Origin of the sequence: Halalkalibacter krulwichiae (assembly GCF_002109385.1) — a bacterium.
In the GTDB taxonomy this organism is placed as follows: Bacteria; Bacillota; Bacilli; order Bacillales; family Bacillaceae_D; genus Halalkalibacter; species Halalkalibacter krulwichiae.
Map to the genome: position 1 here is coordinate 2,310,243 of NZ_CP020814.1, position 113,908 is coordinate 2,424,150.

Annotated in this window: 130 protein-coding genes, 8 pseudogenes and 2 riboswitches (2 of these 140 only partly in view); of the genes and pseudogenes, 33 read left to right on the forward strand and 105 right to left on the reverse strand. The window is 36.0% G+C overall.

The genetic code is table 11. From position 1 onward, the window contains the following. Nucleotides 1–83, reverse strand: the beginning of a protein-coding gene (locus tag BkAM31D_RS24860; protein WP_371807203.1) for a M20 metallopeptidase family protein. It extends 520 nt beyond the left edge of the window; 83 of the gene's 603 nt are visible here — the first part of the coding sequence; its start codon is at nt 81–83; its stop codon lies beyond the left edge, outside the window. Then, nucleotides 65–697, reverse strand: coding sequence for a M20 metallopeptidase family protein (locus BkAM31D_RS24865; RefSeq protein ID WP_371807159.1), 633 nt, complete (start codon nt 695–697; stop codon nt 65–67). The genes BkAM31D_RS24860 and BkAM31D_RS24865 overlap by 19 nt, the downstream gene beginning before the upstream one ends. Before the next feature lie 162 nt (nt 698–859). On the opposite strand from BkAM31D_RS24865, the gene BkAM31D_RS11565 reads away from it, so the two are divergent. Beyond that, nucleotides 860–2,686 carry a helix-turn-helix domain-containing protein gene (locus BkAM31D_RS11565; RefSeq protein WP_066149238.1) on the forward strand — a complete coding sequence of 609 codons (1,827 nt, stop codon included), beginning with the start codon at nt 860–862 and terminating at the stop codon, nt 2,684–2,686. Nucleotides 2,687–2,761: 75 nt separating this feature from the next. Here the strand turns inward: BkAM31D_RS11565 and BkAM31D_RS11570 are convergent, their stop codons facing one another. Continuing rightward, nucleotides 2,762–3,490: an ATP-dependent DNA ligase gene (locus tag BkAM31D_RS11570; RefSeq protein WP_066149240.1), complete on the reverse strand. Its 729-nt coding sequence runs from the start codon at nt 3,488–3,490 to the stop codon at nt 2,762–2,764. Nucleotides 3,491–3,656: 166 nt separating this feature from the next. Here BkAM31D_RS11570 and BkAM31D_RS11575 point away from each other — a divergent pair, with 166 nt between their 5' ends. The 4 genes and pseudogenes from BkAM31D_RS11575 to BkAM31D_RS24955 all read left to right on the forward strand — a co-directional run bounded on the left by BkAM31D_RS11575 (nt 3,657) and on the right by BkAM31D_RS24955 (nt 5,924). Then, complete coding sequence (locus BkAM31D_RS11575; RefSeq protein WP_066149242.1) at nt 3,657–3,920, forward strand: DUF6154 family protein; 264 nt, start codon at nt 3,657–3,659, stop codon at nt 3,918–3,920. Between the two features lie 156 nt (nt 3,921–4,076). Further along, complete coding sequence (locus BkAM31D_RS11580) at nt 4,077–5,231, forward strand: glycoside hydrolase domain-containing protein (protein ID WP_066149244.1); 1,155 nt, start codon at nt 4,077–4,079, stop codon at nt 5,229–5,231. Between the two features lie 274 nt (nt 5,232–5,505). After that, nucleotides 5,506–5,739: pseudogene (locus BkAM31D_RS24950) on the forward strand (ferrochelatase); the annotation flags it as partial. Between the two features lie 11 nt (nt 5,740–5,750). Continuing rightward, nucleotides 5,751–5,924, forward strand: a complete 174-nt coding sequence (locus BkAM31D_RS24955) for a ferrochelatase (RefSeq protein ID WP_439951158.1) — start codon at nt 5,751–5,753, stop codon at nt 5,922–5,924. A 242-nt stretch (nt 5,925–6,166) separates the two neighbouring features. Here BkAM31D_RS24955 and BkAM31D_RS11590 read toward each other — a convergent pair whose 3' ends face one another. From BkAM31D_RS11590 to BkAM31D_RS11620, 7 genes are all read right to left on the reverse strand, one after another. Then, entirely contained in the window at nt 6,167–7,264 is a 1,098-nt protein-coding gene (locus BkAM31D_RS11590) for a PRK06851 family protein (protein ID WP_066149248.1), read from the reverse strand. 163 nt (nt 7,265–7,427) lie between these two features. Beyond that, nucleotides 7,428–7,670 carry a hypothetical protein gene (locus BkAM31D_RS11595; RefSeq protein ID WP_066149250.1) on the reverse strand — a complete coding sequence of 81 codons (243 nt, stop codon included), beginning with the start codon at nt 7,668–7,670 and terminating at the stop codon, nt 7,428–7,430. 79 nt (nt 7,671–7,749) lie between these two features. After that, complete coding sequence (locus BkAM31D_RS11600) at nt 7,750–9,090, reverse strand: flavin monoamine oxidase family protein (RefSeq protein ID WP_066149251.1); 1,341 nt, start codon at nt 9,088–9,090, stop codon at nt 7,750–7,752. Between the two features lie 124 nt (nt 9,091–9,214). Next, nucleotides 9,215–10,144: a manganese-dependent inorganic pyrophosphatase gene (locus BkAM31D_RS11605; protein WP_066149253.1), complete on the reverse strand. Its 930-nt coding sequence runs from the start codon at nt 10,142–10,144 to the stop codon at nt 9,215–9,217. A gap of 107 nt (nt 10,145–10,251) precedes the next feature. Beyond that, nucleotides 10,252–11,541, reverse strand: coding sequence for a DUF2254 domain-containing protein (locus tag BkAM31D_RS11610; RefSeq protein WP_169801069.1), 1,290 nt, complete (start codon nt 11,539–11,541; stop codon nt 10,252–10,254). Nucleotides 11,542–11,621: 80 nt separating this feature from the next. Beyond that, entirely contained in the window at nt 11,622–12,182 is a 561-nt protein-coding gene (locus tag BkAM31D_RS11615) for a polysaccharide deacetylase family protein (RefSeq protein ID WP_235820235.1), read from the reverse strand. A gap of 96 nt (nt 12,183–12,278) precedes the next feature. Next, a complete protein-coding gene (locus tag BkAM31D_RS11620) occupies nt 12,279–12,539 on the reverse strand; it encodes a metal-sensitive transcriptional regulator (protein ID WP_066149260.1) in 261 nt (86 codons plus the stop codon). A gap of 161 nt (nt 12,540–12,700) precedes the next feature. Between BkAM31D_RS11620 and BkAM31D_RS11625 the strand changes: the two genes are divergently transcribed. From BkAM31D_RS11625 to BkAM31D_RS11640, 4 genes are all read left to right on the forward strand, one after another. After that, nucleotides 12,701–13,930 (forward strand): DNA polymerase IV, encoded by a 1,230-nt coding sequence (locus BkAM31D_RS11625; RefSeq protein WP_066149262.1) that lies wholly within the window; start codon nt 12,701–12,703, stop codon nt 13,928–13,930. After that, nucleotides 13,927–14,274, forward strand: coding sequence for a YolD-like family protein (locus BkAM31D_RS11630; protein ID WP_066149266.1), 348 nt, complete (start codon nt 13,927–13,929; stop codon nt 14,272–14,274). The genes BkAM31D_RS11625 and BkAM31D_RS11630 overlap by 4 nt, the downstream gene beginning before the upstream one ends. A 78-nt stretch (nt 14,275–14,352) precedes the next feature. Further along, nucleotides 14,353–14,559 carry an alpha/beta-type small acid-soluble spore protein gene (locus BkAM31D_RS11635; RefSeq protein ID WP_035663207.1) on the forward strand — a complete coding sequence of 69 codons (207 nt, stop codon included), beginning with the start codon at nt 14,353–14,355 and terminating at the stop codon, nt 14,557–14,559. Between the two features lie 100 nt (nt 14,560–14,659). Further along, complete coding sequence (locus BkAM31D_RS11640; protein WP_084371936.1) at nt 14,660–15,376, forward strand: DUF3888 domain-containing protein; 717 nt, start codon at nt 14,660–14,662, stop codon at nt 15,374–15,376. Between the two features lie 115 nt (nt 15,377–15,491). Here BkAM31D_RS11640 and BkAM31D_RS11645 read toward each other — a convergent pair whose 3' ends face one another. Then, nucleotides 15,492–16,859, reverse strand: coding sequence for a sigma 54-interacting transcriptional regulator (locus BkAM31D_RS11645; RefSeq protein WP_066149271.1), 1,368 nt, complete (start codon nt 16,857–16,859; stop codon nt 15,492–15,494). A 62-nt stretch (nt 16,860–16,921) separates the two neighbouring features. Beyond that, on the reverse strand, nt 16,922–17,950 hold the full coding sequence (locus BkAM31D_RS11650) for a CotS family spore coat protein (RefSeq protein WP_066149274.1): 1,029 nt from the start codon (nt 17,948–17,950) through the stop codon (nt 16,922–16,924). A gap of 219 nt (nt 17,951–18,169) precedes the next feature. Between BkAM31D_RS11650 and BkAM31D_RS11655 the strand changes: the two genes are divergently transcribed. Continuing rightward, on the forward strand, nt 18,170–18,580 hold the full coding sequence (locus BkAM31D_RS11655; RefSeq protein WP_066149276.1) for a VWA-like domain-containing protein: 411 nt from the start codon (nt 18,170–18,172) through the stop codon (nt 18,578–18,580). 268 nt (nt 18,581–18,848) lie between these two features. Further along, nucleotides 18,849–19,349 (forward strand): cupin domain-containing protein, encoded by a 501-nt coding sequence (locus BkAM31D_RS11660; protein WP_066149277.1) that lies wholly within the window; start codon nt 18,849–18,851, stop codon nt 19,347–19,349. Between the two features lie 319 nt (nt 19,350–19,668). Here the strand turns inward: BkAM31D_RS11660 and BkAM31D_RS11665 are convergent, their stop codons facing one another. Continuing rightward, nucleotides 19,669–20,475 carry an ABC transporter ATP-binding protein gene (locus BkAM31D_RS11665; protein ID WP_066149279.1) on the reverse strand — a complete coding sequence of 269 codons (807 nt, stop codon included), beginning with the start codon at nt 20,473–20,475 and terminating at the stop codon, nt 19,669–19,671. Between the two features lie 170 nt (nt 20,476–20,645). Here BkAM31D_RS11665 and BkAM31D_RS11670 point away from each other — a divergent pair, with 170 nt between their 5' ends. Continuing rightward, the gene (locus BkAM31D_RS11670) at nt 20,646–21,227 is read left to right on the forward strand and encodes an LOG family protein (protein ID WP_066149281.1); all 582 of its coding nucleotides are present in this window, start codon (nt 20,646–20,648) and stop codon (nt 21,225–21,227) included. A 26-nt stretch (nt 21,228–21,253) separates the two neighbouring features. Here the strand turns inward: BkAM31D_RS11670 and BkAM31D_RS24325 are convergent, their stop codons facing one another. The 7 genes and pseudogenes from BkAM31D_RS24325 to BkAM31D_RS11695 all read right to left on the reverse strand — a co-directional run bounded on the left by BkAM31D_RS24325 (nt 21,254) and on the right by BkAM31D_RS11695 (nt 26,067). Continuing rightward, nucleotides 21,254–22,072, reverse strand: a complete 819-nt coding sequence (locus tag BkAM31D_RS24325) for a penicillin-binding transpeptidase domain-containing protein (protein ID WP_257391563.1) — start codon at nt 22,070–22,072, stop codon at nt 21,254–21,256. Beyond that, nucleotides 22,069–22,422, reverse strand: coding sequence for a penicillin-binding transpeptidase domain-containing protein (locus BkAM31D_RS24330; protein ID WP_503487637.1), 354 nt, complete (start codon nt 22,420–22,422; stop codon nt 22,069–22,071). Before BkAM31D_RS24330 ends, BkAM31D_RS24325 begins: the two co-directional genes overlap by 4 nt. 69 nt (nt 22,423–22,491) lie before the next feature. Beyond that, nucleotides 22,492–23,360 (reverse strand): annotated as a pseudogene (locus BkAM31D_RS24335) (peptidoglycan D,D-transpeptidase FtsI family protein); the annotation flags it as partial. 438 nt (nt 23,361–23,798) lie between these two features. After that, nucleotides 23,799–24,005: a hypothetical protein gene (locus tag BkAM31D_RS11680; RefSeq protein ID WP_085449794.1), complete on the reverse strand. Its 207-nt coding sequence runs from the start codon at nt 24,003–24,005 to the stop codon at nt 23,799–23,801. Between the two features lie 73 nt (nt 24,006–24,078). After that, nucleotides 24,079–24,468, reverse strand: a complete 390-nt coding sequence (locus BkAM31D_RS11685) for a thiol-disulfide oxidoreductase DCC family protein (protein WP_066149283.1) — start codon at nt 24,466–24,468, stop codon at nt 24,079–24,081. A gap of 154 nt (nt 24,469–24,622) precedes the next feature. After that, entirely contained in the window at nt 24,623–25,264 is a 642-nt protein-coding gene (locus tag BkAM31D_RS11690) for an MOSC domain-containing protein (protein ID WP_066149285.1), read from the reverse strand. 47 nt (nt 25,265–25,311) lie between these two features. Further along, a complete protein-coding gene (locus BkAM31D_RS11695; RefSeq protein WP_066149288.1) occupies nt 25,312–26,067 on the reverse strand; it encodes an exodeoxyribonuclease III in 756 nt (251 codons plus the stop codon). A gap of 225 nt (nt 26,068–26,292) precedes the next feature. On the opposite strand from BkAM31D_RS11695, the gene BkAM31D_RS11700 reads away from it, so the two are divergent. The 4 genes and pseudogenes from BkAM31D_RS11700 to BkAM31D_RS11710 all read left to right on the forward strand — a co-directional run bounded on the left by BkAM31D_RS11700 (nt 26,293) and on the right by BkAM31D_RS11710 (nt 28,627). Next, nucleotides 26,293–27,156, forward strand: a complete 864-nt coding sequence (locus tag BkAM31D_RS11700; protein WP_066149290.1) for a dimethylarginine dimethylaminohydrolase family protein — start codon at nt 26,293–26,295, stop codon at nt 27,154–27,156. A gap of 239 nt (nt 27,157–27,395) precedes the next feature. After that, nucleotides 27,396–27,725: pseudogene (locus tag BkAM31D_RS24340) on the forward strand (MBL fold metallo-hydrolase); the annotation flags it as partial. Between the two features lie 74 nt (nt 27,726–27,799). Then, nucleotides 27,800–28,147: an MBL fold metallo-hydrolase gene (locus BkAM31D_RS24970; RefSeq protein WP_503487638.1), complete on the forward strand. Its 348-nt coding sequence runs from the start codon at nt 27,800–27,802 to the stop codon at nt 28,145–28,147. Between the two features lie 300 nt (nt 28,148–28,447). Continuing rightward, nucleotides 28,448–28,627, forward strand: a complete 180-nt coding sequence (locus BkAM31D_RS11710) for a hypothetical protein (protein WP_066149294.1) — start codon at nt 28,448–28,450, stop codon at nt 28,625–28,627. Nucleotides 28,628–28,684: 57 nt separating this feature from the next. On the opposite strand, the gene BkAM31D_RS24350 is transcribed toward BkAM31D_RS11710, so the two are convergent. Together BkAM31D_RS24350 and BkAM31D_RS24355 are read right to left on the reverse strand one after the other, a co-directional pair. Next, complete coding sequence (locus BkAM31D_RS24350; RefSeq protein ID WP_257391564.1) at nt 28,685–29,221, reverse strand: hypothetical protein; 537 nt, start codon at nt 29,219–29,221, stop codon at nt 28,685–28,687. After that, nucleotides 29,185–29,556, reverse strand: coding sequence for a metal-dependent hydrolase (locus tag BkAM31D_RS24355; RefSeq protein WP_257391565.1), 372 nt, complete (start codon nt 29,554–29,556; stop codon nt 29,185–29,187). The genes BkAM31D_RS24350 and BkAM31D_RS24355 overlap by 37 nt, the downstream gene beginning before the upstream one ends. Before the next feature lie 160 nt (nt 29,557–29,716). Here BkAM31D_RS24355 and BkAM31D_RS11720 point away from each other — a divergent pair, with 160 nt between their 5' ends. Further along, a complete protein-coding gene (locus BkAM31D_RS11720; RefSeq protein WP_066149298.1) occupies nt 29,717–31,087 on the forward strand; it encodes an amino acid permease in 1,371 nt (456 codons plus the stop codon). Here the strand turns inward: BkAM31D_RS11720 and BkAM31D_RS11725 are convergent. The 6 genes from BkAM31D_RS11725 to BkAM31D_RS11750 form a co-directional block, all read right to left on the reverse strand. Then, nucleotides 31,074–31,700, reverse strand: coding sequence for a LysE family transporter (locus tag BkAM31D_RS11725; protein WP_066149300.1), 627 nt, complete (start codon nt 31,698–31,700; stop codon nt 31,074–31,076). The two genes, BkAM31D_RS11720 and BkAM31D_RS11725, sit on opposite strands and share 14 nt — an antisense overlap. A 151-nt stretch (nt 31,701–31,851) precedes the next feature. Continuing rightward, nucleotides 31,852–31,959, reverse strand: coding sequence for a YjcZ family sporulation protein (locus tag BkAM31D_RS11730; protein WP_084371945.1), 108 nt, complete (start codon nt 31,957–31,959; stop codon nt 31,852–31,854). A gap of 209 nt (nt 31,960–32,168) precedes the next feature. Next, nucleotides 32,169–32,462 (reverse strand): hypothetical protein, encoded by a 294-nt coding sequence (locus BkAM31D_RS11735; protein ID WP_066149302.1) that lies wholly within the window; start codon nt 32,460–32,462, stop codon nt 32,169–32,171. 205 nt (nt 32,463–32,667) lie between these two features. Continuing rightward, nucleotides 32,668–34,455 (reverse strand): oligoendopeptidase F, encoded by a 1,788-nt coding sequence (pepF, locus tag BkAM31D_RS11740; RefSeq protein ID WP_066149304.1) that lies wholly within the window; start codon nt 34,453–34,455, stop codon nt 32,668–32,670. A gap of 147 nt (nt 34,456–34,602) precedes the next feature. Next, nucleotides 34,603–35,496 (reverse strand): hypothetical protein, encoded by an 894-nt coding sequence (locus BkAM31D_RS11745; protein WP_066149306.1) that lies wholly within the window; start codon nt 35,494–35,496, stop codon nt 34,603–34,605. Then, nucleotides 35,493–36,023, reverse strand: coding sequence for an RNA polymerase sigma factor (locus BkAM31D_RS11750; RefSeq protein WP_066149308.1), 531 nt, complete (start codon nt 36,021–36,023; stop codon nt 35,493–35,495). Before BkAM31D_RS11750 ends, BkAM31D_RS11745 begins: the two co-directional genes overlap by 4 nt. A gap of 523 nt (nt 36,024–36,546) precedes the next feature. On the opposite strand from BkAM31D_RS11750, the gene adh reads away from it, so the two are divergent. Next, nucleotides 36,547–38,064 carry an aldehyde dehydrogenase gene (gene adh / locus BkAM31D_RS11755; protein ID WP_066149310.1) on the forward strand — a complete coding sequence of 506 codons (1,518 nt, stop codon included), beginning with the start codon at nt 36,547–36,549 and terminating at the stop codon, nt 38,062–38,064. Between the two features lie 80 nt (nt 38,065–38,144). After that, nucleotides 38,145–38,513, forward strand: coding sequence for a DUF779 domain-containing protein (locus tag BkAM31D_RS11760; RefSeq protein ID WP_066149312.1), 369 nt, complete (start codon nt 38,145–38,147; stop codon nt 38,511–38,513). Between the two features lie 41 nt (nt 38,514–38,554). On the opposite strand, the gene BkAM31D_RS23560 is transcribed toward BkAM31D_RS11760, so the two are convergent. The 3 genes from BkAM31D_RS23560 to BkAM31D_RS11770 all read right to left on the reverse strand — a co-directional run bounded on the left by BkAM31D_RS23560 (nt 38,555) and on the right by BkAM31D_RS11770 (nt 41,233). Continuing rightward, nucleotides 38,555–38,722, reverse strand: coding sequence for a serine protease (locus tag BkAM31D_RS23560; RefSeq protein ID WP_157076728.1), 168 nt, complete (start codon nt 38,720–38,722; stop codon nt 38,555–38,557). A gap of 24 nt (nt 38,723–38,746) precedes the next feature. After that, nucleotides 38,747–40,528, reverse strand: a complete 1,782-nt coding sequence (gene thiC / locus BkAM31D_RS11765; RefSeq protein WP_066149314.1) for a phosphomethylpyrimidine synthase ThiC — start codon at nt 40,526–40,528, stop codon at nt 38,747–38,749. A 137-nt stretch (nt 40,529–40,665) separates the two neighbouring features. Then, nucleotides 40,666–40,780, reverse strand: a riboswitch (TPP riboswitch). 78 nt (nt 40,781–40,858) lie between these two features. Then, nucleotides 40,859–41,233 (reverse strand): PH domain-containing protein, encoded by a 375-nt coding sequence (locus BkAM31D_RS11770; protein WP_066149316.1) that lies wholly within the window; start codon nt 41,231–41,233, stop codon nt 40,859–40,861. A 133-nt stretch (nt 41,234–41,366) separates the two neighbouring features. Between BkAM31D_RS11770 and BkAM31D_RS11775 the strand changes: the two genes are divergently transcribed. Together BkAM31D_RS11775 and BkAM31D_RS11780 are read left to right on the forward strand one after the other, a co-directional pair. Further along, nucleotides 41,367–42,338: a 2-hydroxyacid dehydrogenase gene (locus BkAM31D_RS11775; protein ID WP_157076729.1), complete on the forward strand. Its 972-nt coding sequence runs from the start codon at nt 41,367–41,369 to the stop codon at nt 42,336–42,338. A gap of 218 nt (nt 42,339–42,556) precedes the next feature. Next, nucleotides 42,557–43,405 carry a DUF4198 domain-containing protein gene (locus BkAM31D_RS11780; RefSeq protein ID WP_066149318.1) on the forward strand — a complete coding sequence of 283 codons (849 nt, stop codon included), beginning with the start codon at nt 42,557–42,559 and terminating at the stop codon, nt 43,403–43,405. A 48-nt stretch (nt 43,406–43,453) separates the two neighbouring features. On the opposite strand, the gene BkAM31D_RS23565 is transcribed toward BkAM31D_RS11780, so the two are convergent. The 33 genes and pseudogenes from BkAM31D_RS23565 to BkAM31D_RS23950 form a co-directional block, all read right to left on the reverse strand. After that, on the reverse strand, nt 43,454–43,597 hold the full coding sequence (locus BkAM31D_RS23565) for a hypothetical protein (RefSeq protein ID WP_157076730.1): 144 nt from the start codon (nt 43,595–43,597) through the stop codon (nt 43,454–43,456). 230 nt (nt 43,598–43,827) lie between these two features. Beyond that, nucleotides 43,828–44,175 (reverse strand): DUF1360 domain-containing protein, encoded by a 348-nt coding sequence (locus tag BkAM31D_RS11785; protein WP_066149320.1) that lies wholly within the window; start codon nt 44,173–44,175, stop codon nt 43,828–43,830. 460 nt (nt 44,176–44,635) lie between these two features. Further along, entirely contained in the window at nt 44,636–44,875 is a 240-nt protein-coding gene (locus tag BkAM31D_RS11790) for a hypothetical protein (RefSeq protein ID WP_066149322.1), read from the reverse strand. Between the two features lie 373 nt (nt 44,876–45,248). Further along, nucleotides 45,249–45,731, reverse strand: coding sequence for an NUDIX hydrolase (locus tag BkAM31D_RS24360; RefSeq protein WP_066151040.1), 483 nt, complete (start codon nt 45,729–45,731; stop codon nt 45,249–45,251). Nucleotides 45,732–45,854: 123 nt separating this feature from the next. Next, nucleotides 45,855–46,016, reverse strand: a pseudogene (locus BkAM31D_RS24365) (NIPSNAP family protein); the annotation flags it as partial. 338 nt (nt 46,017–46,354) lie between these two features. Then, nucleotides 46,355–46,955: pseudogene (locus tag BkAM31D_RS11800) on the reverse strand (SAM-dependent methyltransferase). A 244-nt stretch (nt 46,956–47,199) separates the two neighbouring features. After that, a complete protein-coding gene (locus tag BkAM31D_RS11805) occupies nt 47,200–47,976 on the reverse strand; it encodes a sulfite exporter TauE/SafE family protein (protein ID WP_066149324.1) in 777 nt (258 codons plus the stop codon). A 232-nt stretch (nt 47,977–48,208) separates the two neighbouring features. Next, entirely contained in the window at nt 48,209–48,436 is a 228-nt protein-coding gene (locus BkAM31D_RS11810; RefSeq protein WP_066149326.1) for a sulfurtransferase TusA family protein, read from the reverse strand. A 42-nt stretch (nt 48,437–48,478) separates the two neighbouring features. After that, nucleotides 48,479–49,606 carry an MBL fold metallo-hydrolase gene (locus BkAM31D_RS11815; RefSeq protein WP_066149328.1) on the reverse strand — a complete coding sequence of 376 codons (1,128 nt, stop codon included), beginning with the start codon at nt 49,604–49,606 and terminating at the stop codon, nt 48,479–48,481. A 41-nt stretch (nt 49,607–49,647) separates the two neighbouring features. Then, on the reverse strand, nt 49,648–50,043 hold the full coding sequence (locus BkAM31D_RS11820; protein ID WP_034626688.1) for a DsrE/DsrF/DrsH-like family protein: 396 nt from the start codon (nt 50,041–50,043) through the stop codon (nt 49,648–49,650). A 15-nt stretch (nt 50,044–50,058) separates the two neighbouring features. Then, on the reverse strand, nt 50,059–50,292 hold the full coding sequence (locus BkAM31D_RS11825) for a glutaredoxin family protein (protein ID WP_066149329.1): 234 nt from the start codon (nt 50,290–50,292) through the stop codon (nt 50,059–50,061). A gap of 12 nt (nt 50,293–50,304) precedes the next feature. Continuing rightward, on the reverse strand, nt 50,305–50,880 hold the full coding sequence (locus BkAM31D_RS11830) for a sulfurtransferase TusA family protein (RefSeq protein ID WP_066149332.1): 576 nt from the start codon (nt 50,878–50,880) through the stop codon (nt 50,305–50,307). A 56-nt stretch (nt 50,881–50,936) separates the two neighbouring features. Next, nucleotides 50,937–51,221: a rhodanese-like domain-containing protein gene (locus tag BkAM31D_RS11835; RefSeq protein WP_004427588.1), complete on the reverse strand. Its 285-nt coding sequence runs from the start codon at nt 51,219–51,221 to the stop codon at nt 50,937–50,939. Between the two features lie 19 nt (nt 51,222–51,240). Then, nucleotides 51,241–51,603 (reverse strand): rhodanese-like domain-containing protein, encoded by a 363-nt coding sequence (locus BkAM31D_RS11840; RefSeq protein WP_066149334.1) that lies wholly within the window; start codon nt 51,601–51,603, stop codon nt 51,241–51,243. Nucleotides 51,604–51,628: 25 nt separating this feature from the next. Continuing rightward, nucleotides 51,629–52,108, reverse strand: a complete 480-nt coding sequence (locus BkAM31D_RS11845) for a DsrE/DsrF/DrsH-like family protein (RefSeq protein ID WP_066149335.1) — start codon at nt 52,106–52,108, stop codon at nt 51,629–51,631. Nucleotides 52,109–52,182: 74 nt separating this feature from the next. Further along, a complete protein-coding gene (locus BkAM31D_RS11850) occupies nt 52,183–52,410 on the reverse strand; it encodes a sulfurtransferase TusA family protein (RefSeq protein WP_066149337.1) in 228 nt (75 codons plus the stop codon). A gap of 161 nt (nt 52,411–52,571) precedes the next feature. Then, a complete protein-coding gene (locus BkAM31D_RS11855; RefSeq protein ID WP_066149339.1) occupies nt 52,572–52,832 on the reverse strand; it encodes a metal-sensitive transcriptional regulator in 261 nt (86 codons plus the stop codon). Next, a complete protein-coding gene (locus tag BkAM31D_RS11860; protein ID WP_066149341.1) occupies nt 52,819–53,205 on the reverse strand; it encodes a rhodanese-like domain-containing protein in 387 nt (128 codons plus the stop codon). The genes BkAM31D_RS11855 and BkAM31D_RS11860 overlap by 14 nt, the downstream gene beginning before the upstream one ends. A 16-nt stretch (nt 53,206–53,221) precedes the next feature. Then, nucleotides 53,222–53,518, reverse strand: a pseudogene (locus BkAM31D_RS11865) (rhodanese-like domain-containing protein). 243 nt (nt 53,519–53,761) lie between these two features. Further along, entirely contained in the window at nt 53,762–54,145 is a 384-nt protein-coding gene (locus tag BkAM31D_RS11870) for a DUF302 domain-containing protein (RefSeq protein WP_066149343.1), read from the reverse strand. Between the two features lie 97 nt (nt 54,146–54,242). Continuing rightward, a complete protein-coding gene (locus tag BkAM31D_RS11875) occupies nt 54,243–54,800 on the reverse strand; it encodes a carbonic anhydrase (RefSeq protein WP_066149346.1) in 558 nt (185 codons plus the stop codon). Nucleotides 54,801–54,809: 9 nt separating this feature from the next. Further along, nucleotides 54,810–56,471 carry a SulP family inorganic anion transporter gene (locus BkAM31D_RS11880; RefSeq protein WP_066149348.1) on the reverse strand — a complete coding sequence of 554 codons (1,662 nt, stop codon included), beginning with the start codon at nt 56,469–56,471 and terminating at the stop codon, nt 54,810–54,812. 64 nt (nt 56,472–56,535) lie between these two features. Continuing rightward, nucleotides 56,536–56,763: a sulfurtransferase TusA family protein gene (locus BkAM31D_RS11885; protein ID WP_066149350.1), complete on the reverse strand. Its 228-nt coding sequence runs from the start codon at nt 56,761–56,763 to the stop codon at nt 56,536–56,538. Nucleotides 56,764–56,777: 14 nt separating this feature from the next. Further along, nucleotides 56,778–57,914, reverse strand: coding sequence for an MBL fold metallo-hydrolase (locus BkAM31D_RS11890; RefSeq protein ID WP_066149352.1), 1,137 nt, complete (start codon nt 57,912–57,914; stop codon nt 56,778–56,780). 23 nt (nt 57,915–57,937) lie between these two features. After that, nucleotides 57,938–58,327 (reverse strand): DsrE/DsrF/DrsH-like family protein, encoded by a 390-nt coding sequence (locus tag BkAM31D_RS11895; RefSeq protein WP_066149354.1) that lies wholly within the window; start codon nt 58,325–58,327, stop codon nt 57,938–57,940. Nucleotides 58,328–58,345: 18 nt separating this feature from the next. Beyond that, nucleotides 58,346–58,918 carry a sulfurtransferase TusA family protein gene (locus tag BkAM31D_RS11900; protein WP_066149356.1) on the reverse strand — a complete coding sequence of 191 codons (573 nt, stop codon included), beginning with the start codon at nt 58,916–58,918 and terminating at the stop codon, nt 58,346–58,348. A 23-nt stretch (nt 58,919–58,941) separates the two neighbouring features. Then, nucleotides 58,942–59,208 carry a rhodanese-like domain-containing protein gene (locus tag BkAM31D_RS11905; RefSeq protein WP_084372008.1) on the reverse strand — a complete coding sequence of 89 codons (267 nt, stop codon included), beginning with the start codon at nt 59,206–59,208 and terminating at the stop codon, nt 58,942–58,944. A gap of 438 nt (nt 59,209–59,646) precedes the next feature. Next, entirely contained in the window at nt 59,647–60,702 is a 1,056-nt protein-coding gene (locus BkAM31D_RS11910; protein WP_066149358.1) for a DUF3900 domain-containing protein, read from the reverse strand. 133 nt (nt 60,703–60,835) lie between these two features. Then, the gene (locus tag BkAM31D_RS23570; protein ID WP_157076731.1) at nt 60,836–60,994 is read right to left on the reverse strand and encodes a hypothetical protein; all 159 of its coding nucleotides are present in this window, start codon (nt 60,992–60,994) and stop codon (nt 60,836–60,838) included. Next, nucleotides 60,984–61,124, reverse strand: coding sequence for a hypothetical protein (locus BkAM31D_RS23575; protein WP_157108285.1), 141 nt, complete (start codon nt 61,122–61,124; stop codon nt 60,984–60,986). The genes BkAM31D_RS23570 and BkAM31D_RS23575 overlap by 11 nt, the downstream gene beginning before the upstream one ends. A 111-nt stretch (nt 61,125–61,235) precedes the next feature. After that, entirely contained in the window at nt 61,236–61,931 is a 696-nt protein-coding gene (gene pssA / locus BkAM31D_RS11915) for a CDP-diacylglycerol--serine O-phosphatidyltransferase (protein ID WP_066149360.1), read from the reverse strand. After that, nucleotides 61,931–62,992, reverse strand: coding sequence for an alanyl-tRNA editing protein (locus BkAM31D_RS11920; RefSeq protein ID WP_180319875.1), 1,062 nt, complete (start codon nt 62,990–62,992; stop codon nt 61,931–61,933). The genes pssA and BkAM31D_RS11920 overlap by 1 nt, the downstream gene beginning before the upstream one ends. Beyond that, nucleotides 62,989–63,144, reverse strand: a complete 156-nt coding sequence (locus tag BkAM31D_RS23950; RefSeq protein WP_180319876.1) for a hypothetical protein — start codon at nt 63,142–63,144, stop codon at nt 62,989–62,991. The genes BkAM31D_RS11920 and BkAM31D_RS23950 overlap by 4 nt, the downstream gene beginning before the upstream one ends. A gap of 107 nt (nt 63,145–63,251) precedes the next feature. Here BkAM31D_RS23950 and BkAM31D_RS11925 point away from each other — a divergent pair, with 107 nt between their 5' ends. Next, the gene (locus BkAM31D_RS11925) at nt 63,252–63,680 is read left to right on the forward strand and encodes a CBS domain-containing protein (RefSeq protein ID WP_066149362.1); all 429 of its coding nucleotides are present in this window, start codon (nt 63,252–63,254) and stop codon (nt 63,678–63,680) included. Between the two features lie 120 nt (nt 63,681–63,800). Here the strand turns inward: BkAM31D_RS11925 and BkAM31D_RS11930 are convergent, their stop codons facing one another. Beyond that, nucleotides 63,801–64,004 (reverse strand): alpha/beta-type small acid-soluble spore protein, encoded by a 204-nt coding sequence (locus tag BkAM31D_RS11930; protein ID WP_066149364.1) that lies wholly within the window; start codon nt 64,002–64,004, stop codon nt 63,801–63,803. Between the two features lie 217 nt (nt 64,005–64,221). On the opposite strand from BkAM31D_RS11930, the gene BkAM31D_RS11935 reads away from it, so the two are divergent. Then, nucleotides 64,222–65,457, forward strand: coding sequence for an MFS transporter (locus BkAM31D_RS11935; protein ID WP_066149366.1), 1,236 nt, complete (start codon nt 64,222–64,224; stop codon nt 65,455–65,457). 61 nt (nt 65,458–65,518) lie between these two features. On the opposite strand, the gene BkAM31D_RS11940 is transcribed toward BkAM31D_RS11935, so the two are convergent. From BkAM31D_RS11940 to BkAM31D_RS11950, 3 genes are all read right to left on the reverse strand, one after another. Next, a complete protein-coding gene (locus BkAM31D_RS11940; RefSeq protein WP_066151045.1) occupies nt 65,519–66,370 on the reverse strand; it encodes a 5'-3' exonuclease in 852 nt (283 codons plus the stop codon). Between the two features lie 174 nt (nt 66,371–66,544). Continuing rightward, nucleotides 66,545–68,032: a glucose-6-phosphate dehydrogenase gene (gene zwf, locus BkAM31D_RS11945; protein ID WP_066149369.1), complete on the reverse strand. Its 1,488-nt coding sequence runs from the start codon at nt 68,030–68,032 to the stop codon at nt 66,545–66,547. A gap of 569 nt (nt 68,033–68,601) precedes the next feature. Then, nucleotides 68,602–69,315, reverse strand: coding sequence for a class I SAM-dependent methyltransferase (locus BkAM31D_RS11950; protein ID WP_066149371.1), 714 nt, complete (start codon nt 69,313–69,315; stop codon nt 68,602–68,604). A 163-nt stretch (nt 69,316–69,478) separates the two neighbouring features. Here BkAM31D_RS11950 and BkAM31D_RS11955 point away from each other — a divergent pair, with 163 nt between their 5' ends. Beyond that, on the forward strand, nt 69,479–69,724 hold the full coding sequence (locus BkAM31D_RS11955; RefSeq protein WP_174521893.1) for a hypothetical protein: 246 nt from the start codon (nt 69,479–69,481) through the stop codon (nt 69,722–69,724). Nucleotides 69,725–70,055: 331 nt separating this feature from the next. On the opposite strand, the gene BkAM31D_RS11960 is transcribed toward BkAM31D_RS11955, so the two are convergent. From BkAM31D_RS11960 to helD, 3 genes are all read right to left on the reverse strand, one after another. Further along, nucleotides 70,056–70,751 (reverse strand): MgtC/SapB family protein, encoded by a 696-nt coding sequence (locus BkAM31D_RS11960; RefSeq protein ID WP_066149377.1) that lies wholly within the window; start codon nt 70,749–70,751, stop codon nt 70,056–70,058. Nucleotides 70,752–70,989: 238 nt separating this feature from the next. Next, entirely contained in the window at nt 70,990–71,625 is a 636-nt protein-coding gene (locus tag BkAM31D_RS11965; protein WP_066149380.1) for a CAP domain-containing protein, read from the reverse strand. 207 nt (nt 71,626–71,832) lie between these two features. After that, complete coding sequence (gene helD / locus BkAM31D_RS11970) at nt 71,833–74,145, reverse strand: RNA polymerase recycling motor HelD (RefSeq protein WP_066149383.1); 2,313 nt, start codon at nt 74,143–74,145, stop codon at nt 71,833–71,835. Between the two features lie 212 nt (nt 74,146–74,357). Here helD and BkAM31D_RS11975 point away from each other — a divergent pair, with 212 nt between their 5' ends. Next, nucleotides 74,358–74,618, forward strand: a complete 261-nt coding sequence (locus BkAM31D_RS11975; RefSeq protein ID WP_066149386.1) for a hypothetical protein — start codon at nt 74,358–74,360, stop codon at nt 74,616–74,618. Between the two features lie 75 nt (nt 74,619–74,693). Here BkAM31D_RS11975 and BkAM31D_RS11980 read toward each other — a convergent pair whose 3' ends face one another. The 10 genes and pseudogenes from BkAM31D_RS11980 to BkAM31D_RS12025 all read right to left on the reverse strand — a co-directional run bounded on the left by BkAM31D_RS11980 (nt 74,694) and on the right by BkAM31D_RS12025 (nt 82,802). Next, nucleotides 74,694–75,299: an alpha/beta hydrolase gene (locus tag BkAM31D_RS11980; protein ID WP_066149389.1), complete on the reverse strand. Its 606-nt coding sequence runs from the start codon at nt 75,297–75,299 to the stop codon at nt 74,694–74,696. 7 nt (nt 75,300–75,306) lie between these two features. Then, nucleotides 75,307–76,277 (reverse strand): annotated as a pseudogene (locus BkAM31D_RS11985) (ring-cleaving dioxygenase). Continuing rightward, nucleotides 76,274–76,717 (reverse strand): MarR family winged helix-turn-helix transcriptional regulator, encoded by a 444-nt coding sequence (locus tag BkAM31D_RS11990; protein ID WP_066149395.1) that lies wholly within the window; start codon nt 76,715–76,717, stop codon nt 76,274–76,276. The pseudogene BkAM31D_RS11985 and the gene BkAM31D_RS11990 overlap by 4 nt, the downstream one beginning before the upstream one ends. 150 nt (nt 76,718–76,867) lie before the next feature. Then, on the reverse strand, nt 76,868–77,659 hold the full coding sequence (locus BkAM31D_RS11995; RefSeq protein WP_066149400.1) for an HAD family hydrolase: 792 nt from the start codon (nt 77,657–77,659) through the stop codon (nt 76,868–76,870). A gap of 68 nt (nt 77,660–77,727) precedes the next feature. Continuing rightward, nucleotides 77,728–79,686 (reverse strand): ATP-dependent DNA helicase, encoded by a 1,959-nt coding sequence (locus BkAM31D_RS12000; protein WP_066149403.1) that lies wholly within the window; start codon nt 79,684–79,686, stop codon nt 77,728–77,730. A gap of 133 nt (nt 79,687–79,819) precedes the next feature. Further along, nucleotides 79,820–80,074 (reverse strand): YciI family protein, encoded by a 255-nt coding sequence (locus BkAM31D_RS12005; RefSeq protein WP_066149407.1) that lies wholly within the window; start codon nt 80,072–80,074, stop codon nt 79,820–79,822. 32 nt (nt 80,075–80,106) lie between these two features. Beyond that, nucleotides 80,107–80,520 carry a CBS domain-containing protein gene (locus tag BkAM31D_RS12010; RefSeq protein WP_066149412.1) on the reverse strand — a complete coding sequence of 138 codons (414 nt, stop codon included), beginning with the start codon at nt 80,518–80,520 and terminating at the stop codon, nt 80,107–80,109. A 175-nt stretch (nt 80,521–80,695) separates the two neighbouring features. Beyond that, nucleotides 80,696–80,947, reverse strand: a complete 252-nt coding sequence (locus BkAM31D_RS12015; protein ID WP_066149415.1) for a sporulation protein — start codon at nt 80,945–80,947, stop codon at nt 80,696–80,698. Between the two features lie 119 nt (nt 80,948–81,066). Continuing rightward, a complete protein-coding gene (locus BkAM31D_RS12020; RefSeq protein ID WP_371807204.1) occupies nt 81,067–82,131 on the reverse strand; it encodes a branched-chain amino acid aminotransferase in 1,065 nt (354 codons plus the stop codon). Between the two features lie 179 nt (nt 82,132–82,310). Further along, on the reverse strand, nt 82,311–82,802 hold the full coding sequence (locus tag BkAM31D_RS12025) for a hypothetical protein (RefSeq protein ID WP_066149421.1): 492 nt from the start codon (nt 82,800–82,802) through the stop codon (nt 82,311–82,313). Nucleotides 82,803–83,058: 256 nt separating this feature from the next. Between BkAM31D_RS12025 and BkAM31D_RS12030 the strand changes: the two genes are divergently transcribed. After that, nucleotides 83,059–83,778: a 3-ketoacyl-ACP reductase gene (locus BkAM31D_RS12030; protein ID WP_066149424.1), complete on the forward strand. Its 720-nt coding sequence runs from the start codon at nt 83,059–83,061 to the stop codon at nt 83,776–83,778. Nucleotides 83,779–83,854: 76 nt separating this feature from the next. Here BkAM31D_RS12030 and BkAM31D_RS12035 read toward each other — a convergent pair whose 3' ends face one another. The 11 genes from BkAM31D_RS12035 to BkAM31D_RS12085 form a co-directional block, all read right to left on the reverse strand. Beyond that, on the reverse strand, nt 83,855–85,045 hold the full coding sequence (locus tag BkAM31D_RS12035) for a Ger(x)C family spore germination protein (protein ID WP_066149427.1): 1,191 nt from the start codon (nt 85,043–85,045) through the stop codon (nt 83,855–83,857). Continuing rightward, nucleotides 85,042–86,643 (reverse strand): spore germination protein, encoded by a 1,602-nt coding sequence (locus tag BkAM31D_RS12040; RefSeq protein ID WP_066149430.1) that lies wholly within the window; start codon nt 86,641–86,643, stop codon nt 85,042–85,044. Before BkAM31D_RS12040 ends, BkAM31D_RS12035 begins: the two co-directional genes overlap by 4 nt. Next, nucleotides 86,640–87,767, reverse strand: coding sequence for a GerAB/ArcD/ProY family transporter (locus tag BkAM31D_RS12045; protein ID WP_066149433.1), 1,128 nt, complete (start codon nt 87,765–87,767; stop codon nt 86,640–86,642). The genes BkAM31D_RS12040 and BkAM31D_RS12045 overlap by 4 nt, the downstream gene beginning before the upstream one ends. Before the next feature lie 7 nt (nt 87,768–87,774). Beyond that, a complete protein-coding gene (locus BkAM31D_RS12050; RefSeq protein WP_066149437.1) occupies nt 87,775–88,017 on the reverse strand; it encodes a hypothetical protein in 243 nt (80 codons plus the stop codon). 207 nt (nt 88,018–88,224) lie between these two features. Further along, nucleotides 88,225–89,343, reverse strand: coding sequence for a Ger(x)C family spore germination protein (locus BkAM31D_RS12055; RefSeq protein WP_066149440.1), 1,119 nt, complete (start codon nt 89,341–89,343; stop codon nt 88,225–88,227). Continuing rightward, nucleotides 89,340–90,452 (reverse strand): GerAB/ArcD/ProY family transporter, encoded by a 1,113-nt coding sequence (locus BkAM31D_RS12060; protein WP_066149442.1) that lies wholly within the window; start codon nt 90,450–90,452, stop codon nt 89,340–89,342. The genes BkAM31D_RS12055 and BkAM31D_RS12060 overlap by 4 nt, the downstream gene beginning before the upstream one ends. A gap of 5 nt (nt 90,453–90,457) precedes the next feature. After that, entirely contained in the window at nt 90,458–91,957 is a 1,500-nt protein-coding gene (locus tag BkAM31D_RS12065; RefSeq protein ID WP_084371956.1) for a spore germination protein, read from the reverse strand. Nucleotides 91,958–92,081: 124 nt separating this feature from the next. Then, complete coding sequence (locus BkAM31D_RS12070) at nt 92,082–92,462, reverse strand: gamma-glutamylcyclotransferase family protein (RefSeq protein ID WP_066149446.1); 381 nt, start codon at nt 92,460–92,462, stop codon at nt 92,082–92,084. 33 nt (nt 92,463–92,495) lie between these two features. After that, nucleotides 92,496–93,833 (reverse strand): 5'-deoxyadenosine deaminase, encoded by a 1,338-nt coding sequence (locus BkAM31D_RS12075; RefSeq protein WP_066149448.1) that lies wholly within the window; start codon nt 93,831–93,833, stop codon nt 92,496–92,498. A gap of 45 nt (nt 93,834–93,878) precedes the next feature. Then, nucleotides 93,879–93,979: riboswitch (purine riboswitch) on the reverse strand. Between the two features lie 53 nt (nt 93,980–94,032). After that, nucleotides 94,033–95,172, reverse strand: coding sequence for a DEAD/DEAH box helicase (locus tag BkAM31D_RS12080; protein ID WP_066149450.1), 1,140 nt, complete (start codon nt 95,170–95,172; stop codon nt 94,033–94,035). Between the two features lie 99 nt (nt 95,173–95,271). After that, nucleotides 95,272–96,669, reverse strand: a complete 1,398-nt coding sequence (locus BkAM31D_RS12085) for an MATE family efflux transporter (protein ID WP_066149453.1) — start codon at nt 96,667–96,669, stop codon at nt 95,272–95,274. A gap of 342 nt (nt 96,670–97,011) precedes the next feature. Here BkAM31D_RS12085 and BkAM31D_RS24705 point away from each other — a divergent pair, with 342 nt between their 5' ends. Next, the gene (locus BkAM31D_RS24705; RefSeq protein ID WP_306807386.1) at nt 97,012–97,854 is read left to right on the forward strand and encodes a hypothetical protein; all 843 of its coding nucleotides are present in this window, start codon (nt 97,012–97,014) and stop codon (nt 97,852–97,854) included. Nucleotides 97,855–97,874: 20 nt separating this feature from the next. Beyond that, entirely contained in the window at nt 97,875–98,432 is a 558-nt protein-coding gene (locus BkAM31D_RS24710; RefSeq protein ID WP_306807387.1) for a hypothetical protein, read from the forward strand. A 55-nt stretch (nt 98,433–98,487) separates the two neighbouring features. Here BkAM31D_RS24710 and BkAM31D_RS12095 read toward each other — a convergent pair. The 8 genes and pseudogenes from BkAM31D_RS12095 to BkAM31D_RS12125 form a co-directional block, all read right to left on the reverse strand. Next, nucleotides 98,488–99,773 (reverse strand): annotated as a pseudogene (locus BkAM31D_RS12095) (homocysteine synthase). 126 nt (nt 99,774–99,899) lie between these two features. Continuing rightward, complete coding sequence (locus BkAM31D_RS12100; RefSeq protein ID WP_066151052.1) at nt 99,900–100,103, reverse strand: YwbE family protein; 204 nt, start codon at nt 100,101–100,103, stop codon at nt 99,900–99,902. 56 nt (nt 100,104–100,159) lie between these two features. Further along, nucleotides 100,160–100,300: a hypothetical protein gene (locus tag BkAM31D_RS23580; RefSeq protein ID WP_157076734.1), complete on the reverse strand. Its 141-nt coding sequence runs from the start codon at nt 100,298–100,300 to the stop codon at nt 100,160–100,162. 21 nt (nt 100,301–100,321) lie between these two features. Continuing rightward, nucleotides 100,322–102,733: a heavy metal translocating P-type ATPase gene (locus tag BkAM31D_RS12105; protein ID WP_066149462.1), complete on the reverse strand. Its 2,412-nt coding sequence runs from the start codon at nt 102,731–102,733 to the stop codon at nt 100,322–100,324. 80 nt (nt 102,734–102,813) lie between these two features. Continuing rightward, on the reverse strand, nt 102,814–103,020 hold the full coding sequence (gene copZ, locus BkAM31D_RS12110) for a copper chaperone CopZ (RefSeq protein WP_066149465.1): 207 nt from the start codon (nt 103,018–103,020) through the stop codon (nt 102,814–102,816). 80 nt (nt 103,021–103,100) lie between these two features. Further along, nucleotides 103,101–103,406, reverse strand: a complete 306-nt coding sequence (locus tag BkAM31D_RS12115) for a metal-sensing transcriptional repressor (protein ID WP_066151057.1) — start codon at nt 103,404–103,406, stop codon at nt 103,101–103,103. Nucleotides 103,407–103,452: 46 nt separating this feature from the next. After that, nucleotides 103,453–104,040 (reverse strand): hypothetical protein, encoded by a 588-nt coding sequence (locus tag BkAM31D_RS12120; RefSeq protein WP_066149468.1) that lies wholly within the window; start codon nt 104,038–104,040, stop codon nt 103,453–103,455. A gap of 205 nt (nt 104,041–104,245) precedes the next feature. After that, nucleotides 104,246–105,046, reverse strand: a complete 801-nt coding sequence (locus BkAM31D_RS12125; RefSeq protein ID WP_066149471.1) for a S1 family peptidase — start codon at nt 105,044–105,046, stop codon at nt 104,246–104,248. 166 nt (nt 105,047–105,212) lie between these two features. Between BkAM31D_RS12125 and BkAM31D_RS12130 the strand changes: the two genes are divergently transcribed. The 4 genes from BkAM31D_RS12130 to BkAM31D_RS24870 all read left to right on the forward strand — a co-directional run bounded on the left by BkAM31D_RS12130 (nt 105,213) and on the right by BkAM31D_RS24870 (nt 107,905). Beyond that, nucleotides 105,213–105,560, forward strand: coding sequence for a YojF family protein (locus BkAM31D_RS12130; RefSeq protein ID WP_066149474.1), 348 nt, complete (start codon nt 105,213–105,215; stop codon nt 105,558–105,560). A 15-nt stretch (nt 105,561–105,575) separates the two neighbouring features. Next, entirely contained in the window at nt 105,576–106,244 is a 669-nt protein-coding gene (gene bshB2 / locus BkAM31D_RS12135) for a bacillithiol biosynthesis deacetylase BshB2 (RefSeq protein ID WP_066149477.1), read from the forward strand. A 124-nt stretch (nt 106,245–106,368) separates the two neighbouring features. Continuing rightward, nucleotides 106,369–106,890, forward strand: a complete 522-nt coding sequence (locus BkAM31D_RS12140; protein ID WP_157076735.1) for a GNAT family N-acetyltransferase — start codon at nt 106,369–106,371, stop codon at nt 106,888–106,890. Between the two features lie 544 nt (nt 106,891–107,434). Further along, the gene (locus BkAM31D_RS24870) at nt 107,435–107,905 is read left to right on the forward strand and encodes a CBO0543 family protein (protein ID WP_066149483.1); all 471 of its coding nucleotides are present in this window, start codon (nt 107,435–107,437) and stop codon (nt 107,903–107,905) included. A 189-nt stretch (nt 107,906–108,094) separates the two neighbouring features. Here the strand turns inward: BkAM31D_RS24870 and BkAM31D_RS12150 are convergent, their stop codons facing one another. Together BkAM31D_RS12150 and BkAM31D_RS12155 are read right to left on the reverse strand one after the other, a co-directional pair. After that, nucleotides 108,095–108,574: a divergent PAP2 family protein gene (locus tag BkAM31D_RS12150; RefSeq protein WP_066149486.1), complete on the reverse strand. Its 480-nt coding sequence runs from the start codon at nt 108,572–108,574 to the stop codon at nt 108,095–108,097. A gap of 132 nt (nt 108,575–108,706) precedes the next feature. Beyond that, the gene (locus BkAM31D_RS12155; RefSeq protein WP_066149489.1) at nt 108,707–109,582 is read right to left on the reverse strand and encodes a DUF4349 domain-containing protein; all 876 of its coding nucleotides are present in this window, start codon (nt 109,580–109,582) and stop codon (nt 108,707–108,709) included. 90 nt (nt 109,583–109,672) lie between these two features. On the opposite strand from BkAM31D_RS12155, the gene BkAM31D_RS12160 reads away from it, so the two are divergent. Then, on the forward strand, nt 109,673–111,211 hold the full coding sequence (locus BkAM31D_RS12160; RefSeq protein WP_066149492.1) for a hypothetical protein: 1,539 nt from the start codon (nt 109,673–109,675) through the stop codon (nt 111,209–111,211). A gap of 51 nt (nt 111,212–111,262) precedes the next feature. On the opposite strand, the gene BkAM31D_RS12165 is transcribed toward BkAM31D_RS12160, so the two are convergent. The 3 genes from BkAM31D_RS12165 to recQ all read right to left on the reverse strand — a co-directional run. Beyond that, complete coding sequence (locus BkAM31D_RS12165; protein WP_066149495.1) at nt 111,263–111,595, reverse strand: SCP2 sterol-binding domain-containing protein; 333 nt, start codon at nt 111,593–111,595, stop codon at nt 111,263–111,265. Between the two features lie 310 nt (nt 111,596–111,905). Continuing rightward, nucleotides 111,906–112,754, reverse strand: coding sequence for a DegV family protein (locus tag BkAM31D_RS12170; protein WP_066149498.1), 849 nt, complete (start codon nt 112,752–112,754; stop codon nt 111,906–111,908). Between the two features lie 107 nt (nt 112,755–112,861). Then, nucleotides 112,862–113,908, reverse strand: partial view of a DNA helicase RecQ gene (gene recQ, locus BkAM31D_RS12175; RefSeq protein ID WP_066149501.1) — the end only. 1,074 nt of this gene lie beyond the right edge of the window; 1,047 of the gene's 2,121 nt are visible here — the last part of the coding sequence; its start codon lies off the right edge, out of view — the gene reads right to left on this strand; the stop codon is at nt 112,862–112,864.

The window sequence follows — 113,908 nt, forward strand, 5'->3', positions numbered from 1 at the left end:
GAGGGATCTGTCGCATTTATACGACTAGCAGCGATCTGTTGAATGCCAGTAACAATTTGACTTCCTATAAGTATGGGATCAATCGCAAGGTGCGGTGAAGATCCATGCCCCCCTTTCCTTCGATAACAATTTCAAATTTATCTCCAGCTGCCATCATATAATTTTCTTTAAAACAAACTTGACCTACTGGTACATTTGACAATACATGAGCGCCGTAGATCACATCTACATCATTGAGACAGCCATCTTCAATCATTGCTTTTGCTCCACCAGGAATGACCTCTTCGGCAAATTGATGAATAAACAATACATTGCCATGCAGATTGTCTTTCACTTTACTAAGCGCGCATGCAGTACCTAGTAGTGAGGCAGTATGAATGTCATGCCCACATGCATGCATGACACCGGCTATTTTTGATTTATAAGGAACAGATTTCTCATCTTGAATGGGTAGTGCATCAAAATCAGCACGGAGAGCAACTGTTTTTCCTGGTTTTCCTCCTTTTAGTAAAGCTGTGACTCCCCGTCCTCCCACTTCAGTTTTAACCTCAAGTCCTAGTTCTCTTAAATAGGTAGCAATCATTTCTGGCGTTCTTTGTTCTTCAAATGATAATTCAGGGTACATATGTAAATCACGTCTAATACTAACAAGCTCTTCGAATTTTGCTTCGAGTTCTTTATATGCTACTTTTTCCATACCTATTTCCTCCTCTAACCTTTGTTAACGCTTGCAAATTAAAGAATAGTAATACTTTTCTGTGATTACTAAATATTATATAATTTCAAGTAGAACATCAATATGTAAGTAAACAATGTTAGTGTAGTGAAATTGTTGATATCAACAACAGGCGGTGAAAATGTGGCGGCTAATAAAGAAGTATTTCTTAATCAATTAAGTTTTGAAAACAAAAAGGCACTGGATCATGTAATGAATTTAATGGAAAGTTTTCGAGCAATGAACTCGACTCTCGAATTGGATGAGGTCCTAAAAAAAATCATGCATTACGCATTAAATATCGTCGAGACCGCAGAGGCTGGCTATATTCAAATGTTGGATGAATCCTCAAATAAACTGATCATAAAGGCGAGTGTGGGCTTTAATGATAACATTAGCTTCTTTAAAGTAAATGTCGGTGAGTCTATTACAGGAAAAGTTTTTAGAGATGGTTGTGTGCGGCTAATTTCCTCACGGGAAGAAATTTATAATAGTATGGGTGATTTGAGCAGAGAGAATTTTGACTTGATAGATACGGCCCACTATAACAATCAAAATATAAAGTCTATATTAGCCGTTCCTGTTTCATTCGGAAAAAATCGGATTGGGGTAATGACACTTCATTGCTTTGATATTGAAGACGGAATTAGCGAAATCGATCTCCACCTCTTACAAAGTTTCGCTTCGCAAGCAGCGATCGCCCTTTATAATGCGAAACTCCATACCGAAGTGCAAGAAACATTGAATGAAGCAACCCTTTTATCGCAAAGGCTCAAAGAAACAAATATCCTATTAGAAAAAAGAACAAACATTCATAATCTACTCACAGGATTATCAGTTGAGAATAGAGGGCTTGATGCGATTATTTTAGAAATGAATAAATTAATGAAAAGCAATTGTGTGTATGTCGATTATGTTGAAGGAACATTTTCTCCAAAACACGATAAGTATTTTGCAAGACGTATAGATGACCTCTTCCTTCTTTTCCGAACAAAAACGAAACCTGCTTATGTAACAATCTATGATACTGTGTCCGTACATTGTTTCATTTACCCGATTAGATCAGGTTCCATTTTATTAGGCTGTCTTATTGTTGAAGGAAACGCTCCATTATCACAACTCGACCATTTAATCATAGAGCAAGGAGCACCCATTCTATCTCTTGAAATTATGAAGCGAAGATCGCAAACGGAAATCATGTACAAGAAAACCTATGAATCGTACCAACAATTTTTGAAAATTAAAAATCCGAAGCAGGCTGAGCTTACTGCCGAAGAATTAGGAATTCATCACCATTCTTTTCTTCAAACAGCTTTAATTGAATTAGATGGAAATCTCGACCTACATTCTCTCGAAAACGAAGCACTGCTACTACTATCACACCTGAGAGAGCAAATGCCTTTTAAAGATAGTCTGCTCTTTAGCTATAACAATAAAATTACGGTTTTTTCTGCTGTTCAAAATGCAAATCAGGAAGCATATTGGATAGAAATTATCGAGAACGCCATAAAATGGTGGAACGACCGGTATACCGTAGTAGCCCGAGGGGGAATCAGCACAGGATACTACCCTCCTGGACAAGCCGAAGAAAATCATGTAAAAGCTGAGAAAGCTCTTCTCTACTTAAGGAAGCAAATAGAAAAAGGGATCATTCATTATAAGAAAATTGGAATCAGTAGCTTTTTTTTAGATCGTCCTCCAGCAGAAATAGAGGCATTCATGAAAGAGACATTTTCTCCATTATGGACAACCCATGAAAAACAAGAGGAATTACTCGGGACTCTTTTTACCTATATTCAGAACAACCGGTCTATGGCGGCTACTGCCAAGGAGCTTCATATCCATACAAACACACTCTATCATCGCATCAAGAAAATAGAGCATCTCCTTAGTTTGGATTTTAACTGTTACGAGGATTTTCTAAAGGTACAACTTGGGTTTTATCTTTATAAAAAATTTTTGGAGGATTAATAGATTGATAAGCAATGAAATTATCTTTTTCTTGCTTAGTTGTTAGTGAACGAATGAACGTAAAAAGGATTCTTCTTATTGTGAAGAATCCTTTTTATTACCGGTAATAAATTTACGGTAATATTCATATAAGTTTTTCCGATTCTTTTTTAATTGTATATTTAAAAAGACAACCTTCTTTTTATTATCATTTACTAGCCAAGACTCGAAGTCACTTCTCAAAGTTAGATTATCCTCATAATCTCGATTGAGGATTTTAACCCAGTCACCTGAGCGAACACCACACCGATATTTTGACATAGGTTTTTTCACTACAATTCCTTCTAGTCCATATCTTTTTACGACTTCAAAATAGGTTTGTGAGTTTCCTTCAAACCATTGAGAAGTTACAATCGTAATGGTATCAGTAGGAATGATTTGATCTAGTATCTTCTTGCGTTTTAAAAGTGGGAATTGAGTAATTTTCTCCCCTCGATAATACAATAGATCATACGCTACATATTGCACAGAAAGAGTAGTCTCTTTTTGTTTGATTTTATCCATCAAGAGCCTATAACTTGGTTTATTATTACGATCGGGTACAATTAATTCTCCGTCTAAAATGACTCCTTTTGGTAATTGCACAGAAATGAGCTCAGGAAATAAATGGGTTACATCATGACCTGTGCGAGTATACAAACGAGGATTGTTGTTTAAGTTAGAAAATATTATTCGAATCCCATCTAATTTTAATTCAGTAATGACATTAGCATAATCTTCTGGGGGTGTATCAACCTCTTTTAATAACATCGGAGATAAAAACATGAAATCACCTCTATGTTATCATACAAAAGTTGTTCTCTTTTAGCATTAGTATTTTTCTCCCAGTGCCTTTTTAAACAAATGTTACATTACTTATCAATTTTTTTAATGAATAAGCTTTATTTAATCAACTCATTCTAATATTAATACACTCTAGGAGGAATGAGCATTGAAATTTATTAATAATCTCTATCAATTATACAAAGATCAATTAACTGGCGACGAAGAAGATGCTCTCATTATTATTAATGGGATTTTGCAAAACTTTTCGGATGAAGACATCCATAAATTGATCTCTGACATGAGCAATAGAGAACAATTTGAAATGTTTTCTTTGTATTTATATGAAAAGTTCAGGATTAAAGTGGCAGAGGAAGGACTTGGTCAGATCTTAAATCAAGATGATCAAGATGATTCGAAATTTCTTCATTAGACGCAGTGCTCATAATGAAAGTTGAATAAACTCCGAATTCTTCCCTCTATGATTCTAAAGAAATACTGCTCCTTTTGCTAAATACAACCCATTTCATTCACGAACGATCGTCCTACTACGTATGATAATTCGAGAATGAAATGAGGTGAAAAATGAATGAATCAGAAGAACCGATCTTTTCTTTTACTTGGTGTCGTTTCCCTCCTGTTTATCTTTACTCTTACATTTTTCAGCCAAGTTAACTCACCAGATTCTACACCTGTTTTAGCTGATCAAGAATCTCAAGAAAATGATAGCAACAATAATGAGGCTCATACAGCTTCAAATGGAGATAGTCTAGTAAACAATCAAATTACAAATGAAATATCTGCTAGTGGCGGGGAGATTCATAATAACATCGATAACTCCATTAAAGCTGATGAAGCAGAAGTCGATAATACAATTGATAACAAAATCGTTAGTGGGGAAAATAATATCGTTGATAATAATGTTACTAATCAAATTGATGTCAATATTGGTGTTAATGTCACTAACAGTATTACCAATGATATTACAGCACATAAAACAGACAAAGAATCTGAAACGGAAAACGATGAGAACAATGACGAATCTGAAAACGGTGAGAACGGAAATGGCAGTGATGATGGGAATGGAGAAGATACACCTGATACGGTGTGGGGAGTTGATTCGGCTAGCTTAACCACGGAGGAGATGCTTGCCTGTGTCAGAGATAACTTTGGCGATCCACAAGTATGGGGACGTTACCTTGGGACAAATGAAGGTGTTTCTTACGGCTTAACAGAAGAAGAAATTGAGTTACTTCAATCAAATGACATTCAAATTCTTGTGATTTGGAATCACTTTACAGATGGAACTGGATATGAGAACGGTCAAAATGAAGCAACTGAAGCTGTAGAAACTGCAAGAGACTTAGGAATACCAGAAGGTGTTGCTCTATTTGCTAATGTAGAACCCATTTATCCAATTGATTCTTCTTTTATTCAAGGATGGCATGATGTCGTTTCCGAATCTGAATACAGTTCTGGTATATACGGAATATTTGACCCTAGTGAGGAACTTTATGTTGCTTTTGAAGCAGCTGCTGAAGAAAACTCTAGCATTCTAGATGAAATGTATATTTGGACCGCTGCACCTAATGAGGGAATTACAACAGAAGACAATGCTCCTGACTATAATCCTGAATATCCCGACGGTGGCTTAATTGGGGGCTGGCAGTATGGTATTGATGCTGAAACTTGTAACATAGATACAAATATTTTTGATGGCAATGTACTCGAAGTACTTTGGTAAGCTATTCTTCGGTGAAAGCGGGGATCTCTCTCGCTTTCATTTTTTAAATTAAAACAGATATCTATTTAAAATAATTATAATTAAGTATTGATTTTTCTTTGATAGATGTTATTATTACTTACAGGGTCATACAGTCTTACTGCTATGATATCAATTATTTTATCTCAATATCTATTCTCATTGGCCGGGGTCCATTATCAGTAGTAGATCCCGGATCTATTTATTAAATGATAAAAATGAAGAAAATTATAATTTTATCACTGAGGTGAAAAAAATGAAAAGAAGAAAAGTAGACCTGTTAGTGATGGCTTATGGAACCCCTTATCAGGAATCTGATATTGTTCCCTACTACACACATATACAACATGGCAAAACACCAACTGATGAAATGGTTAAGGATCTTTCCGAGCGTTATCAAGCTATTGGTGGAATTTCCCCTCTTGCCCAAATCACGCTTGAACAAGCTTCTAAACTTGAACAAGCCCTTAATCAACAACAAGAAGAGATTTAACAAAAGATTTGTTTAACAAAGGATTTCGTTCCTTTATTTATGCTCCAGTTGGCTTTGTTTCAGACCATCTTGAAGTTTTATATGATAATGACTACGAATGTAAAGTTGTCACAGAAGAGCTCAATGCAAACTATTATCGTCCACCTATACCTAATACAGATTCTAGATTTATCAAGCCTTAACAAATGTTGTTTTGCAAAAATCAAAAATGGTGACATTCTCATAAAGGAGTAAATATCTATGAATAAAAAAAGTTCTATTTGTCCTTACTGTCAGTCTGAAATGAAGCAACTTAAACATAGTATTATTTGTAAATGTGGTTTCAAATTCAAGACGATAAAAGCGGCATTATTTGCTAGCTGAAATTAACTAGAGGATGTCCGCAAGTGGCTTTGCGACATCCTCTTTTGCTTTTGCTTAATTATTATTTCGCTGCAATGATCTCTTCTATTTCTTGTAGGATCTCTTGTTTCAATTGATCGACTTTACTAAAATCCATGGCTTCAATATAATATGCTTCTAATTGATCACGCAGCTCTTTTGCCTCTGCTAAATAAGATACTCCTTCTTTCATTTTATCTTTATATGGTTTGGTTGTTCTAGCAATGTCATCTGCAAATTTTTCATCCGTTCCTTGTGCTATACACCTTTGATACATATCAACAATTTCATCTGTTTCTCTATTAGGGAAATATTCATGGGGTGCCGTACTATCAAAGATAGCAACACCAAGCTCTCTCAAAATAACCATATCTAAGCTATGAGGATCAAAACCACAATGATACACCTCAACATCATATCCTTTTTCCTCACCTGCGGCAGCAATTTTCTTCAACATTGTTGATTTGCCTGATCCCGCTCTCCCTTTAATAAAATAACGCTTTTCTATATCCTCTGTTAAATTTTGAATAAAATCAACTGCCCCCTTTGGTGTTGCAGCTCCTAAAAAACGATGTTTCACAGTTGATATTTTTTCCTTTGTCTTTTCACCATAAAATTGTTGAATTAACTCTTCTGTTAATTTATTCGCTTCATCAAAATCCATATTGTTTATATAAATTTCTTCTATATCGTCGTGCGCTTTTAATGCTGCTGCAAATGTATGGTAAGCAGTCTGAAACTTTTCAAAAATAGCCTTGTTCAACTCAAAAATTTCGTTCTTATACGGTAATAACTTGGTTCGATCCCATGCAACACTTAAGTTAACATATTCATCAATAATTCCCGGTGCTTTCGGTTCAATGACATGTGGAGCTGTTCCGTCAACGATTCCAATTTTATACTGAGGAATAATGACACCATCAATCGAGTTATTATCGGAAGAGCAATGCAGAAATTCAATATCTAAGCCTTTGTTAACCATTTCCTCCCCAACAGTTTTCATTAAGGAGGATTTTCCTGTGCCAGGGCCACCTTTTAGAATAAATATCCGTTCTAAGTCTTGCAATGCATTATCATATAAACTATAAAATCCCTTTGCGGTATTACCACCTGCATAATAGTTAATAATTTTTCCAGTCATGTAAATCACCCTCTCCCATCCTTTAATTCCAACATATGTAGATATTGTAACAAGGTGATTGCCTATATGACATAAATTATAATTTTTCAACCTAGTCTTAAACATTAGAGCTAAAAAAGAAAAACACTTGTTTTTCCAAGTGTTTTTCTTCCTTTTCTATTATCTATCCTATTTTCTCATTTGTATCGTCATGATTTAGTAGTGAGCGCTTATTTACCGTAAGCTCGTTTTTATTTAATAAATATTTCAGGTGATCAACCGGCATAGCTCCTCTTCCCTTTCCATTTCCAAGTGTAAATTGAACAATGTCTCCACTTTGTCTGACGATTGTTAATGTATCAGCCGAATTAAAAACACCTGGCATCACGTGAGCTATTTTATATTCTGTTCCTAGTTCGAATGTCATAAGAGGACACTCCTTTTTGCAGTTTTGCTAGTAGTATGGCTTATGTCAATATTCTCCATACATACTTTTTCCATTTCGTTCATTTAAGTAGCTCTACCACATCCATTGCCGCCCGTTCGCCGGATTGTATGGCTCCCTCCATGTACATTCTCCATTCTGATGCTAGCTCAGTCCCCGCCCAATGGATGGGTCCAATTGGATTTCTTAAGCTTGGCCCTAATTGACTAATAACACCTATTGGAAAATGTATTCCATACCCTCCTCTAGTCCATTCATCATCTGACCAATCTTTTTCAAATACTTGACATGGCGACATCACTAATTGACCAAAATAACGTCTTAACTGATTTTTGATTTGATTTATTCTGCTTTCAACTGATAATCTACCTAACTTACGGGCAAACTCACCTGTGATAAAGGTCGTTAATACACCCTTACTCATATCGGTTGGGGAGCTATCAAGCGTTAGCTTCACCGGTCCTTGATTAGAATAAACTGTACCATTGTACCCTTGTTCCCTCCAAAATGGTTTTCCGTAGGTAAAGATCAACTTTATCACTGATGGCATACCGGCTCGTTCATTTAATTGAGCTCGATCGGCTAACAAAGGCGGTGAAAATTGAATACGCGTTACAAGATTAGGAGGGACCGCTAGCACAACTTTTTTCGCTCTCCAATTTTGATTATATGTATGTACAAATACTCCATCAGCATCATATTCAATTGATTGTACTTGTTGATTAAACTGGATCTGCCCCTCTAAACTGTCAGCTATTCTTTTTGTTAGTGTACCTGCTCCCTCTTCAATCCAATAATCCTCAGCTGTTAGTAATCGATCTATTGATCCAGCAGCCGCGATACACCATAGCAAATCAAGGGTTGAAACCTCATACAATTTACTGCATAAAACTTCTTCAAGCAATAGTTGAAATAATTGTTTAGCCTTATTCGTAGATCCATGTTCTATAATAAATTGCTCGACTGTTTTTTTATCCAATTCTTGCGCTAATTCTGTTTTCCACGGACAGTCTTTTGAGAGTTGTTTACTCAAGATATTCATTCTCATTTTAAGCTTTAATGCATCAAGCGCTTCTATTAGTGACAGTGGCCAAGAGCCTGTTTTTTTCTCAATGACTCCATTAAAATCATAAATTGTATTACCAGTTCGGTATGTTGGTGTTAGTCGAAGACCGTACTTGGTTACTAGTTGCTTAACGCGCTTATGATAAGGGCTCACCCATTGAGCACCCAAATCTATTGCGATCTGCTCTTCTGTTTTAATTGTATGGATTCTTCCTCCTGATCTATGACGGGCTTCTAACACGATAAATGAACGATTCTGTTCTTTTAATTTTAGAGCTGCGGATAAGCCTGCTAAACCGGCACCAACTATTACTACATCTGTTTCCCCTGATGACACGTATCATTCCCCACTTTCTTTCAATACGTATTCTTGAAGCATTTAATGTTATTGTTGGGCTTTTTTAGCGTTTTATGTGAAAAGAAAAAAAAGCAGCACAGGGCTGCTTCTAAGAAAATAAATATTATTTCGTAAATCCTTCTGTTAATTGCGGAACAACTTGTTTTTTGCGTGATACAACACCTTTTAATAGTGCTGTGTTATTTTCTAATGTTACACCAAAGCCTTTTTCAACGGTTTTTGCTGCTTGTCCTAGTGCCAGCACGATTGAATCGTTGTTTAAAATATCTGTTACAACTAGTACAAATAAATCTAATTCTTTTTCAGCAATTACTTGAGTGATGGCTTCTTCTAGCTCTCCTTGACGCGCTAATACATCGTTTGTATCTACAGCATTTACTTGTGCAATTTCTACCTTACTGTCTGCCATCGTGAACTCTTTCGCATCTAAAGAGATAAGTTGAGCAACTGTTTTGTCGCTTAAATCCGCTCCTGCTTTCAGCATTTCTAGCCCGTATACTGCGCTATCTACTTCAGCGATTTTAGCTAATTCTTCTGCCGCATCAATATCTTCTTGTGTGCAAGTCGGCGACTTAAACAATAATGAATCTGAAATAATTGCTGATAGCATTAATCCAGCAATCTCTTTGCTAACGGCAACATTCTTTTCTTTATATAGCTTTAAAAGAATCGTTGCTGTACACCCAACTGGCTCTGCGCGGAAATACAAAGGATCAGCTGTTTCAAAGTTTGCAATTCTATGATGGTCAATTACTTCTAACACACGTACACTATCGATGTCTTCTACACTTTGTTGACGCTCATTATGGTCTACTAAAATGACGTCATTTACTTCATTAGCAACTGTTTCTACAAGACGCGGTGCTTCTTGATTGAAGTAGTCTAACGCATATTGAGTTTCTCCATTTACTTCTCCTAAACGAACCGGCTCAACATTTTGACCTAATTTGCTTTTCAGATCAGCATAAGCAATAGCAGAACAAATTGTATCTGTGTCTGGGTTTTTATGCCCGAAAATAAGTACTTTTTCCATTTTTGCCACTCCTTGTTATGTATAATTAGATTTTTATTCCTCAAATGCTAATTTTACCATCTACTTGCACACTCAACAATATTTTGTAGCTTTTTTTACTAGATGTTTTACAAAACATTCGCAGTGAGATCTCGTAATTGTCTTTCTTTTAAATGAAAGTAATTTAAATCCTTTTCATGTAATGTCTCTAGGTTGAAATTTTCTTTTATGTACCGGCTAAACTGCCAAACTTGTTGACGGATCGTTTGACCACTCTCTTCAGCAATCATCATACATGCATCGTATATTGCGATTAGAATGGATAGATCATTTTGGCCATAGTGACATATTTGAGAAAAAGTCGTATACAGCAACTCTTCAAATGTTTTCTGTGGTGCAATTACCTTGACTTCCTTTTCAATCTCGTATAGAAGATAACGTCCGTCTTGTTCAGACGCTCTTCCTAATAGTTTTCCTAAATGCAATATGCCGTCAATTGCCGTATTCGGATCATTTATACCTGGTGAAATTGCTCTCAATGTCACTTCTACAATCTTACGAATTCCAAACTCTACGTCCTGCAGAATCGTTCTTTCAACACCAAGTACTACAAATTTCTTAAGCTTGATCTTTGGTAAGTCCTTTTTATAATACACGGTAAATACAGTTTTATTATCAGTAATAAAGGCTCCAATTCTTTGGTTTAGTTCTACAACGAGATCATACTTTTTAGCTAAATCAAATAAATGCTGATATTCAATTAGTTGAATGTAGCCAAATGTTTCACTTTTAAATTCTTTTTTTGAATAATAGTTTTTTGCCAAATTAGGCTTATCGTTAGTAATTCTAACCTTCTCCTCTCCTTTCTTCGTTTTCATTCGTTCTTTAACTGTTTTTAACGTCTGTCTGGTAACCTCACTTATTAATTTATTCACTTGAATAGATGCTGCAACAAAATGAATGAAATAAGCAAAAAAGGAAAGACAGATGATAGAGAAGAATACAGCTATTGTTGCTCCCAGTACTTCATATGTTAAATCCTCTCTCATGAATAATAGTGTGAGAATACTGTACATAAAGCCGCCCATATATATGCCTAGTACTCTCATCGTAATTTTATTAGTAATAAAATCAGTTAACGTTCTTGGGGAAAATTGGGATGAATACGTTGTTAAAACGACCATAATTGTTGAGAATGTAATTGTAATCATCGTTAACAATGCTGCAGCAATGGTTGCAAGAATGGTTTGAGCTAAGTTCACGCTAATTAACAAACTTGCCGGAAAAATATCCTGTACTTTTTCACCGTGTGCTGTATCAATCCAAATAATAAAAATTGCTAATAAAGACGAAACTAAACAATAAACACTTGGTACTAACCAAATGTTCTTTCTTATCTTTAATATCCATTCAATCAAGTCAAACACCCTTCCTCCGAATAGATGTTTGTTAGGGTATCCCAAAATAGACTTCTTTATTTGAGGATACGAAAAGGATGTCACCTCTTCAGACTTGTGAAGTGACATCCTCTTTCTTTTAGACCTTGGATTAATTGTGGCAAAATTTCAAGTGTTTGCTTAAGCTCATGTAGCAAAATAATCGAGCCGTCTTGAACATGCTCCGTTACATTTTTAACTATTTGTGTTGGATCATCCTTCAAGTCCCAATCAAAGGAGGAAATATCCCACATAATCACCTCTAAGTCTAGTTCTGACGCAATTTCGATTGTATCAGAATTATGCTGTCCAAACGGTGGACGAAAGTATCGAACTGGATGATCAATTAGTTGCTCAACAATTCTTTTATTCGTTTTAATTTCTTTCATTTGTTCACTTTTGGTTAGCTTCACTAAGTTTTTATGACTATGTGAATGAAGCCCTATTTCATGACCTTCTCGTAAAACTCTAGACCACGGTCTTTTATGGTGTAGCAGCCTTGATTGCCAAAAAAACAGAGCGGGTACTTTTTCTTCTGCTAAAACATCTAAGAATTGATCTAAATATTTACTCGGCCCATCATCGAAAGTTAATAAAACTTCATTCTTGCCTTCTTTTTTCAAATGAGTGGTTACTCGTTCTTCTGAGGAGTTGTACACAACTTCTTTTGTTACAATTCATGGACTTTTCAACATGGCAATTCCCACTTCGCGTTTGTATTATCGGCTCTTCACTAATAAGTTTACTGCTTCCTGAATCAGTTCTTCAGTATCCTCACCTTTATTAATTTGATCCCTTACACATTGTTCCAAATTAGTACTCACTACTAAACCGATTGTTCGGTCTAGTGCATTTCGCGCAGCTGACATTTGCGCAACTAAATCTTTACAGTCTTTTTCTTCTTCCATCATACGTAATAAAGCCCTAACTTGTCCCTCTACACGCTTTACTCTATTTTTCATTTGATCGTTGTACTTCATCTTCTTATCACTCTCCGGCTATATTCTTACCATAATTTTATACACAGTAGGGTATCTAGTCAACCTTGACTCGTCTTGGGATAAAATGTCTGTTGAATATAGAACATACTTTCGCATATAATAAAAAACAAACATACGTTCTTTTTAAGGGTGTGAATTTCATGAAAACGGTCTTTCTTGTCGATATGCAATCTTTTTATGCCTCAGTCGAAAAAGCGAGATATCCTAACTTACATAATAAGCCACTAGTCGTCTCAGGCGACCCTAAGCGCAGATCGGGTGTTATTTTAGCAGCTTGTCCTTTGGCCAAAAAAAGCGGCATTAAAAATGGAGAACGTTTATGGGAAGCACAACAGAAATGTCTGGACCTAGTTGTCGTACCACCAAAAATGCAAGATTATATTACAATTTCCGTTCAAATTACAGCGATACTAGAAGAATATAGCGATTTAGTCGAACCCTTTTCCATTGATGAACAATTTATTGATGTAACCGGAAGTGAGAGGTTATTTGGTCCTCCTTTAGAAATTGCTCAGAAAATCCAAAAGCAAATATGGGAAGAAACAAAGGTCCGAGCAAGAATTGGAATTGGGGAAAACAAAATTCTTGCCAAGATGGCTTGTGACAATTTCTCAAAAAAGAATAGATCTGGGATATTTTGGCTTAAAAAAGAAGAACTCAGTCAAACATTATGGCCTCTCCCCGTTGAGAAAATGTTTGGCGTTGGGAGTCGGATGGCTAGTCATTTGCGAAATATGGGTGTTCGAACAGTTGGACAACTCGCTAACGTTCCACTCCAACGTTTAAAAAAGCAATGGGGCATTAATGGTCAAATTCTTTGGATGACCGCACATGGAGAGGACTATTCTCCTGTTACAACCGCCTCTCACGATGGCCAAAAAGCAATTGGGCACGGTATGACATTGCCTCGTGATTATATTAGTCTTACAGAGATTCGTGTCGTCTTACTTGAACTTTGTGAAGAAGTTTGTATGAGGGCTCGTAAATCAGGGGTTATGGGGCAAACAGTTACCATTAGCGTCAGTGGCGCTAGTTATGAAGTTCAAACAGGTTTTCATCGACAAACAACTTTATATGAACCAACTAACTATGTAATGGATGTATTTCATACGGTTGAAAAGCTTTTTTTGCAGTTTTGGAACCATAATCCAATTAGACGCCTTGGTGTGAGCTTAACAAAACTTTGTCCTGATGATGAAGTCCAGCTTAGTTTGTTCGATACAGACCGCGATAAAAAAGTCGAACTTGGTTATGTAATGGATGGAATTAAGGATAAATACGGGACAACGTCGCTTATTCGCGCTTCCTCATTAACCAAGGCTGGGCAAGCATTTGAACGTTCAAAAAAGATAGGAGGACATTATAAATGAATCAACAAGAGCATTTACAGCGCGGAAATATTCTTTGGGAAAGTAGCCGAATGTTCTTACCTGAGCATAAGCAAGCTTTATTGCACCGTAAACAAGAAATAAAAAAAGTGGAAAAGCCTGAATTAGATGAGCAAGAATGGCAAGAAATCGGAATCATTGTTTTCGATTCCCTCAAGCATGAACTGGATGTTAAAGTGATTTATTGGAACGACGGATTCTTCCATGAATTAGTTGGCATTATTGATAAAGTCGATCTACATTTAAAGCGAATTAAGATTAGAATAGGTGAAGACATTGATTTTATAGCAATTGATTGTTTAAAAACAATTGTGAGAATGGGATAAATTGCCGTCTGCTTTGTTGCATAGTGCACAGACAAACTCACATACTAGAACCATACTATTTGAAAGAGGTGATACATCATGGCAAGCAACAACAATAGTTCAAATCAATTACTAGTTCCTGGAGTACAACAAGCTTTAGATCAAATGAAGTATGAGATTGCACAAGAATTTGGTGTTCAACTTGGCGCTGATACAACCTCTCGTGCCAACGGTTCAGTTGGTGGCGAAATCACAAAACGTCTTGTTCAAATGGCTGAACAACAATTAGGCGGTTCACAATTCTAATTGAAAAACAATCCTAAGTCCACACATTCGTTTAAATAGCTATGGAATAGCAGTTTGAATCAATTGATTCAAACTGCTTTACTTACATAAAGGTGGCTCAATGATGAAGAAGGCTCTTATCCTATTAATCGTTACAATATGTTTACATACACCCTCGGTACTTGCCAATCACATACAACCTATACAATCACTAAAGTCCGTTTTAACTCCTACGATACAAGAAGCAATCACAAGCTATAAAAACAAAAAAACAACTTACGCCCCGTACTCCTTTACGACCGATTTTCACAACATCCAAATCAAAGACATCGCAAAACTAAATAAGGAAAATTATTATGTCATTCAAGTTCTAGTCTCGACATATGAACATGCTCATAATCCTCCGAATATTACCTTTAACTTGACCGTCTTACTGACCCCAGTTGGCCATAGAGTCATTAATATCAAAAGCAAAGAAGATCAAGAAGCAAGAAAGATCAACGCTTTTTATAAAGAAGCTGTTTCCGATATAGCACAAGCGTTTCAATTAAATCTCCAATCTTATAAAGCTTACAACACTACAAATATTCCAGCGCCACTTCGGCCATTTATTACAAAAATCATTGTAGAACTGAATCCTTACATTTCTCCACCTTATAAAAATGTGATATCTCCAATCACTTTTCTAAAAGGAAACCGAGGGTTTATTGTCTTCAAACTGGCAGATGGGACAAATGTCAAATACGAACTGCGTATGGAGAACCAACAGTGGAAAATCATCAGCAAAGAAAAAAGACCGGGTAAAAAAATGAAAAAGACCCTCATATGGTATATGTAATCAAAGTCCCATTTAACGAAAAACCGCTAAAATCAACTTATTTCGTCACTTCGATACAAAAACGCATCAAAAAACGACAATAAAATTCATTTTTGTATTAAAATTCATTTTTGAATCACTTGATTTTTATGTCATATTTTTGCATTTTCCGAACGACGGTCGCCTGACTAGTTCCTAACTGTTTAGCGATTTGATATGTCGTTTGATACTTTTGTGCAGCTAACATCAAAACTCTTCGTTCCGCATGTTCTACTACATCTTTTAATGGTTCCACTTCTCTAAGTATTTGTTCAGTAGATTGAGGTTCTTCTCGGTACTCACGAGGCAGGTCCGATACAGTAAGCTCATTGCTATCGGTTGTGAGCATAAGACGCTCCAGTAAGTGCGCTAGTTCACGAACATTGCCTGACCAATGATGTTCGTAAAAGAATTTTTTAAGTGATTCATCAAAACTTTTCAATAACTCATACTTACGGTTAATCTGAGTCTGATAATAATGAACTAGTGGAAAAATATCTTCCTTCCGCTCTCTAAGTGGCGGAACCACAACTGGTACGCCACGTAACCAATTGTACAAATCTTCTCTGAACGTTCCGGCTTCCACCATCCTCTTCAAATCTTTTTGCGTTGCAACAAGAACCCGAACATCTATCTTTCTCTCCTCCGATTCCCTGCCCTTTTGAAACTTGTTTTCTCCCAACACTCGAAGAAGTTTCCCTTGTAACTCCAAAGAAAGCTTCTCAACTTTGTCCAAAAATAAAAAACCTTTGTCAGCTAATTCAATCATTCCTGGTGCTCTAGAAGTCATGTCCAATTCAGAACCAAACAACTCCCATTCAAGAAGCTCATTTGGTACTTCCCCGCAATTTACTTTAATTAACTTTCCTGTTTCATATCGATTACTAACACGGTAAAGATGTCTAATTAGCACATCTTTACCAACACCTGGTTCACCTTGCACGAGAACCGGTATATCAATATTCGCTAAACGTTCAACTAAACGAAAAATTCCATCCATTTTTTCACTCTTAACTACAACTTCTGAATCCTTACTCAGCTTAGTTTCTATTTGTTCTAATTGAGTTTTATACAGAGCATTTAAATCTTGGCATTGTCTTAATTTTTCGTTAAGTTCATCGTTCCGTTCATTTAACTCAGACAAATTATAACGATTCATTTCTAATTCCTTTATTTTGTCTAACAAGTCAACATAGTGATCGCCATCCAAAAGAATATGAAGAAAGCGCGCTTGCTTATAGGAGTCCAACTTAGTTGAAACGATTAAATATTTATACCGGTTATAAAAAGCAATATGAAACTCTCCGCTCGGTTGTAAGCGATCAAACAGCCTATTAATGGATTTTCCCTTTTGAATTGGTGGAAACTGAACACCAGTAACATATTGATTAAAATCTATAATTATATTTCTTTCGTCCGTGATCATAATCGGTAACGGAAAAGAAATGGGTAATTCGCCATTCATTTTATCACTCCGAGTTCTTTTACTTGAAATTTGAATTTTCACTCTAACTTTATCCTCTACTATTATAGACCATTGTTCTCGTCAAGATGGTCCTGAAATAACCTTATTATGTGTTCCTTACTAGTTTCCAATTTAATTGTATCGATTAAACGTTGCAAGTGCTTTTCTTCAGACCATTCCTTTGTCTCTTTACCATAGTATTTTGATATTTGCCCGTAAAATAAATGAGGGAAAAGCAAATCAGCAAGTACTACCTCATATTGCTCTTTAGATAAAGGATTAACTTTTTGATAATGCATCATCATTTCAATCATAAGATCTAAATTCCACTCTTCTTGCTTTTTCATTACTTTGTTTAAAATTTTCCTAATGTCTCTTGCCGGTAGATCAATGGTTAATGAATCCATATCAAAAACGTGCAAATTTCCTTCATCGTCAAGCATCAAATTGCCTGCAGCAAAATCTTGATGACACAACATTTTCATCCTCTTTGTTCTTTCATTCCAGTCTACATAATAAGACTCATCCAAAATATCGATGGCCTTTTCACATTGGGTAAGAAAAAAATCGACATGATTTAAGAACTGTTGATCAAACTCATTATGAGAAGAAGCATGGGATCGTTCGACCTTCCAGCTTTTCATTAATTGGTGACGTCGGATGAATTCATCTCTCCAACCTCCTAAAAGAATCGATGGTTCTGAATGAATCGGGATATTAATACCTGTAGAAGCTTTATGAAACGTTGCTAAGCCCAATACGATTTTCTGTAATTGTTTCCTTTTTTGATAGCTTGGTTTCTTCCCTGTAATCGCTTCAAACAAAACAAAGTATTGTTCGTCTAATCTAACATAACTTCTACCCTTTTTCGTTTTTATGACTTGAGGGGTACGAACTCCATTATTCTTCATAAATTGAATCGCATGCGTCATAAATCTTAGTCTACCTTCTCTTATTGGGACTTTTTTCAAAATGAATTTCTTAGAACCAGCAAGAATTAACCAAACTGCTTTTTTACCTTTATCCGATAACAGTGATACTTTTTTGACGTTAAGCGGGTACTCTTTCATAACCAACTTAGCTACATCCATAAAGAAACCTCCTTTTATTAATATGGTATGAAACGATTTAAAAGTTGCTAGCCAATCCTATTGTTCTAACCGCCCTCATCTCGTCCATATTTTTATTATGTAAACTAATAAAAGGCAATTGATTGTTCGTTAACAGCAATAAAAAAATTGAATGAAAAGTTGTTATAACAAATCATGATAAAGGAATAATAATGTCGTTACCAAGGGAGGATGAACTAAATGAATTGGCAAAGGGAACTTTTAAAGATTATGCAGAAGAACAAGGAAAAAAAAGTAGCATTAGCAATTGATACTTCTAACGATCAGACAGATAAGGCGTCGATTAACAATATTCGTCTATTTATTAAAGAGCTTAATCCAGAAGCTACTGTAATACAGGCCGATTTCAAAATTAGAGATATTTCTAACGTGAAAGAAAACAAGCCACTAACATACTATAAGCATGGGAAATCTTCGTATACCGAGGTGCTCGAATGGGCAAACGAAAAAGAAATTGATACGTTATTATATATAACTGATTTAACAGGTTATATATATGAAGAGTTGACGTTGAATTCATTAATATACTGGCTCGTACTCGATAAGTTTAAACCTAAAGCTCCATTTGGAAAGGTATTAAACATTACTTAGTTAATACATACTTGAAATTGACGACTTCAAGGATACATCAAAGCCGCTTAGAAGGAACCTAGGTGGCTTATCGTTATGAAAGATGAATGAACTAAAGACTCTAAAAAACTCAAATCCCTTGTGACAATAGTTATTCAAGAATTCAACCTTAAAGAAGAGTTTCTTTTCTCTTTTTATATTAGACAAAAATAATTGATTGTTGCAGCTTATTCTGATTAACTGTAGAAAGAACGATCACTCATACATAAACTGAAAGGAGATTATTCGATTGAATCAAAACGACGCAAATTATTGGATTTCACACCTAGGGCTAGAACCTCATCCTGAAGGAGGTTTTTTTAAGCGTTCATTTGAATCAACTGAAGAGCTGAATGAACAGTCACGAAAGCTGTATACTAGTATTTACTTTTTACTGCGAGCTGGTGATGTGTCTCATTTTCACCGTTTACAATCCGATGAATTATGGTACTTCCATGCTGGTAGTTCAATGTCTGTCCACATCATTCATCAAGATGGACGATATGAGGAAGCTAAATTAGGTTTGAATATAGATAAAGGTGAGGTTCCGCAAGTATTAGTTCCAAAACATTCTATCTTTGGTTCATCACTTGCTGAGGATAAATCATTCTCATTAGTAGGATGTATGGTCGCACCAGGATTTGTATACGAGGATTTTGAATTATTTACTCAACAACAGCTTCTCGAGGAATATCCACAACACGAAGAAATCATTTCTAAATTGGCTTATAAAACGATACCGAAATTTTAATAATTACTAGCAATATTCTATCTATTATTTAAACATTCTTCACCTTTAGCATAATAGGCATTCATGCAAGGTGAAGAATTGTTTTGTGATCATTCCGTACTTTTATCCATAACTAAAAAGTAAGATTGATAGGATAATTATTCCTATCAATAATAAATAACATAAACAAAGAACGATAACCCAATTATTATTTATAAATGAAAGTAATTTTTTCATCAACAACACCTAATATATAGATATTCATGATAACATTGTTGACTAGTTCATAAATATTTATTCTATATAACCAGTAATTAAAGACATTAGCTATCCTACTTCTTCAACTACAATCCTTTTTAATGGTCACCCACGCTCGCTCATCTTGCCATTTAACTGTAATAGGAAGTCGGAATGTCTTTTCCAAATTTTCTTTGGTTAACGTTTTATGCTTTTCTCCTTGAGCAACGACTTCCCCATCATTAACTAATAGGACGTGAGAAATTGTTGGTATTACTTCCTCAATATGGTGGGTGACATATAAAAGTGTTGGTCCTCCCTCTACCATCGATAAACGTTCAATCGTCTCCAGTAATTGTTCCCTTGAATATAAATCAAGTCCGTTACAAGGTTCGTCTAGTATAAGTAGTTTCGGTTGAGCCATTAATGCGCGAGCTATGACGACTCTTCTCTTTTCACCTTGAGACAGTTTAAGAAATGAATGGTTCGCTAGGTGCTCTATTCGTAATTCTTTTAATAAATGTCTCGCTCTTGTACAATCTTCATCCGTTACTTGTTCGAAAAGACCAATGGAAGCATACTTTCCACTAATCACCACATCTAGAGCACTGTCACTCCCTCTAGCGGTGTAACGTTCATCAACAGAACTACTTACCCAACCTATAGATTTGCGTAATTCTGGAATATTCGTTTGTCCAAACTTTTGTCCTAAAACATGAACCTCCCCTTTTGAACACCATTGATAACCTATAAGTAGATTCAAAATGGATGTCTTTCCTGATCCATTTAAACCTAAAATAACCCAATGTTGACCTTTAATAACTTGCCAATTAATTTGGTTTAAAATCATTCTACCTTCTCGTTTCCATACAACATCTTTTAAAGCAACTACTTCTGACTGTCTAGTCATATTTCTACCTCCTAAGTTGTCTTATTCATAATTTCGACTTAAATCAACTACTCCCTCCTTTTTCATCAAATAACTTCAACCCTCTGAGAGTTCTTTGAAATACAGAATTTACAAATAATAAACTTTCGATTATTGTTAAGATACAATTCAAAACTAGGTGGGATATCGTGATGTTTTCAAATATTTGCGTTTTTTGTGGATCAAGCTTTGGTCGTCATCAAAGCTATATTGATGCTGTGACAAAGTTTGGCCAAGAATTAGCGAAAAACAAAATAAACCTCGTATATGGAGGTGGAAACGCTGGTCTAATGGGGGAATTAGCGAGATACGTCCTCAGTCGTCAAGGTGAAGTAGTTGGCGTAATCCCTAAGAAGATCTATGAAAATGTAGACCATATACAATTAACTGATCTAATCATTGTAGAGGATATGCATCAAAGGAAAGCCAAAATGTATGAATTAGCAGATGGCTTTGTTGCTCTTCCAGGTGGAATTGGTACAATTGAAGAACTTGCTGAAGCACTTACTTGGCAACAAATCGGTTATCACAGTAAACCTATAGGGATATTAAATACAAATCAATATTATAATAAATTACTTTCACTTTTAGAACATATGGTTGACGAAGGGTTCATAAAGCAAGAATTTCTGAATAGTTTAATAATATCTGAAGACCCAGAAGACCTCTTATTAAAAATGAAGCACTACAAACCTAACTATATAAATAAATGGGAACAACAAAATAAGAGCTAAGCCGAATATCTCTCGGCTCAGCTCTATTAATGCGCTGAAGCTGGTTCCTCTGTATAAACAGGGCCAAAACGCTCATTTTTCATGTCAAAATACGTATCTAGTGCCTTTCTTGATATCTTTTGCGCCATTCCTTGTACGCCTCCATGGCGTTCTAAACGAACATTTGGTACTACAACAGCAAATGCAATTTCTGGGTTATGATAAGGCGCATAGCCAACAAGTGTCTGTGTATTACCATCAATACTTCGTCGATTGTCACCTTCGCCAACCGTAACTTTCACCTGAGCTGTTCCCGTCTTACCTGCCGGTTGATAAGAAGCATCTGAAAAGCGTGCTCGGGCTGTTCCTCTTGTCATTACACTACGTAAGCCTTCTTGCACTCTTTTAATATGAGCGTCACTCATTTCAATTCGGTTCAACACTTTTGGCTCGAACTTTTGAATAACAGCTCCGTTCTCTCCAGGATTAATTGATGGCTCACGAATTTCTCTAACAAGGCGCGGTTCCATTCGATACCCATCATTTGCAATTGTTGCAATGTATTGAGCCAACTGCAACGTCGTATAAGTATCATATTGACCAATCATTAAATCAAGCAGGTTTCCCCCTATTGTTGATCCTCCGGCAAGACCTGATGTGTATGAAGGTAAATCAATTCCAGTTTCTGAGCCTAACCCGAACTGATGAAAGCTACTCCGGACTTCTTGGTACGCATGATCAATAGAGTCTAAACTCCAGCCACATCTAGTATTAGGAGCTGTATATGTACAATTAGCCATTCTCATTCCAATTTCGAACATATAAACGTTTGAAGATTGCTCTAAAGCATACCGGTCATCAATCAACCAAACCCTCGAGTATTCCACGATCGCTTCACAGGTGTCCCTGGCAAATAAAGTGGACGATCATTAAAGCGAGTCCCAGGAGCAGCAACTCCAGCTTGAAAACCCGTAAGGACAGAAGCCGCTTTCACCGATGAACCCATCTCAAAGGATTTTGTTACATTTCCAATGTGATCTGCGAAACTTTCTCGTTCCCGATGAGCAGGATCATTATAACCTGCCATAGCCAATACATCACCAGTACGCGGGTCCATTAAGACCGCATAAGCGGAACGATCGAGAATAAAAGAATGCCTCCCAGCAGCTCTCATCTCTTCATCAATAATTTTTTCTAATCGTTGTTGAAGCTCCATATCAAGCGTTAGAATGAGGTCGTTTCCTCTTTGTCCAATTCGCTCATTTACCTCACGATCAACAGTTTGGGTCCCTTGTTTTAATGTAATACTTTCTACCACTGCCTTTTCTCCTCGTAGCACTTCCTCGTATTGAAGTTCAAGAAAGCTCGTACCGACTACATCAGAACGATCGTAACCACGTGATAAATAGTAATCAATCTTCTCACTAGGGATCGCATTGACAGTTCCAAGAAAGCCTTTAAATGAATCCCCATATGGGTATGTTCGACTCGACCCCTCGTAATATCAATTCCAGGTAGTCGGTCTAAATTTTCACTTATTACATGTGCTTCCTTTTCTGTGATTTGTTGTTTAATCGTTTGAGGTGTATTGGCGTATCCTCTAGTCATTTCTCGATAGATTGCTAGAATTTGAAGATGTTGATCGGATAAATCCTCTATTTGTTGATCTGTAATACGCTCAATTTCAAGTTGATACTCGTCTGTACTGCTTTCTAACTTGCTTCTTTCCTCTTTACTTACTAAATCATAACGTTCATCAATAGTCATATTCGCTAAAATATAATCTCGGCGATCGCGCGGTGTAATACGCTCAACCTTATCTTCCATATCAAGTAATGGCTCAAGATCTCTTGCAATTTCTATCATCGTTTCTGCTCTAGTTCCGTAAGAAGGATTCGTATAAGTTACAGATAATTCCAACTGATTGTCCACAACTGAATTACCAAATCTATCAAACATTACACCTCTTGGTGCATCAGATCTTGCTGTTGCTTGACTAATACTTTCAAGCTCATTAACAAATTCATCGCCTTGAACAATTTGAACAAAGCCCAATCGAAAAATCAAGCCAGAAAATAACAAGAATACAATGGAGAATAATACATTTAATCGAAATGATAAATGACTCTTTTTCTTTTGTTTTGTTGTCTGCATTTTCTCCCCCTAATAACTTTACTACCATTTCAATTTACTCAACGGAAATAACCATAACAGAACCAATTCTAACATAAATAACCAAATTAAGAGGAAGAAAGTAACTGAAGAACAGAAAGAGCGTTTCAAGAGTCGATTTGACCTTTGAAACACTCTTTCTTAGAGTCACATTAATAATATAGAAAATATTTTAATTATTTAGTCTTTATCATAGGTGCTCTAAACCTAAACATATACAAACACGTAATAAATAACGATAAATTCACGACCATTAATTTTCTAAATATAAAACTATAGCTTAATGTATACATAGCCAAATAAATAGTTCCAGACCAAAAAAGATTCCAACCATTCTTAAATTGAATTAGACGGTATTTTTTTAATACGAATTCTGTAAGCAGCGAAATGGTAATCCATTTTAGTATATAAATCATTCTACTAGTTAAATAAGTGAAACTTTTTTAATGTACTAACACCCATATTGGATGACTGCATTTCCCACAGCAGCCTCTTTCGAAATAAAAAATAATATAATGAATTAATTAAAATGACATAAATAATACTTGGATAGTACATATGTAACTTTTTAAATGTTCTTTTTTTTACATTTAAATAAAACAATCCAACTGCTATCGCAATATGCATGTTGTACCCTCACAAATATATGATATTTCTTAGGATACACATAATTGAATAAAAAATGTAAGCGAAAGACAGATTAATCAAGAAATCGTTTTTGTTCCTTCAATAAAGTAAGATCACAACTTTCCTTCTTACCAAACCATTTGTATCTATTCTTTGCGATACAATCATAGACAAAATCTCGAATTGACTTAGGAATTATGATAAATACATATAAAACCTTCCACCAGCCATTTAACTGTTTACAAATCCGCAAAGCTGCTGTTGACTTATAGTAAATTTCACTATCTTCAATAAGAACTAAGCTATTTATTTCTTTACACACATTACGTGCCTCAATAAGTTCTTTTCCTTTTGCCCCCTGTAAGGATGCGAAGGAAAACACAGCTTTGTGATCTCGGCGAATAACAAAGTTCACACTCTCATGACAAATATTACAAACCCCATCGAATAAGATAATCTTCAATAGTTGCTCAACCCTTTCCTAGTCGTAGCTAAAAATAACTTGACATATATGTAGGATTTAAGTTTGTTTTTAGTTTTTTTATATGTTACACGGAAATGCAATTCGTACGGTAAGTGAAATTATTTTGTTGCTAACTAACGTAAACAGCAGCAAATTATAAAGAACTTTTCCAAGATGAAGATAATGACTCTAATTGTCGTAATTGCTCCCTTGCCTGTAAATTTCCCTTCTCATGATAAGTTATCTTATTGATATACTTAATGCTAAAATCCGTTAATTGGTCAAGCAATTCGAAAGGGTCCTTCTTTGAAACATACCCTTCCTGCAACACTCTAACATAATAACCAGAATAACCTGTTGTTTGAATTATAAGTGGAAGTTTTTTGATTTGATGTCGTTTGGCTACTTTATAACACGGTCTTCTAGGTTGACTAACTTGAACGACCGCCTCTCCCCATTTAAAAATATCACCAATATGGCAGTTTTCTTCCGTCAATCCAGCTAATGTCACATTTTCTCCAAAAGCCCCATGCGATAATCGGATCTTGAGCTTAGATTGCCAATAAGCATAATGCTCGATTGGATAAATGCAAACCGCTTTATCGCTTCCACCATGGTTAAGTAGATCTGCTTGTTCATCACCATAAATTCCCGACTTACTAAGGAATAGAACACTTTCCTCTACTGAATGTTTATAAATAGCAGATAATACCTCTTTTTCATCAAGTTCAGCAATGTTTTTACTTTTACCAACATTTAAAGATAGAACCTTTCCCTTTCCCTTTCCCTGTTCCATAACTCTCCTCCTTTGTATATAACCTGAATGAAACACACATAAGAAACTCACAAGCTAATCTCAAGCAAAATGGGGCAATGATCACTCCCTAACCTTTCAGAATGAATTTCAGCCTTTAATAATTTATCTTCTAAGAGCTTCGAAACAAGAAAATAATCAATTCTCCAACCAATGTTTCGCTCTCTCACTTTATTCATGTATGACCACCATGTATAGGAAAGCTCCCTAGTTGGGAAAAAATAACGAAAAGTATCAATAAAGCCTGATTGCAATAAATTAGTCATTTTTTCTCTTTCTTCATTAGTGAATCCAGAATTCCCTTTATTAGATTTTGAATTTTTCAAATCCAATTCTTGATGGGCAACATTCATGTCTCCACAAATAACTACCGGCTTTTTGGCATCTAACATTAACAAATAATCACGAAAACGATCTTCCCACTCAAGACGATAGCCCAATCTTGTTAAATCTCTTTTCGCATTAGGTGTATAAACATTGACTAGAATAAAATGTTCAAACTCTAAAGTAATGACCCTTCCTTCATTATCTTCAATAAGTTCACCTAGCCCATACTGAACTGAAATAGGCTTCTGTTTGCAAAAAACTGCTGTGCCCGAATAACCTTTTTTTACAGCATCATTCCAAAATTGAAAGTAGCCATCTACTTTTAGTTGAACCTGTTCTCTTTGGCACTTAGTTTCCTGTATGCAAAAGATATCGGCGTTCACTTCTTCAAAATAATCTAAAAATCCCTTTTTTAAACAAGCTCGAATTCCATTAACATTCCATGATACAAGTTTCATCGTTTACATTCTACTCCTTTACCTTCACAACTCTTCAGCTTCATTATAATGGAATAAGTCCAGAGATGAAATCGAGACATACAAGGTACCAAGGAAAGTATTAAATCCGGATGAATAAACAACTTGCCTTCCATGAGTTTATTTAAGCAAGGGAGATCATTTATATTTCATTTAAAACAGGTAACAATAAAAGACAGTAAAAACAACAATAATGGAGGCGTTACAATGGCTCTTTTTTCTAAAGCACCGACTAAACCTTTTGCTAGAAGTGAATACGATGTACTTCGTCAAGTTATTTTATGTAAACCAGAATATATGACAATTCGTGATGTCATTAACGAAACACAAAAGAAATTCAAAAATGAAGGAATACACATTGAATTAGCAATGGCACAACATAAACAATTTGTCGAAAAACTAAAAGAACATAATGTTGAAGTCATTTTACTTCCTGCATTAAAAATGTTCCCTGAACAAGTTTTCACACGTGATATTGGATTTACAATGGGTCATATACTATTTGTCGCAGAGATGGCAAACAAATTAAGACAAGGAGAAGAAGAAGTTCTAAAAGGTTGGTTAGAACAACAAGATATATCATACTTTAATTTGCGTAGAGACCAAATTGAAGGTGGAGATGTGCTCATTGATGGACAAACAATTTACGTAGGATTGAGTGATCGGACAAACCAACAGGCGATAGACCATCTTCAAAGCATCTTACCACATTATAACGTTGTAACAGTTCCTTTTATTGAGAAGTATTTACACTTAGACTGTGTATTTAATATTATCTCACCAACAGAAGCACTATATTACCCTCATGCTTTTACGCAAAAAGAAATTGATCTATTAGCTTCACGATATGAACTAATAGAAGTTTCTGAAGAAGAACAATTTACGCTAGGAACTAATGTCCTATCCATTGGACATAAAAAAATCTTTAGCTTGCCTGTCAACCAAAAGGTTAATGATCAGTTACGATCACGTGGTTATGAAATTATTGAAGTGGATATTACTGAAATTATTAAATCTGGAGGCTCATTCCGATGTTGTACAATGCCAGTAGTAAGAGATGGGGATAAATAATACTTGAATGATCGAGGAGCTCTTACAGATGCTACCTCGGTCAGTTTTTTACATTATAGGTCCAACTGTTATTGGAAGGAGGAAAAGCAAAAGTGAGAAATCGCTATCGTAACTTAGATAATGTACAAAACCGTCTAAAACCTCTCAAATTAGTTTCATATTTTTACAATCGAAATAAAGGCAAAAATCTTAAAACGACTATCCCAGTCTGTTATCCTAATTTAGCGCATTCTTCTTCTGTGACTTACACTTGGATTGGTCATTCAACTTTTCTTATTCAAATAGGAAAGTTGAATATTCTAACGGACCCTGTTTTTGCAAACCGAATGGGATTAGAAAAGCGGTTAGTGCCAGTCGGCATCCCTGTTGTCGATTTGCCTGAGATCGATCTTGTTTTCATTTCACATGCTCACTATGATCACTTAGATTTTCCATCTATCAAACAAATCAAGGGAAACCCTCACTTTTATGTGCCTGTTGGTGTTAAGAAGCTTTTTCTCCGCCGTGGCTATCAAAACGTTACAGAGGCTAATTGGTGGGAAAGCTTTTCAAAGAAAAAATTAAGAGTACACTTTGTACCCTCACAACATTGGAGTAGAAGATCTGTTTTTGACAAAAATAGAGCTCACTGGGGGGATGGATCATTAGTAGTGAGAAGCAAACTTTTTATTTTGCAGGGGACACGGGCTATTTCAGAGGATTTAAAGAAATCGAGAAACACTTTACTATTGACGTTGCTTTTATTCCGATCGGGGATTATGAACCTGAATGGTTATCTGGCTTATCTCACATAAATCCTGAAAATGCAGTACAGGCCTTTCAAGATCTAAACGCTCAAACGTTCGTTCCAATGCACTATGGAACTTATCGATTATCTATGGATACTGGATTAGAAGCACTGGAACGACTATACAATGAATGGCAGAAAAGAAATCTGCCAATGGAACGTTTAAATGTGTTAAAGATCGGGGAAACAGCTTATATAAAGTAAAAGGACCTAAAGACATTCTTCCTAATCTCTAAATAAAAAAATTTGTAGTTTTTACTCCTATTAAACGACCAATATGACTTTAACTTCGATAAGTTATCACGTTTTTCTCGTGTGTTTAGCTTCTTCTTACTCATTTTCATTGCTTATATAACATGTATGACAGGACATTTTCATTTGTAAAACATTTTATTTTATTCTCCGCTTCTATACAAAGTTCCAATTTTGTTAATTTTACTGAACATATTCTGTCAATTGATGCATAGAATATATAGGTTTAACAAGAAAGGAGCGACCAGCAAGATGGATTTAACAGAAAAGAAGTTTTCACGCTTAAGTAAAAATGCACTCAATAAATTAGAAAAATTGCAACATCAGTATACACAAGAATTCGGCGATTTCATTTCAAAAGAAGAATTAATGGCTATAATCGTTCGATATTCCCAGGAAAGAAATAACAATCGAAACCAAAAAAAAGAGTAAATAAAGGCATTGAAAAAGGGAATTCTTTTTCAATGCCTTTTTTAATGATTTTTTCAATCAATCAAATTCAATATATTCAAAAAGGAAAGACTCGCCATTTCGATAAAAACGTGGATCATAAAGTCCTACTTTGTTATCAGTTTGTATGATAACGACAAATGGAGACCACTGCATCAATACTTTTGCTTTAGGGTTGTTATCAAATAGAAAATCTAAGTCTGCATCCTCTTCTGAGATTAGTGATTTTAATTTGCTTTTCTCTGTCCAGATGCTTGATTGATACAAGTTCACAGTGCTGTCTTTTTTAGTTATAACCGTAAATTGACCTGGAATAAAACTTGCAGATAAAGTGACTTTATCATAATCTTCTGCTGCCTCATTATAAACAACGTAACCTTGTATAGCCTGTAAGGAAATATGAAAAACAATGACTAATAAGGCCATTCTCCATACTTTAAAACGGGGGAAATGCGGCTTTACCCTAGTTACTAATAATCCTACAATCATAATGCCCCAAATGACAACATCCACAATCGGAAGGATCCCAACCGTTACTCTTATTCGTGAAAAAGGTTCAAAAATTCCAGTCCCCAAGCATTTAATGCATCTGTAGCATTATGAATAAAAACATTGATAAGAGCCAAATAAAAGATCAATAAATGACTTCGTTTCCATATTAGATAAGCAATAATATAAATAACAACAGCCCAGATAGGAACTAGAAAGAAAGAATGCGTAATGCCCCTATGCCACATTTGTTCCATGACTCTTCCGGTTTCTGTCAAATTAACAACTACATCAATATCCGGAATTTGACTTCCAACAAGTGAAGAAAATAGCAGTGCTCTTTTGGTTTGTCTATCAAAGTTTTCTTTCTTTATAGCTCCATATGTTGTTAAACCAAAAAGTGTATGAGTAATCGTATCCATAGTAGCCACCCTAAACATATTCTTAGTTCAAGCACTTGCTAAGTCAGGTTAACATATATATCTTACCTCTCTTCCTCTTTTTTTTCCAAATGATATGGTTTCTTTCTTTACATAAACGATTGAATTTGATCGAACAATACTTAATACGAGGTGATATTAGATGAAAACAAATGCCGGGGAGCAAGGTAAAAAAAAGCTAAGATGGTGGGAACTGTCATTATTAGGAATTGCCGGAACAATAGGAACAGGTTTTTTTCTCGGTTCTAGTATAGCCATTGATATGGCTGGTCCATCCGTCCTATTAGCCTTTGCTTTAGCCGCAATTGGAACTTATTTCGTTTTTGAAGCATTAGCCAAAATGACCATTAACGACCCTCAAAAAGGCTCGTTTCGCTCTTATGCAAAAAACGCATATGGAAGATGGGCAGGGTTTAGTAGTGGGTGGGTATATTGGCTGTCAGAAATGCTCATTATGGGTAGCCAAATGACAGCACTATCGATCTTTACCCGTTTTTGGTTTCCAAACATTCCACTCTGGGTATTTGCCTGTATTTATGCAGCACTTGGGATTCTTGTTATTATCGTCGGTACAAAGGGATTTGACAGAGTCGAAAATATTTTAGCGGTATTGAAAGTGGCCGCCATATTAATGTTCATTATTATTGCGATTGCTGCGATATTTGGTTTATTTGGAGAAAATACAGCAACTGTTACTACTCCAAGAACGTATGCGACTATTTTTCCTAATGGGTTAACTGGCTTGTTACCCGCTTTTATTTATGGTTTCTACGGATTTGCAGGAATCGAGATCATGGGTTTATTAGCAATACGATTAAAGGATATGAAGGATGCTCCAAAATCTGGTAAAGTTATGTTAACGATTTTAGCTATCATTTACATAGCTTCAGTAGGTTTAGCGTTATTAATGGTATCTTCTGATGGCTTTTCAACAGAACAAAGTCCGTTTGTCACTGCTTTAAGAGCGTACCAAATACCATACGTAAACCACTTTTTTAATGCCGTTTTTATTATCGCCGGATTCTCAACGATGGTCGCATCATTGTTTGCAGTAATTCGTATTTTAGTTACATTAGCTGAAGACCGAGATGCTCCAGCTATGTTTTCAAAACGAGTTGGAAAAAACATCGCCTTACCTGCAATTGCACTTACTGCAGCTGGTATGCTCGTTTCAATAATTTTGGCAATTGTTATCCCAGGGAGGCTCTATGAATATGTAACGACAGCTGCAGGTATTATGTTACTATATAACTGGCTATTTATTTTAGGTTCGTATGGTCGCTTATTAGACCTTTCAACAAAGGATAAAATTAAAAGAGTTTTTGGATTTATCTTCATAATGTTGGCAGTAGTTGGCACCATTTTCCATACAACAAGCCGTCCGGGTTTTTATATAAGTCTGATTTTCATTGTAATCATTGCCATCGTAACACTTATTATGCGCCATTTTTGGAAAAAGACTGAAGGAGACAAGCCTCCTGAAAACCCGTCTTTATTTACTAAATTAGAATAAGTAGAGCTTGAATTCCGAAATAGACACCAAAGCCAATTAAAGAGAACCCTGAAAAAATTGAAATCATAGTCAACAATCGATTTGTTAAGTACTTACGCATCGTACTTGCTAGTGCAGCCATCGTTATATCCCAAACAGTGATTCCGATAAAGATGGCTGCACTATACATAATGACTTGGCTCGTTCCATAGGTAGTAACTGTTTTTGCTAGGATTGAACCAAATATACCCAGCCAAAAAAGAATTGTTAATGGATTAAATAACGACATAAAAAAACCAGAAAAAAACGACTTCATTTCGGAATCCTTTGTCGTACTTCTACTATCAACTGATATTCGACCAGCTCCAGATATACTTTCAATTCCTGTGTACACTAGTACAAAAAAACCAAAAGCCCATAAAAACGTTTGAATAATAGGAACCTCAATAAATTGTACAACCCCTATAAAAACAAATAACATGTAAATCGCATCTGCTACTGTTGCCCCAAGCCCTACTAACCAAGCATGCAAAAATCCGCTCTTAATGCCTCGATCAAGTTGGGCAGCATTAACAGGTCCTATTGGAGCTGCTAAACTTAACCCTAAAAAAATGTAACCTAAAAATACACTCATACAACCATCCTCCAATGTATGTAATTCGGACAACCTTCCCGCTTGTACATTCTATGAAGGACCATTGGTGCTTACTACCGAAAGATTCAATTCATAACAAAAAATAAGTAGCTGGCCCTAAACAGAGCCAGCTACTTTCCTTTTTTACTTATTAATAACCGTAGCCGCCTGCCCAGCTAGCACCGATAATGATTAATAAGATGAATAGAACTACTAGTAACGCAAAACCGCCACCGTACCCAGTTCCTGCATGTGTCATGAATAATCATCTCCTTTTGTTTTCTGTTGATCTTACAATCTTATCGTATGTTCGTTTTTGAAATTCGTTTGGGCTCTTTCTGAATTTCACTCATTTTTTTTAAACATTTACCTATAACCACTTTAATTTTAGTTTCTTCTTATTCGTATTAAAGGAGAAAGGCCATATTTTAGCACATTCAGGAGCTAAAATATGACCTTAAAAAAATATCACTCTTTTTGCTGTTTCTCTTCTTCTAACTCAACTTTTTTTCCTCCAACTGCTAAATACGAAAATACTTCTAGATCAGGTTTTAACTTTTTTAAACCTTGTAAATAAGGATGAACAAGGTCTTTAAAATCTTCATAAACTCCTTCTTCTTGTAACTGTCCGTAAACATACATTTTTTTCTTTTCTGAATCCATTAAAAAAGCTATGTATCCGACAGGCTTATTTTCGTCTGTCACAATATTTAACACTTGGGCATCTTCTTTCAAGAATTCAGGAGAAAAATAAATTTGCACTTTTGGTACCTCCTAATGATTCAGTTACCTACCTTGTTGATCTTCTCATTAATGCGAATACACTCCTATTTAATAAGATGTGATGAAGGAGAAAAATCATACATTAAACGTGCAAATTAGTGTATTTTACATAAATAAGGATGACACGAAAAACCTTTGGCCATTCGGACACCCTTTTTTATAGTTATCGATCTATAACCTTCTATTATAATTTTGAAAACTCATCGACTAACTCTCCAAAAATCGTTAATGCATTTTGAATTGGTTCAGGCTTTGTTAGGTCGACACCTGTTTCTTTTAATAACTCTAATGGATAATCTGAGCTCCCACTCTTTAAGAATTTCAAATATTTTTCACGAGTTTCTTCTTTGCCTTCAAGTAATTGATCCGCAATATGAATGGCTGAAGCATACCCTGTCGCATACTTGTACACATAAAATGGACGATAAAAATGCGGAATTCTAGACCAACCATATTTCACTTCATCATCAAATACTAACTCATCTCCATTAAATTCTCTGAAGATTTGTTCATACACTTCGTTAAAAACCTCCGCATTTAATGGTTCTCCTTTCTCTGCCTTTTCATGAGTAACCTTTTCAAATTCGGAGAACATTACTTGAGTAAACATCGTACCTCTAAAGCTATCAATAAAGTGGTTTAACAAGTGTTTCTTCTTTTTGTCATCTTCCGTATGAGTTAATAAATACCGAATCAGTAAGATTTCATTAACGGTTGAGGCAACTTCAGCGACAAAGATTGAATAACCAGCTGAAATTTGTGGCTGATGTTTTGATGAGTACCATGAATGCATCGCATGTCCACATTCATGTACGAGTGTAAATAAACTGTCTAAGTCATCTTGATGATTCAATAAGACGAAAGGATGAACTCCGTAAAGGCCTAAATTATAGGCACCTGAGCGCTTACCTGGGGTTTCCCTCACATCAAAATAACGCTTTTGTTTGAAACTACGCAACGTTTCAACATACTCCTCCCCTAAAGGAGCTAAACTTTGTAACATTAAATCATAGGCTTCATCGAATGTTATTTCTTCCTTTACACCTTTCACTAAAGGAACATTTAAATCATACTGCCTTAAGTCAGGTAAACCGAGGATTTCCTTGCGTATCTTTGCATAACGGTGCAGCGGTTCGATATTCGCTTTTGTAGCTGTAATTAGGTTATCATATACCTCTTTCGGAACTAAATCTGAGAACAATGATTTTTCTAATGCAGTTGGATAATGTCGTACTTTTGACAAAGTAACATTGTTTTTAATAGCTGCAGAAAGCGTCGAAGCGATTGTATTATTAAGTTGAACATATGGCTTATAATAAGCTTTGTATGCTTCCCTTCGCACGCTCCGGTCTTCATCTTCTATGAGCTTTGAGTACATCCCTCGTGTTAATTCGACCTTCTCACCATTTTTTTTTGACACTTCACCGAATTTAATATCAGCATTGTTAATCATGCCAAATGTATTGCTAGGTGCTGAGAATGACTCTCCTAATTCCGATAATAACTCTTCTTTTTCTTTTGAAAGTACATGTTTTTTATATCGATAAGCCTCATACAAATCTTCTTCAAAATACTTCAAACCTTCTACATCTTTAATATAGTTCTTTAATGTGCTTTCTTCTAGACTTAACAAGAAAGGAGTAAAGAAGGAAGTGGCAGAACTCAGTTTAACTCCGAGTGTTTGCGCCCGTGCTTGTAATGCTTGTGCCTTTGTGTCCCTTGTATCAATATCAACTTGTAACATAGTATACACATACACTTTCTTATATGTATAACTAGTTTCTTCACTTAACGATAGATAATCGAATAAAGATTTAGCATTATTAATATTGCCGTCAAATTCTTTTAACTTCTTTATTTGACCTTCTAAAGACTGTAAATCCTTCTCCCATTCAGAAACATCTGAATATATATCAGATAAATCCCATTTTTCCTCTAACGGTACATCGTCTCTTGATTTATATGCTGTCATGTCACCAAACTCCCTTCAAACTATGGTAGGTTACACCTTATATGGTATATTTTACTACATTCTGCAATAAGAACAAAAGAAAGAGAGGGAATTCAATGTGATTTCCCTCTCTTGTATAGTCTTTAGTAACAAGACTACGGCTTCTATTCAGTCATTATACAGCCAATTAAATTGTTCAAAGATAATTTGAAGATTCCTCCCAAATCCTTCTGAAAACTCGATATACTCAGACCCTGGAGCAAATGAACTTGTCTTAAAGAAAAAATATCTTTCTCCTTGTTCAATGGACACAACATGTTCGTTTATCCCATCTTTCGCAAACTGAAATTCTTCAATTATTTGTCCCTTAATCATATTGAGATTCGTAAGGTAATTTGATGATGTAACTTCTACATATCCTTGCTCTTCCATCATTTCTTTGTATGCATTTATTTTGTTTGTATAAGTAGTCTCACGTTGGATCTCAAAAATCTCAAAAACAATCGGTGCTATTTTGCCATTATCATTATGAAAATACCATTGTAGTGCTCGACCGTAGTTTGTTGTCATCTCTTCAATTTGTAATCGCTCATCATACCTTGTTGAAAAGCCAAACTGTTGATCCTCTATCTGCTTCACTTGAATCGTTTCTTCAAATCCTTCTTCATTTGTAATGTCAAGTCGCGTGCTCTCTTCCTCCGTGAATACTTTTAGAGATTCATTCAAAGGTTCATCCATATCTTCGGCAGCGATCTCAACTTCTTCCTCATTAACTGTAGCCATTTCGGTTTGATTATTTTCAATCCCTTGCTCTGGACTCGATTCGAGTTGAAGAGCAGAATCACGTTGGCTCAATTGGCTTAGACCAAGTACATATCCAATACCAATCATCAGGACTATTAATGCAGCTACTTGCCATCTTTGATCAAATCTAGCCCATTTGCGCTTTTTCTTTTTCTTTTTAATATTTGCCATTATCGTAGCAGAGGAAGTTTGTGTCGGTATTTGCTCATACGCTCTGTTTAGTTTATTCATTGCATCGTCGAAATTTCTATTATTCATAGTTGTTCACCTACTTTTTCATACTCTGCTTTTAACTTCTGTTTTGCTCTTAAAATTCTTGTTTTTATCGCTCCTTCAGAAACCCCAAGAACTTTAGCAATTTCTTGATAATTTTGTCCATGGAAAAAATGCAAGACTATTGGAATCTTATATTTGTCTTCTAATTGGTGAATCATTTGATGAAGTTCTTGAGCTTCTTCATCAAAATGATCGCTAATAAACGTTTGTTGAGTAGCGTATTTCTGAAATTCCACTGTTTTCCTTTGCATTTGTTTCTCTTTCCGATAAAAATCTCTAATCACATTTAGAGTAATAGAGTATAGCCACGTCGTAAATTTACCACGATTATGCTTATGAATAAATCGATAAACCTTCAAGAAAACTTCTTGAGTGACATCTTCAATGTGGCTTGGCGATACCCCTATTTGAAAAGCAAACTTTTCTACAGTCTTCAGATGCCGTTCGATTAATTGCCCAAAGGCATCATCATCCCCTTTTTTCGCCCGTTCAATTAGTTGTTCTTCCATCGTTGTTAACCTCCGAGTTCAATCTCACTATCTTTGTTTATAAAACGTCATTCATGAAGAAAAGGTTACAAAAAGAGAAAAGAAAAAGAACTTTTATATGAGGCTGGGACATAACGAACGTACTAGAAAAAACGAACCATGAAAACCTTAGCGAAATATATTTCCTGAGCAGCTGCCATGCTATTACGTTCCAATTTTTCATTAATAAAACCTTTTATCCCTGCCTCAACTAAATACACTTTAAACATCTCCACGAGGCATTATGATTGAGAAATATAAACAAATTTACTATTCGTTCGTACTTCCTTATCCTATATAAGACAGAACTCTTCTTTCATTCTCCTTCTAGTAAATCATAACGGCTACCTCTCTATTATACTTAACAACAGTTAATAACAAGATTATTATTCATTTTAATATATTAGGTTATATTCTAGTAACTTCCTTAATAAGATCTCTTGTAAGCGTTCATCATTTCAATTGGGAAGATGATTCTCTTCCCTATCTTTAAGGAGGAAAGTAAATGATTTATAGCCAACCAGGTTCTGAAAATGCAAAGGTGAAGTTTCAAAAGAGATACGAGAACTATATTAATAATGAATGGACTGCGCCTGTAAAAGGTCAGTACTTTGAAAATATAACCCCAGTTTCAGGCGAAGTATTTTGTGAAGTTGCTCGGTCAAGTTCAGAAGATATTGAATTGGCGTTAGATGCGGCTCATAATGCAAAGGAATCATGGGGAAAGACTTCAGCCACTCAACGAGCCAATATTCTAAATAAAATTGCCGATCGTATTGAAGAAAATCTTGAAATGTTAGCAGTCGCTGAAACATGGGATAATGGGAAAGCAATCCGCGAAACATTAAATGCCGATATCCCTTTAGCCGTTGACCATTTTCGCTATTTTGCTGGTGTCATTCGTGCACAAGAAGGTCACTTAAGCCAAATTGATGATGATACAGTAGCCTATCACTTTAATGAGCCACTTGGTGTAGTTGGACAAATCATCCCTTGGAACTTCCCTATATTAATGGCAGTGTGGAAATTAGCTCCAGCATTAGCAGCCGGAAACTGCGTTGTTCTTAAACCAGCTGAACAAACTCCAGCTTCGGTTATGGTACTAATAGAGTTAATTGGAGATCTTCTGCCACCTGGAGTCGTTAATATCGTTAATGGATTTGGAGTTGAAGCAGGAAAACCATTAGCTACTAGCTCTCGTATTGCAAAAGTTGCCTTCACCGGTGAGACAACAACAGGGCGCCTAATTATGCAATACGCTTCACAAAACATTATTCCAGTCACTCTTGAACTTGGAGGGAAGTCACCGAATATCTTCTTCAAAGATGTGATGGAAAGAGATGATGACTTCTTAAATAAAGCAATTGAAGGTTTTGTTCTTTTCGCCTTAAATCAGGGCGAAGTATGTACATGCCCATCCCGGGCGTTAATTCATGAAGAGATTTACGACGAATTCATTGAAAGAGCACTTGAAAGAGTGAAAGAAATAAAAACAGGTAATCCATTAGATGTTTCAACAATGATGGGGGCTCAAGCTTCAAATGAGCAAATGGAAAAAATCTTATCTTATTTAAATATTGGTAAACAAGAAGGTGCTGATTGTTTAATTGGAGGTGCAAGAAATACAATTGAAGGTTTTGAAAACGGGTATTACATTCAACCGACCGTTTTTAAAGGGCATAATAAAATGCGTATTTTCCAAGAGGAAATCTTCGGACCAGTTGTTTCCGTTACAACATTTAAGAATGAGGAGGAAGCATTGTCTATAGCAAACGATACTTTATATGGATTAGGAGCAGGTGTGTGGACGAGAAACATTAATAATGCTTATCGTTTTGGACGTAATATTGAAGCTGGACGTGTTTGGACAAATTGTTACCATGCGTACCCTGCACATGCTGCATTTGGTGGATACAAAGCTTCAGGGATTGGGCGAGAAAATCACAAAATGATGCTTTCTCATTATCAACAAACCAAAAACATACTAGTTAGCTATAGTTCTGATGCTTTAGGATTCTTCTAATCACACCACATCTACTAGTGACAAGTATGCTTGCTACTTCTTTATGCAAGCATACTTATTCTACTATGAGGAGGAATACCATGGTTCAAAAAGTGATTGCAACACAAGCCGCCATAGATTTCATTGAATTTTTAAAAGAAAAACACGGCTCTCTCATGTTTCATCAATCAGGTGGGTGTTGTGATGGTAGTTCCCCAATGTGCTATGTTGAAAACGAAATTTTGATCGGCAACAGCGATACATTGCTCGGTGTAATAGCCGGTTGTAAATTTTATATAAGTTCAGCTCAATACGAATATTGGAAACATACCCAGTTAATAATAGATGTAGTAGCTGGACGCGGAGGTATGTTCTCTTTAGAAGGGCCGGAAGGGAAACGATTTTTAACACGTTCTAGAATTTTCACTGCTGAGGAACGGGCCCAATTAGAAATCCCACGAAAGTTATAGAACTTTTGTGGGATTTACCTTTTTATCACAGTCAAACTAGATTAATAATAGAGTGACTCCGTTTTTTGACACTTCAAACACGTTTTATAATAGTCAACTTTTACGTAATCATGTTGGCAATCATTTTGAACTTCATGTAACAGAGCTTCCCAATAAGTTAAATCTCCTTTTAGACTGTTAATTTTCTCAACGATCTCTCTTATCTGCATCAATTACAGCCTCCCATTTACCGTCTACTGATAAATTGTACCACCTGTTTGCTTAAATTGATCCGCTTTCTCTTTTAGCCCTTTTTCAATTGCTTCATGAGTTTCTAGCTTGTGATCTTTTGCATACTTGCGAATGTCATGAGAGATACGCATACTGCAAAATTTCGGTCCACACATTGAACAAAAGTGAGCAGTTTTCGCTCCTTCTGCCGGTAACGTTTCATCGTGGTATTCAATTGCTCGCTCGGGATCTAAAGCTAAATGAAACTGATCCTTCCAACGAAATTCAAAACGTGCTTTCGACAGTGCATCATCGCGTACTTGCGCTCCAGGATGCCCCTTTGCAAGATCTGCTGCGTGTGCAGCAATTTTATACGTAATTACTCCTTCTCGTACGTCATCACGGTTTGGTAATCCTAAATGCTCTTTCGGAGTCACATAACAGAGCATTGCTGTACCAAACCATCCAATCATCGCAGCCCCTATTGCTGAGGTAATGTGATCATAACCAGGAGCGATATCTGTTGTTAGTGGACCTAGCGTGTAAAATGGAGCTTCTTGACAAACTTCTAATTGCTTATCCATATTTTCCTTTATTAAATGCATTGGTACATGCCCTGGTCCTTCTACCATGACTTGAACATCATGTTCCCATGCCTTTTTTGTTAATTCTCCAAGTGTTTCTAATTCCGCAAATTGGGCTTCGTCGTTTGCATCTGCAATAGAGCCAGGTCTCAAACCGTCACCTAAAGAAAAAGCAATGTCATAGGTTTTCATAATTTCGCATATCTCATTGAAATGAGTATATAAAAAGTTTTCTTCATGATGATACAAGCACCATTGAGCCATGATTGATCCACCCCGTGACACAATCCCAGTCAAACGTTTAGCTGTTAATGGTACGTATCTAAGCAAGACTCCTGCATGAATTGTAAAGTAATCAACCCCTTGTTCGGCCTGTTCAATTAATGTATCACGGTACACTTCCCACGATAAGTCTTCAGCGATTCCATTTACTTTCTCCAGTGCTTGGTATAAAGGAACTGTACCTACCGGGACAGCTGAGTTCCGTATAATCCACTCTCTTGTTGTATGGATATGTTTACCTGTCGACAAATCCATGATCGTATCTGCTCCCCACCGTGTGGCCCAGGTCATTTTTTCGACTTCTTCCTCAATCGAAGATGAAACAGCTGAATTACCTATATTCGCATTTATTTTCACATGAAAATTACGTCCAATGATCATTGGCTCCGTTTCTGGATGATTTATATTGGCAGGAATAATTGCTCTTCCTCTTGCAACTTCTTCCCGTACAAAGTTTGGATCAACATTTTCACGTATTGCAATGAATTCCATTTCTGGTGTAATAACACCTTTCTTTGCATAATGAAGCTGTGTTACATTTTTTCCCTTTTTAGCTCTAAGCGGTTTACGGCTTCCTTGAAAGGTTTGTTTGTTGTCTCGATGATCATTACCCTTTTTTAAACCATTGTCCTCAGGCTTAATTTCCCGCCCTTTATAACTCTCCACATCTTCACGTTCTGTAATCCATTTTTGTCGAAGCGCAGGTAACCCTTTTTTAATATCTACATTATAATTCGAATCTGTATAAGGGCCACTTGTGTCATAAATACGGACAGGTGGATTTTCTTCTTCACCTACTGTACCACTTGTAGGACTTAGTTCAATCTCTCGCATTGGCACTTGAATATCAGACCTAGAACCTTTCACATATACTTTTTTACTACCAGAAAAGCTAGACATAATTGAAATGTTTTTGTCGTTTAAAGATGGGGTTAACATAGCAATCTCTCCTTTTAAATAAAATTTTACAAGGACGAGATCTAGTACGCAGATAGGAAGAAGTAGATGATGAATTACAAAAGCCGGGTACCAACACAAAAGTGGTTGGACCCGGCTAATAAATTGAAGTAGCATCTAAATCAATTCTTAAACTTCCCCACGCTGGTATGAGCCAGATCAGGTCCAAAGGGTCGATAAGCTTTACCGCGCTTATCTCTCAGCCCAACTCATTGGACACCCCTAGTTACATCTATGAAGTTTTCGTTACAATTTAATTATACATAAATAAACAAGAATGTAAATTAATTTTTTAAAAGTCTGATATTGGAATTACAGAACATAATCTGCTAATACACTTTGTACTTCATAAATATTTAAACTTTTATTGAATTGTTTTTGAATTGGTGTAGAACTTCCTGATACCCAAATCTTCAATTCAGCATCAAGATCAAAATTCCCAGCAGTTTCGACACTAAAATGGGTAATGTTCTTATAAGGTATTGAGTGAATTTCAACCTTTTTTCCGGTAACCCCTTGCTTATCAACAAGAATTAATCGCTTGTTCGTAAAAATAAATAAATCACGAATTAATTTATAAGCTTTTTCAATATCTTCATTTGCCGTTAATATCTTTCTAAATTCTTTCTCTACTTCATTGATACTTACTTCAGACGCATTTCCCATTAACCCATCAAATAATCCCATCAAATAACCTCCAGCTAAACATTTTATAAAATTATATCATAAATATCACTTTGTCTTCTTTCTTCTTAGTCTGGTCTATTTATGGTAAGGTTTTACTATATGACTAATTGCTAAAAATAGAGAGGTGTATTTTGTGAAGCCCAAAATAATCGTCTATATGAGAGTCGATGAACGAGTGATCAAAGATTTAGAGAAAGACTTTGATGTAACTATTTTTCAAAACCATGAATATTTGGGAAATCCCCAATTTGATCAAGCGTTAAAAGAAGCTGAAGGGATTATTGGTCTTGCATTAAAGGTGACAAAAGACCTGCTCGATGCAGGTCCTAATCTTAAGATTGTTTGCAATGTCTCTGTAGGTTATGACAATTTAGACATTGGAGAAATGACCAGAAGGAAGATAATGGCAACAAATACTCCAGGTATTCTAGATGATACAACAGCTGACGCAATCTTTGGTCTTCTCATTGCAACAGCAAGAAGGATTCCAGAACTGGACCACTTTGTAAAATCAGGAAGTTGGACCATTTCATTACAACCAGAACAATACGGTGTTGATGTTCATCATAAAACGTTAGGGATCATCGGTATGGGTAATATCGGAAGTTCTATTGCTAAGCGTGCCCACTTTGGCTTTGGAATGGATATCCTTTATCATAATCGCTCCCGAAACTTACAAGCTGAAAAAGACTATCAGGCAACCTATTGCGATATGAATAGCCTATTAGAACAATCAGATTTCGTTTGCTTAATGGTACCCGCAACAAGAGAAACAGCGGATCTAATGGGCAAGGAACAATTTAAGCGGATGAAGAAAACAGCAATATTTATTAATGGTTCTAGAGGGAAAAATGTCGATGAAACGGCACTTTACGAAGCGTTGAAAAATGGAGACATCCATGCTGCTGGTATTGATGTTTATAAAGAAGAACCGACTCCGAGCAACAACCCCCTTTTACAGCTTAAAAACATTGTGACCTTACCACATATTGGCTCCTCCACAACGGAATGTGAATTCAATATGTCGAAATTGGCTGCTGAAAATTTAAAGCGAGGCCTTCGCAAAGAAAAGCCTCTCACCCTTTTAAATGAATGTTTTACGTAATGTTCTCATGCCAACCACTACATAAAAAAGATGACTTAACCGGTCTGACACCGGAATTAAGTCATCTTTTTTTCCCTTATCTTTTTAATCATTTTTTATATTTTCTTTTACTGAATACTCATATTCTATGACGTTATTCAATATGTTGATCAATAGGAGGAAAACAACCTGTACACGGCCAGCGATCGTTCAGCTTAAATCGAAAAGAGGTGAATATTTTGAAAAAAATCTATCTATTTATTATACTACTATTCTTTCCTACTTTATTTTTTGGACAAGATAAAGCCTCGGCTTCTGAGATCTATATCCAAGTAAAGGAAATAATTGCAACGAATGAGTTACAGGTAGACCTGCTGCATGGTCATATTCGTGATTATGTTACAGAAATAGATATTAATGATCTAAAACTATATGTTCTTGATCCTAATGAAGAAATTCAATCATTACCATTAGAGCAAGTCGGCGTTCAAGCACGTGCCTATGTTCCAATCTCTATAGAAGGTAACTATACCTTTTGGGCTATGTATCAACCTAAGCCGCCTTATGCAGAACAGGAGGATAATCCACCAACGACTGCTATCACAAAACAAATCTATCCTGTAGGTACAAAAGCTGACTTTAGTCAACAATCCCTAGAGTTACCATTAGAAGTTATCCCGACTGTATCAATTGAATCCTTTACAGAAGGTAAATTTACTGGAGAAGTCTTGTTCAATGAAACAGCATTAAATGATACAGCCATAATGGCTTTTGGTCCAAATGAAGAAGTATTAGAAGTTACTACTAATGAAAAGGGAGAATTTGAATTTATATTTGATTCTGTTGGTATTTGGTTGTTAAAAACAAATATAGAAGCGGAAGATACAGATGACGAAATAGAAAGTACATTTACCTCAACATTTGTTATAGATACTTCGCTTACACAGCCACCACCTGAACCAGCACCTAATCGAACATGGATTTATGTTACGATCTTTTTGGTAGGCGGGGCTGTTGGAGCATGCGGAGTCATCCTTTTGTTAAAACATAGAGGCAAACAAAGGGTAGAGAAGGATAAACAAAGTTAAGGGGGCCTCTCGCTAAAGCGAGCCCCCTTATTTATTATTTATCTTCTTTTATCTTTCATCACCTTTAGAACGATAATCTGTACAAAACTGTGAATATCCAATTGCTTTTGAATGCATCATAGTAAAATACATGGAATCTTTATTCTCTATATTTTCTTTTAGTGCGGCTAATATTTTTGTGATTACTCTCATGTGCTCGCCTCCTTAGTACAGTTTATTCTGCAGTAAGAAATTGAGCACTTTTTTAAATCAATTGATGCTAAGAATCATTTCTTCCCTTTTACACTTTTGCTTTTCCCACAACCACAGCCTTTTTTCTTAACCGGCTTGCTCACACTACTTCTTTTCCTATTATGTTGATCTCCTTTCTTCCTCATCACTTGACCTCCTCTTCAATAATGTAAGACAAAGCTTTGACCTAGCTACTCTACTAACTGTTGCACAACCGTTTCAATAATTGCAGCTATAGCCGCAATGGATAAAACAACAAGCACTGGTTGTACAAAATTCGGAAAAAAACACCAGCTTCCGTATAAGAAAATCGCTACCCACAACCCTGTACACCAGTAACAACTTATTAATTGGCCGATCCATGCCCGTATACCGGTACCACGAGGCTTAATGAAAACAACCATTTCACCTTCTTGCTCTTCTTCATAATCCTCAATGAACGGTGTGCGCAAAAACTCTGTAATTTTATCATAGACTAGAAGTCTAGTAAGGCGAAAAGTCGCTAATGATAAAAGCATTATTTGCATCAATGTAATCATTTTCCATTCTCCTTGAAGAAGTGCTTTTCCATATCTTATGTGATTAAAAAGGTAGAAGTGAAGGCTTATGCTGAAACGAAAAGCCTTGTTTTTTTAAAACACAACGAAGGTGTAAACCCTTTCCCGCATCCTCTCTAAAAGCTGTCAACTTCAAAAAATACAACACCTAAATCCTGATTGATTCTAATAAGTCATAACTTCTTATCATTTAGCTAAAAGGTGACTAAAGGTAGGTAAACGTTCAACTATCTATAGCACCTCCTCTAAAATGATGGCTTTAAAAACTTCACCAGAGAAACTCCCCTCTCAAACGAAAGAGATGGGCGAAAAAAAAACAAAAATAGCACTCATAATCATTCAAGAGTGCTTACTAATATTGGAGACCCGATATAACATTATTGGCTTTCACTTTAACAATAAATGTTTGAAATCATATTGACCTCAAAGGTTTATTTAAACCTTACTTCTCGTCTTCATCTAGTAAAGACTCGTCCGTTTCAAAAATTGTACCTTGCTGACAATTGATACAGTCATTAAAACATTGGGTAAATTGAAGCGGATATAAGCTTCTGCAAACATTTGTACAAAAATTGCTACAACTGCCCGCAGCCTGTTCATCACCAGGTTGGTAAACTCCTGGTAACGGCAAATTACCGAGAGCTCTTAATATCAATCTCAATTTTTCTTTTTTATCTAACACTATCATTCACCTCCTTAATACTAAGGTATGATTTGTCTCCTTTAGTTGACAGGTCTGATATCCAATAATTAAAAAATCAAACCATATCGAAACAAAAGACCGAGAATTACATTTATTAATACAATCGAACTAAACTAAAGCAAAGAAGACTGGCTTAAGTCCAGTACAATACTGAACTCAAACCAGCCAACCAGCTACATAATTTAAAACCATTACGTAGCGGGGCACCATCAAGAGAGAGATTTTAGTAAAAAACCTAAGTCCGATTTCAAAAACTCCCCCGGATCCGCCTTCTCAAAAGGTTATGCATCCCCAAGTACCAGTCAGATACACTCTCTACCCATCTTCAAAAGTAGGATCGAGATATTATAAGTTAATTTTTTCCTAAAGTACCACCTAGACGTTTTATTAACCTATAAGGTCTGACTTTAAACGCTTCATACGGTATACAACTTCCATTCATAGCATCTAATACTCGTGGAATGAATTTTCCTCGCGTAATATAAGATAATACATTTGATGAATCTAATTTCACAAAACGAACATCTTGGGTTTCGCTCGATTTTTTTAGATTTCCCCCGATACATTTTCCACAGAAAACAATTGAAACAGTTTCTCCATTTGAATATATCCCCGTTACACCTTCTAACTTAACTTCAACACCGGTCTCTTCAAGGACCTCTTTACAAAGGGCGATGTCGAGTGTTTCTCCCTCCTCTATCCCTCCTCCAGGAAGTTCCCATGTATCGGATCTCCAATATGTTTTAACTAACAAAGTTTCATTTTTGTCGTTTGTAATATATCCGCTAACGGCAATATTCTGCTTTTGGGGAACATGTTCTCCTAGAGAAGTCATGAAATCCTGTTCTTTTTCCAAAAAAAGGTTACCTAATTTCAAAAGTTGTTTTTGTGCTATTTCATGCATTTCATCTTTTAACACTCGTTTTTCTATTTTTACGTATTCTTCATAACTATCATACTGCCATAATGCTATAGCTTCATCTTGGGTATCTGTTAACCAACATCCAATTAATTTCGCTCCGTTTTTTATTTGATTCGGTAATAAATATTCGTTAAAAAAGTCATGAAACTTTAAAACCTTTGTTGGCATTATTTTATAAGTTTCTCTCTTATAAAACATCTCGTTCCTCTCTTTACAAAATAGTATAAATAAGTAATTTCATTATACTTATCACACTTCAAAAAGTTACATCTTGATTAGAGTTTTTTCATAGTACCCAAAGAACAATAATATTAAACTTTAAAAAGAGCTTGAAAAAACAACCAAATCTAAACATTCGGGTCATTTTTTTAAGCTCTTATTTTTCTTAGTTATTTGTGTCAGTGATCATTTTCGGCAATTATTACGACGGGATTTGTTTCATGATTGGTTTCTTATGGATGTCATAGAATTGGGTCTTCATCTAATCTATTCATTCATGTAATTATTAAAGATAAAATCATTATTGGCTTTTGAATTCACTCTATTTTTTGCCCGACAAATTGAATAACATGAGACAAGCCATTATGTAAGTCTCCTTCATGTCGGACAACCTCTCCCATAAAAAAGTGAACAATACGCCAATCAGCAAAGACATTTAGAAATTCTTCGGGTTTGTATAAAAGCTCTAAGTTTTGAGGTCCACCACTATTATATGGTATTTGATAATGCGAATAGACTTCCGTAATAAAATAACCACCTGGTTTAACTGACTCTTTCACTCCTTGTAATGTTTTCTTGCGTGTCACTTCTGGAAAGTGCCCAAAAATACAGACGATCTCATCCCATTTGTTTTGTTGCCAAACGGCTTCATTTAGATCAACCAGTTTTGTATCAACCCTTACACCTCTGCTATCTGCCAACTTATTTATTATTGATAAGCCTGATTCAGCGTAATCCCAAGCTGACACATTCATTCCTTGTTCAGCTAAGAAAACGGCATTGCGTCCTTCACCTTCTGCAATGGCAAGAGCATCACCTGATAATGGAAGTTTTCTCTGCATTTCCGCTAAAAACACGTTTGGTTCTGTTCCATATACATAGCTCTCATTCTGAAAAACGCGTGTTCCATGGGTTCATTTTCTATTCTCCTTTTACAAATAGAAACCCTATAGTCAGAATAGACATATAGGGCGAATAAACGATTATCTAATCACGACAAATTGACCTGTACCTAATACATTTTTCGTATAATCTATTTTGACATTATTGAAATAAACCTTATCTTTCTCAGAAATTAAATATTGAATACCATCTTGTTCAATGATTTCATCTTTTCCTCCAAAGTTATAGCTTAATCATATGATTTACAATGGCGCTGTTTTTATAAGATGTCAATCCAAATTTTCACTGCTGTTGCAGCAATCAATACAGCTAATATCACCTGCAAAACCTTTGTATTCATCTTCTTTCCTGCCATTGCACCTAGTGGAGAGGCAATAAGACTCGCCACAATCATAATAAAAGCTGGAAAATAATCAATTTGTCCTGTTGTAATCTTTCCAACGGTTGCTCCAATGGATGAAATGAAGGTTATCGCTAATGAAGAAGCGATTGTCATGCGCGTTGGAACTTTTAATACAACAAGCATGATTGGGACCAGTAAGAACGCCCCAGCAGCGCCCACAATTCCTGCTCCAATTCCAACAATTAATGCAAAGCTAGCTGCTATCCATTTATTAAATGTCACTTGATCAAGTGGAACATTATCAATTCCCTTTTTAGGAATAAACATCATCACTGCGGCAATTAAAGCTAAAATACCGTAAATGAGATTAATTCCACCTTCTGACATGAGTTTTGATCCATAACCGCCAACAAAGCTACCAATTAGAATAGCTGATCCCATATAAATAATTAACGTCTTATTTAAGTATCCACCTTTACGATAAGCCCACACTCCACCAATGGTCGCAAAGAACACTTGAATCGCACTAATACCCGAAACTTCATGAGCACTAAAGGCTGCTAAACCAAACAATGGTGGAATATATAATAGCATGGGATATTTAATAATTGATCCGCCAATTCCTAACATTCCTGAAACATACGAACCTATGAAACCAATTAAAAAGATTGTAATAATAAAAGCAAAATCCATCATAACCTCCTCCTTTTAAAGGAAAAGAATGTTGCTTTAAAAAGGTAAAAACTAACCTTTTTTAAGCCCTGATTGAGTAGCAATGGCTCCACATGTTGCCCGCCTTCTATGAGAAAACCACTCATAGAGAAGGCTTATAAAGCCTGCAACAGCTTCGCACATTGCGTAGAGGACATTAAAAGGTAAAAACTAACCTTTTCAATGTCCTCTACCAAACCGGTTCTCTTTTCTTTTAGCCTTTTTTAATCCAGAACTTTAATACACCATCTTCTTCCGTATCTGATACTAGCTCATGACCACCAGATTTCGCCCAAGCTGCTAGGTCACTTTTTGCCCCTTTATCTGTTGCATGAATTTCAAGCACTTGGCCTGATTCAAGTTCTGTCATAGCTTTCTTTGTTCTAACGATTGGCATTGGACATGCTAATCCTTTTGCGTCTAATACTTTATCTGAATTCATTTATAAAACCTCCAGTTATTAATTTCTATTTTTTATCGTTTGTTATCTAACTGCACAACGGTTTGGCCCAATTTCCATTTCACGTTGCTTCTCTTCATCTGGTGTAATTTTCCCCATATTCATTTCACGAATTTCTTGATATGCGTTCGGTTGTGGTGGTAAGTTTTCTGTCACCATTGATCTAAACTCATTTTCATCCTCAATGTTTAAACCATGATTTGAAGCAAATAATGTGCCTAGTTTTTCTGCAACACTTCCATCTTCATTTAACTCTTCGATGATCATAAAGTGAGCCGGTAAAACAATCAACTCTTCTGATAGTTCTCTATAACGTTTATAAAGCGACTCACGTAAATCTCCTACCCAATCTTCAGCCAGTCCTGCTAGGTCAGGTCTTCCAATTGAATCAATGAAGAGAATGTCTCCGGATAATAGGTATTTTTCATCGATAACAAATGAAGTCGAACCAATTGTATGGCCAGGTGAGTATAGTGCATGAATGTTGATCGTTGAGTTTCCGATTTGTACGTCATTTCCGCCTTCAAGTGCTGCATATTCAAACACTACCTCACCTGCGTCTTTTGGAGGTAACCAGTAGGTTGCACCAGTTGCTTCCGCAATTTTTCTTCCACCTGAGATGTGATCAGCATGTAGATGAGTATCAAATACGTGTGTGATTTTTGCATTGATTTCTTTAGCAAAGTTCACATACACATCTGCCATACGTGTTGCATCGATAATCGCAGCTTCCCCATTTGAAACAACCATATAAGATAGACAGCCTTTACCTAGACGGACAAATTGATATAGCTCACCACCGTCTTTTAGGTTCCCTACTTTAACTGGCTCTAAATATTCACTCCAATTCTTCATTCCGCCTTCAAGATAAGAAACATCTAGTCCTTCATCAGACAACATCTCTGCTACCATCATCGAAGAACCTTCTTTCGCACAAACGACTAAGACTTCTTTATCTGCTGGAATTTTATCCATGATTTCTTCTACGCCATCTAATAGTTCAAAATAAGGAATATTAAAGTAATCAAAGTTCTCTCCTTCAATCTTCCAATCAGCGAAATCCCCTTCATTCCGAACGTCTAGAATAAATAGCTCTTTCTTTTTAATCACTTTTCTTGCTACTTCTTTTGAATTCATCGCTTTAACCGACATCTTTATACCCCAATAGTATATTTTAGTTTAAAAAAATTTAATTAAAAGGTTAACGTTACATCCGCATCCTTGGCGAATTCTAAGAACGTAACGGCTCCACCCACTTCAATTCCATCAACAAATGCATCTTTTTCCAGCTCCATAACATCCATTGTCATTTGACAGCCAATTAGTTTAACACCCATTTCTTGTGCCATTGCCACAAGTTCCGGAATAGCTGGAACATTGGCTTTTTCAAAACCCTTTTGGTAATGCTCTTTCCCCTCAGGCATTGGTAATTGACTGTATGCTTCTTTATGAATTAAGTTTAGACCTTCAAAAGTAAAGAATATTGCTACCTCTTGGTCTGTTGCAGCTGCAGCTGTTGCTACATTGAATACTTTGTACGCATCAAATAACCCACCATTGCTTGCGATAATTGCTAATTTTCTACTCATTTTTTCAACCTCCTATTATTTTCTCAATACTGATATAATGCTATTTGGGTCATAACCGACAACCCAATGGCCATTTACTTCCGTTTGTGGAACCCCTAGTTGACCTGTTTTTTCTACAAGTTGCTGCATAATGGCAGGATTTGTTTCTACATTCACTTCACGATAGGAAATGTTTTGATCTGCTAAAAAGTTCTTTAACATCACACAATAACGACAACGATTAGATGTATAGACAGTAATCTGATTCATAGTTGATTCCTCCTATTTACTGAGACTATCTGTTGGATGAGTCCATTCACTCATTCCAGGTACGACATTAATCACTTTTTTAAATCCTGCTTCGGTTAACTTTTGTGCGGCTAAATCACTACGGCTTCCAGTACGACACACAACATAAATATCTGCATCCTTGCTTAGTTCATTTAAACGATTCTCAAGCTCACCAAGTGGAATGGATTTTGTCCCAGGAATATGATTGAAAGCATATTCAGCTGATTCACGTACATCTAACACTAGAATATCTTCTTTGTTAGTTAACTTTGCTTGAAGTTCCTCGTTGTTTACAACATGTGGGTGTTTCTTCTCTTCTTTCTCTTCCCCAGTCGCCTTACGAAGATAATGTTTTAACACATCGCCCTCTTCAACCGTTCCTAAATATTGATGTCCAGTGCTCTGTGCCCACGCCTTAATATCAGCAGTTGATCCTTTATCTGTTGCTTGAATTTCTAATACTTTTCCTGGTTCGAGCTCATTCATTGCTTTTTTTGTACGAACGATTGGCATTGGACATGCTAATCCTTTTGCATCTACTAGTTGATCAAATTTAATAGTTTCCATTTAAAATTCCTCCTAATAATTAATACCCTTATAGGTATATATAACTTTAAAAAAATTTACTGAACGTTCCCTTCCCAGTTCATCATGCCTCCAACCATATTGGTAGCATGAAACCCGTGACTTGACAGAAACTCAGTGGCTCTTCCACTTCTAGCACCAGAGCGACAAACAATAATATATTCTTTCGTTTTGTCTAGTTCATGTAGACGAAATTCTAGTAATCCAAGCGGAATGTTTACACTCCCAGGTATATGCCCTGCTGCTACCTCATCCGTTTCACGAACATCAATAATATTGGGGTTAACGAGACGTTCTACTTCTTTAGGTGTGATTTCTTTCATAACTGATCTCCTCCTAACGTTAGTTCCAAGCGCTCATACCGCCTTTTACGTTTGTGATTTTTTTAAAGCCCATTTTACTTAATACTTTTGTTGCTTTATTGCTACGCATTCCACTCTGGCAAATAACTACAACTTCTTTCTCTTTTGATAACTGGCTTGCCTTCTGAGAAAGCTCATGAAGAGGAATATTTTTAAATGTGTTAATTTTATTTCTAGAAAACTCACCAGATGTTCTTACATCAATAAATTGAACATCTTTTCTCTTTAACTCTTTTTTAAGCTCACTCGCTGAAATTTGTTTTACACCTTTAACAGGCATGAACTTATTGATTAAAAAGAATGCTACTAAGCCAACAACTATTACATTAATGATTACATCCATATTGTACCCCCTTGGGTAAAATTTCTTAAATAAATAAATTCACATTTCCTTCTTCTGCATCAGCTAAATATGCGGCTACACCAGCATATTCTAAACCATCAATCAACTCTTCTTTTTGTAGTCCTAATAGATCCATTGTCATTGTACAAGCAACTAACTTTACGCCTTGTTCTTGAGCCATTTCAACTAAATCAGGTAGCGGCATCGCATTATGCTTTTTCATGACATGCTTAATCATTTTTTGCCCCATACCTCCGAAGTTCATATTTGAAAGTCCCATGTTATCAGCGCCTCGTGGCATCATTTTTGCAAACATCTTTTCTAAGAATCCTTTTTTCACTGGTACGTGTTCATCTTTTCTAAAAGCGTTTAGTCCCCAAAATGTTGAGAAGATTGTTACTTCATGATCATAGGCTGCAGCACCGTTTGCGATAATAAAAGCTGCCATTGCTTTATCATAATCACCGCTAAATAAAATAATCGTTGTTTTCTTTTTGTCTGTCATGTTGTCCACTCCTTTGTATTTTTATCTTCACATATACCAGTACAGGTATGTAAACTTTCAAAAAAATAGGTAGTCTAGCCTTTTTTAATCCAGAACTTTAGTACACGATCTTCTTCAGTATCTGATAGTAACTCATGCCCACCAGATTTTGCCCAAGCCGATAAGTCATTTTTGGCTCCTTTATCGGTCGCATGAGTCTCTAAAACCTGACCTGATTCCATCTCATTTATTGCCCTCTTCGTTTTTACAATTGGCATCGGACAAGCTAGTCCTTTTGCATCAAGAACTTTATCTGCCTTCATTTAGATAGCCTCCCTTTTCATTTTTAACACATATACCTCTATAGGTATTATAAAAGAATAAAAAAATTTGTCAATAACATTTTGGTTCGTTTCTCAAAGTTCGCTTAAACCTATAGGGGTATTGTAATTGATATCACTCACCCCTGTCAATCATCTTTTTATTATCTGCTTTTTACTAATAAGTTCACAGCTTCTTGAATAAACGCTTCTGTGTCTTCTCCTTTTACAATTTGCTCGCGGACACACTGCTCTAAGTTAGAGCTTACGACTAAACCAATCGTTCGGTCCAACGCATTTCTTGAGGCTGACATCTGAACGACAAGATCCTTACAGTCCTTACCCTCTTCCATCATTCTAAGAATGCCTCTGATTTGTCCTTCTACACGTTTTACTCTGTTTTTCATTTTGTCATTGTATTCCATGGATTTCCCTCCTTTTTCTACAGTTAAACCTAGTTGGTTGCTTTTTTTTCAAATAATACCCTTTAACTTTTGCACCCTTATTCTTCAAGAACCTGGCACTTACATTAACATCAATCATCTCTGAACCAATGATATAAATGCTGTTCCCCTCAAAAAGATCGTAGTTCCTTTTTAAATAGGCTAATGGAATATTAACAGCTCCTGCTACCCGAGATTTATAAACAATAGAAGAATCCCTTACATCAAGAATGATAGTATGATCTTGATCATTTATTTTCTCCAGTTCAACAAAACTTAAACCAAGAACTGGTACATATCTTTTATATAAGAAGCGAGTAAAAATAATTGTTAATACGATTAAGAATGTCGTCATATAAGCACCTATGAAGTTATTTTATAACCTCGCCTTCCCACTTAAGCATTCCGCCTTTTACACTGACTAAATCTTGATACCCAAGATCCTTTAAAGCATTTGCAGCTTGAAGACTTCTGTTCCCACTGCGGCAGATGATGACGATTGTTTGATCTGTAGGAATAAGTTCGGTTTAATCACCTAGTGTACTTAAAGGAATATTCATCATACCATCTATATGCCCTTCATTAAATTCATGAGACTCACGAACGTCTACAAAGAAAACATCTTCATCTGGCTCATTCATTAAATTGGCTAATTGTTCCGTGTTCATTTCATCTATCCCTGCATTAAGCGATAATTTATATCCAAAAAAGCCAATTAATATAGTTATAGCGATTATGATCTGCCAATATTTTTTTATCAATGATCTGCCTCCTCGTTGTTTATACCCTTATAATATACCCTATCGGGTATATAGTCAAGCCTAATTTTTAAATGGATTTAACAAGCAATAAAGAAGTCTCTTAATGAAAAGTGATGACCTTTCACAAGAGACTTAAATTGGTTGTTTCCCTTAAATACTTTTATCTATAGCGGACATCAATCTTTTTTCAATGTCTAAGGCAATCTCATTCAATTTCTCATCATTTACATTTTGAATTAAAGCAGATGGCTTAGGCATTCCAATTTTTGTTTTTCCTTGGTCTGTATAAACAACTATTTTACAAGGGAGAAAGTAACCAACCATTTTATTTTTGTCTAATACTCTTTTCGCTTCATGTGGATTACACACTTCCAAAACTTTATACGGTTCATTGAATTCTAACCCTTTCTCTTGGAGCTTTGCTTGAATGTCAAACTCCCATAAGACACCAAACTTTTCTTCCATAAGAGTTGCTTTCAACTTTTCAATTGTATCTTCCATCGTGTTCGATGTTTCAATTGTGTAATCAAACATGTTATCTCTCCTTTCAGGTCTTTTTATACTACAATGGGTATACAGAAGGGTATGTCGGTCTTGTTGTCAAACATTAAACTCATTTTTTTATATAACTTTATAAAGGATAAACCCTTTCAAGCTCTCCGGACTCTACGTGAAACAAGCAACCAATCATTTGTACACCTTGCCCATATTTTTTATAGATCGGATGCTGTTGTAGATGTTTAACTTGTGATAATACATTTTCTCTAGTTAACTCATCCATCGAAACATCTTTTAACAAGTTGTGATCCGGTAAACTTTTTCTAACCTTGCCAATCCAACCTCGGAGCTCTTCTTCATTATTGCCTGACCAAGCTGCTTTGACTCCCCCACAATCAGTATGGCCTTTGATCACAATTACTTTTACATTTAAATGTCTTAAAGCGTAGGAAAGACTTGCTGAAAAACTCTCATCCTCAATAGAAATTTGATTAGCAATATTTCGATGAACAAACATATGCCCTAAAGGCATTTGTGTGACGACAGAAGGGCTTACTCGTGAATCGCTACAGGACAGCACAAAAAATTCTGGAGCTTGCCCCTTCTTTAATTCATCAAAGAAAGTTGGATCATATTCTTTCATCTCTCTTATAAATTCTTCATTTCGTTTACGTAACTCTAAATTTTGCATAGCTTTCACCTATTTTCCGATTGCTTTTAAAGCTTGGTTAATGGATAAATAGTTAAGATTATCGCCATATTTCTTATCCCAATTTGCCTTCTTCAATAAATCCATCACAGGGCCTTTAATCCCTGCAAATAAAAACTCAATTCCACCTTTACCACACGACTCCATTACTTCTTCTAAAGAATGAATGGCAACAGCGTCAATTGAATTGACACCTGAAAAATCGAGGATAATCCATTTCGTTTCGGTTTTTTCCCCAACTCGCTCACATAATTTATCCTCCAAAAAGGTCATATTGGCAAAATAAAGTGAAGCATCCGTTCTAAAAATCATCACATCGGGATCCACTTTCGCCTCAGGATAACGTTTAATGTTTCTAAAAACATTCTCTTCTGTTAAGAAACCTAACTCGGCAATATGAGGGTATGCACTTCTAGCAAGAAACACAAGCAAGGAAAATGCAATTCCAATCAGAATGCCTACTTTAATTCCCAGCACAAGAGTCGCTGCAAATGTGACCATCCAAGTCCAACCGTCTACTTTTCGAATCCAAAATAACCGTTTTGCTTCCTTTATATCAATTAACTTGTAGACAGCAACCATAATGATCGCTGCTAAAACTGCATTAGGAAGGTAATAAAATAACCCAGTGAAAAAAAGCAAAGTGAGGATAATTAATGCGGCTGTAATCAGAGAAGCTAATGGTGTACGAGCACCAGCTTGATAATTAACAGCTGACCTCGAAAAACCGCCTGTTACTGGATAGGCTGAAAAGAAGGATCCGGCTACATTGGCTAATCCAATTCCGACTAACTCTTGATTCGGTACAATTTTATATTTTTCTTTTGTAGCAATTGCTTTTGAGACTGAGATAGCCTCCATAAAGGCAATAAATGAAATCGTTAAAGCAATCGGTAGTAGTGAGATGATTGAACTAAGCGAAAGAACAGGTAAACTTATTGGAGGAAGCCCTCTTGGTACTTCCCCCACAATCTTTACACCTAAGTGATCGAGCCTTAAGAAAAACACAAGTAAAATGCTTAACGCTACAACAACAAGAGGGGCTGGCACTTTAGGGAGACGTTTTAAACCAATTAATAACAATATACTTATTAAGCCAATTAAAAGGGTAACGACATTTATCTCCACTACTCTTACGATTGCTTCCCAAACAATGGTGAATACATTCTGTTCTGCAACTATATTCACGCCAATTAAGTGCTTTAATTGGCTGAGTCCAATCGTAATAGCGGCAGCTGATGTAAAACCACTTATAACCGCATTCGATAAAAAATTAACTAGGAAGCCAAGTCGGAACAATCCCATTAAAAATAAAATAAGTCCGACCATTAACATCAATAAGAGGGTTAATGAGATAAATTCTGCTGTACCTGGTTCAGCTAAAACAGATACACCCGCTAAAACTAATAGAGAGTCCATTGCCACTGGTCCTACGGCCAATTGACGAGACGTTCCAAATAGTGCATAAACAATAATTGGAATAGTAGACGCGTATAGACCAATGACAGGAGGAAGTCCTGCTAACATAGCATAAGCCATTCCTTGAGGTATTAACATCACTGCTACAATTAAGCCAGCGGACATATCTCCTCTCAGATCTGTTCTCTGATAATTGGGGATCCACTCTAATGCAGGTATAAATTTTTTAAACAAATCTATTGCCTCCTTTCTGTTGTTAACGAATGGTATGTAGAAGGGTGCAGAGCACCCTTCTTAATTAGGATTTCTTAATATAGAATGTAAAGACTCCATTCTCTTCTTTGTCACTTACTAATTCATGCCCTCCTGAATTTGCCCATGCTGTAAGGTCATTTTTTGCACCTTTATCTGTAGCTTGAATCTCTAACACTTCACCTGACTGTAATTCATCCATTGCCTTTTTTGTTCTCACAATAGGCATTGGACACGCAAGACCTTTTGCATCTAAAACTTTCGTCACTTCCATCTTGTCATTCCTCCTTAACGTACTGCACAGCGATTTGGCCCAATCTCCATCTCCCGTTGTTCCTCAAGATCAGGATGGATCTTGCCCATATTCATCTCTCGAATTTCCTGATAAGCGTTCGGTTGTGGCGGTAAATTTTCTGAAACGGTTTTTCTAAATTCATTTTCATCATTAATGTTCAACCCATGATTTTCTTTATACAACTTACCTAATTCTTCTGATACGCTCCCATCTTTGTTCATTTCATTAATTCCCATGTAGTGGGCAGGTAGAACAATCAGATTATCTGCTAATTGTTTGTACCGGTCATAAAGGGTTTGTCTAAGATCTGCCACCCAATCTTCAGCTTTTCCCGCTAAATCAGGGCGGCCAATTGAATCAATAAATAAAATGTCTCCAGTTAAAAGATATTGATCATCAACAATAAAGGACGTACTCCCTATCGTATGTCCCGGCGAATAAATAGCTTTGATTAACACTTTCCCAACCTTGATCTCATTTCCATCTTCGAGCTTCGTATATGAATACGTTACTTCTTCAGCATCCTTTGGTGGTAAGTGATACTCAGCACCTACCTTTTCAGCTAACGTTCGTCCGCCGGAAATATGATCAGCATGAAGGTGCGTATCTAGTAGGTGAGTTAGCTTTAAGTTATGTTCGCTAATAAATTGTTCATATGGTTCAATCATACGTGCTGCATCAATGATAGCTGCTTCTCCGTTTGATTCAACTAAATAGGATAAACACCCTTTACCAATTCGAACAAATTGATAAATAGTACCGCCACCTGTTAAATCACCTATTTTAATGGGCTCTAAATATTCACTCCAAGCTTTCATTCCGCCTTCAATAGAATAAACATGATCATACCCAGCTTCTGCAATTTGTTCAGCGACAAATTCAGACGAACCTCCTTTGGCACAAATAACATAGATCGGCAGACCTTTAGGCAGTTGATCCATAATCGGATCAAGACTGTCAATTAGATCAAAGTAAGGCTTGTTAATAATATGGACGTTTTCCCCTTCAATTTTCCAATCGTCAAAATCACCTGTGTTTCTTACGTCTAAAATAAAAATTTGATCGCCATTAAGAATCTTTTTTGTTAACTCTTGAACATTGATTCCTTTAATCGCCGTTGTTGTCGTCATGGTTCCCCTCCTATAATTCTTTATTAAAATGTCAGGGTCACGTCAGCATCTTTTGCATACGTCAAAAATGTAACGGCACCACCAACATCAATTCCTTCAATAAAATGTTCCTTCTCTAAACTCATAACATCCATTGTCATTTGACAAGCAATCATTTTTACACCCATTTCTGTTGCCATCGAAACAAGTTCATCAACTGGTGGAACATTGTTTTTCTTAAATCCTTCTTGGAAATGTTCTGTACCTGTAGGCATGGGAAGATTTTTATGTGCCTCTTTATGAATTAAATTTAATCCTTCAAAAGTGAAAAATATTTCAACCTCAGCATCTGTAGCAGCGGCTGCTGTTGCAATATTAAAAACTTTGTAAGCATCAAACATTCCACCATTTGCAGCGATAATTGCCATTTTCAATGATACTCTCTCCCTTTTTTAATGAAGTTTATTTGTTGGACCCGTCCATTCTTTCATACCAAGTACCACATTTCTCACTTGATTGAATCCTTTTTCAGCAAGCTTTTGTGCTGCGAAATCACTTCTGCTGCCAGTGCGACATACAACATGGACTTCATCATTTTTATCTAACTCTTCAAAGCGCTCTTCAAGCTCTCCTAACGGAATATGAACAGCTCCCGGAATATGACCAAAAGCATATTCTGCAGATTCTCTTACATCCAAAATGGTGATTTTTTCATCACCTTCTAATTTTCTAAAAAGTTCGTCAAGCGTCACAACATGAGGATGTTTGGTTTCCGTTTTTTCTTCTTCCGAACTTGCTTTTCGAAGGTAATGTTTTAACGTATCTCCCTCTTCAACCGTTCCAAGATATTGATTCCCCGTACTTTCAGCCCATGCTTTTATATCAGCCGTTGAACCTTTATCAGTCGCTTGGATTTCCATCACTTGACCAGGCTCAAGCGTATTCATTTCCTTTTTTGTTTTAACAATTGGCATCGGACATGCTAGCCCTTTTGCATCTAACGTTTTATTTACTGTTACTTCCAATTTCTTCACCTCCCTGACATCTTTTATTTTCTTTCTAAATCACCTTCCCAATCCAACATTCCACCTACCATATTCTTCACCTTATATCCTTTGCCTTTCAGGAATTCAGCAGCTCGTCCACTTCTAGCACTGGATCGACAAACTAAGATATGTTCTTTGCTTTTATCAATTTCACTAAGTCGATCCTCAAGTTCTCCAAGTGGGATATGGTGTATACCAGGAATGGCTCCTTCTGCTATTTCATCATGTTCACGAACGTCGATGATGCTATCCCGCTTGCCTTCATTTATGCGATGTGATACTTCGGTCTGCGTATAAACTCAATTTTTATACAGAAAGTCTAGAAAGCAAAAAAAGGAAGCGAATCATCGCTTCCTTGTCAAAAGTATTTCAAAGAGTCTTATTACAACACCTTATAAACCTTCATGTATCCGTCTAGAATATAAATTTATTAGAAGTAATTATTCATTTTGAATAAAATTCCACCGTTCCATTCAAAACGTTAGATTGACCATAGTTGTTTAACTTTTGCGAGAATGTCAAACAAATTGCTCTTAACCACAATCACATTAATTATAAATGGAAGCCGTATTTTACAGCGTTTGATTATTTGTTTGTATTTTATTTGGACTAACAGTGGTCACTTTTGCGGTCACTAAAATAGTCTAAACGCTTCTATTTTCAAGGTTATGGTACAGTCCATTATCCGATCAATCTCAAATTTACCGCTACCTCCCAATCTTCTTTAGCACCTCATCCAAAGGCTCCGGTTTCAAAAACTCCACTGGCGAAACACCCTTCTCAAACGTAAACGAATCCCCTTCAATCACAATCACATACTTCCCATTCACCTTCGCAATATGGAGACTTACTCCGAAATCAGATAACATCGCCTTCACATCAATATGGTCTAGCTTGAGCTTTAATTCAATTTCCGGCTGATGCTCGATTATTGGTGCAGAGGCCTCTACTACCTGCTCTGGCGTCCACTTTTCCTGCATCTCACGAACTGGTGTATTCGACCATGCTTCAATGTACTCTTCTTCTTGCTGACGCTCAGGACTCTCCTCTTGATACGTTTCTGCAATATGCTGTTGAGCCATCTGAATGACTTGTGTTTTCACAATCTCGGGCATCGATTGATGATACTCAACAAACTTCAAGAAGTCCTCAAAATACCTCGCATGAGACGATTGATGAATTTTCAACTCCCACTCCTCAAGCATGCCCTCTTCCGGCATGTAGGGGTACTGGATTGATTTCATATTTTTCGTTGTTATTGCCCTTTCAACGTGACGAATCATTGTTTTCTCATCAGTAATAGAGGCCACTTTTTGTTCAAAATCACATTTTAAGACAAATACAAAGGGCTCATCAAAATACTTATTAAACTTTGCTCTTAAAACAAGAAGCGCTCCACCTCTTATCGCACTTGTGTCCATATAGGCACGCACTAATTGTTCGCTATTGTCTTTGAAATCTTCTGAAGTCTGTGCTGTTCGAATCCGATTGAACATATTATAATTCGGATTTGTATCAAGATTATAACCTGGTTCAACGATAAATCTTCCAATCTTCGTCGGTACTTGATCTGACTTTGGATTCCTTTCTACTTTACGCTTCGCTACTTTCATTAATTCTCCATCTAAAAAATCCTTGAGTGTACTCTCTTCATAAGAAGCTTGATCGAGTGTTTGATAATGCTTAAACGCTTTATCAGCTTGTTCTCCTTGACCATCAACTTGCAACACAAAAAATGATAAATATTGTATATCAAAATCCATTCTCAAATCACCTATCGCATCATTGTTTGTAATTATAACTTCCGTATTATACCATCGTTTATTTAGGAAAAACATTAAAAAGAGAGACAATCATAACAAGATTGTCTCTCTTTTCATATCTTTCACATTCAGTTCAGCGATTATCAAAATATCTTTCAAGAATTCGTTTAATGTGATCTGTATGTTTTGACTGAATGTTATAGTGGTCTCCCAATAATTCAGTTACAAATTCTTCTTCTCCTTGGGATCGTATAAATCCAGCTACATCATCTATTTGCTCATTAGTCACCATTTACATAAACATCATATGTATCATGTGTTTCGTTGTTTACATTGTTATTCCCGTGAATGAGTCCAAAGAACGGAAGAGAACTACTTCCATTTGTATTGCCCATCACGCGATCGTTAATGTCTTCCATCATCTCACTCCTTTCTTTATTAGTGTTCGTTTCTTTCTCATATATACTCGTTTATTTTCTCAAAAGAGCACCTCTTTTTTAAATACAAAAATGAAAGGTAAGATTATCCATTCATCAATCTACATTCTTTTTATTTTTCCCTTTTACAAATCGATAGGCCAAAAAGGCAATGTAAAGTGGTGTAGCAATATAAATAAGATAAGGAAAAGGTCCATATGAACCTATGTAGATAATATATAATGAACATCCCAGGAAAATCGTTATAATGGTCCCATACTTAGGTAAAGGAATTTCTTTAAGGCTTGGTATGCGTATCTTACTTACCATCAAAAAGCACAAAGCCGTAAAGACAACTGTTGTAATAATATTAGGTACAAGATCCCCAAATAAAGTTAGAATAGCTAATATACCACCTGCTGCTGTAATAGGAACCCCCACGAAATAATGTAGAGATGATTTGTTTGTACTAACATTAAACCTTGCCAATCTAAAAGCACCGAATAACGGAAATAAACCGGCTACCATAATCCCTAATAAATCAAACTGATAAAAATATGTATAGAAAACTAAAAATGATGGGGCAACTCCAAAAGTTACGATGTCAGCTAATGAATCCAATTCCTTACCTAAAGCACTATCCGCTTTTAACATCCTTGCTAACCTACCATCCATACTGTCAAGCATCATCCCAATTAATATTAATATAGCGGCATTTCTATACTGTCCACTTGCAGCATATCCAATCGATAAAAAGCCACAATATAGGTTTCCTAATGTAAACATGTTCGGAATACTTTTCGTAATACGCATTACCTATCCTCACAATCCTCTCTTGCTTGCTGCTTTTTTAGTAGCTCATGAAATAAATTTACTATTTCATCTGTTGTTAAAGTCGTCTCACCACCAGCTTGAACAAAGGTCTCGCTTCCTCCACCTTTCCCATTAATGAGAGGAAGAATTTGCGAAATGATGGCTTTAATATTCATTAAAGAGTTTTTTCCTTTTGTTGCAACGATTTGAATCCGCTTATCATTCAATGAAGCAAAAAATACAGAAGCATCATTCGATTCTCTAACGAGAACTTGGGCAATTATTTTCAATTCATTTATTGAACGATTATTATATATTTTAATAATTGGACTTTGATTATTTTGTAATTCACGAGCTTCCCTAGAAAGCAACTCATTTTCGAGCTGTTTTACTTTTTGTTCAAGTTCTTTTTGATTATCCAGGACCCTCTTTACTGCTTCTGGGATTTGATGTTCAGGACTTGAAAGCATTGTCGTTAACTCCATTAGAGTTGTATGCTTTTGATTCATTTGTTTTAATACACGGTAACCACATACAAACAATAGGCGAACCATTTTTTTATGTCTTTCCCAACCTAAAATCTTTATTGCCATCACTTCCCCTGTAGAAAGAGGATGTGTACCACCACATGGGTTATAATCAATTGAAGGAATCATTACTAAGCGAATATCTTCATTAACAGAAGGTTCTTTACGAAGTTGATATTGCTTTGTTTCAGACATCTTAATCCATTTCGACTTAATTGGATAATTGTTTAAAATGATCTGATTTGCTCGCTTCTCTACCTCATTAATTTCAATATCGGTAAGCTCTTCTACATTTAAATCAATGGTTAAGAGATCTTTTCCGAGATGAAAACTAATGGTTTTATAACCAAAAATATCTTCTAAAACAGCGGATAGTATATGCTGTCCAGCATGTTGTTGCATATGATCGAAACGTCTTTCCCAATTAATGACGCCTTCTATTTGGTTTCCTTCCAATTCATCAACTGGACGATCAAGGAAATGTCTTATCTCTCCATTCACACTTTGTACATCTAACACTGGTATTCCATTCACTTCGCCAATATCATGGGGCTGTCCTCCCCTGTAGGATAGAATGCTGTTTGATCTAAAACAACATAACATTCCTCTTCTGCATGCATTACTTTAGTAATCGTAGCTGTGAATTTGTTTTCATACGCATCTATATAATACAATTTCTTCGTCATATCCATTCTCCATTCTAAAAACAACCTAATTACAATAGTAGCATTAAACTCTCTTCGTATAAATAGTAAGACTTTAGAGATACTTTTTTATGAAGGGAGTGTTTTAAATGACACAAAATATTAGTGAAATTATGTCAAAGGATGTTGTGACCATAAATTTTGATCAATCTATTCAAGAAGCAGCATCATTAATGAAATCTTATGATATTGGTTCGATTCCGGTTGTTAAAAATGGTCAACTTGTTGGAATTATTACAGATCGTGATATTACTCTTCGCTCTACTGCAAGTGGTAAAGATAGCCATATTTCAGTTAAAGAATGCATGTCAACAAATTTAACTGTTGCTTCACCTTCAACAGACCCACATGAAGCTGCAAACATAATGGCGCAACACCAAATTCGTCGCTTACCTGTCGTCGAGAATGGTCAAATTGTCGGAATCGTAGCAATAGGCGATTTAGCAACTGAGAATATCTATGAGAATGAAGCCGGTGAAGCATTATCAGAAATCTCAGAACATCACCATAATCAATAAAGATAAACGTACTGAAAAATCCGAGAGCCTTTTTGAGGGGATTTATCTCACAAAAGGCTCTGCTTGTTTTAGTTAAACAAATAAAAACAGGTTGGAAATGTTCCAACCTGTTAAGCCAAATTATTCATTGATTCCATTAAACTGCTGTTCTGCTTGTTGAACAAGACGTTTTGTTATCTCTCCACCAACAGAACCATTAGCACGAGCAGTCTCGTCAGACCCTAAACGAACCCCAAACTCCTCAGCGATTTCATATTTCATTTGATCTAAAGCTTGCTCAATTCCTGGTACAAGAAGCTTATTGCTACTAGAGTTATTAGCCATTTTCTTCACCTCACTTGATCTGTTGTAGTCCTATCGTTTGTAAAGATCCGTTTTCCTATGTAAGAAGAAGGTTGGTAATATGTTGAATTTTTCATCATGAGGACAAACAGTCTCAATCCTCTTTTTTTTAATTATTTTAATTTTCTAACACTAAAAATAGACCTTCATGATATAATCTCACTAAAGATTATTTCGCCCCTAGAAAGAAGGTATATTGATGGAAGCTAAACAAATTAAGACTGCTTCTACACCATTACAATCAAAAACATCTTATAGAATCTTACTTATTATTGGTTTTGTTCATTTGCTTAATGATGCTATTCAAGCTCTTGTACCTGCAATGTTTCCAATCTTACAGCAATCAATGGGATTAACCTTTACACAGTTAGGTTTAATTGCTTTTGCTTTGAACCTTACCTCTTCACTTATTCAACCCTTTGTTGGCATTTATACAGATAAGAAACCTAGCCCTTACGCACTACCTATTGGATTATGCTTTACTTTAATTGGAGTATTTGGGATTGCTTTAGCACCTTCCTTTTGGTTTGTGATCATTTCTGTCTTATTTATTGGTCTAGGATCAGCTACCTTCCATCCAGAAGGCTCACGGGTCGCTTATATGGCTGCTGGTAACCGACGTGGTTTAGCGCAATCCATTTATCAAGTTGGTGGGAATGCTGGTCAAGCATTAGCCCCGTTGATTACAGCTCTAATACTTGTTCCCCTAGGGCAGTTTGGCTCGATTTGGTTTACAATAATTGCTGCTTTAGCAATAATTATGCTACTTTACATAGCACGTTGGTATAAATTTAAAATGACCGAATTTAATAACAACAAAAAATCTAGTCAAGAAAAGACAAATCATTCGAGTGATTCCAGCAAAAAGGTGATAACGTTCGCAGTTATTTTGCTTATCTTTTTAGTTTTTGCTCGTTCATGGTTTCATGCCGGCATTTCAAACTTTTATGCTTTTTACGTAATTGATCAATTTGGCTCAACGATTGCACAAGCACAAGTTTATTTATTTGTTTTTTTAGCGGCTGGTGCTATCGGAACGTTTGCTGGCGGACCGCTTGCCGATAAATATGGTAAGCGAACCATTTTAATCTTTTCTATGCTTGGCTCAGTACCTTTTACACTCCTTTTGCCTCATATTGGTCCAATCTCTGCTTACTTTGTAATATTTTTAATTGGTTTTATTATTTTATCAAGTTTCTCTGTATCTGTTGTGTATGCGCAAGAGCTTGTACCCGGGCGGATAGGTTTAGTTTCTGGACTCATTGTAGGATTAGCTTTTGGGATGGGAGCGATAGGTTCAGTTGCATTAGGAATCCTTGCTGATCTTATTGGTCTTCAAAAAACTTTTATTATCATTACAAGCCTCCCAATCATTGGTTTATTAACTTTTTTCCTGCCTTCTGATAAATGGATTAAAAATAACAACCAAAAATAAAGAGCTGATTCAAGAGGTAGTACAACCTCTTGAATCAGCTCTTTGATACATCGTAAAAATGTTAAATCAAAGATCCTTGTACGGAAAGAATCTTGTCCAGATTTTTCAATTCTAGTTCATTAAATTTATTCACCATTTTGCCGTGTTCTATATTGAATTTTGCTTCATCTAAGGAACAACATACATCAACTGAACAATTAATTTCTGCTAATTTCCTGCATAGATGCAGCATTTCAAGGTCATTCTCAATTTTTTGTTTTTGTGATTTTGTTAAGCTGTCTAAATTATCAAGGATTCCTTCGATACTTTCATAGGTTTGTAGTAATTTTAGAGCGGTCTTTTCACCAATTCCTTTAACACCAGGATAATTATCACTACTATCTCCCATAAGTGCCTTTAAATCAATCATTTGTCTAGGGTTAATTCCTTTTTCTTCAAGAAATAAAGCCTCGTTATAAACTGCATAATTGCCGTATCCTTTTTTAAGTAAGATAACGGAAATATTCTCTTTTAGAAGCTGTAGAATATCTTGATCGCCTGTGAGAATGTACACTTCTGAATCCTCACTTAATGTTTGAGCTAATGTTCCAATACAATCATCAGCTTCATAACCCACTAATCCGATATTAGGAATATCTAATTCTGTTACGACTTCTTTTACTAAATCAAATTGTGGAACTAATTCAATTGGTGGTTCTCCACGATTTGCCTTATAATCAGAATACAATTCTGTACGATACGTTTTGCTTCCCATATCCCAACAGCATACTACGTGGGAAGGCTTGAACTCATTAACCGCTGTAAACAAGTGTTTAATAAATCCATGTATCGCATTTGTCGGTACTCCATTGCTATTAATCATATAATACCCACTCATAGCAGTAGCAAAAAAAGAGCGAAACAATAAAGCCATCCCATCTACTAATAGTACTTTGTCTTTTTCCACTTTAATAACCTCTCCTTTATAACGGAAAAGACATGTGGGTTACACATGCCTCTTTACGATTCCAACCATTTTATTTACTTATTGTACTATAAATTACTGTTGATATGTCGATTCAATTATTGCCATTATTTTAGGATCAATTTAATTGCGCATATTTGTGATCGGCCACCAATGAAAACCATCTTTCTTTAACAAATCATCTGCTTCCTTCGGTCCCATTGTTCCCGATTCATACGTCGCAAGGTGAACATCTTTACTCTCCCATGCCTTTGAAATGGAGTCGATAAATGTCCATGATAGATCAACCTCATCCCAATGTGCAAAGTTCGTTGCATCCCCTTGAATACAATCATAAATTAAACGTTCGTATGCTTCCGGCGTGTTTGATGTATCCACACAATCATGACAATAGTCTAATTGAACTGGTGTCGTTTCACCTGAAGTACCAATCTTCTTCCCATTTAGATGAAGGGTAAGACCTTCATCAGGTTGAATTGAAATAATTAGTAAATTCGAATACATTTTTGAGTCTTCGTTGTAATATAAGTTCATAGGTCTATCTTTAAATTGAATGACAATTTTAGTTGATTTTTCCTTCAATCTTTTCCCTGTACGAATATAGAATGGCACACCTGCCCAACGGTGATTATCAATTAATAATTTACCAGCTACATATGTTTCAGTAAAAGATTCAGGGTTTACATTTTTTTCTTCTCGATAGCCAATTACATTACCTTCATCAACGTTTCCTGCTTCATATTGTCCCCTAACGAAGTAATTAGGAACTTGCTCAGGAGTTAAGTCTCTCAAAGCACGTAATACTTTAATTTTTTCACTTCTAATTTCATCAGTAGTTAATTTAATTGGTGGTTCCATAGCAAGTAGAGAGACCATCTGAAGCATATGGTTTTGAACCATATCACGAAGAGCTCCTGATGTTTCGTAATAACCGCCACGGTCCTCTACTCCCAATGTTTCACTTGATGTAATTTGAATATTAGATATGTATTGATTATTCCACAATGGTTCAAAAATAGCATTGGCAAATCGAATGACTTCAATATTTTGAACCATATCTTTACCAAGATAGTGGTCAATCCGATAAATTTCGTCTTCTCTAAACGCTTGACGAATTTCATTATTTAGCTTTTCTGCCGATGGTAGATCTCTTCCAAAAGGCTTTTCGATGATTAGTCTAGTCCATCCGCTTGTTTCCGTTACTTTTTCTTCTTTTAAATTTTGAGCGATTGTACCAAAGTACTCAGGAGACATCGCCATATAGAAAATCCGATTTCCAGGTATCCCATAGTCACGCTCTAATTGTTGTAATAACGAATCTAGATCATGATAAGATGCTTTATTTGTCACATCAAATGGCAAATAATAAAAATGAGAACAAAACTTTTTAATTAGTTCTTCACTTTCATTCTTCGGCAAGGAATCAGTTACCTTTTCTCGAAGAACTTCATCTGTCCAATCTCTTCTTGCAACACCAACTACAGCAAACTCCTCTGATAGCTTTCCCGCTTTATATAATTTAAAGATGGACGGGAATAATTTTCTTTTTGCTAAATCCCCCGTTACACCAAAGATCACTAAAGTTGTTTTAGGATTATTCGTATTTGTCATGTTATTCCGGCCTCTCTTTACTTAGTTCCTATAAAAAAAGTAACTCAAATGAACATCAGAAGTCAACTTTTCAGTTCTGATATTACTTTACTGTTAATAATCGATTGTTTCAACTTAAAAAATAAAAAAAATGTCTAACCAGGGAGAAGGCAGCCGGTTACCTATAGGAGGAAAAAGGAAATAATCTTTTTTTATTTATTAATTTGCACCACTCTAGCCATATTATCTTTAAATATTAATTAAAGTTTTTATTCCTCATCATTCTCATTTACAGACAAATACAGCATGAAGGCACTACTGTATTATTACACTTTTGCATTAAAGGTAGTTTCTGTCTCTTTTAGCAACTACCTTTATTGCTTTTATTGTTCTATATTAAACTTCTCTTTGCAATTCTAGTTCATTTACCTTCCGTATTTCATTTTTATAACTCTTTATCTATACGGAACCCTTTAATCAATTTATTATACAAATAAAATGTCGAGATACCTTCTCTTATAGAAAATAAAATAAAAATTTTAAATTAATTGTTCTTACTATTCGTTGCTAATTACCAAACCCACATAAAATTAGTCATTTTTCTTATGGCAACGCAATACCACATTCCCGATTTTCCCTTTAAAATCTGACATTAATTTTTCATGTTCATCTAAAATATCAAAGAGTAGCGGGTCTATACTAGGCTTTAGTTCCAATTCAATTCCTTCATTCTCTTGTGAATCATTAAACATTAGTCTCTCAATTCTAATATAACCATGATTTATAAGAAGATCTACCCAGTCGCTATCCTGATTACATTCTGAAAATTGATAGAAATCTTTTAGTCTAGTTTGTTCTTCTTTACTGATAGATTGAAGCACAATCATTTCATTTAAAATAAGCGTTCCGCCTTTTTTAAGGGTTCGCATACACTCACTTAAAGCCTTCGTGATATCAACAAAGGAAAGTACAGATTCAACCACGATTAAATCGAATGTTTCTTTCTTAAAGGGTAGGTTTTCAACAGATGCCATAAGAATCTTAGCATTTAAATTCTGATTAGCGATACGATCTTTCGCTTTTTTCACCATCGTCGAATGATTATCAACTCCATAAATATTGCATTTATACGTATTGGCTAAATGAACAACTGTCCCACCTAAGCCACAACCAAGATCTAACACTGTCTTTGTTTCATCAAGGTCTTCGTTTTCAAACATTTTATATGAACTCGCTGCACCACCCGGATGTGCATGATTCACTTCAAGTTCAGCTAAGAAATCTAAATAGCTGTATTTTCTCATTACTCACACCATCCTTTATACCTAGACTATGTTCTTTTTCCTCATGTTGTTCATTTGGACAATCGCTCATATTTGTCTATTTATAGGCCTTATTACAAACAAAACTCTATTTTTACTAATAAGATAGAATTGAAACTTTAGTTTTTAGAAAGGAGCGATTGTCATGTCTTACTATGATTTATGTTGTAGATATCACGGGAAAGTTGTAACGATTACTTGCTTAGACGGAAGAAGATACTCTGGTAAAATTACACATGTTACAGATACTCATGTATACCTTCAACCAACAGGAAACTTTGGCGGGTTTGGGTATGGATGGGGCTATTATCGCCCTTGGGGTTGGGGAGTGCCAATTGCATTAGCTGCTATTGGTGGTTTTGCCCTAGGTGCAGCATTATTTTGGGTATAGCTGAATGAAAAGGGTAAGGCTGGGACATAACTAGAGTGTTTTATTGACAAATCTGGTCATAGTAACGTATATTTCCGGTGCGGATGCTAAGTAACGACGTCATTACGGTCGATTTTTCATTAATAAAACCTCTATTGTCCCGGCTTCTTTTTTAATTTTATAAAGATATAGTGTTACAAAGAGGAATTTTAATAGTAATAGCCTATGCCTCTTCTTATTGTTCTGTTTGGGCTTAAATCTAACTATGAAATAAAACTACGGTAAATGAAATTTACAAGCCCACATGAAAAAATCGCATTGAATTCTCGTCCAATACGATTTGTCAGAATGCTTATAATGATTCGATATCGACTCCATCGACATACTCCATTTGTTTTAACGTATAGTAAACATCGGTTGTATAAATCTTTTCATTAACAAGAAGTATGACATCCATTTGTTTTGCTTCACTGTCTTTTAAATCTTTTACTCGTACTTTCTTTGCTTTCATATGATTTTGTTTTAATTCTTTTAAAATGGCCGTTAATTGATTTTCAGAATGTACAATGATTCTTGCCTTTAGTTCCTTCTCTCGCAATGCTCTTGGCCCAATAAATTTAAATAAGAATGGTAAGATTTCAACACTAATTAACAGCAAGACGGTTGCTATTATTGCTTCTAGCCAAAATCCAGCTCCTGAGGCGATTCCTATTCCTCCTGCTCCCCAGATCATAGCTGCTGTTGTTAGTCCTGAGATCATATCATTATTCCGTCTTAAAATGACACCGGCACCAAGAAACCCAATTCCAGAAACGATCTGCGCAGCTAGACGTAATGGATCCATCGGTTTGCTTAATTCTTGTGAATAATGTTCTGCTCCAATAATTGAAACATGTGTGAGTAAGCAACTCATAATTCCAATAACAAGGCATGTTTTTAACCCAAGCGGTTTTCTTTTTAATTCTCTTTCCAATCCAATAACAATACAAAGAATAGTCGCAATCATTAGTTTAAATATAAAGCTATTTGGTTCCATTTCAAAAATCATTTCATTCCCCCAACTTTTTTCTACTACATATTCGGTTAATAGGAGAAGAATTCCTTTTTAATCATCATAATGTTTTCGTTAAACCGACCTGTTAAAACGTCGTTTCTTTTATTAAAGGTGCCCATTTTTAAAAAGAGGGTGTCTTAAATGGTCATCTATAGTCCATTTAAGACACCCTCGAAACAATAGCAAAGCTATTATCATCTTTTAAGCTTTTACTAAAGTTTCTATCTTTCAATTAATTTGTCTGGATAAACATTTGAACCCACGCACCATGATAGAAGCCAACACCGATAGCATTATACTCCGGTTTTAAAATATTTTGTCTATGACCAGGTGAATTCATCCAATCTCTCATGACTTGTTCAGGGGTTGTTTGTCCTTTGGCAATATTTTCACCAGCTGAACGATAACTAATTCCAAACGTTCGAAGCATGTCAAAAGGAGAACCATAGTTAGGACTATTATGCGAAAAATAATTTGCGTTAATTAAGTCCTCTGCCTTCTTATGTGCAACATTTTTCAAATCAGCACGGTGCTGCAATGGTTGTAGACCACGTTGACGTCTTTCTTGATTGACTAAAGACACCACTTGATCCTCAAAAGCACTATGATGCGATGCCTCAGGCTTTAAGCGGATGACTTCGCCCACTTGCATGTTCGTTGGTACAACATCAGGATTTAAGCGCATTAGTTCACGATAATCAAGACCATACCGTTGTGCAATAAACCAGAAGGTGTCACCTCTTGATACTTTATAATGAGAAAAAGGTGGTTCATTAAACATCTTAACTGCTGCGTCTGCTTGAGGTTGAACTGAGAAGATTGACATCATCAGAACAATACCAAGCATAAATACGTTTACTCGTTTCATTTCATACCTCCGCTAAATGTTTTGTTCAATTATATTTTCTCTACCTTGAACAAAACGATGCACAGAAACGGTAAATTTCCAATGTTAATTTTATTAATTTCTTTGAGCAAAAAAATAAGCCAAGTCGAACTAAAGCCCTTTTACCCTATTCTGTCAAGTTGTATAACATTTCTTACCATTCATTCTGTTTCAAGAAATCATACCAAGCTATTCTATTTGCTTTTCAAATGAAGTACTTGGACAGTTCAATAGTAAAGGGCTTACTGTATCATGATAAAGTAATTCCAGAGAGTGCATAGCCCTCGTGCAAATTGTATAAAGTAACTTACTTTCATTTTTATTTGCATAAATTGATGAAGATACATTCGGAATTATTACAGCATCAAACTCTACCCCTTTTGCAAGGTAAGAGGGGATAATCAACACACCAGAATCGAAGCCTGCAGAATCCTTTGTGATTAACCGTACATCTAACTCTTTATGCAATGCATTAAATAATGTTTCACTTTCTGCTTTTGTCTTACAAATAACCGCAACTGTTCCATATGATTCGAGCTTTATCTTAATTCGTCTCGAAAGTGCCAGGATTAAGTCTTTCTTATCTTTCACTTTTATGACTTTAGGCTTTTCACCATTTCGATTAAACGGTTCAATCGATGCTTGCACAATATGTTTAGCAAATTCAATAATCTGACTCGTAGAACGATAGCTCTGTTTCAAATCATATTTAATGATTTCGCTCGACAAAAATAACGTTTCAAGTGTCAGAAAGCTACTCGTGTTGGAATGCGCATAAATCGATTGGTTAAAATCTCCTAACACTGTCCATTTTGCGCGCGGAAACATCTGTCTAATAAAGGCAAATTGAAACGGTGAATAATCTTGAGCTTCATCAATAAAAACATGTTTAATCAGTGTGTTTATTTGGAAACCTTCCAATTTTCCTTTTAAATATAAGTATGGAGTTACATCCTCATAAAGAAAAAACTTTTCTTTAATTTGTTCAACCGTTGTGGAACAAATTTCAGGCCAATGTGTCATGAATTCATTTAATTCCTTTTTGAATAAATTCAAGTAAATAGATGTAACATCTAGAAAGCGAAATTGACTAATGGAATCCCTTACTCTTTTCAGTTTACGCTTTACAACTAACGCTCGTAACAATTCTTGCTCTCGCTCATACTGATAGAATACATCGGATTCTTTTTGTTTCTCTTTTTCAACCTTGTTGTGAACCTTCGTTAAAACTTCTATGTCTAATAACTCTATTTCCCGATCAACCCACTCTTGTTTTTGTTCATTAAGTTCAAAAGCCCTTACTTCTTTTAACAATTGTTCAGAGACTATATGTAGTCTATTTGGGATTGGGATCGTTCGATCAATTCGATAAAAATATTTTTCGATTTTTGCTTTTGAAAATAGAGTATCTTCACGAAAGATAATATCTTTAAAAATCATTCCACTTGAACTTAATGAATCGATTAAATGGTCAATATAATTTATAAATTGAATAGAAGATTTCACTTTAATTCCTTCAATCCGTGCAGCATATTGTGGGTCTTCTTTTCTATGTAGGACATACTCCATTTGATCAAACTGATCTTCTAGACGCCAATTAGAACCTAATCTATGTTGCAAATAAGACTGAAATGTTGTCTGCTGCATATTTTCTTCTCCGAGCTCTGGAAGGACCGTTGAAATATAACTCGTAAATAAAGGATTTGGAGAGAACAGAACAATCTCATCAGCCGAAAGAGTGTCACGGTAACGGTAAAGTAAGTAAGCAACTCTTTGTAAGGCCGCTGATGTTTTTCCACTTCCTGCTACTCCTTGTACAATTAATAGACGGCCTTTTTCATTACGAATAATTTGATTTTGTTCTTTTTGAATAGTAGCAACGATATTCTTCATCTCAGAATTTGATTGATTGCCCAACACTTCCTGAAGCAATTCATCTCCAATTGTAATTCCAGTATGAAACATATGTTGGATCTTACCATTTTTTATAATAAACTGTTTCTTAACTTTAATATCTCCAGCAATCGTTCCCATTGGGGTGTCGTATTGTCCCGCGCCAACTCCATAGTCATAATACAAACTAGATATTGGAGCACGCCAATCATAAACGTAAAATTCCATTCCTGTCTGATCAACAAAAGACGAAGTTCCAATATAAATTGACTCAGAATTGCTCTCACCATTTTCTAAAAAATCGATCCTTCCGAAATAAGGAGAATGTTTTAACTTGTGTAGATTGTTTAATTGTTTAATGTCGTGCTTATGCCTTCTTTCGCTCTCTGACATAAGTTCAGCCTGTTGTTTAATACTTGCAAATGTTTCGGCTGCCTCTTCAGCATTATCTAAATTAACGGTTACATCTTCCCAGAAATTTTTTCGAATATTGATTACATCGGTTTTAACGTCACCGAGTTTTTCTTTTAAGTCATGTTCCCTTACTATCACTTCACTTAATACAAAATCCACACGTTCCTGCTCTTCTTTCCATTCTTTTTTGTTCATTCGCACACTCCATATGAAAGGATTTGGTTACATTAGTGGTATATAACAAATTCAATAAAGATATGTAAACATCCTTCAAAAATTTTAGTGAGTAACCGTTTTCTAAGCTATTTACGAATCGACTTATTAAACTCAATCTTCATTGGATAAAAAAGAACCTTATGAATAATGGTGTTCAACGCGAACAAGCTAATAGAAAAGGAGGCTCACTTATGTCAGACACTTATATTCAAAGCATTCTTAACCAAGTTCAAAAAACAATTGATCAATCTCTTACTGAATTAATGGAGGTTAAAATGATACGTGAAAATGACCCAACTGAATTTTCGTATCTACAACATGAATTAAACGAACTTGAAGAGAAACTAGCCTCTCTATTACAAGATCAAAATTGCAGCTCTTATTACCCAAGTTTACAAGACGCTCATAAACGAATTTGTGAAGTGCAAGATATTATGATTAAAGGGATCTAAACAGCTTAAAAAAGCCGCTGAAAAAGAGAGATGACCTCTTTTTCAGCGACTTTCCTTTCAGCCCGCTCCCTTTCACTAATAGTGCTCATTGAACCATGCTTGCGCTTGTTCTACTTCTTCCCTTACTAATTGATGACCACCCTCTACCCAATACTCTGTTACATTTGCATTAGCCTTTTGCAAGTTATCGATTAACTCTTTTGTTTCATTAAACGGTATGAGCGGATCCCGTTTACCGGCTCCTACAAATACATTGACATTTGATAGATTTGGCAATTGCACTTCGCGTCTTGGTACCATCGCATGGAATAATATTGCTCCATTTAATGCTTTTTCATGATGATACATCATACTCGCCGCAATATTTGCTCCGTTCGAATAGCCAATAGCTACAACCTGATTGCGATCAAATTCGTATTCCTCCGCTTTTTCATTTACAAATTCATTTAATTCATTGGTTCTAAATAGTAAATCTTCCTCATCGAACACTCCTTCGGACAGACGTCTAAAAAAACGAGGCATACCATTTTCTAAAACGTTTCCTCGTACACTTAAGACTGATGCACCTGGTGCGATCATATCGACTAATGGTAATAGGTCATGCTCATTTCCGCCTGTTCCATGTAGTAATAGAAGTGTTGGGCCACCCTTGTTTATTCCCTTTTTAAACAAATGTTTCATCTGCACATTACTCCTTTGTTTGTAATGGTTTTAATTTCGCTTCAATTTCAGTTCTTCGACTTTCAAAATATGGAGGTAGTGACAACTTTTCTCCTAAATGTTCAAACGCTTCATCCGCCTCAAAGCCAGGACCATCCGTTGCAAGTTCAAATAGAATTCCATTAGGTTCTCGAAAATATAGAGATTGAAAATAGTATCGTTCTACAAACCCTGAAGTTGGAATTCGTCTTTTCTTCAAATAGTCAACCCAACCTCTTAATTCTTCTTCAGATTCTACCCTGAAAGCAACATGATGTACGCTCCCTCGTCCTGGTCGCTCGCGTTTGTCCTCTCCATTTTCTTCAAGGAATATTTCTGCCCCCGCTCCACCTTCACCTGTTTCAAATACCCGAAGCTTTCGATCTTGAAATGTGAATGGGTTTTTTTCTTTAAAACCTAATACATCCGTTAGAACGTTCGCGGTTAAGTCAGCTTTGGAAACCGTTAATGTTATTGGTCCTAAACCAATAATTCCATGTTCAACAGGCACAGAGCTTTTATGCCATGGCGTTCCCCTGCTACACCATGATTTGTTTCATCTGATACAAGCTCTAATCTTTGTCCTTCAAAATCAAGAAACGATAATGATTGACGTCCATACTTTGTCACTATTGAGTCCTGTTTAACATTGTATGTTTCAAAACGATTTTTCCAATATGTAATTGATTCATCTGTCGGAACTCGTAATGAAGTTAAAGAAATGCTATTTGTGCCATGATACGTATGTCCAGCGAATGGAAGCTCAAAAAAAGTAAGATCGGTTCCAGGGTTCCCTCTTTCATCTGCATAGAACAAATGATATACCGATGTGTCATCTTGATTTATTGTTTTTTTCACAAGTCTTAAACCAAGTATTTTCGTATAGAAATGATAGTTTTCTTTCGCATTCGCAGTAATTGAAGACACATGATGTTGTCCTAACAAAGGTTTCATAATCATTCTTCCCCCTCCATATTACGTCTAGCTTTCTTTAATAAATATAGTAAATGCTTTTGCTCCTTTTCAGTGAGACCTGAAAATTGTTCTGCTTGATAGGCTTCTTGTTTAGGGACGAGTTCTGCATATACCTTTCTACCTTCAGATGTTAAAGAGATATGCTTCGTTCGCCATTCTTGTTTTTTTTCAACAAGTCCACTTTTCTCCATTTTAGAGAGCATTTGTGTAATATTCCCTTTCGTCACAAGTAGTTTATCCGCTAGATCTTTCTGTGAGATTGGTTGATGGGCTCCAATTTGGACAAGTAGATCAAACTGTGCAATGCTTAATCCCCATTTTTTTAAATGTTGATTAGATCGTCTGTTACTAAGGTGATAACATTGAGCTAAGCGGTACCATAGTAGAACCCCCAGTCTTTTTTGTTTTGAACTTTTAACAGACATTTATGTGCCTCACTCCTTTTCCTTCCATACGTATCAGTTTATAACTAAACTGATACAATGTAAATATATTACTTACTAATATTTAGTTCCCTTATTATTCACCAAAAAGAGTCCCTCAGTATGAAATTGAAGGACTCTTTAAAGTGATCGCTATTTGTTATTTAATTCAGATAGAATTGGAAATAATTGATCTAAGTGTGTAATCTCATAAGTAGGTTGCACTTCATTACGCTCTTTATTATGGCGATTAATCCATACAGACTTCATTCCCACTCTTGATGCACCTAGAATATCTGTCATTAAATTATCCCCTACCATGATTGCTTCGTCTTTTGTCATAGCCATTTTCTCAAGAGCATGGTCAAAGATTGACGGGTCCGGTTTCCCTCTTCCAAATGCTCCAGAAATAATAATATGATCAAAATATGGAACAAGTTCTGGTGTAATTGTTAACTTTGTATTTTGTAAATCTGGAGAACCATTTGTTAAAAGCAATAGTTGGTAATTTCCTTTGAGCTCATCCAAAATTTGAAATGATTCTTCGTAGACAAATGGAAGTTTCCTACGCTCTGCAGGAAACCGTTCAGCCAACTCTTCCCCAAAATCCGGATCTTCGATTCCTAATGCTTTTAATCCTCTTGTCCAAGCCTCTTTACGATAACTAGGTACAATTTCTTTCATTTTACGAAAGTTTTCTTCATCATCTAAGAAATTACCCCATAAACCTTCAAATGGATTAATTCCAATCATTTGCGTAAATTCATAAGTCTCATAGCTAGCATAAAGCTCTCTAGCTTCCTTTCGTACAGCTTCCTCAAGAGCAATTGGATCAACATTGTACTTTTCCTGTGCTACTAGACATGTAGCTTCAAAAGCTTTTTCCACGCTCTTTTGGTCCCAAAGAAGAGTATCATCAAGGTCAAAAAAGATTGCTTTAATCATCGTTTTATTCTCCCCCTGCAACAATTTATCCACTCTATAAGATTACCGCTATAACTGAGAGAAGTAAACTAGATTTGTGAACGATCTGTTATTATCTTGACTCCGACTGGTAAAATTTCTTTAATAATTGATTGAAGAGTCTCATCTTGATGGATCTTCTCATCTAAGATTGAAACAATTCCTTTGTCTTTATGTGTACGAATTAAGCGACCAATTCCTTGTCGTAAACGTAACAACATGTAAGGTAAGTCAACTTCTTCAAACGGATGACTAACAGATTTTCTTTTCGCTTGAAAGACCGGATCGTTTGGCGGGAATGGCAAAGACCAGATGATTACATTAGATAAAGATTCTCCTGGAATATCTAACCCTTCCCATAACCGAACAGCACAAAGAACTGAGTTAATATCCTCTTGAAAATTCGAGATAAGCTGACTTACTTCTTGGTCTCCTTCAAATAGCATGTTCCATTTTGAAAATGTCGGTTCTTTCGTTGCGTATTGTTTAAACATTTGCAATTCTTCTCGAGTTGTAAAAAGCAATAGTGCTTTTCCATTTGTTTCTTCAATTAACCTGGCCGTCATGGCGAGTTTTTCTTGTACAGACGGGTTAAAAGGTGCAAATATCTTCATTTGCTCTTCATAATCGAAGGGAGATTCAACCGTAAACGATTGATATTCTTTAATACCTAAACTATTAGCCATATAAGTAAAGGAGTCATTCGTTGATAGAGTAGCTGAAGTGAAAATAAACGGTATCTTTTTAGAGAATACACTCTCTTCTAAAACTTCTTCTACCATACGTGGCATAATCACAAGTTTTGTTCCAACTTCATCTTCTTCTACCCATGTGATTACATTGTTTTGCTCTACAAAAATAGAAAGCGCATGGCGAATCATATCTAAATGTTCTTCTACAATTTTCAATTGGTATTGATCAATTGTGTACATTTCACTTTCAAAGACAATCTCATCTTCTAAACGTGCAATTAAATGAACCATTTGTCTAGCTTCATCAATTAGAGAAGAAGTGAATGCAAGCTCCCTCCGATTGGATCCCTCAACCGTTTTTGTATGATCACGTAAAACAAACGAAAAATGCATGCTTTGCGAGATTAATTCATCCACTAAGACAGCAAACTCTTCACGTACATCATTTTCTAACAAACGTGTTAACAGTTCCTCGACAATGTCATGACGCAATTGATAGGTCAAAGCCTTTTGTGCTGCAACTTCTAGTAAATGACCTTCATCAAAGATAACTGTGCTAGCTTCAGGCAATAACGGTAATTGGCCTTCACGCTTTCTCGAATCATACGTCCAAACATGCTCCATATAAAAATCATGTGAACAAATAATTAAATCAGAAGACTTTCGATAGTGTTCACGAGAAAGTGTTTGACCACAACGATGACGTTGGTCACATACGAAACAATCCTGAAAAGCGTCCCATCCAATTTCTGACCATTGTTCATCACTTAGCTTAGGGTAATTTTTCCGATCGCCATACGGAAAGAACGACTGCATTGTTTGATTTCCTTTAACGAATGAAGGTAAATCACCATATATATCATCGAAACTTGAATCATATTGATCATTAGACCGTTCTCGATCAAGCTTTTGTAAACATAAATATTGATCTTTTGATTTTGCCAATCTAGCATCTATCTCCAAATTCAAAATCTTTGAAAGCTTATCTATATCTCCGCCTTTTTTTACTAATTGCTCAATTAAAGATTCATCTGCACACGCAATAATCGCTGGCTTTCTCGTATATCTTGCATAACAAATAGCATAAAGTAGATAAACGATTGTTTTCCCTGTACCAACTCCTGCTTCTGCAAACATAATCTTTTTATCAATAAAAGCCTTTTCTAACTGAAAAGCCATGTATATCTGTTCATCACGCAACTCTAATCCTGCCTCTGGTAGGATGTCATAGAAAACATCTCCAATCCATTCATTCAATTGGTCAAAAAATGGTTGGCTTCGATCAAAATTAAAAGGTAATTGCTCGTTTGTAGTCAAAAGGAATGCCCCCGTATCATTTATAAGTCAATTGATAATTATCATTGAAACATTTTAATTTGTCAAAACAAAAAATGTGACTCAAAAAGGTTTTTCCCTTTCAAGTCACAATTTGATTGTTTTGTAGCCTACATTACATTCCCCACTCATGCAACTCTAGTGTTCTAACACCTTGAATTACATAAGGGTCTTTCTCAGCTAACTCTTTAGCTTCTTCAAAAGAACTAGCTTTATAAATGACCATTCCTCCTGCACCATCAACAAACGGTCCTTTAGCAAAGACTTTTCCTTCTTCTTCCAGTTGCTTTAAATAATTTAAATGATCCGGACGATATGTAGCATTTAGTTGTTCATTTTCCATGTGAAGTATTGCAGCGAAATAAGCCATAAGTAAAATCTCCTCTTCATTTGAATGTGTAATTAACTGTTTCCATTATCAATCGATTTAGCATAATATTCAATAATCTCTCGCCTTCTTATAATCCCGATAAAAATACCGTGATCATCAACTACCGGAACAAAGTTTTGAGAAATAGCAAGCTTGAACAGACCCTTCATTTTCGAGTCGATCTTGACGGGCATGTTCTTCACTCTTCTCTTAATATCTTTCAGCTGAATTTGTTCAGCCATTTCAAGAGAGAAGGAATGTGTGTTCTTTATTTGCCAAAGCAAATCGCCTTCGGTCAATGTTCCTATGTATTTACCGTGCCGATCAATGATTGGTACAGCTGAATATTTGTGAAACTCCATTTTCTCAAGTGCTTGTCTCATCGTGGATTCAAGCTCCAAATAAGCGACTTCAGCTTTAGGCAATAAGAAAAATGAGATATTCATAGACGACCTTCCCTTTCACAACAGTTTAGACATCTCAAAATCTATTATACTCGATTATAAGGAAATTTTCCAAAAACTGTTGCTAAGAAATTGCAATTTCATTTTATAATACATATTGAAAGAGGACAACCTTAAAGAGTCATCCTCTGTGGCTAGAACTGTATGAGTTTTTTAATCAAATGAGAAGTTCATAAATTCCGTTTAGTTGCTTCACCCGCTCTTCATCTTGCTCATTTTTAGCATAATCTAATTCATATTGCAAAATTAAATTCAAAATCGTTGCTTCATTGTCTTCAAGATCGCGGACAAACTCATCTTCATTCATATATTGGTTATTTTCGAGTTTATTGTAAATGCGCTGACAAATTTGATGGTTTTCTAGATGATTCGATAATGATTCCCTTAAAAAGGCTAAATTAGTATCCATTTCTGTCACCCCTTCTGAGTTTATGAACTATTTTAGGTTGTGAAAAAAATGAGAAAAAATACATTATTTATAAAGAAAAGAGACTCCCAATAAACTTTGGGAGTCACCATGTAACATTATTATTTTACTTCGACAGTCCAATCATATGGGTCAGCTACTTTGCCTGTTTGAATACCTGTTAGTGTATCGTATAACTTCTGCGATAATTCCCCAATTTGTTTATTGTTAATGATCATTTTTCGACCGTCCCAATTTAATTCACCAACAGGAGAGATGACAGCAGCCGTTCCTGTTCCAAAAGCCTCTTCTACCTGTCCTTTATCATAAGCATCATATAGTTCCTCTAAAGAGATTCTTCTTTCTATAACCGGAACACCCCAATCTTTTAACATTTCTATAATGGACATTCTTGTAATGCCTTCTAATATACTGCCACTTAATTCAGGAGTAATTACCTCTCCATTTATTTTAAAGAATACATTCATACTTCCTACTTCTTCTATGTATTTCTTTTCAACTCCATCAAGCCAAAGCACTTGAGAATATCCTTCTTGTGTTGCCTTTTCCTGTGCTTTATATGCTGCCGCATAATTTCCAGCTGTTTTAGCTGTTCCTGTTCCTCCTCGAACGGCTCTCGTATATTCATCTTCAACGTGAATCCCTACAGGTTGAATTCCCTCTTTATAATAAGACCCTACTGGCGACAAAATAATCATAAATTGATAAGTCTTTGATGGTGCAAGGCTTAAGTTTGGTTCAGTCGAAAATATAAATGGTCTAATGTATAAGGAATTTCCTTCAGCCGTTGGGATCCAATCCTTTTCAATTTCAAGCAATTTTTTCAAACATGACAAAGCAAATTCTTCATCAATCGTCGGAATGCTTATTCTATCACTTGACAGATTTAATCTTCTGAAATTTTTCTCAGGTCTAAATAAAAGGATCCGGTCATCTTCTGTTCGATATGCTTTTAATCCTTCAAATACAGTTTGTCCATAATGAAAAATCATGGCCGCTGGATCTAAAGTAATTGGCTCATAAGGTACAATTCTTGGGTCATACCAACCTTTTTCCTCAGAATAATCAATTACAGCCATATGATCAGAAAAATGTTTTCCAAATGCAATGTTGTCAGCAATTGGTTTAGGTTTTAAACTTTTAGTATACGTAACATCAATATTCATTGTCATAACTTTCACTCCTAAGAAATACGAATATGTAATTATTGTAAATAGAACTTTTAAGGATTACAAGAAATTCCTTCCTCTTAATAGCTTAAGGAAAACATTTGAAATTGATATTTCTTTTTAAAAAAGCGACTTAAAGGTTTGTCCTTAACCTTTAAGTCGCTCTGTAAAATCACTTACTTCTTTGCTCTTTTTTCTAATTCTGCCTTTACCTCTACTTGAAACGCAGCGAATTGACTATGTTCTAATTTCTTCGATTGATTCTCAACTACATCTTCTAATAGTTGTTTATTTTTATAAAACTCATCTTTATCTGCATTATAGTAAAATCTTACTACATCTTCTTCCTTGAGAAACTTTTTTCCTAATTTTAATAAGAAAGTAACTGGAAGTCCGCGGACTGTAACATCATCGTTCCTTGGTACAATGTTTTCCTTCTCTGAAGCCTGCTTCTTCTCTCCTTGATCTCCTTCAACGGTTAATAAGATGTCTTTTACTACCTCTTTTTGACTTAGAGCTTTCTTTAAAGCCTTTTGTCTAATTCTCTTTTTCTTAGACTTAACGTTTACTTTTTCCAATCCGATCGCCATAAATTGCTTCAATTCAATTCCACTATCCTCCATTGCCTTTTTCAACTCATTTTGTCTTTCATATGTACGTTTCAACAATTCAAAAACCCCTTACTTTCTTAAGATGTCATAGTAAACTGAGAGCACTGTTAGATTTTCTCCATTTACTATAGTACCAAAAAACCTACTTCTTTTGTGTGTCAATAAACATTTTAATAAAATGTGTATTTTTTTACAGTATACTTGCTTGTCCGTAAAAAAGCTGTCGTAAATTGTTTGAAGACTAATTTTTTGACTTTATATTTGTTACTATGTAAAATCGAGGCTATCTTACATAACGAAAGGAGTTATGAATATGACACAATCATTAACTGGAAAAGTCGCATATGTGACTGGTGCAGGTAAAGGAATCGGGAGAGCAACAGCCATTGCTTTAGCTCAAGAAGGTGTACAAGTGGGGCTATTGGCTAGAACGGAAGAAGACTTAATTGAAGTAGCCAAACAAATTGAAAGAGCAGGAGGAAAAGCGGCTTACGCTAGCGCTGATGTTTCTTCCTTAGAACAAGTTGAGAATGCTGTACAACACTTGACTTCTGAACTTGGTCCAGCCGATATATTGATTAATAATGCAGGAACAGGTAAGTTTGGCTCTTTTTTGGAGTTAGACCCAACTGAGTGGAAGAAAATGATTGATATAAATCTAATGGGAGTTTACTATGTTACTCGCACTGTACTTCCACAGTTAATCGAAAAGAATGGTGGCGACATTATTAATATTTCTTCAACAGCCGGTCAAAAGGGCGCACCCGTTACAAGTGCATATAGTGCATCTAAATTTGGCTTATTAGGCTTGACGGAATCTCTCGCCCTCGAAGTACGAAAGCATAATATTCGTGTTACTGCTTTAACTCCGAGTACAGTTGCTACTGAATTAGCTTTTAAAGAAAACTTAACTGATGGTAATCCAGAAAAAGTTATGCAACCAGAAGATCTAGCTGAGTACATGGTTGCGCAATTAAAACTACATCCACGAATCTTTGTGAAATCGGCAGGGTTATGGTCTACTAATCCGTAAATTGATTTAGCACCTGCTAATCCTTGTAGCAGGTGCGTTTCCTTTCAATTCCATTCTTATAAGAAACTTTACTTTTCTAGTCTAACTGCTCTATAAAGCTTTTCGTTCTCATTCCATCTCTTCTTAAATAAACACTAGCTTTTACAGAAATATCGGCGCGTTTAAATTCTTCATTCCAATCTTTAATATGTTTCTTAAACTGCTGATAATGCTGCTTTCTTAATTGTTCTCCAAAACCAAAAATATCGATTCCATAGTCTTCTTGAACAACCGCTATTGTAGTTTCTAGCTTTGTTTCGAGATGTTCTTTCATCAACTTTTGATACTTCTCATAAGTTTTTATGTCGTCTAATGAGTCAGGACATTGATTATCATGAATATCGCCTTCTACAACAATCTGAACGTTTATCTTAGGAACGAGGTCCACAAATTCCGTGTCTATCTTTGTATGAGAATTAAAAATTTCCATTGCAAAAAAACCATCTTCTCCACAACGTGCTGACGTAGTCGTTTGGTCAATATCTTGAATCCACATATAATTTCTCGTTTCTTCAACAGATAAAAAACCTTTCAATTGGTCATCCTCAAAAAGAGCCATACCATCAAATTCAATTAAAGCACGTAAGTCTAACTCTTTATTATTTTCAATATTACTTCCTTTATCTGGATTTCCAGTAACCGTTACCGCTGCTGCAACTGGTTCTTTTCCGACTGCCGTTAACGAAAAGATAAAATCAGGCAAGGCAGTTTGCGGATAGCCTCCCCAATTTTCTTCAATCGTTGTAATTTGTTCATAGATCTTTAAAGAAGGAACCTTTTGAATTGGATATGTTGTCGTAATGACATCCGATGCAGATACCCCTCTTGCGACAATTATTTGAAAATCATTTCGAAATTGACCACTTTTCTCTAGGAATTGCAGAAACTTGGACAATCCTTGTTTAGCTACTTGTTCATCTACAATCAACGTACGAGCATGTGAGAAATTCAATTCCCTTGTAATCCCCATATTCATCTTAGTTAATAACTCTGCCATAGTTAATCCTTTTAATTCATATGTGATACTTGGTGTCAAGCCTTCTGACATTGACGGGTCTAATTCACTTGCATTAATACCTTCAATTGTTAGACTAAATGTATCTCCTTCACCCGCTTCTAGCGCTAGACCTGTCACTAAAGTTACTTCGTTAATTTCCTTTCGATCCCAGCAACCAGAAAGACAAAGGAGTATGATTAGAGAAATAGGAATCAACGTTACTCTTCTCATGAACCTTCCTCCTTTGATAAAGAAGGAAGTGGCTGTTTTTGATCTTCCTTTTGATCTGCTTTAGCTGAAAGATAATTAGGTCTTTGTTGCATGACTTGCATAGGTAATCTTACAAAAACATCTTTTTGATCTTCCATTATTAATGGGCCCATTGGAGCCAAATATGGAACACCATAAGATTTTAAATTACATAGATGAGTGATGATTAATAAAAAACCAATTAACGTCCCTAGAAGACCAAGTGCAGCTGTTATTAAAATGAGTGCGAATCTTAATAATCTCGTGGCGTTTGCAAAGGAATAGATCGGTGAAACAAAGCCAGCCATTGCCGTTAATGCTACAACGATAATAAGCACATGAGATACAACTCCAGCTTCTACGGCAGCTTGTCCAATTACTAGCGCACCAACAATTGAAACAGTTTGTCCAACAACTCTAGGCATTCTAACTCCGGCTTCTCGTAGTATTTCAAAAGTGATTTCCATCAAAAGCAATTCTACAACTGCTGGAAACGGGACACCTTCCCTTTGCGCTTGAATCGATACTATTAAACCAGTTGGAATTAATTCGTGATGAAAAGTCGTTAAACCAATATACATAGATGGTAAAAGCAAAGCTATTAAAAAAGCAAGGTACCTTAACATTCTGAGCATGGAAGCCATCATAAAGCCTTGATAATAGTCCTCACTCACTTGAAAGAAATCTGTAAAGACAACCGGTGTAGAAAGGACAAAAGGACTTCCATCAACGACAATAGCTACTTTCCCTTCAACTATGTCTGCAGCAATCGCATCTGGCCGATCCGTATGATAAATCATCGGAAATGGCGTAATAACTTTATCAACTAAATACTCTTCAACATTACCTGAATCAAAAACGGCATTTGTAGAAATGTTTTCAATCCTTTTCCTTACCTCATTTACAATGGAATCATTTGCAACATCATCTAGATAGACCATACAGATTGACGTTTGAGTATCTTTGCCAACGATAAAGTTTTCACTTTTCAGGTGTGGATTCTTAATTCTTCGTCTAAGCAAACTAACATTAGTCGTTTTGACTTCTGTAAAACTATCTTGGGGTCCTCTTATTATTGTTTGTGTTTGTGATTGATCAATAGATCGTTTGTCTGTCGTCGTTGTCATAATGGCAAGCCCGTCTGATAGACCACCAACTAGTAGAACGGTATATCCAGATAAGATATACCATACCACTTCATGATTATACGAAACATCGACGACATTCTGACTTGGAAGATACTCTTTCTGGAATAATTTAAGATCAGAAGAACTAGAAATGGTCTCTTGTTTCTTATGCGCTACAACTAAAGCAGGCCTAATTGCTTCTTTTATAGCTTGAGCATCGACCATAGTGGATAAATAAAGAATAAGCCCTTCTGAATTTCCAACCAAAACTTTTTCTATTTTGAAGTCAAAGGTTTTATCGAAAACTGCATTAAATTCTTCTTCATTTTTGTTTAATGAAGGCGAAATGTTCTTCTTTCCTTCTTGGTCTTCAATTAAATCATCCGGAGTGGTTTGGTTATTTACTTCATCAATCTTCATGGAAGAAATAATCTGTTTAAATACCTTTTTCACGTTTCAACCCCTCCAGACATAGATTGATTCTTTTTTCTTTTTTTCATTAAAATAATGACAAATAAAAGAAGCGGAATACCAAATTGCATGGGAAGGTGAAGAATGTATGGCACAATTTGCAAACCTTCTTCAAAATGTTCAACAATATTGTTGGAACTAAGGACAGCAAAAAAAGGAATCAAGCTGATAACAGGAAAAATAAATTTCTGGTACGGTATTTTAAAAACATATTCAATCCCTTTTAAACCAGCATAAAAGAACACACTCACCTTAATGTAAACACCACACATTAAAATAAAGACAACTAATATGTCGACTCTATCAATAAATTGCATTAACATAATTTCTCTTGCTGCAGTCATTAAAGGGAATAACGTTCTCACTTTCAGATCAACACCAAGTGTAGCAACTTGAATAACATTAGAAAAAGTAATTAAAATTCCACTTGTTGCGATCGCCGCAATCCCAACTTTCCCTGTATAAGTAAAACGAGTTACAGCGGTCATAATGACAGTAAATACAATAACCTCTCCGTAAGGAAACGTAATTAAGGTTGGGAACAACGCATTTAAAACTGGTCGAAACCCGTCCCCCAGTATTGGGAGTAAATGGGAAAATTGTAGCTCACCACTGAAAAATAATAAAACCCCTACCACAATTAATATTCCAATTATATAGGGGGAAATAATTTCTGTAACTCTTGCCAATACTTCAAGTCCTAAATACACGGTATAAAGTACCGGAAACATCATGACAATTGAAATCACTTCAACAGGTGTAACAGGAAGAATGGTCACCTTCATAAGCTCTCCGAAATCACGAATATTTCTTGAGGCAATATACAAGAAATAAAGAGCATAAAGTATACAGATCATATTGCCAATGACTTTTCCTAGAGTGTAGGTAAGCATATCATATAAGTTTCGCTGATCTGCTTTCGTAATTAAATAATAGTAACTGTATACAATCATCACTCCAACAGATGCTGCAATCAGCTCAGCGATCCATAAATCTTGACGCGCCTCTTCCCCCGCCCCAACAACTACGGCTGTCCCAATTGAGAAAATGGTAATCAATATATATAATTGCCATAGTGAAATTTTTTCGTTCCCATTCGCTTTCATAACGGCCTCACTTCTCTGTCGGTCGTGTCTTTAGATTTTGCTTTTTCTTGTAGCTTTGATAATCTGTTATTACTGCGGCAAACAGGCCTATTACTGCCCACACTGTAACAATCGTTCGACGTGTTCCTAACTCGAATGGATATACTTCCTTTATACTTTCTATAATGAACTTTTCAAAAATGATCGCATCAAATATAGCCATTGAAAACAGCATTGAAACTAGAATTGTTAAATAAATAACCGTAACCACTATTATCACCTTCAGCCACATAAGTAGGTTATTTCTAGAATTGCCACTCTGAGTTAAATTATGTAGATTTAGCAAAATCAACTAATCATTTTGTGTTTTCGAAAACATTTTCTCTTAAACAAAAAACTCCCATAAGGTAGCCAGATCTTTCACTATCCGTCTACCTTATGGGAGTCATACATTATCTATGGCTTGTTTTCTTCACAATTATTTGATTGCGCCAGTTGAAATAATTCTAGTTTCTACATGTGTAGAGATTTCCGCTTGCTTAAAAGCTTGATTCCACATTTCCTTCGTCCATCCTTTTGCATTTCGAATTCGAAATGGATCTCCAAAACCTACTGGATCAATGGAAAGTTCTTGAAAATGATTAACAGTTGACAAAACTTTTTCTTCTAGTTGTGATTCAATTGCTAGCTCAATCTCTTTTCTCTGTTCATTTTCTTCTAGATTTCTAACCCCATCATAATCAACAACACTTCCTCTAATGTATAAATAGATATAAATGGTTGGCTTCTTTAAATTCCCGTTCACCTTTGTGTGATACTTAGTATCTACAAACTTTAATATGACCATTTCATCCTCTTGCCTATTGGAACGAACAGGCGGAGGAATCATAACAGCTATATCTGGTAATTTTTTTCTCTTTTTCATCGCTTCAACTAGTTTTGCCTGCTCAGGATCTAATAAAGCAACCATTTTATCATTTTTAAATAAAGCGACCTTCGTAATTTTAATTGATTGTTCATCAATCCTTTCTAAATATGGAACGGAAGGATCAGACACTTCATCGGTATTACGAAATACAAAATCTCGAATCGTTGTAAATGGGCTAAACGCCGTTAACGTTCTCGGTGTTAATAACTCAGTTAAATATATGTTTAGTTCAGGCTTGTCTTTGTATTCGGCATTGAGGAGTTCTTCCACACTTCCTTTGACAACAGCAATAAAGATGTTTGCACCTATATGAGGGTCACGATATAAATTTTCTACTATTTTCCAAATGCCAATGTTTCTTGCATATTCTTCACTAAATAAAATCACACGTAATTGAGCTGGGGATAACGTTTTATCTGTTAAGGTTGAAATATCCATTAATGACTGATGCGGCAATCTTACGTCTGTCTGAAAATGTTGAATGGCTTCCTGTGCTGATTTATTAGGCTGGGGGATGGTAACAGAAACTCTAGTATTTTCTTCGTCTATGTAGTCAAATCCCATTACTCCTATCATTCCTAAATCCTCAATAACAGGTCTATCGATATGTGGATTGTTACAACCACTCATACAAACTAGAAGAGTCAGAATGAAAAACATTTGCTTCATGAAGATGCAGCCTCCTCTGTTTGCTGTTTTTGCTTTCTATGCTTGATCTTATTCGCAATTAATAACAAAATGGGGACAAGGATTAAACCATAACCGTAAAACACACCCCAATCATCAAATATAATATCTTGGATATCATATGGGATTGGTCCAGCAAAGAGAAACCACGAAATAAAAGCGACGATGATTAAATGCCAAGTCCGGTTTTGGTGATGAGAAAAAAGTGCATCTAAGCCTTTCTTCGCAACCCACAAATAAACAGCGGTTGTCGACAAAATGAGAAAAACCCATAATGTTGTTCCAAATGTTTCTATCCTTTCGACAAACTCTAATTGCACGGCTTGTAACAAATTTAAAACAGGAAACAACAACTGATCTAATTGCCACGGAGAAAAATAGACGACACTTCCTAATGAAACAGCGACATAATAAGAAACGGCGATCCAGATACCAATTGAAGTGTGAACAAATGCTTTTTTCTGATCTTGGATATAAGGGTAATAAAACAAGATTAATCCATAACCGAACATCGACATAGAACCATGAAATAATGCTTGTAACCACCCGTACATGCTAATCTCAAATGTTGGAATGGCATTATACCAGTTGCCCATTTGAAAAGGCCATCTTATAAAATAGACGAGCCAACCTGTAACAAAGAAAGAAAAAATACAAAATCTAGCTAGTGATTTAACACCACCATGTGCAATGCAATACATGACAAAGTAAAGCAGGATAGATGGGACTGCTATTGTATACTCCGGCAATGTAATAGTTTGTAAGACACGGACATAACTCCGACTTACACTACAGCATGCTAACAGCGCGTAAACAAAGAAAATAACATTTAATCCTTTTCCAACAACTTTCCCTAACACTTTTTCTGAAATTTTAAAAAGATGATCATTGGGGAATTTTTTACAAAGCATTATTATCGGAATTAACGTAGCATTTGCTAATATCCCAAGAAAAATGGGAACGAGCCATAAATTATAACCAGCATCGCTAATGTCGCTCGGTAAAGAAAACAATCCAATACCAATCATCGTATTTTGCGCAAGAAAAATAACATGATATTTATTTAATTTCTTGAAATTCCCTTTATCCATTTTCATTACTCCTCATCTAAAGGACGGACCAAATCTTTTTTCGCTCTTGAAATACCCGCTCGTGCGACAAAGAATTTTACCGGAACACGTATAATAGAATTCAAGATATCGGTTGGCTTCCTCGGTATCACTGGCGAGAAGTATGGTGTGCCAAGTGATGTCATATTAAGTAGATGATTAAACATCCAAGCAAACACAATCATCTGACCATACATTCCAATTGCACCTGCTGCAATAATATAAAAGTAACGAACAAAGCGTATTGCATTACTCATTAAGTAACTCGGTGGGATAAACGACAACAAAGCTGTTACCGCAACTAATACAATTAAAATATTACTAGCGAGTCCCGCTTCAACAGCCGCTGTTCCAATGACAATCCCACCAACAATACCAATGGTTTGACCAATCTTAGTCGGCATTCTTGCACCCGCTTCTCTTAGTACTTCGATAACCATTTCAATAATTAGAGCTTCTAAAACAGGCGGAAATGGAACCTGAGCTCTAGATTCTGCTAATATACGTAACAATTGTGGTGGGAGCATTTCGGGATGGAAAGTTAAAACTGACACATATGTTGAAGTTAGCAGGATTGAAATAAAAAAGCCAGCTAACCTTAATGTCCTAAGTAAAGTCGCTGTAGTCCATCGATTATAATAATCCTCTGGAGAAAGAAACATTTCTAAAAATGAAGCTGGTAAAATCGCAGCTTCGGGACTACCATTCATCATGACAATTATTTTTCCATTCAACAATGAACCAACGACATTATCACTCCGTACCGTTAGGCCAAATTGTGGAAATGGTGAAAAGGGTTTGTCCTCTAGCATTTGTTTTAGGACTGGTAGGCCAATAAAGCCTTCGTACTCAACATTTTCGAGTCTTCTTAAAATTCGGTCGACATTTTCCTGGTTTGCAATGTTATCCATATACAAAACGATAATATTGTTCTTCGTTTCCGTTCCAAGCAACATTGATTTTGATTTCAATTGTGGTGAACGAATCCGTTTTTTAATTAATGATAAATTAGTTTCTACACTCTCAACAAAAGCATCTTGCGGACCCATAACCGTTGTTTCATTCTCAGGTGTAGTAATGGATCTGTCAGATGCACTGAATGTATTAATTTCAATGATAGAACCTTCAAACATTAAACAAGTATATCCACTACATATATCATGGATGAGCTTTGGAAGCTCATCGTCATTAAGGGATGTGTAATTTTTAAATATCTCGTCAGGGTTTTCAGAAGTAGCTTGATTAAGAGGGTTAAAAACCATGTCATTTAGTATGGTTGATTCAACGAGTGCTGATAAGTAAATAACGGTAACGAACGAGCCTCCGACCTTTACTTCCTTCATCACAAGGTCGTCTATATTGTCTAAACGTTTCAAAAGGGCTTTCTTCGTTATGGGTTCTTTAATGCCCGGAGTGGCTTTGTTCTCATCGTGAGGTTGAGGCTCAAAGAACTGTTTGAATTTAAATCCTTTCTTTCTCCGACTCATTAAACAACCCTCCTTTTAAATAATCCCTTACCATAAACCTTCCCTATGATCTATGCGAATATGTAGATTAGTTTTAAATAAAAAGAAAAAGACAGACCTATAAAGTCTCTCTTTTTCTTAGTTTTTACATTGGTTTAACATCAAACCAATTGCCACTTTTAATTAATTGATCACAATTATGAAAAGTCTTTCCTGCAATATAAACAAAAGCATGTAACGTATAACCTTCTGTATAAATCTGTCGAATCACTCTTATATACTCATTGTCACTTCCTGTATGCGAATAACCTTCTAGTACATCAACATGGTTCAGCAGCTCTTGATTTACTTCATATACTTCTCCCCAAACAATTGCATTTTGGTGGTCTTTTAAAATAGGATAGCCCTTTTTCGTGTCATGGAGCTCACCATAAACCCAACAATTTTCTTTGAGTAAGATTGCTTTATCTAGAAATGTATGGTTAGCTCCTCCTTTTCGAAGCGTTCCATAAACAAATAATTTCATCGCTGATCACTCCCTATCAAATATGCTTTAAAGTTACGTGAGCTCACTTATCCTCTTAATCATTCTTTTGATTGAGCCATTGGCCTCTTTAAGTACTATTGATTTATCAATCGTTTTCAAAATTCTATTTTCCATAACGATTTTCCCATTTATAATCGATGTCTCAACATCAGCTCGTGTTGCAGAATACACAATTCTAGAGATTGGATCAACATCATAAGAAGGATACGTATGAAAATCATTTAAATTAAGGATGATAAGATCTGCTTTTTTGCCAACTTCAATTGAACCTATCTCGTCTCCTAACCCGATTGCTTTCGCTCCGCCAATTGTAGCCATTTTTAATACCGTTCTGGCATCCATTGATGTTGGCCCATTCGCAGGCTTTTGAATCAAAGCTGCTAAACGCATTTCATTAAACATGTCTAAATTATTGTTGCACGGTGCTCCATCGGCACCAAGACTAACGGAGATTTCACGATGTAGCAAACTTGGAATCTCCGCAACTCCAGAAGCTAATTTTAAATTTGAACCTGGACAATGACTGACATGAACTCCTCTTTCTTTAATAATTTGTTTTTCACGATCGTTTAACCAGACACAATGAGCTAAAATAAGACGTTGATTTGCCAGCTGTAAGTAATCTAAGTACTCTATGTTTCTCATTCCCGTTTCTTCTTCTACTATTTGAATTTCTCCTCGGTTTTCAGAAGCGTGAGTGTGAACATTAACCTCATACGAGGAAGATAACGTTGAAACTTCCCTAAGTAATGTCTCTGTACAAGAGATGACAAAACGTGGTGAGAAAGCATATTTAATTCTGCCGTGATCAAAGTTATGCCATTTCTCTAATAAATCAACACTTTCTTGTATCGAATGTTCAGTCGATTCTTGCAAGGCTATTGGGACTTCATCTCCTTTATCCATCATCACCTTACCTGATAATGCACGAATCCCACTTGAAGCGATCGCCTGAAACGCTAAATCTGTAAAGTGAACAGTTTCCATATCGACAATTGATGTCGTACCGCTTTGGATTAACTCTCCTAATCCAAGCAAAGCAGAATAATACAATGATTCCTCGTCATGAGCTGCTTCAAGCGGCCATATACGTGTCTTTAACCAATCCATTAATTCTAAGTCATCAGCTCTACCTCTAAAAAGAGTTTGACATAGATGTACGTGTGTTTGAACAAAACCAGGAATGACAGTTTTATTCCTTCCATCAATAACCTTCTCTACATCATTTACTTTCAAATCTACTCCTATTTCTTTAATCCGGTCGTGTTCAATCAGTATATCGCATTTTACTATCTCATTTTTCTCATTCATTGTAACAACTTCAGCTTGCTTAATTAAAACTTTGCTCATGTTCATCACCTCACTAGTAATAGATACAAAAAAACTACGAAAAATGTGCCCATGCACATTTTTCGTAGCGAGGAATTTGCGGTTCCAAAGTAGAGACCCCCAATCCATATTATTGAGGTTATACGAAAGATAGTTAAACTTTAACTGAATTTTCAATATTCAGCTACAAGTTAGTAAGAATATCTATCATATCCTTTTCTTATCTGGTTTGATGCAAAGGTTTCCCTACATTATGAGATCTGTCATTTAATTTTTTTCCAATTCCTTTTTCAATTAGGTCTAAGTAATGTCGATCTTTTGAAGCCACAAATGTAATTGCACGCCCAACTTCTCCCCCACGTCCTGTTCGTCCAATCCGATGTATATAGCTTTCGACATCATGTGGAATATCATAATTGAATACATGTGTTACACCTTCCACATCCAACCCCCTAGCTGCCACATCTGTAGCAACTAAATATTGTACTCTAGCTTCACGAAACATACTCATCACTTCTTCTCGCTTAGCTTGGGACAATCCACCATGTAATACTTCGACTAAATATCCTTTTTCGTGTAATGCTTCATATAATTTATTCGTTCTTCTTTGCGTACGACAAAAGATAATCCCTAAAAACGGTTGTTCCTCTTTAATAATTGCTCGTAAAGCTTCCTGCTTGCCACGATCTGTCGTCTTAATGACAATTTGTGTAATCTCGTCTAATATCATGCTTCTTTTTTTAATTGAAAGGTGTTCAGGGTTCTTTAAATATTTGCTAGAGAGTTGACGAATTTCTTCTGGCATCGTAGCTGAAAATAACAAAGTTTGTCGATCATTTGATGTTTGTTCAATGATTTTCTCTACTTCACCTAAAAAGCCCATATGCAACATTTGATCTGCTTCATCTAACACTAGCTTTTTTACGTTGTGTAAACTTACCGTTTCACGACGAATGTGATCAAGAAGTCTACCTGGTGTCGCGATGATAAGGTGAATTGCACCTGCAAGCTTTCTTAATTGTTGTTCTACATCTTGCCCTCCATATATAGGAAGAACATGGCATTCCGGATAGGCTTCAAGTAACTTCTGGGCTTCCGACGTAATTTGAAGAGCTAATTCCCTAGTTGGTGCAATAATGAGAGCTTGTACAGACCGATCATTGGAATCAATGGAATCAATAATTGGTAAAAGAAAAGCAAATGTTTTCCCTGTACCTGTTTGTGATTGAGCAATCACATCTTTACCTTTCAACACGAGAGGGATAGCTTTTTCTTGTATTTCTGTCGGATCTGTAATTCCTAATAATTTCATTTGTTCAACTAACATTTGACTAATTCCTATATTTTGAAAATTACTCATCTTTTTTCTACCTTTCTACAATGAAAGTCGGCGTTCTTACAAAGAAGCCGACTTCATATATCTAACTTTAATGATTATACTGTGTTTAGGATCGAGGGATTATGAGGAATTTGATGTTGCAGATACAGAAGGATGATTACCATCTTTGTTGTTGCTACCAAAGAAAGTCTCTCTATCTCGGTAAAGTAATGCTCCCGCGAGCAGAAAGGCAAAGAAATCAGAGATCGGAAAAGCAAGTACAACGCCATAAACCCCAAAATAGTGCGGCAAGATTAATACAAGTGGTATTAAGAAAACAAATTGTCTTGATAAGGAGAGGATTAGAGCTTGCTTCGATTTACCTAAAGCTTGATATAACCCACTTCCAATTACTTGTACTCCAATTAAAAACACAGCAGAAAACATAATCCGAAGAAACTTAGCCCCTTCTTCTATAACCACTTGGTCAGACGTAAAAATTATCATTAACCAATGTGGAACGAGCATAACTAGCGCGAAAATAAAAAAGGAAATTAAGACGGTTACTTTCAAGCCTAGCCGAACCGTTTCATGTAACCTCGCAAAATTTTTAGCCCCATAATTGTAACCAACAATTGGCTGCATCCCCTGCATAACACCCATCATTGGCATCACAGTAAACATGATAATCCGTTGGATGATGCCAAATACTCCAACATGAAAATCTCCACCGAATTTGACAAGCATCGTATTTATTGCGACCATCATAACACTTCCCGCTGCTTGTTGGGCAAAGGCAGGTAATCCTACAGCGATCACTTCTTTTACTATTTTCAGTTTTATTTTTAAATCAGTAACATGGACCTGTAAGGAACTCTTCCCTGTTAAGAAATATCTTAGAATAACTATTGTGACTGATGCCTGTGAAATAACCGTCGCTATCGCTGCACCTTGAACGCCCATATTCAGCCAAAAAATAAAGATAGGATCCAGGATAATATTGATGACAGCTGGAATAATCATTGTCATCATCGCAAACTTCGCATTTCCTTCAGAACGAACGATATTGTTTGTTGCAAATGCGTAAGAAAAGAAAAAGGTTCCAAGTAAGATTGGAAACATATAGGCTGATGCATGATAAATGATGGCATCTGTAGCTCCAAATAAACGTAGCATCGGGTCAAGAATCGTAAAAGCTGCAATCATACCAACTAAACTGATAATGATGATAACAGAAATTATATTTCCAAAAACATGGTTTGCTTCTTGTTCCCGCCTCTCTCCTAACCTTCTTGAGATAACCGAAGCACCACCAATTCCCATTGCTACCGATACGGCCATCATAATCATCATGATCGGAAAGGCAATCGTAACTCCTGCTACACCTTCTATCCCTACTCCATATGAAATAAAAATCGTATCTACGACATTATATAAAGCCATCACAAACATGCCAATCATCGCCGGAATTGATAAATCTTTTAATAATTTTGGGATTGGTTCGTTTCCAAGCTTTTCACTTTGTATTTTTTGTTTCATAAAAACACTACTTTCTTGGTATGACATTAATTATGCATTTATAAAAGAAATCAAATAATCAATAGCAAACAACCGTTCTACGTTTTAAAATCTATTATCGTGTGCTTAGATTACATTAAAATAAATTCATGATGACAACCTCGTTATTATCGTCAACTCTTCCTTTTACCATTTCAAATCATACACCGATTAAATCTTACAATCAACTACTTTATTTCGCCTACCTAATTATTTTCAAATAAGAATATTAAAGTTTCCTTCTCATTTTTACACCCTTGCCTATTCCTTAACATATAGTATCTAAACAATCGGTAAATGACCGATGAAAGGAGTTGAAAGAAAATGGTATTAACAGCACCTCACTGGATCTATTTAATAGGTACATTTGTGATTATTTTGACAATGTTATTTAGACAAAATGTTGTAGTCCCTGCCGTATTAATGACGTTCTTTGTAGGTTGGGTCTATTCAGGCTCTTTTTCAAGTGGATTACAAACCATTTTTGAAGCTAGTTTAACAGCAGCTGGTGAGCTTTTTAATATATTCCTTATCATTGCTATAATGACTGCTCTCCTTCATTCATTAAAAGCAATTGGTGCAGATGAACAAATGATTACACCATTTCAGAAGTTCATGAAAAACGGTCATATTTCATTTTGGGTAATTGTTGGTGTAACATATGCAATTTCTCTTTTCTTTTGGCCAACTCCAGCAGTCCCATTAATTGGAGCATTGCTTATTCCAGTTGCCATTCGTGCAGGTCTTCCACCAATTGGGGCAGCGATAGCGATATCTTTAGCCGGTCAGGGAATGGCTTTATCTGCAGATTACATGATTAAGATTGCTCCGATGCTAAATGCAACATCCGCAGGTGTATCCGTTGATGCTGTAGCCAACCGTGCTTTAGTTCTTTCAATTATTACAGGTGCAATTGCATTGTCTTATGCATACTTTTCAATTAGAAAATCCATTCAGAAGCCTTCAAAACAACATTTGCAAACATGGGAAAAAAGTAGCGGAATGGAACTCGAGGAAAAGTCCGTTGTGCCAAAACAATCAAAAAAAGAACGTGTTCTATTTGCATTTATTGTTCCGCTTTCCTTTCTCCTCATCGTCATTTACATGATTTTATCGATGTTTACAGAATCCATCCCTGGTTTAGAGGGGGCGCTGGCGCATCATTAATCGGAGGAACAGCGCTTCTTTTGCTCATTGCTGCAACATTCTTTTACAACATACGTAAATCGTTACCAAATGTAAGCGATTTTCTTGTAAAAGGCTTCCTATTTGCCTTTAAAGCAATGGGGCCTGTTATTCCAATCGCTGGTTTCTTCTTTATTGGGAGCGGAGAATTTTCAGCTCGTATTTTTAAAGTCGAAGCAGAATCTGCTCCTACATTCTTGTTTGATCTTGTTCAGGCAGGTCAACAAATTATACCTGAAAGTGCTATATTAGCAGCATTTGGTATTCTTTTAATCGGGATGATTACAGGATTAGATGGTTCAGGGTTTTCTGGATTACCACTAGTCGGAGCATTGTCTGGAGCACTAGGACAGTCGGTTGGAATGGATACAGCGACTCTAGCTGCAATTGGTCAAATGGGTTCCATTTGGGTTGGTGGAGGAACGTTAATCGCTTGGTCTTCACTAGTAGCGGTGGCTGGCTTTGCAAAAGTTCCAGTAATGGAACTCGTACGAAAAAGTTTCATCCCTGTTATGCTCGGCTTAATTATCTCAACAATTGCTGCGATATTATTTTTCTAGCGTGAAAGCTAAAGAGCCGTTGAGATATTGTTCTCAACGGCTCTTTAAAATAGGACTAAATAGCTTTTAATGCATTCTCTAAATCTTTAATAATATCTGCTACTGATTCTGTTCCAATTGACAATCTGATTAATCCCGGTGATACACCTGCAGCAACTTGATCTTTCTCTGACAGCTGTTGATGGGTTGTACTTGCTGGATGGATAATTAACGACTTAGAATCACCAACATTCGCTAAGTGTGAAAAGAGTTGGACATGTTGTATGATCGCTTTACCAGCTTCTAAACCACCTTTTACTTCAAAGGTCAAAATCGCACCTTGACCTTTAGAGAGGTATTTCTCAGCTAGATGATAGGAAGGATGATCTTTTAGTCCTGGATAACTAACTGATTCAACCTGTTCATGTTGCTCTAAATATTGTGCAACCTTTAATGCATTCGAGCTATGCCGTTCCATTCGCAAGTGAAGCGTTTCCAAACCTTGCAATAATAGAAAAGAGTTAAACGGTGAGATTGTTGCTCCTAAATCTCTTAACAATTGAACTCTTGCTTTAATAATGTAAGCAATTGGACCGACTGCTTCTGTATAAACAACTCCATGATAACTTGGATCAGGTTCTGTTAATCCTGGAAACTTGTTCGTTGCATTCCATTCAAACTTTCCACTATCTACAATCACACCGCCAATAGATGTTCCATGACCACCGATGAATTTCGTAGCTGAATGCACAACAATATCAGCCCCATACTTAATTGGTTGCAGCAAATAAGGACTCGGAAAAGTATTGTCAACAATTAGTGGAATGTTATGTTCGTGTGCAACTTTTGCTACGGCCTCAATATCTAAAACATCACCTTTAGGATTTCCAATTGTTTCAGCATAAATTGCTTTCGTTTTATTTGTTATTGCTTTTTTAAAGTTATTCGGGTCGTCCGAATTCACAAACTTCACGTTAATTCCAAACTTAGGAAGAGTCGTAGCAAATAGATTATACGTCCCCCATATAAACTTGTGGCTGATATAATTTCATCTCCTGCTTCAGCAATATTTAAAATGGAATATGTAATGGCCGCTTGTCCAGATGCTGTTGCTAATGCCGCTGCTCCACCTTCTAAAGCGGCTACTCGTTTTTCGAAAACATCGGTAGTCGGATTCATTAATCTCGTATATATGTTACCAAATTCTTTTAATGAGAAAAGATTCGCAGCGTGGTCCGTATCTTTAAAGCCATATGATGTAGTTTGATAGAGTGGGACAGCCCTTGAATGTGTTGTTGGATCAATTTCTTGGCCTGCATGTATTGCTAGTGTTTCTAAATCAAAAGAATTCTCTAAACTCATCTTTATCATCTCCCATTCATTCATAATTGATCTTAGTTTTCTTTCATAGTATTGAATAAACATTGTAAAGTCAATTATTTTCTGAATTTTTCCATAACTGATAACAAAAAAGCAGTTGCTAGATAATTAGCAACTACTTTCAATAATTTGTTTTACTCTTCCTACTTGGCCATTTTGTAATCTAACTTTAATTCCATGTGGGTGGTAAGGAGATTTTGTTAGTATGTCCTTCACAATTCCCCGCGTTGTTTTCCCAGTACGTTGATCTTGCTTCAAGATAATATCAACTTCTATTCCCGACTTTATATGCTTTCTTTCTTGACCAGAGATCATTTGATTCCTCTTTTCTTGGACTAGATGAAGTCTCTCAATAGTCCCTTTTTTCCTTATCCTAAATTGGAACTAATGACTGAGCCATGTTGATGTAAATTAGGTTCATTCTCTGCCGTTAATACATAATATCCTATGATTACAGCTACTAAGATCGCTATAGCAGAAAATAACCAGGTTCGAACCGTTTTTGTCATTTTCCTCTCTCCCTTTCATACTTAAAGGTTCGTTTTTTGCAATCTAAGTGCATTTAAGACAACCGATACAGAACTAAATGCCATTGCAGCTCCTGCGACCCAAGGTGCAAGTAAACCAATTGCTGCAATCGGAATTCCTACGGAGTTATAGACAAAAGCAAAAAAGAGATTCTGCTTTATGTTCACCATTGTTTTGCGGCTCATTATAATTGCATCTGCTACGCTATTTAAGTCCCCGCGCATTAAGGTAACATCAGCTGCTTCGATAGCCACATCCGCCCCTGTTCCAATTGCCATACCAATATCTGCTATAGCTAATGCTGGAGCATCATTTAATCCATCACCCACCATAGCTACCTTCTTGCCTTTTCGTTGAAGCTTTTCAATAGCAGCGCTTTTTTCTTCTGGAAGAACTTCAGCTACAACATGATCGATCCCAACTTGTTTCGCAATCGCTTTAGCCGTACGCTCGTTGTCTCCTGTTAACATAATGACGTCAAGTCCAAGGTTATGCAACCTTTCTACTGCCTGTTTCGATGTGGGCTTAACAACATCAGCTACCGCAATTAAACCTGCAAATTGACCAGCTATAGCAACAAGCATCACTGTTTTACCATCATTTTCCAAACGGGTCATTTCTTCTATTGCGTCCATAAATAATACGTTTGCTTCACTTAATAATTTTTTTGTACCAATTAACATTGAATAACCATCAACAACAGCTTCTATCCCTTGACCTGGCACTGCTTTGAATTGATCAACATTTGATAAAACAAGTCCTTCTTTTTCTGCCTGGTTTACAATAGCTTGCGCTAACGGATGTTCTGATTTACTCTCAGCCGAAGCAATTAACTTTAATAGCTCTTTCTTATCAAATGTTTCCTCAGGTAAGAGATCCGTTACCGTTGGCTCCCCTTTTGTAACCGTTCCTGTTTTATCTAAAACGATGGTCTGTATCATTTGAGTATTTTCTAAATGTTCACCACCTTTAAACAGTAATCCTAGTTCAGCGGCACGACCCGATCCTGCCATAATAGAAGTTGGCGTTGCAAGTCCCAATGCACACGGACACGCAATAACTAGAATAGAAATTGTCGGAATTAGCGCTTGCCCAACATTCCCTGGTGTAATAAAAAGATACCATATGAAAAAGGAGACTATCGCAATCCCAACAACAACCGGGACAAATACCCCTGAAACTTTATCTGTCATCCTTTGTATATTCGCTTTTGAGCCTTGGGCATTTTCCACGATTTTAATGATTTGTGATAATGCCGTATCTTTTCCAACCTTCTCAGCAATCATTGTTAGAGAGCCATTCTTATTTAGAGTGGAGCCAATAACTTCATCTCCTTCTCCTTTATCTACTGGTATACTCTCACCTGTTATCATTGACTCATCAACAGCAGAATGTCCAGCAATAATCAAACCATCAACTGGTATTTTCTCTCCTGGTTTCACGATAAGTCGGTCCCCAACGTGAACATTTTCAAGCGGTACAGAAACCATTTTTCCATTTCGAATTACGGTAGCGCTTTTCACTTTTAAACCAAGGAGCTTCTGAATTGCTTTGCTCGTTTTCCCTTTTGCTCGTACTTCAAATAACTTCCCTAATACGATTAAAGTAATAATGACTGCCGATGTTTCAAAATATAAATCTGGCATTACGATTCCAAGTTGCATTGCTTCAAACCCAAGATAAATACTATAAAAATAAGCAGCAGAAGTACCTAAAGCGACAAGTACATCCATATTTGCACTCTTGTTTCGTAGTGCTTTATAAGCCCCTATATAAAATTGTGAACCGACTACAAATTGAACAGGAGTAGCTAATGCAAGTTGTACCCAAGGATTCATAAACATGTCAGGCATCCAAATAAACGATGTAAATTCAAAATGAGTGACCATTGCCCAAACAAGGGGTAATGTTAAAATTATGGAGAACAAGAATTTACCTAATTGCTTCTCCATCTCTTTCTCTTTCGAGTTCTCTCGTTCTCTCGTTCTTTCTTTTTCCTTTAACCCGAAACCTAGTTTCTCCACAGCAGATTTCATATCTGGAACGTCAATTGCACCTTCTAAAAACTGTACGCTTGCCGTTTCTAATGCTAGATTTACATTTGCCTGCTTGATACCTGGCAATTGATTTAACTTTTTTTCAATCCGATTGGCACAGGCCGCACAAGTCATACCAGATACTGTGAAATCCGCCTTCAGCTCACGTACTTGGTATCCTAGACCTTCTACTTTTTTCGTTAATTGATCGACGGATACTTCTTCAGGGTCATACTTTACGCTGGCACGCTCCGTAGTCAAGTTCACATTAGCATCTGCAACTCCATCAATCCTTTTAATTCCTTTTTCTACCCTAGTTGAACAAGCAGCACAGGTCATTCCAGAAATAGAAAAAGTAACCTCTTTCTCTTTAAACATTTGTTCCCACCTCACCCATTACCCCTATAGGGTATAAATACGTTATAAGAAAACGCGCCAAATTAGGCACGTTTATTGTATTACACAACATCATATCCTTGATCTTCAATCTCCTCTTTAATGTCACTTAAAGAAACCTCTTTATTATTAAAAGAAACATCAACTAGACCTTTTTCTAGATTGACTTTGACGGATTGAATACCATCAAGCTTACTTACACTTCCTTCAACTGCTGAAACACAATGATTACAAGACATTCCTTTTACTTCAATTGTTGCTTTTTCCATGATCTCATCACCTTTTTTCGTTTGATCAATTGCATTTTACCATACTACCCTAGGGTAATCAATCAATAAAAATGCTTGACCTACGTTTTTGTTAGTCTTTCAATAACATCCATAAGTTCGGAGATTGCTTCCTCACCATTTCCTTTTTGTATAGCTCCTGCTACACAATGTTTTGTATGATTTTCCATTAGCTGCAGGCTTACTTTTTTCATTGCTGCATTAATTGCAGAAATCTGAATCAAAATATCAACACAGTACCGATCACTTTCAACCATATTTTGAATTCCGCGGACTTGACCTTCAATTCTTTTTAATCGATTTATAAGTTGCTCTTTCTCACGAGAATGTCGATGATCAACTGTTTTTAGTTCAATTTCTTTTGACATCGCCAACCGTCCTCTCCTTTTTCTTCCTATTACTATTATACATAAATTACTTCTTGTCAAACAAAGTCATATTTAAAACTTCATGATGATCTAGATGTGGTTTCATTTGATCTACCGGAAAAATGGGACTGCCTTTCTCGAGTACTAAAAAGGCAAACAATACGACTAATAATGCAATGATTGGATTTTGAAGAAATTGTAAAACACGAGATTTAGTTTGCGAGTAAAACAATCGAATTGTGCATAGTAGCATAACTAAGCTAATCATATATAAAAATTTCAGTATTGTATCTTCTTGACCAACAGGTGACATTACACCTACCATCGCACCCATCATACCGCCCATTAATCCTGCTAGCATACCCTCTATACAAGCTAGTAATTGAGCTGGCAAACCAAGGAAAGCCCCTATCGTCATTCCAATGACAATACTTAAAATGGTTGCTTCAATAAAATTTCCTCTAAATAAAATACCCAGTAAAGTTCCATATAAAACCCCTGCTGCCATTCCACCAGCCATAGTCGTCATCATTGTATTCATTTTCTCTTCTTCACGGTTACAAACAATGACTAGATAGTAGCAAATAAATAACAAAGCCGTCCCAATTAAATATAGAAATAAACCTGTTGACATACTCATCCCCCCTATCCTTTTCTTGTATTATCCTATTTCAATCTATATAGGTTTAGTACAAGATAACAACCTGAAGCTAGGAGTTAGTTTTTGAGTGAATCAACATGTCTAACATTAAGGGGATTAAACTGTGATTCGTGGAGTATTTTGTCTGGCATCAACAGATTTTATAATAAGGGCGCCACACACAATGAGAGTTCCTTTATTACGGGACATGAATCTCCTTTAATTCAGGAAAGACTTCAAGTACACGTTCAATTGGAATGGCAAGTCCTTCACTTTCCTCGCCACTTCTAAGAGAAGGAATCGTTCTTGCATACACTACACCTACAACTTCCCCCTTTTGTGAAAGGACTGGACTGCCACTGTGCCCTGGGAAAATGGCATTCGAAATTTTCAGGACTTGAAAAGGGAATTCATTGTTTAGAATTTCTCCTTCATTGATAATTTGAGTTTGTGTTAATGGATTTCCAATCACATATATTTTTTCACTTTGCTTTGCATCTTCTATTTGAAACCGCAAATACGGGAGGTCTTCTTCACTTTGTACTCGTAATAAGGCAACATCTAAATCCACATCAGACTTCATTACTTCTGCATGTAATATTTCCCCATTTGGAAAGATAGCAGCAATTGGATCCCGACTATCTATAACGTGGTGATTTGTTAATATAAGTCCTTCAGGGTGAATGTTAAAACCAGTCCCTCTACCTCCGTTTCCTTGAATCGTAACAACAGCTTCTTTAAATTCATTTATATTTTCTAACTGGCTTAACTCATCCGATGTTCGAACTAACTCACGATTATCTGATGAATATAAATTGAACCAAATGTTTGCTACTTGTAAAAGGAGAAGAAGAACCAAGCAAATGCCAATTAAACGAAAAAGCCTCTTTTTTGATTTTTTCTTTTTAAAATCTTCTTCTGACTCTTCTTCATCAAATAGAAAGTCTTCTGGAGTTGGGACATACTCTTCTTCTTTGTTATCTTCAGGTTGATCTTTCAATGATTCCCCCTCCTTTACACATGTCTAAACTTCCATATCTTAAGTGTAACAAATATAGACTCTCTTTAATAGAAAGCAAATTGTTATCACTATACGCCTCTTATAATGGTCGAACGAATTAATTTGTTTTATACTAGAGCTACACATATGAAAAAGGAGGAAGTTTATGGAAGTCATTACAATCGATGTTGTCCAAAAGGCCATTAACTCTTTTGTGAATGAAGACATATATTTACATCTTGAAACAACAAATGGCGCGTATGCATCACACTTTGATGAATCGTTTTTTTCAGCAAGTGCGTATATTCGTAATGCGAGAGTTAAGTATGAACATGGCAAAATCATCGGACAAGGTCCCTTCCGAGTCGGACTCAAAATCGAATTAGGCTGGGTTTATGCAGAAGGATTAACACATTTTGAAATCGATGATTTAGGCAGACTGTTATTGGCCGGTCATGGAAATGATGGAAAACTAGGAGTTGCACTGGAAATCAGTAAAACCCCTTTTGAATAGAAAGGAGCTCATGCAATGAATAAAGAACGACACGTTCTCGTTGTCTTTCCACACCCAGATGATGAAGCATTTGGCGTATCCGGAACGCTCGCAATGCATATTGCAAATGGTACCCCAATTACATACGCTTGTTTAACGTTAGGAGAGATGGGACGTAACCTAGGTAATCCCCCATTTGCCACTAGAGAGAGCCTGCCAAAGATTCGCAAAAAAGAATTGCTTAAAGCCGCTGAAGCAATTGGCATTTCAGATTTAAGAATGCTGAGGTTCCGAGATAAAACAATCGAATTTGAAGATGACGAAAAAATGACTCAACTGATTGAATCTTTAATCACGGAACTAAATCCGTCTCTTGTCATTAGCTTTTATCCTGGTCACTCTGTGCATCCAGATCATGAAGCAACAGCTCGAGCCGTTGTTCGTGCAATTCAACGTATGCACAAAGACGACCGCCCGAATTTGCACTGTGTCGCTTTCTCGAATAATCATGAACAAGAAATCGGACCAGCCGATATCATGATAAATATAGAACCATTTGCCGAGCAAAAGAAAAATGCAATTAGGGCACACCTTTCTCAAACGGCTTGGATGTTAGAAGAAATGGAGCCCAAGTGGAAAGCTGGTGATAAAATTGCCATGGAATGGCTTCATACAGAACGTTTCTGGACTTATCGTTTCACCTAATCAAAAGCTTTCTCGAAAAGTTAAATTGACTTTTCGAGAGGCTTTTTTTCAATTCCTTGCACAATAATAGGTATTCATCTATAATATATGATTTATGAAATGGTTTAAGAGAGGAGTGATCAAAGTGCTTTTAACAAGACTTGGGGCTGATTCTATTAAAAAGGACCCAGAGGAGTTAGAGCAAAATTTAGAAGAACTAGAATTTCAAGTATTTCGAATGCAAGAAAACATGAAAGAAATCGCCAAAAGATGGCAAATTCTAGGGATTGAACAAACTATAAAAGAAAAATGGGTGATTGTGTCCATTGTAGATGACGGCCATGTCTGTAAAATCATGCTAAATGACTGCGAGTCTGCATTCCGCGGAAGCTGGGACTACTCCATTCAGGCAAAATATGAAAACCAATCAACGATTTTCATAGGCGACATTAAAGGCGAAGAAAATAAAGGCTACGGCTCGATCTGCATGGATTATTTGAAAGAGCATGCACAAGAACAAAACGTCCAATACATCAAAGGCGACCTCGCCAAACGTGACTTTGACCATCTTGACAGACTCATCCATTTTTATGAAAAGCATGATTTTGATGTTGAGGTTGATTATGAAGATCAATCCGGTGAGATTATTTGGAATTCACGTTATTAATGAAATGATTTAAAAGGGTCATATTCGACCTCTTGGGTCATACATGCAAGTAATCAAATTACAAACTAGATAAAAAATTAGCTAAAGCTTTTATCTAGTAAATCGCGGCTTTTTTTATAGTTAAAGTAGCCTGTCCATAAATACCAAAAGTTGTTCGAATGTCTTTATGTCAAAGTCTCTTGAACGAACAACTTTTGGGTTAATACGCTTGTTAAGTAAATAAGTTTTGCGTATGTCCCAAACCGTAAAACTTATGCGCCATTTCAGATTAATTTCCTATTTAAGTTATAGCCTTAAACTTTTCATCATTATTACCATGCCCACCCCAACACCGCTAGAAAACTCTTGTTTCTCCATAGCTCCTTGCGATTAACTGTGAATCATTTGCTTTATTTTATGACAATTGATCATCTGTTATATCCTATTTAACCTTCCAACACAGTAAAATTTCACCTTAAAAGCCCATGTATTTTGATTTCAGATTATCCAATGAATAATTCTCCCTCTTCAGTTGATAATACAATGAGAATAGGAGGAATTACTTATGATTGAACGCTCCATAATTAGATTCGGTTTTATTTTCGGTATTATATCGATAATTACTTTATTTAAAAAGCCATCGGTTAAAATTTGGTTTCCTTTATATATAATTAACTGTATTGTAAATTACATATTTGACAAAATTCTAGTGGAAACAAAACAAGTAGAATATCCAATAAGGTTCATGCCAAAAACGTTCAAAATAAATGTAGTTTACTTAGTCTGCCCTTTCTTATCAATTTGGTATTGTCAATCAACATATAACTCTAGACTAACTGGATTAATAAGTAAGCTTATACTTTTCGCTACTCCTCAAGCCATTTATGAAATTTTACTTGAGAGGAAAACAGATACACTTAAATTCAAAGGTAGTTGGAAATGGTTGTACTCATTCTTCCTAGTTTTTGTAGTGAAAATTATTTCTAGAGGCTTACTCGAAGTAATTAAAAAATCTCCAACCAGTAAAAGTACTTAATTCAAGCGCTTGATGTCAACCTTTTGAAAGCTTCTACAAATTAAAGTAGTCATGATGAAAAAACTCATGTTAAAATGTTGAATTTTAGTCAATTCGGGAAATTGCCCATCTGAGATTATTTGGAATGATTCAAAAGGTCATATCGACCTCTTGGATCATTTTTTTGTCATGCTTTAGAGGAGTTGGTTGTCAAAATAATTTAATTCTTTTTTTGGGGGTAAGTAAATGACTGACAGTTCCTGTGATTAATCCGAGAATAGCTCCACCTAACACTTCTTCAGGTAAGTGTCCCAACCTCTCACGCAGTTTATCCGTGCGTGCTTTGCTCATTATTTGATCTTTGTGCAGACCAGTTAATTCCTCAAGCTCAAGGTCCATCTCATTTACTTTTATTGTTAATTCTCCTGTTTGCCTTCTTATTCCTTGAGCATCGTACATAACAATTAACCCGAAAACAGTTGATAATGCAAAGTCAACTGAAGAAATGCCCCTTTCTAATGCCACAAAAGTAGCTAGGGCTGTAACACCTGCTGAGTGTGAGCTAGGCATACCTCCAGTTTCAACCAGAAGCTTTGGCTCCCACTCCCCTGTTTGTGCCTTATTTATTGGAATCTTCAACACTTGTGCAATTCCGATTGTGGCTAATGCTGTTATCATTGGACGATTCATCAATCTCACCTCTCCCTTATCGTGTGAAGACGTAATAAGAAGTATTCATAATGCTTTATTTCAAAAATTAGAAAAAGCTGATGCAAAAGGGAATTTTTGTTGCAGCAGCTTTCTTTATTCATTCTTCTTTTCTTACTTATTTCTTTTTCTTTTGTATAAGAATAGAATCGTTAAAACGAATAGCAAAAGAAAGACTGGACTAAGACCAATCAAAAAGACAACTGCATTTGAAGAAAAGCTAATGAACCCATTTATTGTTTGAATGAAAAGTTTTTTTGACCTTTCCCAAGTGTTAAGATGATTTCCTTGTATACGAGCCGAGAGCTTATCTTCACGTATGGAAATCGTAAGTGTCGAGAATTCAACTTGATTTTCAATATATTGCTTCCTTCCTACTAACTGTTCTATTTCTTCTTGAACTCTCGCTAATTCATTTGAAATATTCAATAAATCCTCTGTATTATTAGCTGATTCCATAAATCCAAGTAGTCTTTCTTCCACTACGTGTTTCGATTTTAACCTTGATTCTATATCAACATATTCTTCTGTTACATCCATTCCATTTGTTTGCTGCTCAAGAACCTTCCACTTATCTTCTAATTGCGTAAGCATTGGTTGAAATTCTGTTTTCGGTACCCGAACATCGAGTGTCCCTATGAGGTCACCACTATCCATTTCTTGATGAGAGGAGTGTATAATATAGCCCCCCATTTTTTCAACATTTTTTTCTATTTCGTTCTTAGCGTGCCAATAATCTTGAACTTCAACTAACACATTGCCTTGATACGTGACCATACGATCTTCCGAATTACTGTTTTCAGTCCTTAAAATCGTTTCTGATTCAAAAACTTCGTGCTCTTCTGAGCTAATGGAATGATCTAATGTAGCTAAATCTGGTTCAGCAAAAAATTCAGGGCTTGTTGATTTTCCTTGGTTACTGCATCCCCCAACGACAAATACTATTGCTATTGTTATTGTAACCAAAATGAGTTTCCACCAAATACGCATTGATCTCACCTCTATTTTTTAATGAGACGTTTTCACAAACTAAATGGTTACATGATACGTACTTTATTCTAACTACTGGAGTGAAATAAATTGGAGATTGTTGAACAAGTTACCCATTTACAAGTCATTAATCAGTTTTGGATTCTATTGTTTTTTCTTGTTCCAATGGTATTAATTTCTCGAACAATTGTTGCCGGAACGAGATTCTCACCTGTACTAATCATTGTTATATTTGGATTATTACTCGGTTTTATCTTAGTTTCTGTAGGCATCGCTTCCCCTGGCTTACTCGAGTTTCCATTTGTTGACCTTATGTCTAGAACAACCATTATTGCCTTAATCGTCTCCTTCTTCGTTGGAGGACAAGAGCTACGAAAGATTTTAGGCAACATTGAGCTTGAAGTTGATGATATTGTTGTACCTTCAGATGAGGAAACGTTATTAGGGACGAGTCGTACTCAATTAATTTTTATCATTAGAGCCTTTTTCCTACTACTTGGAATTGAAGGCTTTACTCGGATGATCTTACAAGGTCAGAATGCAGATGGCCTTGCCAATTACAACCCCCTAATTGCTTACATCGGTATCGTATTAGCAATTATCTTAATTGATAATCGCGCGCAAATAAAAGATAAACATCTCTATATACGAAAAGGTCTTATAGAGCTTGGTTTAATTATTATCATCTTACTAGTTTCCTTTTATATTGCTGAGTGGTTTCAGTCAATCATTGCACTTCCACAAATCTTCTTTGCAATGATGATCTCTGCAGCTTTAGGAGCTATTTTTCACCAATGGACTTTTGGCCCAACAGTCCGTTCCCTTCTTTTTGCTGGAATACCAGTGGTATTAGCTGCAAACTTTATGGTAGGTGGGTCCCGAATTGGAGATGCATTTACTATTGAAGGAATGAACTCGGTTCTCTTTTACGGTTTCTTCGGTCAATTGTTCTGGATGTTTGGCGGTATTTCTTTAGTTATGTTATTCGCAAAGACGACTCACACACGCAACTTAGCGCCAGGTATGGCAGGTTCATTATCTCATTCTGGTTTAACAGGTGCTTGTACAGCTGGTGACTTTGGTCAAGTAGCAGCAAAGCGAGCACCGATCATGATTAACATCCCGTTCTTTGGACATATTTTTGTATTTTCAATCTTAGCTATTAGTGCAGAAAGAGGATCTTTGTGGGTCGTTCCAACAGTGGTTCTCGTTCTAATTGGAATCGCTTTAACGGGATTATCACTTTTTCACTTAAGAAAAGCTGAAAACGAGGATAGGAAAGAAGTAAAAGCACTTATGCAATTTTCATTTGGATGGCAGATTTGTGCCGTTTTTGGGGGACTAGCGCTGTTAAGTTTAAGCCAAATGTCTTTTGATTATTCCGCTATGGCTCAAACATCAGCCATTTCTCACTTCGGTCTTTTTGCTGCAATACAAGGTGGGATGTTTGGAACAGATGCTGCATTGCTTATCCCTTTTATTTTCTCAATGCCATTTCTAGTCCATCCACTTGTGTTTTATATGTTTGGGAAAGCAATGGAATTAGACGGAGAAATGCCTAAGAAGCCTGTATACACGTTGGCCATAATTGGTGTTGTAGGGATCGCTTATGCTATTTTTCTAACGTAGTCTCATTAACAGGGGAGGCAATCAACTAACTTAGCCTCCCTTTTTGATTTATTATACCGATTGATAGCTTTTGACAATTTCTTGCAGTTTCAAGGCTAAACCTACTTTACCATCTACCTTTAATTGGCCAGTCATAAAAGCCATCGTTGCATTTAAATCATTATTTAACAATTTTGATAAATGTTTTCTAGAAAGCTTCAAAGAAACATCAGCTTGATTTGGAGTACCTTCATGAATAAGGGCTTTGCCCTCTTTTAATTGAATTTGAAAGAAGTCTCCTTCCGTTAATTCTAATTGAAAAATACGATCCTTCTCAGCTTGAATATGTTCTGGATTTGCATTTACCCTTGTAATAAATTGATTTAATTCAGTTATACTACTCACCTTTCCCACCTCCTTCTCACACTTCTTTCTATATCAAGTTATTCGCTAATGATGTAAGCGATTCCTTTTTTGTTGATGTATAACATTTGCAAGGTAAGCAATAGTAAAATAGACAGGAGGTATAAACTTTTTATGGAAACAATGAGACTACTTCAGTACATTTGTTCAATTCTAGGTACAGGATGTTTAGTTTTCACTTATATTCAAATGGCTAAAAAAAACAAACGTGAGAAAGGGTGATTCTCCCTTTCTAATAAAAAGAGCTGAATTAGAGGTCCCTCCCTCTAATTCAGCTCTTTTTCAACTGCTATTAGCTTTCATCTGTATAGTACATTAACGCGATCGCCCCAGGACCAGTATGTGTACTAATAACCGGAGATGTCTCCGTAATTGTCACAGGGATAGAGTTAATTTGTTGTAACGCATCTTTTAACTTATTCGCTAAAGCATCCGCTTCAACTTGAGCAATACCAATCGCTTTCACCTTTAATCCCTTTGTCTCCTCAATAAATTGCTTCTTATAATATTCAATTGCTTGCATATGTGTACGCACCTTGGTAACAGGAGTATATACCCCATCTGCTAAAGAAGCGATTGGCTTAATACGAAGGAGAGATCCTAACATTGCTTTCCCTCGGCCAATTCGTCCACCTTTTGCTAAATACTCTAATGTATCGACCATAATATAAAGGGACGAGTGTTTTCTTATCTCTTCAAGACGGTCGACGATTTCTTCTAGACTTCGACCTTCTAGAGCCATTTCAGCTGCCTCAATGACTTGAAATCCTAAAGCATGAGAGATATATTTAGAATTAATAACAGTGATTTGGTCACCTACTAAATCAGCACCCGCTTTTGCTGAATTAACAGTCCCACTCATTCCCTCTGTTAAATGGATGGAGATAATATGGCTCGTACCAGGTTCTGCTAACAATTTTCGATAGGTTGCTTCAAATGAACCAGCAGAAGGTTGTGAACTTTTAGGTAATTCGTCAGAAGAAGTAAGCAACTTTACAAATTCTTTTTTTGTAATGTCTACTCCATCTAGATACGTTTGTCCTCCAACGGAGATGGACAATGGAACTACTTCTATTTTGTATTTCTTTATTAATTCATCTGATAAATCACATGTTGAATCGGTTACAATTTTTATTGTCATACACTACATTCCCCTTTTAAAATTAAATCCAAATTCTCTAAAACCCTTTCCATAGCAATAACTTGTTTTATCATACCACAGTTTAAATTGATGGTGATATTGAAAAGCTACTTACCTAATGTAAAACGAATGTCTAAATACGTAATATGATCAGGTAATGCCTCCTTAATTGGCTTTAGTCGTTCGCTCCCTATCTGTTCTACAACTTCAAGTATAAGCTTACGAGCTTCCTCTTCTACATATTGTTCAAGAATAAGTTCAAATCCCTCTTCTTGGGCTTTTAATAAATGCTTTATAATGGTTTGCTCTGTCAAGGATAATGTTTTAGCTAACTGTTCTACACTTTCTCCTTTCTGAAAATGCTTTGCCGTTTCCAAGTATTGACCAGCTTTTCTTTTGTTCCCAAGTGAGGGCTTTGATGATGATGATTGCTGATCGATTTGTGGCTTTTTGTCTTTAAAAATAGCAAGTAAATTTAAAAAGGCTTGTCCATATTTTTCTTGTTTTTGTTCACCAACCCCAGAAATATTTGAAAATTCCTCATTCGTTAATGGGATATAACGACTCATTTCTCGTAATGTTTTATCTGAAAAGACCATATAAGGTGGGATGTTATTCTCTGAAGAAAGCTGCTTACGTAAGTCACGTAGTGCCTCAAACACATCATCTTGTTGATCTGGCTCAACTTCAGTCATCGTTTCCATTACAAAAACGTGTTGCTCTCCTAACAATACTTGTATCGCTTTTTCTGTAAGCTGTATTGTTGGATAACTAGTTCCCACGAGTAATAAATAACCTTCTGCTAGTAACAAATCTATAAATTCTGCAACGTTCTTTTGTGATAAATGACTTAACAATCCGTAAGTTGTGGTCGTTGTTAAATTCATCTGTTTTATTTTTTGGTTATTCGATCCAACTAAGATCTGTGCAATGATCGTCTTTCCAAATCGTTCTCTTGTTCTTTTCACTGTAGAGAAAACCATTTGAGCCTCTTTTGTTTTATCGATCTTCTCACCTGTTTGTAGACAATTCGAACATTTTCCACATGTCTTATCCGTGTCGTCACCAAAGTAATGTAAGATATACTGCTGCAAGCAACGTTCAGTATGACAAAGAGCAGTCATTTGCTGAAGTTTCTTATACTCCATTTCTTG

What these genes read in the sequence shown, in the direction of transcription:
- BkAM31D_RS24865 (WP_371807159.1), bottom strand. Translation starts at nt 697, where the DNA reads ATGGAAAAAGTAGCATATAAAGAACTCGAAGCAAAATTCGAAGAGCTT.
- BkAM31D_RS11570 (WP_066149240.1), bottom strand. Translation starts at nt 3,490, where the DNA reads ATGTTTTTATCTCCGATGTTATTAAAAGAGGTTGATACACCCCCAGAA.
- BkAM31D_RS11580 (WP_066149244.1), top strand. Translation starts at nt 4,077, where the DNA reads ATGAATCAGAAGAACCGATCTTTTCTTTTACTTGGTGTCGTTTCCCTC.
- BkAM31D_RS11590 (WP_066149248.1), bottom strand. Translation starts at nt 7,264, where the DNA reads ATGACTGGAAAAATTATTAACTATTATGCAGGTGGTAATACCGCAAAG.
- BkAM31D_RS11595 (WP_066149250.1), bottom strand. Translation starts at nt 7,670, where the DNA reads ATGACATTCGAACTAGGAACAGAATATAAAATAGCTCACGTGATGCCA.
- BkAM31D_RS11605 (WP_066149253.1), bottom strand. Translation starts at nt 10,144, where the DNA reads ATGGAAAAAGTACTTATTTTCGGGCATAAAAACCCAGACACAGATACA.
- BkAM31D_RS11620 (WP_066149260.1), bottom strand. Translation starts at nt 12,539, where the DNA reads ATGAAGTACAACGATCAAATGAAAAATAGAGTAAAGCGTGTAGAGGGA.
- BkAM31D_RS11625 (WP_066149262.1), top strand. Translation starts at nt 12,701, where the DNA reads ATGAAAACGGTCTTTCTTGTCGATATGCAATCTTTTTATGCCTCAGTC.
- BkAM31D_RS11630 (WP_066149266.1), top strand. Translation starts at nt 13,927, where the DNA reads ATGAATCAACAAGAGCATTTACAGCGCGGAAATATTCTTTGGGAAAGT.
- BkAM31D_RS11635 (WP_035663207.1), top strand. Translation starts at nt 14,353, where the DNA reads ATGGCAAGCAACAACAATAGTTCAAATCAATTACTAGTTCCTGGAGTA.
- BkAM31D_RS11640 (WP_084371936.1), top strand. Translation starts at nt 14,660, where the DNA reads ATGATGAAGAAGGCTCTTATCCTATTAATCGTTACAATATGTTTACAT.
- BkAM31D_RS11645 (WP_066149271.1), bottom strand. Translation starts at nt 16,859, where the DNA reads ATGAATGGCGAATTACCCATTTCTTTTCCGTTACCGATTATGATCACG.
- BkAM31D_RS11650 (WP_066149274.1), bottom strand. Translation starts at nt 17,950, where the DNA reads ATGGATGTAGCTAAGTTGGTTATGAAAGAGTACCCGCTTAACGTCAAA.
- BkAM31D_RS11655 (WP_066149276.1), top strand. Translation starts at nt 18,170, where the DNA reads ATGAATTGGCAAAGGGAACTTTTAAAGATTATGCAGAAGAACAAGGAA.
- BkAM31D_RS11665 (WP_066149279.1), bottom strand. Translation starts at nt 20,475, where the DNA reads ATGACTAGACAGTCAGAAGTAGTTGCTTTAAAAGATGTTGTATGGAAA.
- BkAM31D_RS11670 (WP_066149281.1), top strand. Translation starts at nt 20,646, where the DNA reads ATGTTTTCAAATATTTGCGTTTTTTGTGGATCAAGCTTTGGTCGTCAT.
- BkAM31D_RS24330 (WP_503487637.1), bottom strand. Translation starts at nt 22,422, where the DNA reads ATGGAGCTTCAACAACGATTAGAAAAAATTATTGATGAAGAGATGAGA.
- BkAM31D_RS11680 (WP_085449794.1), bottom strand. Translation starts at nt 24,005, where the DNA reads ATGCATATTGCGATAGCAGTTGGATTGTTTTATTTAAATGTAAAAAAA.
- BkAM31D_RS11690 (WP_066149285.1), bottom strand. Translation starts at nt 25,264, where the DNA reads ATGGAACAGGGAAAGGGAAAGGGAAAGGTTCTATCTTTAAATGTTGGT.
- BkAM31D_RS11695 (WP_066149288.1), bottom strand. Translation starts at nt 26,067, where the DNA reads ATGAAACTTGTATCATGGAATGTTAATGGAATTCGAGCTTGTTTAAAA.
- BkAM31D_RS11700 (WP_066149290.1), top strand. Translation starts at nt 26,293, where the DNA reads ATGGCTCTTTTTTCTAAAGCACCGACTAAACCTTTTGCTAGAAGTGAA.
- BkAM31D_RS11710 (WP_066149294.1), top strand. Translation starts at nt 28,448, where the DNA reads ATGGATTTAACAGAAAAGAAGTTTTCACGCTTAAGTAAAAATGCACTC.
- BkAM31D_RS24355 (WP_257391565.1), bottom strand. Translation starts at nt 29,556, where the DNA reads ATGGATACGATTACTCATACACTTTTTGGTTTAACAACATATGGAGCT.
- BkAM31D_RS11720 (WP_066149298.1), top strand. Translation starts at nt 29,717, where the DNA reads ATGAAAACAAATGCCGGGGAGCAAGGTAAAAAAAAGCTAAGATGGTGG.
- BkAM31D_RS11725 (WP_066149300.1), bottom strand. Translation starts at nt 31,700, where the DNA reads ATGAGTGTATTTTTAGGTTACATTTTTTTAGGGTTAAGTTTAGCAGCT.
- BkAM31D_RS11730 (WP_084371945.1), bottom strand. Translation starts at nt 31,959, where the DNA reads ATGACACATGCAGGAACTGGGTACGGTGGCGGTTTTGCGTTACTAGTA.
- pepF (WP_066149304.1), bottom strand. Translation starts at nt 34,455, where the DNA reads ATGACAGCATATAAATCAAGAGACGATGTACCGTTAGAGGAAAAATGG.
- BkAM31D_RS11745 (WP_066149306.1), bottom strand. Translation starts at nt 35,496, where the DNA reads ATGAATAATAGAAATTTCGACGATGCAATGAATAAACTAAACAGAGCG.
- BkAM31D_RS11750 (WP_066149308.1), bottom strand. Translation starts at nt 36,023, where the DNA reads ATGGAAGAACAACTAATTGAACGGGCGAAAAAAGGGGATGATGATGCC.
- adh (WP_066149310.1), top strand. Translation starts at nt 36,547, where the DNA reads ATGATTTATAGCCAACCAGGTTCTGAAAATGCAAAGGTGAAGTTTCAA.
- BkAM31D_RS11760 (WP_066149312.1), top strand. Translation starts at nt 38,145, where the DNA reads ATGGTTCAAAAAGTGATTGCAACACAAGCCGCCATAGATTTCATTGAA.
- BkAM31D_RS23560 (WP_157076728.1), bottom strand. Translation starts at nt 38,722, where the DNA reads ATGCAGATAAGAGAGATCGTTGAGAAAATTAACAGTCTAAAAGGAGAT.
- thiC (WP_066149314.1), bottom strand. Translation starts at nt 40,528, where the DNA reads ATGTTAACCCCATCTTTAAACGACAAAAACATTTCAATTATGTCTAGC.
- BkAM31D_RS11770 (WP_066149316.1), bottom strand. Translation starts at nt 41,233, where the DNA reads ATGGGATTATTTGATGGGTTAATGGGAAATGCGTCTGAAGTAAGTATC.
- BkAM31D_RS23565 (WP_157076730.1), bottom strand. Translation starts at nt 43,597, where the DNA reads ATGAGAGTAATCACAAAAATATTAGCCGCACTAAAAGAAAATATAGAG.
- BkAM31D_RS11785 (WP_066149320.1), bottom strand. Translation starts at nt 44,175, where the DNA reads ATGATTACATTGATGCAAATAATGCTTTTATCATTAGCGACTTTTCGC.
- BkAM31D_RS24360 (WP_066151040.1), bottom strand. Translation starts at nt 45,731, where the DNA reads ATGACTTCTCTAGGAGAACATGTTCCCCAAAAGCAGAATATTGCCGTT.
- BkAM31D_RS11805 (WP_066149324.1), bottom strand. Translation starts at nt 47,976, where the DNA reads ATGGATTTTGCTTTTATTATTACAATCTTTTTAATTGGTTTCATAGGT.
- BkAM31D_RS11810 (WP_066149326.1), bottom strand. Translation starts at nt 48,436, where the DNA reads ATGAATTCAGATAAAGTATTAGACGCAAAAGGATTAGCATGTCCAATG.
- BkAM31D_RS11815 (WP_066149328.1), bottom strand. Translation starts at nt 49,606, where the DNA reads ATGTCGGTTAAAGCGATGAATTCAAAAGAAGTAGCAAGAAAAGTGATT.
- BkAM31D_RS11820 (WP_034626688.1), bottom strand. Translation starts at nt 50,043, where the DNA reads ATGAGTAGAAAATTAGCAATTATCGCAAGCAATGGTGGGTTATTTGAT.
- BkAM31D_RS11825 (WP_066149329.1), bottom strand. Translation starts at nt 50,292, where the DNA reads ATGAATCAGATTACTGTCTATACATCTAATCGTTGTCGTTATTGTGTG.
- BkAM31D_RS11830 (WP_066149332.1), bottom strand. Translation starts at nt 50,880, where the DNA reads ATGGAAACTATTAAATTTGATCAACTAGTAGATGCAAAAGGATTAGCA.
- BkAM31D_RS11835 (WP_004427588.1), bottom strand. Translation starts at nt 51,221, where the DNA reads ATGAAAGAAATCACACCTAAAGAAGTAGAACGTCTCGTTAACCCCAAT.
- BkAM31D_RS11840 (WP_066149334.1), bottom strand. Translation starts at nt 51,603, where the DNA reads ATGGATGTAATCATTAATGTAATAGTTGTTGGCTTAGTAGCATTCTTT.
- BkAM31D_RS11845 (WP_066149335.1), bottom strand. Translation starts at nt 52,108, where the DNA reads ATGACAGACAAAAAGAAAACAACGATTATTTTATTTAGCGGTGATTAT.
- BkAM31D_RS11850 (WP_066149337.1), bottom strand. Translation starts at nt 52,410, where the DNA reads ATGAAGGCAGATAAAGTTCTTGATGCAAAAGGACTAGCTTGTCCGATG.
- BkAM31D_RS11855 (WP_066149339.1), bottom strand. Translation starts at nt 52,832, where the DNA reads ATGGAATACAATGACAAAATGAAAAACAGAGTAAAACGTGTAGAAGGA.
- BkAM31D_RS11860 (WP_066149341.1), bottom strand. Translation starts at nt 53,205, where the DNA reads ATGACGACATTCTTAATCGTATTAACAATTATTTTTACTCGCTTCTTA.
- BkAM31D_RS11870 (WP_066149343.1), bottom strand. Translation starts at nt 54,145, where the DNA reads ATGTTTGATTACACAATTGAAACATCGAACACGATGGAAGATACAATT.
- BkAM31D_RS11875 (WP_066149346.1), bottom strand. Translation starts at nt 54,800, where the DNA reads ATGCAAAATTTAGAGTTACGTAAACGAAATGAAGAATTTATAAGAGAG.
- BkAM31D_RS11885 (WP_066149350.1), bottom strand. Translation starts at nt 56,763, where the DNA reads ATGGAAGTGACGAAAGTTTTAGATGCAAAAGGTCTTGCGTGTCCAATG.
- BkAM31D_RS11890 (WP_066149352.1), bottom strand. Translation starts at nt 57,914, where the DNA reads ATGACGACAACAACGGCGATTAAAGGAATCAATGTTCAAGAGTTAACA.
- BkAM31D_RS11910 (WP_066149358.1), bottom strand. Translation starts at nt 60,702, where the DNA reads ATGGATTTTGATATACAATATTTATCATTTTTTGTGTTGCAAGTTGAT.
- BkAM31D_RS23570 (WP_157076731.1), bottom strand. Translation starts at nt 60,994, where the DNA reads ATGGTGACTAATGAGCAAATAGATGATGTAGCTGGATTTATACGATCC.
- BkAM31D_RS23575 (WP_157108285.1), bottom strand. Translation starts at nt 61,124, where the DNA reads ATGATGGAAGACATTAACGATCGCGTGATGGGCAATACAAATGGAAGT.
- pssA (WP_066149360.1), bottom strand. Translation starts at nt 61,931, where the DNA reads ATGCGTATTACGAAAAGTATTCCGAACATGTTTACATTAGGAAACCTA.
- BkAM31D_RS23950 (WP_180319876.1), bottom strand. Translation starts at nt 63,144, where the DNA reads ATGACGAAGAAATTGTATTATATAGATGCGTATGAAAACAAATTCACA.
- BkAM31D_RS11925 (WP_066149362.1), top strand. Translation starts at nt 63,252, where the DNA reads ATGACACAAAATATTAGTGAAATTATGTCAAAGGATGTTGTGACCATA.
- BkAM31D_RS11930 (WP_066149364.1), bottom strand. Translation starts at nt 64,004, where the DNA reads ATGGCTAATAACTCTAGTAGCAATAAGCTTCTTGTACCAGGAATTGAG.
- BkAM31D_RS11935 (WP_066149366.1), top strand. Translation starts at nt 64,222, where the DNA reads ATGGAAGCTAAACAAATTAAGACTGCTTCTACACCATTACAATCAAAA.
- BkAM31D_RS11940 (WP_066151045.1), bottom strand. Translation starts at nt 66,370, where the DNA reads ATGGCTTTATTGTTTCGCTCTTTTTTTGCTACTGCTATGAGTGGGTAT.
- zwf (WP_066149369.1), bottom strand. Translation starts at nt 68,032, where the DNA reads ATGACAAATACGAATAATCCTAAAACAACTTTAGTGATCTTTGGTGTA.
- BkAM31D_RS11950 (WP_066149371.1), bottom strand. Translation starts at nt 69,315, where the DNA reads ATGAGAAAATACAGCTATTTAGATTTCTTAGCTGAACTTGAAGTGAAT.
- BkAM31D_RS11955 (WP_174521893.1), top strand. Translation starts at nt 69,479, where the DNA reads ATGTCTTACTATGATTTATGTTGTAGATATCACGGGAAAGTTGTAACG.
- BkAM31D_RS11960 (WP_066149377.1), bottom strand. Translation starts at nt 70,751, where the DNA reads ATGATTTTTGAAATGGAACCAAATAGCTTTATATTTAAACTAATGATT.
- BkAM31D_RS11965 (WP_066149380.1), bottom strand. Translation starts at nt 71,625, where the DNA reads ATGAAACGAGTAAACGTATTTATGCTTGGTATTGTTCTGATGATGTCA.
- helD (WP_066149383.1), bottom strand. Translation starts at nt 74,145, where the DNA reads ATGAACAAAAAAGAATGGAAAGAAGAGCAGGAACGTGTGGATTTTGTA.
- BkAM31D_RS11975 (WP_066149386.1), top strand. Translation starts at nt 74,358, where the DNA reads ATGTCAGACACTTATATTCAAAGCATTCTTAACCAAGTTCAAAAAACA.
- BkAM31D_RS11980 (WP_066149389.1), bottom strand. Translation starts at nt 75,299, where the DNA reads ATGAAACATTTGTTTAAAAAGGGAATAAACAAGGGTGGCCCAACACTT.
- BkAM31D_RS11990 (WP_066149395.1), bottom strand. Translation starts at nt 76,717, where the DNA reads ATGTCTGTTAAAAGTTCAAAACAAAAAAGACTGGGGGTTCTACTATGG.
- BkAM31D_RS11995 (WP_066149400.1), bottom strand. Translation starts at nt 77,659, where the DNA reads ATGATTAAAGCAATCTTTTTTGACCTTGATGATACTCTTCTTTGGGAC.
- BkAM31D_RS12005 (WP_066149407.1), bottom strand. Translation starts at nt 80,074, where the DNA reads ATGGCTTATTTCGCTGCAATACTTCACATGGAAAATGAACAACTAAAT.
- BkAM31D_RS12010 (WP_066149412.1), bottom strand. Translation starts at nt 80,520, where the DNA reads ATGAATATCTCATTTTTCTTATTGCCTAAAGCTGAAGTCGCTTATTTG.
- BkAM31D_RS12015 (WP_066149415.1), bottom strand. Translation starts at nt 80,947, where the DNA reads ATGGATACTAATTTAGCCTTTTTAAGGGAATCATTATCGAATCATCTA.
- BkAM31D_RS12020 (WP_371807204.1), bottom strand. Translation starts at nt 82,131, where the DNA reads ATGAATATTGATGTTACGTATACTAAAAGTTTAAAACCTAAACCAATT.
- BkAM31D_RS12030 (WP_066149424.1), top strand. Translation starts at nt 83,059, where the DNA reads ATGACACAATCATTAACTGGAAAAGTCGCATATGTGACTGGTGCAGGT.
- BkAM31D_RS12035 (WP_066149427.1), bottom strand. Translation starts at nt 85,045, where the DNA reads ATGAGAAGAGTAACGTTGATTCCTATTTCTCTAATCATACTCCTTTGT.
- BkAM31D_RS12045 (WP_066149433.1), bottom strand. Translation starts at nt 87,767, where the DNA reads ATGAAAGCGAATGGGAACGAAAAAATTTCACTATGGCAATTATATATA.
- BkAM31D_RS12055 (WP_066149440.1), bottom strand. Translation starts at nt 89,343, where the DNA reads ATGAAGCAAATGTTTTTCATTCTGACTCTTCTAGTTTGTATGAGTGGT.
- BkAM31D_RS12060 (WP_066149442.1), bottom strand. Translation starts at nt 90,452, where the DNA reads ATGGATAAAGGGAATTTCAAGAAATTAAATAAATATCATGTTATTTTT.
- BkAM31D_RS12065 (WP_084371956.1), bottom strand. Translation starts at nt 91,957, where the DNA reads ATGAGTCGGAGAAAGAAAGGATTTAAATTCAAACAGTTCTTTGAGCCT.
- BkAM31D_RS12070 (WP_066149446.1), bottom strand. Translation starts at nt 92,462, where the DNA reads ATGAAATTATTTGTTTATGGAACGCTTCGAAAAGGAGGAGCTAACCAT.
- BkAM31D_RS12075 (WP_066149448.1), bottom strand. Translation starts at nt 93,833, where the DNA reads ATGAGCAAAGTTTTAATTAAGCAAGCTGAAGTTGTTACAATGAATGAG.
- BkAM31D_RS12080 (WP_066149450.1), bottom strand. Translation starts at nt 95,172, where the DNA reads ATGAGTAATTTTCAAAATATAGGAATTAGTCAAATGTTAGTTGAACAA.
- BkAM31D_RS12085 (WP_066149453.1), bottom strand. Translation starts at nt 96,669, where the DNA reads ATGAAACAAAAAATACAAAGTGAAAAGCTTGGAAACGAACCAATCCCA.
- BkAM31D_RS24705 (WP_306807386.1), top strand. Translation starts at nt 97,012, where the DNA reads ATGGTATTAACAGCACCTCACTGGATCTATTTAATAGGTACATTTGTG.
- BkAM31D_RS23580 (WP_157076734.1), bottom strand. Translation starts at nt 100,300, where the DNA reads ATGACAAAAACGGTTCGAACCTGGTTATTTTCTGCTATAGCGATCTTA.
- BkAM31D_RS12105 (WP_066149462.1), bottom strand. Translation starts at nt 102,733, where the DNA reads ATGTTTAAAGAGAAAGAGGTTACTTTTTCTATTTCTGGAATGACCTGT.
- copZ (WP_066149465.1), bottom strand. Translation starts at nt 103,020, where the DNA reads ATGGAAAAAGCAACAATTGAAGTAAAAGGAATGTCTTGTAATCATTGT.
- BkAM31D_RS12115 (WP_066151057.1), bottom strand. Translation starts at nt 103,406, where the DNA reads ATGTCAAAAGAAATTGAACTAAAAACAGTTGATCATCGACATTCTCGT.
- BkAM31D_RS12120 (WP_066149468.1), bottom strand. Translation starts at nt 104,040, where the DNA reads ATGTCAACAGGTTTATTTCTATATTTAATTGGGACGGCTTTGTTATTT.
- BkAM31D_RS12130 (WP_066149474.1), top strand. Translation starts at nt 105,213, where the DNA reads ATGGAAGTCATTACAATCGATGTTGTCCAAAAGGCCATTAACTCTTTT.
- bshB2 (WP_066149477.1), top strand. Translation starts at nt 105,576, where the DNA reads ATGAATAAAGAACGACACGTTCTCGTTGTCTTTCCACACCCAGATGAT.
- BkAM31D_RS24870 (WP_066149483.1), top strand. Translation starts at nt 107,435, where the DNA reads ATGATTGAACGCTCCATAATTAGATTCGGTTTTATTTTCGGTATTATA.
- BkAM31D_RS12150 (WP_066149486.1), bottom strand. Translation starts at nt 108,574, where the DNA reads ATGAATCGTCCAATGATAACAGCATTAGCCACAATCGGAATTGCACAA.
- BkAM31D_RS12155 (WP_066149489.1), bottom strand. Translation starts at nt 109,582, where the DNA reads ATGCGTATTTGGTGGAAACTCATTTTGGTTACAATAACAATAGCAATA.
- BkAM31D_RS12170 (WP_066149498.1), bottom strand. Translation starts at nt 112,754, where the DNA reads ATGACAATAAAAATTGTAACCGATTCAACATGTGATTTATCAGATGAA.